The 107,323-nt window shown below is 62.6% G+C and carries 129 protein-coding genes, 1 tRNA gene and 6 pseudogenes (2 of these 136 running past the window's edge); 68 read left to right on the top strand and 68 right to left on the bottom strand.

The annotated features are described in order from the left end of the window. Positions 1-796: the 3' portion of a sensor histidine kinase gene (locus QO259_RS17805; protein WP_285951012.1), read on the top strand. 527 nt of this gene lie to the left of the window's left edge; the window shows 796 of its 1,323 coding nt (coding positions 528-1,323); its start codon lies beyond the left edge, outside the window; it ends in the stop codon at positions 794-796. A gap of 48 nt (positions 797-844) precedes the next feature. Here the strand turns inward: QO259_RS17805 and dsbG (QO259_RS17800) are convergent, their stop codons facing one another. From dsbG (QO259_RS17800) to QO259_RS17785, 4 genes are all read right to left on the bottom strand, one after another. Next, positions 845-1,627, bottom strand: a complete 783-nt coding sequence (dsbG, locus tag QO259_RS17800) for a thiol:disulfide interchange protein DsbG (protein WP_285951011.1) — start codon at positions 1,625-1,627, stop codon at positions 845-847. Positions 1,628-1,695: 68 nt separating this feature from the next. Continuing rightward, positions 1,696-2,520, bottom strand: coding sequence for a prolipoprotein diacylglyceryl transferase family protein (locus QO259_RS17795; RefSeq protein WP_285951010.1), 825 nt, complete (start codon positions 2,518-2,520; stop codon positions 1,696-1,698). Positions 2,521-2,522: 2 nt separating this feature from the next. After that, entirely contained in the window at positions 2,523-4,400 is a 1,878-nt protein-coding gene (gene dsbD / locus QO259_RS17790; protein ID WP_285951009.1) for a protein-disulfide reductase DsbD, read from the bottom strand. Positions 4,401-4,514: 114 nt separating this feature from the next. Next, complete coding sequence (locus QO259_RS17785) at positions 4,515-5,447, bottom strand: DMT family transporter (RefSeq protein ID WP_285951008.1); 933 nt, start codon at positions 5,445-5,447, stop codon at positions 4,515-4,517. Positions 5,448-5,968: 521 nt separating this feature from the next. Here QO259_RS17785 and chrA point away from each other — a divergent pair. The 4 genes and pseudogenes from chrA (at position 5,969) to QO259_RS20315 (ending at position 9,172) form a co-directional block, all read left to right on the top strand. Next, on the top strand, positions 5,969-7,165 hold the full coding sequence (gene chrA / locus QO259_RS17780) for a chromate efflux transporter (RefSeq protein WP_285951007.1): 1,197 nt from the start codon (positions 5,969-5,971) through the stop codon (positions 7,163-7,165). Positions 7,166-7,628: 463 nt separating this feature from the next. Beyond that, positions 7,629-7,942: pseudogene (locus tag QO259_RS17775) on the top strand (integrase core domain-containing protein); the annotation flags it as partial. A gap of 18 nt (positions 7,943-7,960) precedes the next feature. Next, positions 7,961-8,575 carry a YagK/YfjJ domain-containing protein gene (locus QO259_RS17770; RefSeq protein WP_502949156.1) on the top strand — a complete coding sequence of 205 codons (615 nt, stop codon included), beginning with the start codon at positions 7,961-7,963 and terminating at the stop codon, positions 8,573-8,575. Positions 8,576-8,683: 108 nt separating this feature from the next. Next, positions 8,684-9,172 (top strand): helix-turn-helix domain-containing protein, encoded by a 489-nt coding sequence (locus QO259_RS20315; RefSeq protein WP_353057305.1) that lies wholly within the window; start codon positions 8,684-8,686, stop codon positions 9,170-9,172. A 357-nt stretch (positions 9,173-9,529) separates the two neighbouring features. Here the strand turns inward: QO259_RS20315 and QO259_RS17760 are convergent, their stop codons facing one another. From QO259_RS17760 to QO259_RS17730, 7 genes are all read right to left on the bottom strand, one after another. Continuing rightward, positions 9,530-10,648, bottom strand: a complete 1,119-nt coding sequence (locus QO259_RS17760; RefSeq protein WP_285951005.1) for a phosphotransferase — start codon at positions 10,646-10,648, stop codon at positions 9,530-9,532. Between the two features lie 104 nt (positions 10,649-10,752). Further along, on the bottom strand, positions 10,753-11,262 hold the full coding sequence (locus tag QO259_RS17755; protein WP_285951004.1) for a DUF302 domain-containing protein: 510 nt from the start codon (positions 11,260-11,262) through the stop codon (positions 10,753-10,755). After that, positions 11,259-11,813, bottom strand: a complete 555-nt coding sequence (locus QO259_RS17750; RefSeq protein WP_285951003.1) for a hypothetical protein — start codon at positions 11,811-11,813, stop codon at positions 11,259-11,261. Before QO259_RS17750 ends, QO259_RS17755 begins: the two co-directional genes overlap by 4 nt. Before the next feature lie 85 nt (positions 11,814-11,898). Next, on the bottom strand, positions 11,899-12,168 hold the full coding sequence (locus QO259_RS17745; RefSeq protein ID WP_285951002.1) for a hypothetical protein: 270 nt from the start codon (positions 12,166-12,168) through the stop codon (positions 11,899-11,901). Between the two features lie 67 nt (positions 12,169-12,235). Further along, positions 12,236-12,523 (bottom strand): hypothetical protein, encoded by a 288-nt coding sequence (locus QO259_RS17740; protein ID WP_285951001.1) that lies wholly within the window; start codon positions 12,521-12,523, stop codon positions 12,236-12,238. Positions 12,524-12,568: 45 nt separating this feature from the next. Next, entirely contained in the window at positions 12,569-12,994 is a 426-nt protein-coding gene (locus QO259_RS17735) for a DoxX family membrane protein (protein WP_285951000.1), read from the bottom strand. Positions 12,995-13,058: 64 nt separating this feature from the next. Beyond that, a complete protein-coding gene (locus QO259_RS17730; protein ID WP_285950999.1) occupies positions 13,059-15,383 on the bottom strand; it encodes a PqqD family peptide modification chaperone in 2,325 nt (774 codons plus the stop codon). Positions 15,384-15,589: 206 nt separating this feature from the next. Here QO259_RS17730 and QO259_RS17725 point away from each other — a divergent pair, with 206 nt between their 5' ends. The 4 genes and pseudogenes from QO259_RS17725 to QO259_RS20390 all read left to right on the top strand — a co-directional run. Next, entirely contained in the window at positions 15,590-16,795 is a 1,206-nt protein-coding gene (locus tag QO259_RS17725) for an ABC transporter substrate-binding protein (protein ID WP_285950998.1), read from the top strand. Next, complete coding sequence (locus tag QO259_RS17720) at positions 16,792-18,504, top strand: ABC transporter permease (protein WP_285950997.1); 1,713 nt, start codon at positions 16,792-16,794, stop codon at positions 18,502-18,504. The genes QO259_RS17725 and QO259_RS17720 overlap by 4 nt, the downstream gene beginning before the upstream one ends. Positions 18,505-18,520: 16 nt before the next feature. Further along, positions 18,521-19,171, top strand: coding sequence for an ATP-binding cassette domain-containing protein (locus QO259_RS17715; RefSeq protein WP_285950996.1), 651 nt, complete (start codon positions 18,521-18,523; stop codon positions 19,169-19,171). A gap of 136 nt (positions 19,172-19,307) precedes the next feature. Next, positions 19,308-19,445, top strand: a pseudogene (locus tag QO259_RS20390) (metal-sensing transcriptional repressor); the annotation flags it as partial. On the opposite strand, the gene QO259_RS17705 reads toward QO259_RS20390, so the two are convergent. From QO259_RS17705 to merF, 3 genes are all read right to left on the bottom strand, one after another. Next, positions 19,442-20,110: a MerR family transcriptional regulator gene (locus QO259_RS17705; RefSeq protein ID WP_285950995.1), complete on the bottom strand. Its 669-nt coding sequence runs from the start codon at positions 20,108-20,110 to the stop codon at positions 19,442-19,444. The pseudogene QO259_RS20390 and the gene QO259_RS17705 sit on opposite strands and share 4 nt — an antisense overlap. 89 nt (positions 20,111-20,199) lie before the next feature. Next, entirely contained in the window at positions 20,200-21,606 is a 1,407-nt protein-coding gene (gene merA, locus QO259_RS17700; RefSeq protein WP_285950994.1) for a mercury(II) reductase, read from the bottom strand. After that, positions 21,599-21,856, bottom strand: coding sequence for a mercury resistance system transport protein MerF (gene merF, locus QO259_RS17695; RefSeq protein WP_285950993.1), 258 nt, complete (start codon positions 21,854-21,856; stop codon positions 21,599-21,601). Before merF ends, merA begins: the two co-directional genes overlap by 8 nt. 107 nt (positions 21,857-21,963) lie before the next feature. Here merF and merR point away from each other — a divergent pair, with 107 nt between their 5' ends. The 13 genes from merR to QO259_RS17630 all read left to right on the top strand — a co-directional run bounded on the left by merR (position 21,964) and on the right by QO259_RS17630 (position 30,656). Then, a complete protein-coding gene (gene merR / locus QO259_RS17690) occupies positions 21,964-22,392 on the top strand; it encodes a mercury resistance transcriptional regulator MerR (protein WP_285950992.1) in 429 nt (142 codons plus the stop codon). Between the two features lie 363 nt (positions 22,393-22,755). Then, the gene (locus tag QO259_RS17685) at positions 22,756-23,505 is read left to right on the top strand and encodes a YiiX/YebB-like N1pC/P60 family cysteine hydrolase (RefSeq protein WP_285952794.1); all 750 of its coding nucleotides are present in this window, start codon (positions 22,756-22,758) and stop codon (positions 23,503-23,505) included. A gap of 109 nt (positions 23,506-23,614) precedes the next feature. Further along, entirely contained in the window at positions 23,615-23,902 is a 288-nt protein-coding gene (locus QO259_RS17680; protein ID WP_285950991.1) for a hypothetical protein, read from the top strand. A gap of 352 nt (positions 23,903-24,254) precedes the next feature. Next, entirely contained in the window at positions 24,255-24,728 is a 474-nt protein-coding gene (locus QO259_RS17675) for a DUF302 domain-containing protein (protein WP_285950990.1), read from the top strand. 228 nt (positions 24,729-24,956) lie between these two features. Further along, on the top strand, positions 24,957-25,664 hold the full coding sequence (locus tag QO259_RS17670; protein ID WP_285950989.1) for a hypothetical protein: 708 nt from the start codon (positions 24,957-24,959) through the stop codon (positions 25,662-25,664). Between the two features lie 135 nt (positions 25,665-25,799). Next, positions 25,800-26,369, top strand: coding sequence for an RNA polymerase sigma factor (locus tag QO259_RS17665; RefSeq protein ID WP_285950988.1), 570 nt, complete (start codon positions 25,800-25,802; stop codon positions 26,367-26,369). Then, positions 26,356-27,099, top strand: a complete 744-nt coding sequence (locus tag QO259_RS17660; protein WP_285950987.1) for a DUF3047 domain-containing protein — start codon at positions 26,356-26,358, stop codon at positions 27,097-27,099. Before QO259_RS17665 ends, QO259_RS17660 begins: the two co-directional genes overlap by 14 nt. A gap of 19 nt (positions 27,100-27,118) precedes the next feature. Further along, positions 27,119-27,457, top strand: coding sequence for a glutaredoxin family protein (locus tag QO259_RS17655; RefSeq protein ID WP_285950986.1), 339 nt, complete (start codon positions 27,119-27,121; stop codon positions 27,455-27,457). Positions 27,458-27,556: 99 nt separating this feature from the next. Then, a complete protein-coding gene (locus tag QO259_RS17650) occupies positions 27,557-28,219 on the top strand; it encodes a TIGR04283 family arsenosugar biosynthesis glycosyltransferase (protein ID WP_502949116.1) in 663 nt (220 codons plus the stop codon). Then, on the top strand, positions 28,209-28,841 hold the full coding sequence (locus tag QO259_RS17645; protein ID WP_285950985.1) for a TIGR04282 family arsenosugar biosynthesis glycosyltransferase: 633 nt from the start codon (positions 28,209-28,211) through the stop codon (positions 28,839-28,841). The genes QO259_RS17650 and QO259_RS17645 overlap by 11 nt, the downstream gene beginning before the upstream one ends. Before the next feature lie 77 nt (positions 28,842-28,918). Next, positions 28,919-29,545, top strand: coding sequence for a sigma-70 family RNA polymerase sigma factor (locus QO259_RS17640; protein WP_285950984.1), 627 nt, complete (start codon positions 28,919-28,921; stop codon positions 29,543-29,545). Continuing rightward, positions 29,542-29,760, top strand: a complete 219-nt coding sequence (locus QO259_RS17635) for a zf-HC2 domain-containing protein (protein ID WP_353057303.1) — start codon at positions 29,542-29,544, stop codon at positions 29,758-29,760. The genes QO259_RS17640 and QO259_RS17635 overlap by 4 nt, the downstream gene beginning before the upstream one ends. Then, positions 29,757-30,656: an AraC family transcriptional regulator gene (locus QO259_RS17630; protein ID WP_285950983.1), complete on the top strand. Its 900-nt coding sequence runs from the start codon at positions 29,757-29,759 to the stop codon at positions 30,654-30,656. Before QO259_RS17635 ends, QO259_RS17630 begins: the two co-directional genes overlap by 4 nt. A 1-nt stretch (position 30,657) precedes the next feature. Here the strand turns inward: QO259_RS17630 and QO259_RS17625 are convergent, their stop codons facing one another. The 3 genes from QO259_RS17625 to QO259_RS17615 all read right to left on the bottom strand — a co-directional run bounded on the left by QO259_RS17625 (position 30,658) and on the right by QO259_RS17615 (position 32,292). Further along, positions 30,658-30,960: an EthD family reductase gene (locus tag QO259_RS17625; RefSeq protein WP_285950982.1), complete on the bottom strand. Its 303-nt coding sequence runs from the start codon at positions 30,958-30,960 to the stop codon at positions 30,658-30,660. An 83-nt stretch (positions 30,961-31,043) separates the two neighbouring features. Then, positions 31,044-31,496 (bottom strand): DUF6789 family protein, encoded by a 453-nt coding sequence (locus QO259_RS17620; RefSeq protein WP_285950981.1) that lies wholly within the window; start codon positions 31,494-31,496, stop codon positions 31,044-31,046. Between the two features lie 106 nt (positions 31,497-31,602). Further along, a complete protein-coding gene (locus QO259_RS17615) occupies positions 31,603-32,292 on the bottom strand; it encodes a haloacid dehalogenase type II (protein ID WP_285950980.1) in 690 nt (229 codons plus the stop codon). A 177-nt stretch (positions 32,293-32,469) separates the two neighbouring features. Between QO259_RS17615 and QO259_RS17610 the strand changes: the two genes are divergently transcribed. The 6 genes from QO259_RS17610 to QO259_RS17585 all read left to right on the top strand — a co-directional run bounded on the left by QO259_RS17610 (position 32,470) and on the right by QO259_RS17585 (position 39,653). Continuing rightward, on the top strand, positions 32,470-33,027 hold the full coding sequence (locus QO259_RS17610) for a carboxymuconolactone decarboxylase family protein (RefSeq protein ID WP_285950979.1): 558 nt from the start codon (positions 32,470-32,472) through the stop codon (positions 33,025-33,027). Between the two features lie 267 nt (positions 33,028-33,294). Next, a complete protein-coding gene (locus QO259_RS17605) occupies positions 33,295-35,385 on the top strand; it encodes a dihydrolipoyl dehydrogenase family protein (RefSeq protein ID WP_502949115.1) in 2,091 nt (696 codons plus the stop codon). A gap of 61 nt (positions 35,386-35,446) precedes the next feature. Next, positions 35,447-36,061, top strand: coding sequence for a CDP-alcohol phosphatidyltransferase family protein (locus QO259_RS17600; protein WP_285950977.1), 615 nt, complete (start codon positions 35,447-35,449; stop codon positions 36,059-36,061). A 157-nt stretch (positions 36,062-36,218) separates the two neighbouring features. Then, positions 36,219-37,550, top strand: a complete 1,332-nt coding sequence (locus QO259_RS17595) for a type 2 periplasmic-binding domain-containing protein (RefSeq protein ID WP_285950976.1) — start codon at positions 36,219-36,221, stop codon at positions 37,548-37,550. Between the two features lie 106 nt (positions 37,551-37,656). Beyond that, positions 37,657-38,352: a response regulator gene (locus QO259_RS17590; RefSeq protein ID WP_285950975.1), complete on the top strand. Its 696-nt coding sequence runs from the start codon at positions 37,657-37,659 to the stop codon at positions 38,350-38,352. Then, a complete protein-coding gene (locus QO259_RS17585; RefSeq protein ID WP_285950974.1) occupies positions 38,349-39,653 on the top strand; it encodes an ATP-binding protein in 1,305 nt (434 codons plus the stop codon). The genes QO259_RS17590 and QO259_RS17585 overlap by 4 nt, the downstream gene beginning before the upstream one ends. Before the next feature lie 50 nt (positions 39,654-39,703). Here the strand turns inward: QO259_RS17585 and dsbG (QO259_RS17580) are convergent, their stop codons facing one another. From dsbG (QO259_RS17580) to QO259_RS17565, 4 genes are all read right to left on the bottom strand, one after another. Next, entirely contained in the window at positions 39,704-40,486 is a 783-nt protein-coding gene (gene dsbG, locus QO259_RS17580; protein WP_285950973.1) for a thiol:disulfide interchange protein DsbG, read from the bottom strand. Between the two features lie 25 nt (positions 40,487-40,511). Next, positions 40,512-41,345, bottom strand: a complete 834-nt coding sequence (locus tag QO259_RS17575; RefSeq protein ID WP_285950972.1) for a TlpA disulfide reductase family protein — start codon at positions 41,343-41,345, stop codon at positions 40,512-40,514. A 1-nt stretch (position 41,346) separates the two neighbouring features. Then, on the bottom strand, positions 41,347-43,215 hold the full coding sequence (gene dsbD, locus QO259_RS17570; RefSeq protein WP_285950971.1) for a protein-disulfide reductase DsbD: 1,869 nt from the start codon (positions 43,213-43,215) through the stop codon (positions 41,347-41,349). Positions 43,216-43,377: 162 nt separating this feature from the next. Further along, positions 43,378-44,310, bottom strand: coding sequence for a DMT family transporter (locus QO259_RS17565; protein WP_285950970.1), 933 nt, complete (start codon positions 44,308-44,310; stop codon positions 43,378-43,380). Positions 44,311-44,407: 97 nt separating this feature from the next. On the opposite strand from QO259_RS17565, the gene QO259_RS17560 reads away from it, so the two are divergent. Further along, positions 44,408-45,598 carry a LysR substrate-binding domain-containing protein gene (locus tag QO259_RS17560; protein WP_285950969.1) on the top strand — a complete coding sequence of 397 codons (1,191 nt, stop codon included), beginning with the start codon at positions 44,408-44,410 and terminating at the stop codon, positions 45,596-45,598. Positions 45,599-45,947: 349 nt separating this feature from the next. Here the strand turns inward: QO259_RS17560 and QO259_RS17555 are convergent. The 15 genes and pseudogenes from QO259_RS17555 to QO259_RS17485 form a co-directional block, all read right to left on the bottom strand. Further along, positions 45,948-46,349 (bottom strand): annotated as a pseudogene (locus QO259_RS17555) (organoarsenical effux MFS transporter ArsJ); the annotation flags it as partial. Between the two features lie 58 nt (positions 46,350-46,407). Then, positions 46,408-47,421 (bottom strand): isocitrate dehydrogenase, encoded by a 1,014-nt coding sequence (locus QO259_RS17550; protein ID WP_285950968.1) that lies wholly within the window; start codon positions 47,419-47,421, stop codon positions 46,408-46,410. A 54-nt stretch (positions 47,422-47,475) separates the two neighbouring features. Next, complete coding sequence (locus tag QO259_RS17545; RefSeq protein WP_285950967.1) at positions 47,476-48,180, bottom strand: 3'-5' exonuclease; 705 nt, start codon at positions 48,178-48,180, stop codon at positions 47,476-47,478. Then, positions 48,137-49,393, bottom strand: coding sequence for a HelD family protein (locus tag QO259_RS17540; protein WP_285950966.1), 1,257 nt, complete (start codon positions 49,391-49,393; stop codon positions 48,137-48,139). The genes QO259_RS17545 and QO259_RS17540 overlap by 44 nt, the downstream gene beginning before the upstream one ends. A gap of 211 nt (positions 49,394-49,604) precedes the next feature. After that, positions 49,605-51,221, bottom strand: coding sequence for a peptide chain release factor 3 (locus tag QO259_RS17535; protein WP_285950965.1), 1,617 nt, complete (start codon positions 51,219-51,221; stop codon positions 49,605-49,607). 58 nt (positions 51,222-51,279) lie between these two features. Continuing rightward, complete coding sequence (locus tag QO259_RS17530; protein WP_285950964.1) at positions 51,280-51,588, bottom strand: hypothetical protein; 309 nt, start codon at positions 51,586-51,588, stop codon at positions 51,280-51,282. A 3-nt stretch (positions 51,589-51,591) separates the two neighbouring features. Continuing rightward, entirely contained in the window at positions 51,592-51,825 is a 234-nt protein-coding gene (locus tag QO259_RS17525) for a hypothetical protein (protein ID WP_285950963.1), read from the bottom strand. Positions 51,826-52,081: 256 nt separating this feature from the next. Then, a complete protein-coding gene (locus QO259_RS17520; protein WP_285950962.1) occupies positions 52,082-52,570 on the bottom strand; it encodes a hypothetical protein in 489 nt (162 codons plus the stop codon). A gap of 6 nt (positions 52,571-52,576) precedes the next feature. Next, positions 52,577-52,918, bottom strand: a complete 342-nt coding sequence (locus tag QO259_RS17515; RefSeq protein WP_285950961.1) for a TraR/DksA family transcriptional regulator — start codon at positions 52,916-52,918, stop codon at positions 52,577-52,579. Between the two features lie 180 nt (positions 52,919-53,098). Next, the gene (locus QO259_RS17510) at positions 53,099-53,566 is read right to left on the bottom strand and encodes an S-ribosylhomocysteine lyase (protein WP_285950960.1); all 468 of its coding nucleotides are present in this window, start codon (positions 53,564-53,566) and stop codon (positions 53,099-53,101) included. Positions 53,567-53,626: 60 nt separating this feature from the next. Next, positions 53,627-53,974 carry a putative quinol monooxygenase gene (locus QO259_RS17505; RefSeq protein ID WP_285950959.1) on the bottom strand — a complete coding sequence of 116 codons (348 nt, stop codon included), beginning with the start codon at positions 53,972-53,974 and terminating at the stop codon, positions 53,627-53,629. Between the two features lie 24 nt (positions 53,975-53,998). After that, positions 53,999-55,220 (bottom strand): annotated as a pseudogene (gene metK / locus QO259_RS17500) (methionine adenosyltransferase). Positions 55,221-55,254: 34 nt separating this feature from the next. Further along, entirely contained in the window at positions 55,255-56,430 is a 1,176-nt protein-coding gene (gene cfa / locus QO259_RS17495; protein WP_285950958.1) for a cyclopropane fatty acyl phospholipid synthase, read from the bottom strand. Between the two features lie 180 nt (positions 56,431-56,610). Continuing rightward, positions 56,611-57,465 (bottom strand): universal stress protein, encoded by an 855-nt coding sequence (locus QO259_RS17490; protein ID WP_285950957.1) that lies wholly within the window; start codon positions 57,463-57,465, stop codon positions 56,611-56,613. Positions 57,466-57,550: 85 nt separating this feature from the next. Further along, positions 57,551-59,041, bottom strand: coding sequence for a SulP family inorganic anion transporter (locus QO259_RS17485; RefSeq protein ID WP_285950956.1), 1,491 nt, complete (start codon positions 59,039-59,041; stop codon positions 57,551-57,553). A gap of 702 nt (positions 59,042-59,743) precedes the next feature. On the opposite strand from QO259_RS17485, the gene QO259_RS17480 reads away from it, so the two are divergent. Together QO259_RS17480 and QO259_RS17475 are read left to right on the top strand one after the other, a co-directional pair. Beyond that, positions 59,744-61,609, top strand: a complete 1,866-nt coding sequence (locus tag QO259_RS17480) for a DUF3413 domain-containing protein (protein WP_285950955.1) — start codon at positions 59,744-59,746, stop codon at positions 61,607-61,609. Between the two features lie 641 nt (positions 61,610-62,250). Next, positions 62,251-63,669, top strand: coding sequence for a hypothetical protein (locus QO259_RS17475; protein WP_285950954.1), 1,419 nt, complete (start codon positions 62,251-62,253; stop codon positions 63,667-63,669). A gap of 92 nt (positions 63,670-63,761) precedes the next feature. Here the strand turns inward: QO259_RS17475 and QO259_RS17470 are convergent, their stop codons facing one another. Together QO259_RS17470 and QO259_RS17465 are read right to left on the bottom strand one after the other, a co-directional pair. Then, positions 63,762-63,959, bottom strand: coding sequence for a helix-turn-helix domain-containing protein (locus QO259_RS17470; protein WP_285952791.1), 198 nt, complete (start codon positions 63,957-63,959; stop codon positions 63,762-63,764). Between the two features lie 209 nt (positions 63,960-64,168). Next, positions 64,169-64,888: a YagK/YfjJ domain-containing protein gene (locus QO259_RS17465; protein WP_285950953.1), complete on the bottom strand. Its 720-nt coding sequence runs from the start codon at positions 64,886-64,888 to the stop codon at positions 64,169-64,171. 1,234 nt (positions 64,889-66,122) lie between these two features. On the opposite strand from QO259_RS17465, the gene QO259_RS17460 reads away from it, so the two are divergent. The 4 genes from QO259_RS17460 (at position 66,123) to QO259_RS17445 (ending at position 68,797) form a co-directional block, all read left to right on the top strand. Then, positions 66,123-67,091 carry a DUF932 domain-containing protein gene (locus QO259_RS17460; protein ID WP_285950952.1) on the top strand — a complete coding sequence of 323 codons (969 nt, stop codon included), beginning with the start codon at positions 66,123-66,125 and terminating at the stop codon, positions 67,089-67,091. A gap of 94 nt (positions 67,092-67,185) precedes the next feature. Next, the gene (locus QO259_RS17455) at positions 67,186-67,371 is read left to right on the top strand and encodes a hypothetical protein (RefSeq protein ID WP_285950951.1); all 186 of its coding nucleotides are present in this window, start codon (positions 67,186-67,188) and stop codon (positions 67,369-67,371) included. An 11-nt stretch (positions 67,372-67,382) separates the two neighbouring features. Then, the gene (locus QO259_RS17450; RefSeq protein ID WP_285950950.1) at positions 67,383-68,120 is read left to right on the top strand and encodes an ERF family protein; all 738 of its coding nucleotides are present in this window, start codon (positions 67,383-67,385) and stop codon (positions 68,118-68,120) included. A 65-nt stretch (positions 68,121-68,185) separates the two neighbouring features. Next, on the top strand, positions 68,186-68,797 hold the full coding sequence (locus QO259_RS17445; protein ID WP_285950949.1) for a lambda exonuclease family protein: 612 nt from the start codon (positions 68,186-68,188) through the stop codon (positions 68,795-68,797). Positions 68,798-69,010: 213 nt separating this feature from the next. Here QO259_RS17445 and QO259_RS17440 read toward each other — a convergent pair whose 3' ends face one another. Both QO259_RS17440 and QO259_RS17435 read right to left on the bottom strand, forming a co-directional pair. Beyond that, positions 69,011-69,196 (bottom strand): helix-turn-helix transcriptional regulator, encoded by a 186-nt coding sequence (locus QO259_RS17440; protein ID WP_035414227.1) that lies wholly within the window; start codon positions 69,194-69,196, stop codon positions 69,011-69,013. 60 nt (positions 69,197-69,256) lie between these two features. Then, entirely contained in the window at positions 69,257-70,477 is a 1,221-nt protein-coding gene (locus QO259_RS17435; RefSeq protein ID WP_285950948.1) for a tyrosine-type recombinase/integrase, read from the bottom strand. Between the two features lie 228 nt (positions 70,478-70,705). On the opposite strand from QO259_RS17435, the gene QO259_RS17430 reads away from it, so the two are divergent. Next, entirely contained in the window at positions 70,706-70,834 is a 129-nt protein-coding gene (locus QO259_RS17430; protein WP_285950947.1) for a hypothetical protein, read from the top strand. 6 nt (positions 70,835-70,840) lie between these two features. Here the strand turns inward: QO259_RS17430 and QO259_RS17425 are convergent, their stop codons facing one another. Beyond that, positions 70,841-71,704, bottom strand: coding sequence for a YicC/YloC family endoribonuclease (locus QO259_RS17425; protein ID WP_207036830.1), 864 nt, complete (start codon positions 71,702-71,704; stop codon positions 70,841-70,843). Between the two features lie 156 nt (positions 71,705-71,860). Here QO259_RS17425 and rph point away from each other — a divergent pair, with 156 nt between their 5' ends. Continuing rightward, the gene (gene rph, locus QO259_RS17420; protein WP_285950946.1) at positions 71,861-72,583 is read left to right on the top strand and encodes a ribonuclease PH; all 723 of its coding nucleotides are present in this window, start codon (positions 71,861-71,863) and stop codon (positions 72,581-72,583) included. A 139-nt stretch (positions 72,584-72,722) separates the two neighbouring features. Beyond that, positions 72,723-74,456 (top strand): ubiquinone-dependent pyruvate dehydrogenase, encoded by a 1,734-nt coding sequence (gene poxB, locus QO259_RS17415; RefSeq protein WP_285950945.1) that lies wholly within the window; start codon positions 72,723-72,725, stop codon positions 74,454-74,456. A 102-nt stretch (positions 74,457-74,558) separates the two neighbouring features. On the opposite strand, the gene QO259_RS17410 is transcribed toward poxB, so the two are convergent. Further along, a complete protein-coding gene (locus QO259_RS17410; RefSeq protein WP_035470213.1) occupies positions 74,559-75,326 on the bottom strand; it encodes an exodeoxyribonuclease III in 768 nt (255 codons plus the stop codon). A 127-nt stretch (positions 75,327-75,453) separates the two neighbouring features. On the opposite strand from QO259_RS17410, the gene pyrE reads away from it, so the two are divergent. The 3 genes from pyrE to trmL all read left to right on the top strand — a co-directional run bounded on the left by pyrE (position 75,454) and on the right by trmL (position 77,689). Beyond that, positions 75,454-76,155, top strand: coding sequence for an orotate phosphoribosyltransferase (gene pyrE / locus QO259_RS17405; protein WP_285950944.1), 702 nt, complete (start codon positions 75,454-75,456; stop codon positions 76,153-76,155). Between the two features lie 184 nt (positions 76,156-76,339). Then, positions 76,340-76,909, top strand: coding sequence for a YfaZ family outer membrane protein (locus QO259_RS17400; RefSeq protein WP_035470217.1), 570 nt, complete (start codon positions 76,340-76,342; stop codon positions 76,907-76,909). A 309-nt stretch (positions 76,910-77,218) separates the two neighbouring features. Next, positions 77,219-77,689, top strand: a complete 471-nt coding sequence (gene trmL / locus QO259_RS17395) for a tRNA (uridine(34)/cytosine(34)/5-carboxymethylaminomethyluridine(34)-2'-O)-methyltransferase TrmL (RefSeq protein ID WP_285950943.1) — start codon at positions 77,219-77,221, stop codon at positions 77,687-77,689. 21 nt (positions 77,690-77,710) lie between these two features. On the opposite strand, the gene QO259_RS17390 is transcribed toward trmL, so the two are convergent. Further along, a complete protein-coding gene (locus QO259_RS17390) occupies positions 77,711-78,166 on the bottom strand; it encodes a GNAT family N-acetyltransferase (RefSeq protein ID WP_285950942.1) in 456 nt (151 codons plus the stop codon). Between the two features lie 79 nt (positions 78,167-78,245). Here QO259_RS17390 and rep point away from each other — a divergent pair, with 79 nt between their 5' ends. After that, a complete protein-coding gene (gene rep, locus QO259_RS17385; protein ID WP_285950941.1) occupies positions 78,246-80,309 on the top strand; it encodes a DNA helicase Rep in 2,064 nt (687 codons plus the stop codon). 217 nt (positions 80,310-80,526) lie between these two features. Here rep and QO259_RS17380 read toward each other — a convergent pair whose 3' ends face one another. Next, positions 80,527-82,206: a methyl-accepting chemotaxis protein gene (locus tag QO259_RS17380; protein ID WP_285950940.1), complete on the bottom strand. Its 1,680-nt coding sequence runs from the start codon at positions 82,204-82,206 to the stop codon at positions 80,527-80,529. A gap of 499 nt (positions 82,207-82,705) precedes the next feature. On the opposite strand from QO259_RS17380, the gene QO259_RS17375 reads away from it, so the two are divergent. Beyond that, positions 82,706-82,782 (top strand) — tRNA-Arg (locus tag QO259_RS17375). A gap of 6 nt (positions 82,783-82,788) precedes the next feature. Here QO259_RS17375 and QO259_RS17370 read toward each other — a convergent pair. From QO259_RS17370 to QO259_RS17290, 19 genes and pseudogenes are all read right to left on the bottom strand, one after another. Then, on the bottom strand, positions 82,789-83,712 hold the full coding sequence (locus QO259_RS17370) for a tyrosine-type recombinase/integrase (protein WP_285950939.1): 924 nt from the start codon (positions 83,710-83,712) through the stop codon (positions 82,789-82,791). Positions 83,713-83,766: 54 nt separating this feature from the next. After that, positions 83,767-83,931, bottom strand: a pseudogene (locus QO259_RS20385) (hypothetical protein); the annotation flags it as partial. A 74-nt stretch (positions 83,932-84,005) separates the two neighbouring features. Continuing rightward, positions 84,006-84,161: pseudogene (locus QO259_RS20380) on the bottom strand (helix-turn-helix domain-containing protein); the annotation flags it as partial. Position 84,162: 1 nt separating this feature from the next. Next, on the bottom strand, positions 84,163-84,513 hold the full coding sequence (locus QO259_RS17365; RefSeq protein WP_285950938.1) for a hypothetical protein: 351 nt from the start codon (positions 84,511-84,513) through the stop codon (positions 84,163-84,165). A 9-nt stretch (positions 84,514-84,522) separates the two neighbouring features. Beyond that, the gene (locus tag QO259_RS17360; protein WP_285950937.1) at positions 84,523-86,130 is read right to left on the bottom strand and encodes an SNF2-related protein; all 1,608 of its coding nucleotides are present in this window, start codon (positions 86,128-86,130) and stop codon (positions 84,523-84,525) included. Positions 86,131-86,174: 44 nt separating this feature from the next. Further along, positions 86,175-86,552, bottom strand: coding sequence for a hypothetical protein (locus QO259_RS17355; protein ID WP_285950936.1), 378 nt, complete (start codon positions 86,550-86,552; stop codon positions 86,175-86,177). Between the two features lie 132 nt (positions 86,553-86,684). Further along, positions 86,685-86,972 carry a hypothetical protein gene (locus QO259_RS17350; protein ID WP_285950935.1) on the bottom strand — a complete coding sequence of 96 codons (288 nt, stop codon included), beginning with the start codon at positions 86,970-86,972 and terminating at the stop codon, positions 86,685-86,687. Between the two features lie 6 nt (positions 86,973-86,978). Continuing rightward, positions 86,979-87,515, bottom strand: coding sequence for a hypothetical protein (locus QO259_RS17345; protein ID WP_285950934.1), 537 nt, complete (start codon positions 87,513-87,515; stop codon positions 86,979-86,981). After that, positions 87,512-87,757 carry a hypothetical protein gene (locus QO259_RS17340; RefSeq protein WP_285950933.1) on the bottom strand — a complete coding sequence of 82 codons (246 nt, stop codon included), beginning with the start codon at positions 87,755-87,757 and terminating at the stop codon, positions 87,512-87,514. The genes QO259_RS17345 and QO259_RS17340 overlap by 4 nt, the downstream gene beginning before the upstream one ends. Continuing rightward, positions 87,754-87,996 carry a glutaredoxin domain-containing protein gene (locus QO259_RS17335; protein ID WP_285950932.1) on the bottom strand — a complete coding sequence of 81 codons (243 nt, stop codon included), beginning with the start codon at positions 87,994-87,996 and terminating at the stop codon, positions 87,754-87,756. Before QO259_RS17335 ends, QO259_RS17340 begins: the two co-directional genes overlap by 4 nt. 7 nt (positions 87,997-88,003) lie before the next feature. Then, positions 88,004-88,270 carry a hypothetical protein gene (locus QO259_RS17330; protein WP_285950931.1) on the bottom strand — a complete coding sequence of 89 codons (267 nt, stop codon included), beginning with the start codon at positions 88,268-88,270 and terminating at the stop codon, positions 88,004-88,006. Further along, complete coding sequence (locus tag QO259_RS17325; RefSeq protein WP_285950930.1) at positions 88,258-88,497, bottom strand: hypothetical protein; 240 nt, start codon at positions 88,495-88,497, stop codon at positions 88,258-88,260. Before QO259_RS17325 ends, QO259_RS17330 begins: the two co-directional genes overlap by 13 nt. Before the next feature lie 49 nt (positions 88,498-88,546). After that, the gene (rdgC, locus tag QO259_RS17320; RefSeq protein ID WP_285950929.1) at positions 88,547-89,545 is read right to left on the bottom strand and encodes a recombination-associated protein RdgC; all 999 of its coding nucleotides are present in this window, start codon (positions 89,543-89,545) and stop codon (positions 88,547-88,549) included. A 28-nt stretch (positions 89,546-89,573) separates the two neighbouring features. Further along, positions 89,574-91,289 (bottom strand): DNA cytosine methyltransferase, encoded by a 1,716-nt coding sequence (locus QO259_RS17315; RefSeq protein WP_285950928.1) that lies wholly within the window; start codon positions 91,287-91,289, stop codon positions 89,574-89,576. 9 nt (positions 91,290-91,298) lie between these two features. Further along, positions 91,299-91,631: a hypothetical protein gene (locus QO259_RS17310; RefSeq protein ID WP_285950927.1), complete on the bottom strand. Its 333-nt coding sequence runs from the start codon at positions 91,629-91,631 to the stop codon at positions 91,299-91,301. Between the two features lie 867 nt (positions 91,632-92,498). Further along, the gene (locus QO259_RS17305) at positions 92,499-92,780 is read right to left on the bottom strand and encodes a hypothetical protein (protein ID WP_285950926.1); all 282 of its coding nucleotides are present in this window, start codon (positions 92,778-92,780) and stop codon (positions 92,499-92,501) included. Beyond that, entirely contained in the window at positions 92,771-93,064 is a 294-nt protein-coding gene (locus QO259_RS17300; RefSeq protein ID WP_285950925.1) for a hypothetical protein, read from the bottom strand. The genes QO259_RS17305 and QO259_RS17300 overlap by 10 nt, the downstream gene beginning before the upstream one ends. After that, positions 93,061-93,453, bottom strand: a complete 393-nt coding sequence (locus tag QO259_RS17295) for a LuxR C-terminal-related transcriptional regulator (RefSeq protein ID WP_285950924.1) — start codon at positions 93,451-93,453, stop codon at positions 93,061-93,063. Before QO259_RS17295 ends, QO259_RS17300 begins: the two co-directional genes overlap by 4 nt. A gap of 146 nt (positions 93,454-93,599) precedes the next feature. Further along, the gene (locus QO259_RS17290; RefSeq protein ID WP_285950923.1) at positions 93,600-94,259 is read right to left on the bottom strand and encodes a LexA family protein; all 660 of its coding nucleotides are present in this window, start codon (positions 94,257-94,259) and stop codon (positions 93,600-93,602) included. An 88-nt stretch (positions 94,260-94,347) separates the two neighbouring features. Here QO259_RS17290 and QO259_RS17285 point away from each other — a divergent pair, with 88 nt between their 5' ends. Together QO259_RS17285 and QO259_RS17280 are read left to right on the top strand one after the other, a co-directional pair. Then, entirely contained in the window at positions 94,348-94,551 is a 204-nt protein-coding gene (locus QO259_RS17285) for a Cro/CI family transcriptional regulator (protein WP_285950922.1), read from the top strand. 33 nt (positions 94,552-94,584) lie between these two features. After that, positions 94,585-94,881 (top strand): hypothetical protein, encoded by a 297-nt coding sequence (locus QO259_RS17280; protein ID WP_285950921.1) that lies wholly within the window; start codon positions 94,585-94,587, stop codon positions 94,879-94,881. 8 nt (positions 94,882-94,889) lie between these two features. On the opposite strand, the gene QO259_RS17275 is transcribed toward QO259_RS17280, so the two are convergent. Next, positions 94,890-95,165 (bottom strand): hypothetical protein, encoded by a 276-nt coding sequence (locus QO259_RS17275; RefSeq protein ID WP_285950920.1) that lies wholly within the window; start codon positions 95,163-95,165, stop codon positions 94,890-94,892. A gap of 119 nt (positions 95,166-95,284) precedes the next feature. On the opposite strand from QO259_RS17275, the gene QO259_RS17270 reads away from it, so the two are divergent. From QO259_RS17270 to QO259_RS17215, 12 genes are all read left to right on the top strand, one after another. After that, positions 95,285-95,623: a hypothetical protein gene (locus QO259_RS17270; protein WP_285950919.1), complete on the top strand. Its 339-nt coding sequence runs from the start codon at positions 95,285-95,287 to the stop codon at positions 95,621-95,623. Further along, on the top strand, positions 95,623-96,504 hold the full coding sequence (locus QO259_RS17265) for a helix-turn-helix domain-containing protein (protein ID WP_285950918.1): 882 nt from the start codon (positions 95,623-95,625) through the stop codon (positions 96,502-96,504). Before QO259_RS17270 ends, QO259_RS17265 begins: the two co-directional genes overlap by 1 nt. Positions 96,505-96,532: 28 nt before the next feature. After that, positions 96,533-97,141 (top strand): replication protein P, encoded by a 609-nt coding sequence (locus QO259_RS17260; RefSeq protein WP_285950917.1) that lies wholly within the window; start codon positions 96,533-96,535, stop codon positions 97,139-97,141. A 2-nt stretch (positions 97,142-97,143) separates the two neighbouring features. Beyond that, positions 97,144-97,935, top strand: coding sequence for a BRO-N domain-containing protein (locus tag QO259_RS17255; RefSeq protein WP_285950916.1), 792 nt, complete (start codon positions 97,144-97,146; stop codon positions 97,933-97,935). Next, the gene (locus QO259_RS17250) at positions 97,935-98,090 is read left to right on the top strand and encodes a hypothetical protein (protein ID WP_285950915.1); all 156 of its coding nucleotides are present in this window, start codon (positions 97,935-97,937) and stop codon (positions 98,088-98,090) included. Before QO259_RS17255 ends, QO259_RS17250 begins: the two co-directional genes overlap by 1 nt. Then, positions 98,087-98,320, top strand: a complete 234-nt coding sequence (locus QO259_RS17245) for a hypothetical protein (RefSeq protein WP_285950914.1) — start codon at positions 98,087-98,089, stop codon at positions 98,318-98,320. Before QO259_RS17250 ends, QO259_RS17245 begins: the two co-directional genes overlap by 4 nt. 157 nt (positions 98,321-98,477) lie before the next feature. Next, positions 98,478-98,759: a hypothetical protein gene (locus tag QO259_RS17240; protein WP_285950913.1), complete on the top strand. Its 282-nt coding sequence runs from the start codon at positions 98,478-98,480 to the stop codon at positions 98,757-98,759. Then, positions 98,759-99,079, top strand: coding sequence for a hypothetical protein (locus tag QO259_RS17235; RefSeq protein WP_285950912.1), 321 nt, complete (start codon positions 98,759-98,761; stop codon positions 99,077-99,079). Before QO259_RS17240 ends, QO259_RS17235 begins: the two co-directional genes overlap by 1 nt. After that, complete coding sequence (locus QO259_RS17230) at positions 99,079-99,366, top strand: hypothetical protein (RefSeq protein ID WP_285950911.1); 288 nt, start codon at positions 99,079-99,081, stop codon at positions 99,364-99,366. Before QO259_RS17235 ends, QO259_RS17230 begins: the two co-directional genes overlap by 1 nt. Next, entirely contained in the window at positions 99,366-99,662 is a 297-nt protein-coding gene (locus QO259_RS17225) for a hypothetical protein (RefSeq protein ID WP_285950910.1), read from the top strand. Before QO259_RS17230 ends, QO259_RS17225 begins: the two co-directional genes overlap by 1 nt. A 77-nt stretch (positions 99,663-99,739) precedes the next feature. Then, entirely contained in the window at positions 99,740-100,141 is a 402-nt protein-coding gene (locus QO259_RS17220; RefSeq protein ID WP_285950909.1) for a VRR-NUC domain-containing protein, read from the top strand. A 111-nt stretch (positions 100,142-100,252) separates the two neighbouring features. Then, on the top strand, positions 100,253-100,960 hold the full coding sequence (locus QO259_RS17215) for a hypothetical protein (RefSeq protein WP_285950908.1): 708 nt from the start codon (positions 100,253-100,255) through the stop codon (positions 100,958-100,960). Positions 100,961-101,129: 169 nt separating this feature from the next. On the opposite strand, the gene QO259_RS17210 is transcribed toward QO259_RS17215, so the two are convergent. From QO259_RS17210 to QO259_RS17200, 3 genes are read right to left on the bottom strand one after another with little or no spacing between them, the layout of a single operon-like run. After that, entirely contained in the window at positions 101,130-101,333 is a 204-nt protein-coding gene (locus QO259_RS17210; protein WP_285950907.1) for a hypothetical protein, read from the bottom strand. Further along, a complete protein-coding gene (locus QO259_RS17205; protein WP_285950906.1) occupies positions 101,330-101,572 on the bottom strand; it encodes a hypothetical protein in 243 nt (80 codons plus the stop codon). Before QO259_RS17205 ends, QO259_RS17210 begins: the two co-directional genes overlap by 4 nt. Further along, complete coding sequence (locus QO259_RS17200; protein WP_285950905.1) at positions 101,569-101,769, bottom strand: hypothetical protein; 201 nt, start codon at positions 101,767-101,769, stop codon at positions 101,569-101,571. Before QO259_RS17200 ends, QO259_RS17205 begins: the two co-directional genes overlap by 4 nt. A gap of 137 nt (positions 101,770-101,906) precedes the next feature. Here QO259_RS17200 and QO259_RS17195 point away from each other — a divergent pair, with 137 nt between their 5' ends. The 7 genes from QO259_RS17195 to QO259_RS17165 are packed head-to-tail and all read left to right on the top strand — an operon-like array spanning position 101,907 to position 104,196. Continuing rightward, on the top strand, positions 101,907-102,503 hold the full coding sequence (locus QO259_RS17195; RefSeq protein ID WP_285950904.1) for a lysozyme family protein: 597 nt from the start codon (positions 101,907-101,909) through the stop codon (positions 102,501-102,503). After that, the gene (locus QO259_RS17190) at positions 102,500-102,775 is read left to right on the top strand and encodes a hypothetical protein (protein ID WP_285950903.1); all 276 of its coding nucleotides are present in this window, start codon (positions 102,500-102,502) and stop codon (positions 102,773-102,775) included. Before QO259_RS17195 ends, QO259_RS17190 begins: the two co-directional genes overlap by 4 nt. 25 nt (positions 102,776-102,800) lie before the next feature. Beyond that, positions 102,801-103,133 carry a phage holin family protein gene (locus QO259_RS17185; RefSeq protein WP_285950902.1) on the top strand — a complete coding sequence of 111 codons (333 nt, stop codon included), beginning with the start codon at positions 102,801-102,803 and terminating at the stop codon, positions 103,131-103,133. After that, complete coding sequence (locus QO259_RS17180; protein ID WP_285950901.1) at positions 103,130-103,495, top strand: hypothetical protein; 366 nt, start codon at positions 103,130-103,132, stop codon at positions 103,493-103,495. The genes QO259_RS17185 and QO259_RS17180 overlap by 4 nt, the downstream gene beginning before the upstream one ends. After that, positions 103,492-103,719, top strand: a complete 228-nt coding sequence (locus tag QO259_RS17175) for a DUF7940 domain-containing protein (RefSeq protein ID WP_285950900.1) — start codon at positions 103,492-103,494, stop codon at positions 103,717-103,719. Before QO259_RS17180 ends, QO259_RS17175 begins: the two co-directional genes overlap by 4 nt. Then, on the top strand, positions 103,716-104,027 hold the full coding sequence (locus QO259_RS17170; RefSeq protein WP_285950899.1) for a hypothetical protein: 312 nt from the start codon (positions 103,716-103,718) through the stop codon (positions 104,025-104,027). Before QO259_RS17175 ends, QO259_RS17170 begins: the two co-directional genes overlap by 4 nt. A gap of 16 nt (positions 104,028-104,043) precedes the next feature. Further along, the gene (locus QO259_RS17165; protein WP_285950898.1) at positions 104,044-104,196 is read left to right on the top strand and encodes a hypothetical protein; all 153 of its coding nucleotides are present in this window, start codon (positions 104,044-104,046) and stop codon (positions 104,194-104,196) included. Here the strand turns inward: QO259_RS17165 and QO259_RS17160 are convergent, their stop codons facing one another. Beyond that, positions 104,197-104,418: a hypothetical protein gene (locus QO259_RS17160; protein ID WP_285950897.1), complete on the bottom strand. Its 222-nt coding sequence runs from the start codon at positions 104,416-104,418 to the stop codon at positions 104,197-104,199. Between the two features lie 61 nt (positions 104,419-104,479). Here QO259_RS17160 and QO259_RS17155 point away from each other — a divergent pair, with 61 nt between their 5' ends. The 4 genes from QO259_RS17155 to QO259_RS17140 all read left to right on the top strand — a co-directional run. Beyond that, entirely contained in the window at positions 104,480-104,836 is a 357-nt protein-coding gene (locus QO259_RS17155) for an HNH endonuclease (protein ID WP_285950896.1), read from the top strand. A 127-nt stretch (positions 104,837-104,963) separates the two neighbouring features. Then, entirely contained in the window at positions 104,964-105,437 is a 474-nt protein-coding gene (locus QO259_RS17150; RefSeq protein WP_285950895.1) for a phage terminase small subunit P27 family, read from the top strand. A gap of 6 nt (positions 105,438-105,443) precedes the next feature. Continuing rightward, positions 105,444-107,159, top strand: coding sequence for a terminase large subunit (locus tag QO259_RS17145; RefSeq protein ID WP_285950894.1), 1,716 nt, complete (start codon positions 105,444-105,446; stop codon positions 107,157-107,159). Continuing rightward, a protein-coding gene (locus QO259_RS17140) for a hypothetical protein (protein WP_285950893.1) crosses the window boundary here: on the top strand, positions 107,153-107,323 show its 5' portion. The gene runs 18 nt beyond the window's last position; only the first 171 of its 189 coding nucleotides appear in the window; the start codon lies at positions 107,153-107,155; its stop codon lies off the right edge, out of view. Before QO259_RS17145 ends, QO259_RS17140 begins: the two co-directional genes overlap by 7 nt.

Here is a 107,323-nt window from a genome sequence, read left to right as displayed (position 1 = left end):
GAGGCTGCAGCGACGCCTGATGTCACGCGATCACGACGATCTCTCGGCACTACCGATCCGTGGCTTGCCGGGGGAAATTCGCCCACTGATCGACGGTTTCAACACCCTGCTTGCACGCACCCGGCGCATGCTGGAGCTGGAGCAGCGCTTTACCGACGATGCCGCGCATGAGCTACGCACACCGCTGACCGCGATTCGTACCCATCTTCAGATCGCACGACGCGTCGACGGCGATCCTCGCCGGGAGGCGATGCAGCAGGCGGAGGCGGGGGTGATGCGGCTGACGAAGACGCTCGACCAGTTGCTGTTGCTGGCACGCATGGAGAGCGAAGAGATCGCTCGGGGGCATGTCGACTCTACGCGGCTTGGCGACGCCCTGGAGGCCGCGATGGTAGAGACCGGCAGTCGCGATCGCTGTCACTGGCAAGCTTCGGTCGACCGGCTTCACGTGGCGTTGTCCGGGGAGTTGCTGGTGATCGCGCTGCGCAATCTGCTCGAGAACGCCATGCGTCACGGTTCGCCCGACACCCCGATCGAGATCGAGGCACACGAGACGGACGGCATGGCCGTGATCGATATCGTCAATCAGGGCGAGACCATCCCGCCCGAACAGATCGCCCGCCTGACGGAGCGCTTTCATCGCGGCAACCATCCGCAGGGCAGCGGCCTGGGGTTATCCATCGTCGAGGCGATCGCCACCCGGGCGGGCGGCAGCCTGCGGCTCGCCTCCGGCGACGGTATCGGGCTGCGAGTCACGCTCTCGCTGCCCCTGGCCTTATTCACCAGAGGCTTATGAGCAAGGGTGGGTGAGCAGGAGATGGATAAGCAGGGGGGACAGGAAAGCTTAGGGCGAGTCGCTACCCATGATGGTGTGCAGCTTGTCCGGGGAGGGTGCACCCATGACCTTGTGCACCTCGCCATCGTCGTCCTGATAGAAAATCACCGGTGTGGCATAGAGCTGGGCGTCGCGCATCACTTGCGTGTTGTCGGCGACCCACTGCTCGCTCTGATCGGTTCCCTCGCTGTCCGGCATGGCACCGGTGCGATAGTGCTCGGCGATCGCGGCGCTGGGATCGTCTGCCGCCAGAATCGCGGCGGCTTTCTCAGGGCTGTCTGCTTTCAGAATGCCCACCATCAGGTGACGAATCTGCACATCACCGCTTTCGACCCAGGGCTGAGCATCCTGCCAGAACTTGCGGCAGTAGGGGCAGTTGGGGTCGCTGAAGGTGTAGACCACTCGCGAGGCATCGATATCGCCCTCGCGAACCCAGTGATGATCCGCCATTTTCTTCCACAGTTCGGCGTTCTTGGGTCCATCGACGAGCTGTTCCAGCGGCTCGGCAGAGACGTCGCGGCCCTGGGCGTCGATCAGCGTGCCGACGACGGCATGCTCGCCGTCCGGGGTCAGATAAGCGGCCACGCTCTGCCCTCGGATGCTGGCAGCGTAGCCCCTGAGACCGCCGGGGGCATCGAATTCACCGTGAATGGTGAGGCCCTGCTGCTCGAGTGTCTGAATCGGCGCAGGCCAGTCGTCGGCGAATGCGGGCAGGCTTGCCGCCAGGGTAATACCGGCAGCCAATGGCAGCGTGAGCCGCAGTGGCATCATTCGGGGGGTGTGATCCCGCATCGTTGTCGTCTCCTTTTCTGGATATTCGGGGCGAGTGAAGCACTCGGGTTGAACGCGCGTCCGGGTCGTCATGGGGTGAAGCGCTCGAGACTGCGATCGAGCGTGGCGCGGGAAAGTTCGCCGAAGTGGGTATCGACGAGCTGGCCATCGGCGTCGTAGTAGAGGGTGGTCGGCATCGCCACCGCGCCCACCTTCCTACCAAAGGTCACGTTCGGATCGCGATAGAGATGATCGAGCGAGAGGGACTCCCGTTGCAGAAACGTCTCGATGGCGTCGACGCTCTCGCCCTGATTGACGAACACGAACGACACGTCTTCCCGCTCTCGTTGAGCCTGTTCCAGCATCGGCATCTCACGACGACAGGGTGGACACCAGCTCGCCCAGAGATTGACCACCATGGGCCGGTCGGATGCCTGCAGCACGGTGGGCAGAGCTACCGGCGACCCATCGAGGTTCGCCAGCGGGGTCGAGGGCAGGCTCGCCCCGCGGGGTGTCATCAATGTCAGGGCGCCAGCGGTCATCGACCACGCCAGGGCACCCGAGAGAACCGCTGCACCTAGGGGGCGACGCATGGCCGGCTGCCGCCAGAAGCGCCAGGCCAGATAGATGAAAGCGATGACCAGCCCCGCCAGTGGCTCGAACCCGCGATCCCGGATGTCTAGCCAGGACCAGAAGGTGTCGTAGCTCTGCCAGTAGCGGGCCACGAACACGATGCGTGCGCCGATCACGCCGATCAGCAACGCATTGAACAGAACATCGCCGACGCTGATCTGTCTGCGACGGCCCATCCAGGCACCCACGATCAGGGCGACGATCATGGCCACGACCAGCAGAAGCTGACCCAGACTCACGCCCAGGGGTCCCAGAGCGATACTGCGATCGAGCGAATTCATGGTCAGCCCTCCGTGGACTCGTTGACACGCGGTCTGGCTTGCGCATAGCGGTCGAGAAAGGCTTCGGCATCCAGCTCGCCGATGATGCGGGCGCTGCGCTGCTCCTGACCGTTGGGGCCGAACCACATCAGGGTCGGTGGTCCAACGACACCGAAGTGCTGCATGATCGCCTGGTCCTCGGCGTCGTAATCCGTGACGTCGATACTCAGTCGCTGCACGTTCTGTAGCGCCTTCTTGACGGCCGGGTCGCTGAACACTTCCCGTTCGATGACCTCGCAGGAGATACACCAGTCAGCCGTGAATTCGACCAGTGTCATCTGGCCGCTGTTGGCGGTTGCCTGGACGCGGCGTTCGAGCGTGGCCAGGTCCTTCACGCCGTCGAACGTGATAGGTCCGGACTCGCTGGCGTCTTTGGAGGCCGCTGTCCCACCGCTCGGGGTGTAGACCGTCAGTGGCCGCCACGGATCCCTGGCGCCACCGGCGGCACCGATCAGGATCAACGCGCTCCACAGACCGATGATGGCGGCGCTGGCCGTCGCAACCTGGCGCAGGACGCCTCCTGGCCTATCGCCATTTGGGTCGTTACCACGTGCCAGAGCGACGAGAGAGATCGCGGCGCCCAGGCCCAGCGCGCCCCACAGGCCAAGAACGATGGCATCCGCGAGGATTCGGGCGACGAACCAGATCGCCATGCCCAGCAGCACGAAGCCGAAAAGCGCTTTGACGCGGATCATCCAGGCGCCAGGCCTGGGCAGCAGCTGGCTGCCGAGCGTGCCGATCAGAACCAGTGGGGCGCCCATGCCGAGGCCCAGCGCGAGCAGTGCCGCACCGCCCAACCACGGATTGCCGGTTTCAGCGATGAAGAGCAGAGCACCGGCGAGTGGGGCGGTCATGCAGGGGCCGACCAGCAGGGCGGAGAGCACCCCCATGGCAGCGACGCCGGTGAAGCGGCCGCCGCGTTGTCTCGACAGCACCGCATCCAGGCGTTGACGCAGCGCCCGCGGCAGTTCGAGCTCGAAGGCACCGAACATGGCGAGCGCCAGCACCACGAACAGTGCCGAGAAAATGCCGATGAACCAGACGTTCTGGAACAGCATCTGCAGATTGGCGCCAGCCATGGCCGCGGCCACGCCCAATATCGCGTAGGTTGCAGCCATGGGGAGAACGTAGGCGAGCGAAAGCGCGAAGCCGGCGGCGCGCGTATTCTCCCCGCTGCGACGTTGGCCGACGATCAGGCTGGAGAGAATGGGGATCATCGGCAACACGCAGGGCGTGAAGGTCAACAGTAGCCCCATGCCGAAGAACGCTGCCAGCGTCCAGATGCCGTTGCCACCGGCAAGCTGCGCCGCCAGCTGCTGATCTTCCGCCATCGCCGCGTCTGTATGGGGGGCGGGGCTCGGTGCGACAGACGATGACGTGGCAGATGGCGCGTTCGCGATGTCGCTTCCCGAGGCATCGGCGAGCGACTCTAGATCGAAAGTCCGCTGCTGGGGTGGATAGCAGAGGCCGGCATCGGCGCAACCCTGCCAACGCAGGGTGAGGGTATCGGCTGCTCCGGGCTGCGTGGTCATGCGCAATGCATGACGGTAGATCTCGGACCGGCCGAAGTACTCGTCCTCGATGGTCTCCCCCTCGGGAATATCGAGCGATAGTTCGCGCTCATCGGCCTTGGCAGAGAAACTGTGGCGATAGAGGTAGTAACCGGGCTCGATCTGCCAGTCGATGTCTAATCCGTTGCCGTCTCGTACCAGCGTTGGCTTGAAGGCCTGATCCGGTGGCAGGAAGTCGCTCTGTTGCCCGAAAGGATCCTGCGCCATGGCCAGCGTGGCCATGGTGAACAGGACCAGCGCCCCTGCCCAGCGTTCTCGGCTAGATGGCATCCTCGACTCCCGTGCCTGTTCGTTTCGATACTGGCAGGTTGGACCAGAGAGATGAGCTGAAGATGAAGCGATGTTTGACACGCTGAATATCTAGCGCCGTCTATACCAAGCCTACTAGCGAGTGACCACCAGGAGCCCGATCAGCAGCGCCGCGCCACCCGCCAGGAAATTGGCGGTGAGCGGCTCGTCCAGCAGCAGCGCGCCGAACAGGACGCCGAAGATCGGCGAGAGAAACGAGAAGATGCCGAGCTGGGAGGCAAAATAGCGGCGCAGCAGGGCGAACCATAGCAGCAGGGCGGCGCAGGAGATCACCAGCGTCTGGAAAGCCAGGCTGGCGATCGCCACGCCGCTCAGCCGAATCTCGCCGAGACTTCCCAGTAGCGCGCTCGCCGGGAGCAGCAGCAGGCCGGCGACAACGAGCTGGTAGCAGAGTGTCTGCTCCGGTGGCACCTCGGAGAGCGAGGAGCGGCGAATCACCAGCGTGGTCGCCGCCCAGGCCAGCCCGGCCAGCAGCCCCAGCAGGTCACCGCGCAGGATGTCCGCGGTGTGCGCGAGTTCGGTTGCCGGGGCCAGCGCGAGGACCATCCCACCGAAGGCGATCCCCACCCCCAGCCACTGGCGCCGCGTCAGCTGCTCGCCCGGCACCAGCAGATGCAGCCCCAGGGCGGCGAAGATCGGTGCGGTGTAGAGGAACACCGACATGTGCGATGCCAGGGTGTAGTCGAGCCCCCAGGCGACGAACGCGAACTCCGCCACGAACCCCAGCCCCACCAGGATGCCCGGCCCGAGATGGGCGCGGAAATGGGCAACGCGTATTCCCCGGCGATAGGCCAGCGCCAGCACCAGCAGTGCCGCCATGGATGAGCGCAGAGCAATCTGAGTCAATGGCGAAACATCCGCCGCGGCGAGCTTGATCGCCACCTGCTGAAAGCCCAGCGCCAGGCAGAACAGCACCATCAGGGCCCCGGCCTGCGCGTCCAGACGCCGGCGTAGCGGGGCGTCGGCGTGTAGCGATGGCGGCCGGTGCGACGCTCGCGTCTGTGGCATGTCACTCTCCTGTGGATATCGAGGCCCTATCAGAGCAGCTGGGCGTCGCGACGCCAAGCGACTAGGCACTGTCTGAAAAGTACTGTGCTCGCCCATGCGGCGTTAAAAATCGGCTCAAAATGCTCATTTACACCCCGTAAACTCCGCGTTTTCGCCGATTTTTGCCTTGCCTGGCCTTCGCTCGTCGACTTTTCAGACAGCACCTAATGTGGTGGCCAAGGCTCAGGAAAGCTCACTCTATGAAAGTCGAACGTCTACCGCTGAACGCGCTGCGCGCCTTTGCCGAGGCGGCCCGCACAGAGAATTTCAAGCACGCCGCCGCGCGCGGTGGCACACTTCGTCGACTGGCTGCTGGCCGAGGCCAGTGCCTTCTCTCGGCAGACGGCCGGGTAAGCGCCTCGGGGTGGCTGGCGTCTGGGTGAACATGAGACAGTGCTGTCGCCCCGGCCAGCCGGGTTAGGGCGCCGCCCGGTGCCGTGGTGGCGAGACATGACCGTTCTCGACGCGCGAGCCATAGGCCGATGTACACAGTGACCGCTTCCCGCATCGGGGAGCTCTTCCACACCTTTCTCTGGCTGGGGCTCACCGCTTTTGGTGGCCCAGTGGCACATCTGGGCTATTTCCGCGAGGCGTTCGTGTTGCGCCGGCGCTGGCTCAACGAGGCGGATTTCGCCGATCTGGTCGCGCTGTGCCAGTTTCTGCCCGGCCCTGCCAGCAGCCAGGTCGGCTTCGCCATCGGCCTGCGCCGCGGCGGTCTGCGCGGGGCGCTCGTCGCCTGGTGTGCCTTCACGCTGCCGTCCGCCGTGGCGTTGGTGCTGTTCGCCGCCGGCGCCTCGGCGCTGGGCGGCGAGACCGGTCAGGCGTTGATCCATGGGCTCAAGCTGGTGGCGGTCGCGGTGGTCGCCCACGCCGTCTGGGGCATGGCGCGCAAGCTCTGCCCCGATCTGACCCGCGCCACCATCGCGCTGGTCGCGCTGTGCCTGGCGCTGCTGCTCGGCGGTGCCGCCGGCCAGTTGGCTGCCCTCCTGGTGGGCGTGGGGATCGGCCTGTGGCGTTGCCGCCCGGTGCCGGTGCCTGCCGGCGTTCAGCTGGTGAACGTCTCACGCCGCTGGAGCCTGCCGGCGCTGGTCGCGTTCGTGGTGCTACTGTTGCTGTTACCGCTGATGGCGGCGGCAGGGAGCGCGCCGGCGCTCGCGGTGATGGCCGCTTTCTACCGCACCGGCGCGCTGGTCTTCGGGGGCGGGCACGTGGTGCTGCCGCTGCTGCAGGCGGCGGTGGTCGAGCCCGGCTGGGTGTCGCAGAGTTCCTTTGTCACCGGCTACGGCGCGGCCCAGGCGGTGCCGGGGCCGCTGTTCACCTTTGCCGCCTATCTGGGCGCGGCGATGGCCCCCGGTGTCCACGGCTGGCTGCTGGCCGCGCTGGCCACGCTGATGATCTTTTTGCCCGGCATGCTGCTGCTGATCGGCGTGCTGCCCCACTGGGAGCGCCTGCGCGCCTCGGCCCGCGCCCAGCGGCTGATCCAGGGCGCCAACGCCGCCGTGGTCGGCATCCTCGCCGCCGCGCTGTATGACCCGGTCTGGCAGAGCGCGATCTTGGCCCCGCTGGATATCGTCCTGGCAGCGCTGGGCTTTGGGCTGCTGACGCGCTGGCACTGGCCTGCGTGGCGGGTGGTCTTGCTGCTCGTGGCGGCGGCCATGGGTGTTGGCCTGCTGGGGTGAGTCGAGGCACACCCCTACTCGATATTCTGAATCTTAATCTGTAATGGTAAATTTTAATGTATATATATCAATAGGTTGCTGGTATAGTACTAGTGCGTTTCTCATCGATACTCTCCAGTCTACTACCCAATCGAAGCCTGGAAGGACAGATCCCATTCAAGACCCCCATCACCTATCCAATGAGATGGCGAAACGGCCCCCGGTGTGGTCTATCGGTCGAATGACTTCCATCCTACCTGGGAAGATTGGAGGTGCGAACCAACCTCTCCAGGAGAGCCGGACGGTGTTTACAGGAGTGCCCTTCTGACGCCGGATAGGCGAAATCTGCTCCTGATGCCCGACGAGGGACAGTAACGCTACCTATACGTCGCAATCGATTCGATTTCGCCACATGTCGGGTCCAGCTGGAGGTGAGATGCAGCAGTCTGCGAAGGATGTGCGGCCGTTCATGAAACGGGTGGAGGAGCGCAAGCCCAGCGGCCGCCACCCGTTCGACCAAGAATGCCAGACCCTTGGGTATCGAGCACCGTCTGATCAAGCCGGGAAGGCCGCAGACAAGCGGCATGGTGGAGCGCTTCAACGGCCGCATCAGCGACGTGCTGTATAGCTCAGGCGAGGACCTGGAACAGACGTTGAAACGCTACACGTGGCTGTACAATTACCATATTCCCGTAGAAGGGACTGCACCATCAATCACGGTTTGCGGTGATGAAGGAGTGGCAGACCAAACGTCCTGAGTTATTTGCCAAATGGGTTGTCAATCACACGGGATCCGACAGGTATCATCAACTGTCCTTGCCGGACTTTACCTACGAGTGTCAACGCGTTCTCCGTAACAGTCGCGACAACCTCAAGCGACTGAGAAACCTGATTCAGGCGCTGTTCGAGCGTCATGGTTGCCTGCTCGTGCTGCGTGTGGATCTGGGGTATAGCCAGGAATATGGCGCCTGGATCGATTACGAGACGGCCAGGCATCACCGGGAGCGACTCTGCCAGCAGTTTCACACCAACGACCTATTTGCTCATCAACTGGGATACGCCTGGAAGCTGGAGTGGGGAATGGACAAGGGCTTTCATTACCACTTCGTGTTCTTCTTCGATGCCAACCGGCGAAAAGAGCCGGTCACGCTGAGCAAGAGGATTGGAGAGCTGTGGGCGCAGTCCATCACCGGGAAACAGGGGGACTACCATAACTGTAACCGGAACGCCGAGAACATCTACGTCCAGAATGCCATGGGCGAGATCGCCTATCACGACCTGACCAAGCGGGGGTATCTCGACACCGCGATCCGCTATCTGATCAAGGTCGACGACTGCGCAGCACTGCGCGTTCCCGGCCGCTCTTTCCAGACCAGTCCTATCCCTCGCCCCCTCCAGGGCGCCCGACTGGGTCGACCTCGGCAGTATTGACCGACGGCTGCCGGCCGATCGGCCTGCCTTGACCCGGCATAACGGCAGTGCCGTCTCGACTACGGCACTGCCTGTCAAAACCCGCTGATTTCCGCCCGCGCCCATGCCATGGCGGCAGTACCGCAGTTGGCTTGTTATCCCAATTCCTTACCAAGGAGGCTCGTCATGAGCGATTCCTACAGCGACCGCTGGCTCCGCTGGTTCGAAGAACAGCACCCGCACCTCAAACGCGCCCGTGAAACCCAGTCCCACGAAGCCGCCATCGGGGCGATACCAGCCTCTCCGTCGACGCCTCCAGCGCCGGCAAGGTTCAACGAGACAGCCCGGGCTACGTACCCGGCTGTCAGAAACGCCCCCTGCACCCCTTTCGGGACGAGCCAACCATCATCCGGTGAGTCAGGTACCGCTTCAGTTGAGGGGCTGCTTATGGAATTCCAGGCGCTGCGTCTTCGCCTGAACATGTCACAGCGGGCATTCGCCGAGCAATTGGGTACCAGTCCTCGAACCTATCAGGATTGGGAGCAGGGACGGCGGCTATCGCAAGGACCAAGTTGTGCCTTGCTGCGTTATGTACTTCGACACCCGCCAATACGTTGACTAGAGAAAAATATCTGAGCGGATGAGCAACCTTCAGGGCCCCAGTAGGGTTCTTTCCGATGAGCGTATCAAGGCATGTATATGCAACCATACTCGCATATGTTGTTTTTCCACAGGCCTGTCAATAATATTGCTAGACGGAATGTGTTTTGTCTAAATATAAAGTATGGATCGCTCGGAAAAAAACGAATGAAATATTGCAAGGCCTAGTTGTTCGGGAAATGTTAAGCTAGTGACTATTATTTCTTTGTTCTCACTGCATGGCTCGACAAGTTACAAGTTTAGAAACGGGCAATTAATCATACGGGACCCTACAGATAACTACTATAGGCGAGGCGATCATCCGGAACCCTATAGTTAGTGAGTGCGGTCGCCACCGTGTAGGGCATCACTGAAAGCGAGGCGCCGCTGAAGATAACGTGTCTCGTCGACGATTCGCGTGACGACCGGGGTCGAAAGATAGTGAGCCACCCGATCAGCGACATGCGCGATCAGCGTTGGATCGCTCAGTGACGTCGACCAGTCCTCACCACACGCCAGCGCGTCATGCTCACGACGATGCACGTTCCACCACTTGGCGCACCAGGTTATCGACCACAGCCACATGGCTCGGCGGGTGGCCAATAGGGCCGCATCGTCGGTCAACGGGTTGTCCGCCCCGAGCCGGGACTGCCATTGGCGATAGAAACGGACCACGCTCTCAGGGTTAAGCACCGCGTGGCTCGCCGGGTCCCAAGTGGTGGATGTGTACAGCGTGGCGTGTGCCAGGTCGAAGCCGGGGTGACTGTAGCGGCATTTTTCCAAGTCGACCAGTACGGCTTCACCCTCTGGCGTGATCAAGAAGTTGCCAGGATGCGTGTCGAAGCTGATCAGGCAGCGGTGGGCGTCGATACTTGCGACCGCCACGGCATCTTCGACGAGTCTGGTGAGTTCGGTATCAATTTGCCCACGTGCGGTGGCGTCGAGTAAGTCGGGTGGGAGGGTATCGAGATAGCGCGCTTGAGCGAGGATTTCGTCGCGCATTGCCTGCCAGGGCGAGACGGCGTTGCTCAGGGGAGGGCGCTCCGCAGGGGCAGGCAAAGGCAGCCGGTGGATGGCGGCGAGTGCCTCGGCGATGGCGTGAAGATCCTCGGGAAGCCGCGCCGGACGTCCGGGGATGGCGGTGACCAGCAGCCCGCCGCGGGGCAGTTTCACGCCGATGGGCAGCCGCCCGTGAAGTGTTGGGGTGTGGCCACTGGCACTAGCGCGTCGAAAGCAGTGTGCCTGGAAGTCCAGGTTGGCCTCGGGCCCGAGCTGCATCTGGCTTTGCTTGGGCAGGCGGGCGACCCAGTCCGGGCCGCTGCGGCGCGTGATCCAGACGTGGTCGTGGGCGAGCCCGGTATCGGGCATGTGCCGCAGGTCGACGCGGGGCTCGTCGAGGGCCGCGAGTTGCGCGCGCAGTGCCTCGAGTTGCGTGGCGGTGTCGGTCGTAGTCATGGGGGCGGGTCCGGTCGGGCGATGGCTGGCTTGCCGGCATGCGCCACCCGGCAAGGCGGTGTCGCTGCCTCGCTCGTCGGTGGCCGCTGTCGGAAAGCCCGCGTTCAGCGTTGCGTGGCGTCCTCGGCGATACGTGCGAAGAGGGCGTCGAGTTCACGCGCCTTGTCGGCGAGTGCGGCGGCGCGCTCGTCGTCATCGAGTTCGGCAACATAGGGCGCGAAGATCGCGCTGGGCTTCTTCCACGACAACGTCGCCGTGCCGTCGTCGTTTTCGGTGACGTAAAAGCGGATCGGCGCTTCGATCATCGCCGGTACGCTCAGCCGTAGTATCTCGACGGCAAGGTCGTTGCGGAAAACGCCGATGACCCGATTACCGGGAATTTTCACGCCGCGCTGGGCGGCAACCTGGGTTGGCCCGACGTCGGTCACGATTCCCATGCCGTTGTCGGTCACTGCGCTCTTCAGATGGCTCAGCAATGTGGTGTAGCTCTGTTGGGTGGATATGACCTGCCAGCCATTCTCCGGCCATCGTGTCTGCGCCATGCCGGGCGACACCACCATCATGAGCATCAATGCAAGGGTCCAACGACGAATTCTATCGGGGATGGATATCATGACGGTACCTCATGGAGTGGTGGGGATGTGCGCTGCCAGTGACGCAACGTCGAAGGATGTACGCCGAACGTGTCCGGGATCTCGATGCCTTGAGTGTCGGCCAGTAGCGCGATGATTGCCATGTGATGGATCGCATGGCTGGTCAGGAAGGCCAATTCGCGCTCGAGGCTGGAAACTAGCAGCGCACTCTGCTCACCGGCTTGATAGGCAAGAGTGATGGGGTGCGTAGCCGTCTGGTGTCCGCCCAGTCGAGACAGCCTCTTTACCAAGAAATGTAAATGTTCAAGGGTAATATCGGGATGTTGTTCCAGCGCAGGATCGCGCTGTCGATGTTCGTAATCAACGGGGGCCGTTGGTGCCGTTCCCTCCTGGGCCAGTAGGGCCTCGTAGTGATTGAGAATGTGTCGAACATGCTTGCCAATGGTGTGCCGGGCGTCGGTGCCGTGGACCGCGGTGTATTGGATGGACGAGAGATTGCCCACGAAGAGCGTCAGCTGGTGCAGGGTGTGGCATGCTTCGTCGATTAATGCGGGCAGCATGGGTTTGATCATGTCGGGGCTCTCCTGATTGAGAACATGGGCCGAGAAGCGCGTGGAAGAAACGCCTCCCACGCGCCTCGCTCAAGCGGCTTCAGTTTCAGGAGCTTTCTCCACTCTCGGCTTCCCCTTCCCCTTCTCCTTCTCCTTCTCCTTCTCCTTCTCCTTCGGCTTCCGCCTCGCCCTCGGCGCTAGCCAATAACGGAGCGGCGCTCTGGGCGGTTGTATAACTTGTGACATCGGTCGTGTTGTCTGCCATCGCCTGGGCGGCGAAGGGACCGGACAGCAGGAGAAGCATGGGGGTCGTGTAGATGATCCGGCGGCTCAGGCGTCCCATCAGGCAGTGACGCTTGTGTTCATGTGGTGTCATGATTGTACTCCTTTCCAACGGTGAATGACGGTGCTGAACACCGTCGATGAGAGGCCGTGACGACATGTCAATTGGCCTCGGGACTGGCTTCGGCCTCGGGACTGGCTTCGGCCTCGGGACTGGCTTCGGCCTCGGGACTGGCTTCGGCCTCGGGACTGGCTTCGGCCTCGGGACTGGCTTCGGCCTCCGGGCTGGCTTCGGCCGACGCGAACATGTAATACCCTGAGGGTGTGGCAACGTCGGAATAGATCGCGTATATGGCCGACGCACCGACCACGACGGCAAGTGCCGGGACGCTGTAGGCAATGCCGCGCGATAGGGTGTCTAGTAGGGTGCGACGCGAGTTCTGGGTCATGGGAAAATCTCCGTGGCGAGACGAGAGCGCGACAGCTTTTTTCGATCAGGCGCGATTGCCTTTGGCCATCAGATACAAGGCGATCAGCGCGAGTGTGACCTGGAACATCATGCCGCCGAGCGGATGGCTGGCCGTGGCCATGAAGTGCCACTGTCCCCAGTGTTCCAGGAAGATCGCACCCAGAAGGATCGGTACTGCAAACATTGCGCCGAGTCGGGTTGCGGCGTCACCCACGCTGTTGGGCAGGATGCCGCCGAGCAGAACCAGCAACCCGGTGGCGATCTCGCCCAGTGCGACGGCCAGAGCGATGACCCATGGCAAATCCATGATCTGGGCGAAGCCCTGGATACCGCTGCCCGCAAACTTGTCGGCCCCGGTGTACAAGAAGACACTCGCCATGGCCGCGCGCAGCAGCCAATGCGCCCAGGCCGCCCGAGAGAAGGGCCGAGAGGAGGTCAGTGTTGAGTTCATCATGGAGCGGTTCTCCTTATGACGATACCGTGGCGCCGTCGCCGAAGCGCTGGCATGGATTGATTCATTTCCCGGTCGGCAAGGCGTGACGCATGCCGTTTTCCAAGCGTTCTCCCACCAGTTCGGGGTGGTCGCCGGGTAGCGAGAACCTCGGCAGCTCCGCGAGCCATTCGAGCAGACTGGAAACGTCTTGCCCGTTGGGAGGTGACGTATCGGCATGCCTAGAGACCGGCAACAATGCTGCGAGAAGCATCAATGGTGTCGGTTGGGCAGTGTCGGCACCCCATGTCGCGACCCCGGCGATGCGCAGGCCGGTCGGCGGACTTGCCCAGAGCGTGATGAGTCGCCCGCCGGGCAGGCTCAGGGGGAGCGCCAGCACGCTAGCCTGGCTGGGTGCCGCGCGGTGCCAGGCGATGCCGCGCAACAGGTAGTAGCCGAGCGGCTCGGCCATTGCGCGCAGTGCCTGCCAGTCGTCGCCGGTCATGGGAACGAGGATGGCCGACTCGGGCGCGTCACGGTGAACCAGGAGTGTGGCATCAATCATCAACTGACCCTCGGCGAGTGCACGGTGTCCGAGTTCACCGATCAGGCGCGGGCCGATCTCGGTGAGACTGAGATGAGAGGCCACCAGGGCTGCATCGATCAGTAGGCGGTAGCCGCCAGTCTCCTGGATCAGTTCGAGTCGCGGCGATGCCGGGTCATGGCTGGGTTCCCATGGGGTGAGTATCCCGGCCAGACGCTCTCGCGCCGGTAGGCTATCGGTCTGCAAGGCCCAGGTGCGTCCTGCAATGGAAAGGCCAACCGGTGCCAGGTGCGAAGCATGAGTTCGCGTTGAGTTGTCACGCTCGGTGGATGGGCTTTCATGTGTGGCCGCCTGGTGCAGCAGCCCTTGGCGGCACCAGTCTTCCAGGCACTGCCAGACGTGGCGCTCCAGTGCATCCTGGTCGGGGGGCGGATGGCCGATCTGGCTGGCCTGATGCAGATGAGCGACGATGCCGCGCGGTGTCTCGCCCTCGCTGGCCAGCAGCCAGATCAGGGCAGCGCTGTCATTGAGCGAGAGCAGACCGCCGTGTTGGGTGTCATAGAGTGCTAGGCAGTCGTTGTCGATCAACTCGCAGACATCGCCGCGCAGAAGACTTGGCTCGGAGAGTGGTGTTGCCGTCAATGCTTCTGCCAGTTGCCAGTCCTGGCGACTCGGCAGAGTGAAAAATGCCAGGTGGTCAGCGGGTTCGGTGCCAGGATAGAGGCGCAGGAAGTCTCCAGCCCGTGACAGTTCGCGCTGGGCGTCATCGAACAGGGCCTGAGGTGAGTCGTCGCCGACAGCCGCATTCGCTTGATCATCGATACCCGTCAGTGCGATCAGGTCCTCGACCAGTCGCCGCTTGATGGCTTCCTCCTCCGGGCCACCGCTATCCGGACCGGCGCAGACCCCCAGCGAGGGACTCAGGTTGCACTCGAGGATCCAGGGCTTGAGGTCGGCGTCGATCAGGCAATCGATACCCAGCAATTCATAGCCGCCACGGCTGTCAACGCCCTCGTCGGCACAACGCTGGCGAAAATTATCCACAGCCGCAATGACGGTGAGCGTCAACTGATCGTGGAGACGTTCGAAGAGTGCCTCGTCATCGTGCCCCTGTTCGCGCAGCCACACACGATAACGATCCAGGTCGATGAACTCGACCGGCACCTCGGCGTCCGTGTTGTGGGCGTTGATGTCGGGGTTGGTGAGATGGCTGTAGAGGTTGCTGGTATCGTCGTGATCGTAGGGGGCTGACGCGAGCTTGGCAAAGCCCTGCCGATACACGTAGAGACGCAGGGGATCGAGGGATGCCAGCAAGATGTAGAGGCGTAGGACGTATTTGTGGCCGCGGATGGTGTGCGGGTCGCCGAGATACTCCTGGACCAACCAGTTGGTGTGCCGGGGCGCATCGGCGGCATCGTCGAGCAGGCGGATGCCCTTGCCTTTGGACGCATTGGAAGGCTTGAGTATCCAGCGTTGTGACGGATTGGCCAGGGCGGCTTCCTGCAAGGCATGATAATCGTCGGGCATGAGATAAGCACGCGGAAAGAAGTCGAGTCGAGCGACCTGTGAAGAATGCGGGCCGAAGCGTTCGCTCATCCGCTCACGTAGTGTCGCCAGCGATTGATACAGCCGGCTTTTCAGCGTTAGTGCATTGTTACCGGGCAGATGATTGAGCCTGTGCTTTGGCGTCAGCTTGCGAAATTGCGCCATCTCGGGAGTGCCCGTGAACCAGCCGGCCTGCCAGTTTTCAGCATCGCCGGCGATCCAGCCCCGTGCCTCAAGAGTCTCTCGGAAGAACCGATCCTGCTCGTCGGCGCGCTTACCACCCAACCAGTAACGAAATGCCTGAGACGATGGCGTGGTCATGTTCCTACCCCTGCTCGATATTGCGGTATGTCCTTGAGTCGGAGGCGGGCGGGGATCCTTACGGGCTGTTGAGAAATGATTCGATGGCACGGGGGAGACTCAGTAACGTGACCTTGAAGATGAATCCGCGAGGCCGATTTGCAATGTAAGGAATACCGACAAGTTACGACCAACAAGCTGTCGATCGGGGGAGGAGGAAGAGTGGCATGAATTATCCGCGAGTTTTGCTGGCGGCGGCGCTGATGCTGTTGCCGACCATGGGGCAGGCATACGAGTTGTCCGACTGGGAATCGGTGACCGAGGCGGCCCGGGGGCAGACCGTCTACTGGAATGCCTGGGGCGGAGACCCGCGAACCAATGCCTACATCGACTGGGTGGCTAAGCAGGTCGAAGAGCGTTATGACATCGATCTGGAGCACGTGAAGATCAGCGATACTGCTGAAGCCGTGACCCGTGTGCTGGCCGAGAAAGCGGCGGGTAACGACGACCAAGGTGCGGTCGACCTGATCTGGCTCAACGGCGAGAATTTCGCCGCCATGAAGGAAAACGACCTGCTCTATGGCCCCTGGGCCGAACAGCTGCCCCACTTCCAGTTGACCGCGCCCGAGCAGAACCCCGAGGTGCGTGAGGACTTCACCCTGCCGGTCGAGGGCTACGAAGCCCCCTGGGGTCGGTCACAGATCACCTTTTATTACGACAGCGCGCGTGTCGACGCGCCGCCGCGTAGCATTCCTGCGCTGCTTGACTGGGCCCGGGCGCATCCGGGGCGCTTCACCTATCCCCAGCCGCCGGCCTTTCTGGGTACGACCTTCCTCAAACAAACGCTGCTGGCCTTGACCGACCAGCCCGAGGCGCTTTACGCGCCGGTCGACGAGGCCGATTTCGACGCCGTTACCGCACCGCTGTGGCGCTATCTGGATCGCTTGCATCCCTTCCTGTGGCGTGAGGGCAAGCGCTTCCCCTCGGGCGGGCCCCAGATGCGCCAACTGATGGGCGACGGGTCTTTGAGCTTGGCATTCACCTTTACCCCCTCCGCCCCGGCCGCCGCGGTGCTCGATTATCAACTGCCACCGACCACGCGCAGTTACATCCTCGACGACGGCACGCTGGGCAACGTGCATTTCGTCGCCATTCCCTTCAATGCCCAGCACAAGGCCGGCGCCTTGACGGTCGCCAACTTCCTGCTCTCGCCCGAGGCCCAGGCCCGCAAGCAGGATCTCTCGTTGTGGGGCGATGCCACGGTGCTGGATATGTCGCGCCTGAGCCCCGAGCAGCGTGAGGCGTTCGCGCGCGATGGCCGGGCCGCCGAGAGCTTGCCGCCGCCCTCCTTGGGCGAGACGCTGCGCGAGCCCCATCCCTCTTGGGTCGAGCCGCTCGAGAAGGCTTGGCGGCAGCGTTACGGCGCGCAATGACAGCGGCCGTTGCCTATCGGATCGTCGTCGCTGTCCTGCCTTGGCTGACCATCGCCCTGCTCAGCGTGCCGGTGGTCGCCGGTGTGCTGGGGGCGCTGGCGCCGGCGTTCGGCTGGCTGCCGGCACTCGGCGGTGAACGCCTGACCCTGGCGCCCTGGCGGCAGCTCTTCGAGGTGCCGGGGATCGTCGACATGGCACGGCTCAGCCTGGTGACCGGGCTGGTCAGCGCGGCGCTGTCGCTGGGTCTGGTGGTGCTGTTTCTGGGCAGTTTCCTGCATACGGCGCTGTATCGGCGCATCCAGCGCTGGCTGTCGCCGTTGCTGGCGGTGCCCCACGCGGCGGCGGCGATCGGCCTGGCGTTCCTGCTGGCGCCGTCGGGATGGGTGGCGCGGGGGATCTCGCCCTGGCTGAGCGGCTGGGCCTACCCGCCGGATTATGCGTTTCCCGGCGATGCCTGGGGGCTGTCGTTGATCCTGGGGCTGGTCGTCAAGGAGGTGCCCTTCCTGCTGCTGATGAGCCTGGCCGCCCTGGTACAGTGCCAGGCCGGCGAGCGCCTGCGCGTGGCGCGCAGCCTGGGCTATCGTCCGCTGACGGCCTTTCTCAAGGGTGTCATGCCCGGGCTCTATCCCTTGCTGCGGTTGCCCCTCTACGCGGTGATCGCCTTCGCCACCTCGACGGTGGACGTGGCCATGATCCTGGGCCCCACGACGCCTTCCACGCTTGCGGTGTCGGTGGTCGGCTGGCTCAATGATCCTACGCTGTCGATGCGCTTCATGGCCTCGGCGGGGGCGATGCTGCAGCTGCTGCTGACGCTGGCTGCCTTGTCGATCTGGTGGGCGCTGGAGCGGCTGGTGGCGCGCACCAGCCGGGGCTGGTGCCGGGACGGGCGGCGCCAGTGCGGCGATCGCTGGCTGGCCGGTATGGCCTGGCTGGCCATGCGCACCGTGCTGGGCCTGATGATGGCCGCGCTGGCGGGACTGGCGCTGTGGTCGGTGGCCGGATACTGGCCGTTCCCGGCGTTCCTGCCCTGGCCGCCGACCGCGCACAACTGGCTGAACGCGGCCGATGATCTGGTCGCCCCGGTGTGGCAGTCGCTCGGCGTCGGGCTCGCCGCCACCCTGGTCTCCGTGGTGCTGGTGCTGGGCGCGCTGGAGGCGGAGACCCAGCGCCGCCGGCCGATGCGCCCCTGGGCGCAACTGGTCCTGTACCTGCCGTTGCTGGTGCCCTCGGTGGCGTTTCTGTTCGGGCTGGTCATGATGCAGGCGCAAATGGGCGTCCGGCCCGGCCTGGGCGCGGTCATCATCGGTCACGCGGTGTTCGTGCTGCCCTACGTCTTCCTGTCGCTGGCGGAAAGCTATCGACGCCTGGATCCGCGCTGGAGCCAGCAGGCGAGCAGCCTCGGTGCCGGCCCCTGGCGGATATTCTGGCGCGTGCGTTTGCCGCTGTTGCTGACGCCGGTGCTGACCGCGGCGGCGGTGGGCTTCGCGGTGAGCATCGGCCAGTATCTGCCGACCTTGTTGCTGGGCGCTGGACGCGTGGTCACGGTGACCACCGAGGCGGTCAGCCTGGCGAGCGGGGGAGACCGCAGGCTGACGGCCATTTACGCCCTGCTGCAACTGTTGCTGCCGGCGCTGGGGTTCATGCTGGCGATGCTGGTGCCGCGTTATGTGTTTCGACGGCGGCGCGGTCTGCTGCCAGGTGCCGACTGACGAAAGGATTCATGCCATGGCGTCACTGATTCTCGACGACATCGTCATTCATCAGGGGCAGCAACGTCTGCTGAGCCTGGACACGGCGGTCGCTCCCGGCGAGGTACTGACCGTCATGGGGCCCTCCGGCGTCGGCAAGTCCACCTTGCTGGCGTTCATCGCGGGGTTTTTGAGCCCGGCTTTCCAGGCGCAAGGGCGCGTGCTGCTCGAGGAGACGCGAATCGACACGCTACCCGCCGAGCAGCGCCATGTGGGACTACTCTTTCAGGATCCGCTGCTGTTTCCGCATCTCGATGTGGCGGGCAATCTGGCCTTCGGCATGGTGCGTGAAGGGACGCGCCGGCAACGCCGCGAGCGAATCCATGACGCCCTGTCGTCGGTGGGGCTGGAGGCGTTCGCGGGGCGCGATCCGGCGACGCTCTCCGGCGGGCAGAAGGCGCGAGTGGCCCTGTTGCGGGTGCTGTTGTCGCAGCCGCGCGCGATCCTGCTCGACGAGCCGTTCTCCAAGCTGGATGCCGCCCGGCGCGACGAGATCCGCCACTGGGTCTTCGAACGCGTGCGGTATTACCGCCTGCCCACGCTGATGGTGACACACGACGCGGCCGACGCCCGGGCGGCCGGTGGGCGTATCATCATTCTTGATGACGAATGCCGAGTCACTTCATGAGTCGCTGGTTGGCCATCCTTTAGGGATACGTCCGCATGTCACGACGACCGTCTGCTGTAATGGCCATTGATCACGAAGGCATGCCAATGCCAGCCTTCGAGTTAGTGGTGGGGGTGGCGATGCGGGCGACTGCACGTCCGTGCTGCTACAGATCGCCGCGATCCGCGGGGCGGTGAACGGGCTGATGGCTGCCATAATCGAGACACATCTGGCGGAGCACGTCGTCAGGGAACCCAGGCCAGCGACAGGGCAGTGGCAAACTCCAAGACGCTAGTCTGCCTCTATAACGAGGCTTGCCGAATAGCCGGCGCCCTGCACCGCATCAGCGAGCTGCTCAGCGGAGGTCTGGGTGGTGTCGACTGCCACCTTGGCCTCGCCGTTTTCATGAGAGACCGAGCACCCCTTGACGCCAGGCTGCTGTTCGAGAACGTGGCGGGCGATCTCCGCACAGCCGTTGCAATGCATGCCCTCGATCGCGAGTCGTAGTGTCTGCATGTCAGGCTCCTTTCGTTTGGTCGGCTCGCCGGCCAGCCTCTCGTCGTGCTCCAGGGCGTCGATGATGGAACAGCACCGCAATGGTCCCTCGCCGGGACAACGGTCGAGCAGCGTCATCAGCCCTCGGCGGATATGCTGGAGCCGCTCGATCTTACGATCCACATCCTGGAGTTTGGCGGTGGCTCGCTGCCAAACCTCTCCGGCATCGGTGTCGTGGTCGGTACGCAGCGAGAGCAGCTCGGCGATCTCGCGCAGGGAGAAACCGAGCTCCTGGGCGCGGCGAATGAACTGCACCCGCTGCACCGTCTCCTCCGAATAGACGCGATACCCTCCGCCCTCTGGGCGAGGCGGCTGTTCGATGAGCCCGCGTCGCTCGTAGAAGCGAATCGTCTCGACCCCGACGCCTACTGCCTCGGCCACCTTGCCGATGGTCATGTCACTCATGTCGGCACCTGCGTCGTTTCCGAAAAGAGTGTACTGGCCGTACCATGGTACGGGGACAAGGAGTGGACAGGTGCCAGCGACACTGTCGCTCACCCCGCACAGCAGGACAGCTGCGTCACATCCTTGGTGAAGGTCTGGGCGCAGAGCTTGAGGCCTTCCACCATGGTCAGGTAGGGGAACAATTCATCGCCGATGTCCTGCACCGTCATGCGGGCGCGCAGCGCCATCACGGCGGTCTGGATCAGCTCACCGGCTTCTCCCGCCACCGCCTGCACCCCCAGCAACCGTCCCGAGTCACGTTCGGCCACCATCTTGATGAATCCCAGGGTGTTAAAATTCACCAAGGCACGCGGCACGTTCTCCATCCCGAGTACGCGGGACTCCACACTGAATCCCTGTTGGAGTGCCTCGACTTCCGTCAGGCCGACGGTCGCCAGCTGAGGGTCGGTGAACATCACGCTCGGCATGGCGCTCAGATCCAGAGTGGCTTCGCCTCCCGTCATGTTGACAGCGGCCCGGCTGCCACCGGCGGCGGCTACATAGACAAACCCAGGCTGATCGGTGCAGTCACCGGCGGCGTAAATGCCCGGTACGGTGGTTTGCAGGCAGGCGTCCACCAGAATCGCGCCCCAGGCGGTTTCCACACCGATTGCTGCCAGATTCAACGTCTCGGTGTTGGGCGTGCGCCCGGTGGCCACCAATAGCTGGTCGGCACGCAGGGTTCCGGCATTGGTTGCCAGCACGAACTCCCGGTCGCTGTAGTCCACCTGGCTTGCCTGGGTCTGGTTGAGCATCTCGATGCCTTCGCGACGCAACGCGGTTTCCACGGCGTCGCTCACTGCGGGGTCTTCACCCGACAGCAGCCGGCTGCGGGCCAGCACCGTGACCCGGCTGCCCAGCCGTGAAAACGCCTGGGCCAGTTCCAGGGCCACGAACCCCGCGCCGATCACGATCAGCCGCTTGGGGACACTTTCCAGCACCAGTGCGCTGGTGGAGGTCAGGTAGGGCGTATCGGCCAGCCCCGGCACCGGTGGCTCGGCAGGACGGGCACCGGTGCCGATGAACGCGCGATCGAAGCGGACAGTCTGCTCGCCGCCCTCATTCAGCTTGACTGTCAGATGCTGGGCATCGATAAACCGGGCCTCACCATCCAGGACCGTGATGGCCGGATGATCGCGCAGAATCCGCTGGTACTTGGCTTCGCGCAGTTCCTCGACGCGGGCTTGCTGTTGCTCGCACAGCTCTGCCCGATCCACTATCGGCGCCCGGGCGCTAAGGCCTGGATCGAAGGGGCTTTCCCTACGCAGGTGGGTCACATGGGCCGCCCGAATCAGGATCTTCGAGGGCACACAGCCGGTATTCACACAGGTACCACCGAGGGTGCCGCGCTCGACCAACGTAATCCGGGCACCGCGTTCGGCCGCCTTCAGGGCCGCCGCCATGGCCGCGCCACCGCTACCGATCACGGCGATATGCAGAGTGTTGTCATCATTCATGGGAGGAATTCCTTGATTGCGATGGGAGAGTGTCGCAGCGAGAGTCGTGCCGCTTCTGGCGCCATAGCGCATAGAGGGTCAGGCCGATGAACAAGGCCAGGGCTGGGATCAGCGCGTAGTCCAGATAGCCGGCCAGCGCTGCCAGGCCCACGCTGCCGAGCAGGATCACCAGGATGGGCGTGAAGCAGCACAGGGCCACCAGGACGGTGCCGATCACGCTCACGCGTAGCAGGGATTTCGGTTTTTTCATGGCGACGTCTCTTGTCAAGAATGCGGGGTCGGGACTCGGTTGGAGCTTCCTTGGCGACTTTCTCTGGGTTAAGGTTATTGCCGTAGCCGGCTACGGAGTCAAGGCACATGCAGGATGAAGAAAAAACACTGACCATCGGCAGTCTGGCCAAGGTGTCGGGCGTGCATGTCGAGACGATCCGCTATTACCAGCGACGCGGCCTATTACCGGAACCCAGGCGCCCTCCCGGCGGTATCCGGCGGTATGGCTCCAGCGATATCGAGCGGTTAAATTTCGTGAAAACAGCACAACAAGTGGGTTTCAGTCTCAATGAGATCGGCGATCTGCTGCGGTTAGACGATGGCACGCACTGCCAGGAAGCCGGTGCACTCGCCGAGCACAAGTTACGGGATGTACGGGAGAAGCTCGACAGACTGGAGCGAATCGAGAAATTGCTGAACGAACTGGTCACCCGCTGCCATGCTCATCAAGGCAATATCACCTGCCCGCTCATCGCCTCATTGCATGAGGGGATCGAGACCGACGGCTCGCGATAACTATCTGTCATAATGCTTGCAAACGTAGCGCGATGAACTCCCAGTGGGTGGCAACGAGATCAGTGCAGGGTAATTTTCTTATTTGTAAGTTTTCGCCCCAGTAAACGACATATCAGTAGTAACCCTCTTGTGGGCATTCTCTACAATCAATGATCGTCTGATATTTCCCAGCTTCTTTCGCGGCGCAGCAAGGTGGCCGCGGATCGGCCTGCCCTGAATGAGGTGAGGGTTCATGCGTGGTAGGCCGTGTTGACAGTCGGAGGCAGGCCAATGAAGAGCCTACTATACGGGATTGGGCGCTTGCTGGCGGCTTATCTCAATCAACCTGTACATGCTGCCTACGCTCAGCCACCGGCTGATAGAGTGACGTTGGGCGAACTGCTCAAGCCCGCCGACGTCGTCTTGGTGGACGGTAATCGTCGCATCAGCACGGCAATCAAGTACCTGACGCAATCGACCTGGTCGCATGCCGCGATCTATATTGGCCGGACAGCAGGCACTGGCGATCAGCCCGCGTTCGTTGAGGCGGATGTCGAAACGGGTGTGCATGTCGTGGGGCTAGATAGTTTCGCAGGACTACAGCTGCGCCTATGCCGACCCATAGGCCTGACTCAAGAGGATGCCGCGCGGGTCGTGGCTCACGTCTGCGAACGTATCGGCAATTGCTACGATCTCAAGAATGTCTTCGACCTCCTCCGTTACCTGCTTCCCACCCCACCGGTGCCTTCCGGATGGCGGCGACGCATGCTGGCGCTCGGCAGCGGCGACCCTACGCGCGCGATTTGTTCGTCACTGATCGCTGAAGCCTTCCAGTCAGTGCGCTTTCCTATTCTGCCACTGATCGAGCTCCTGCCAGAGCTGGCCCGCGACTGTGACGACTGCCTCCACGAGCAGTGGCATATTCGTCACCACAGCTTGTTCGTGCCGCGAGACTTCGACGTCTCTCCTTACTTCGCCATCATAAAGCCCAATACGAGTAATGGCTTTGATTATCATGCCCTGCCATGGGACTCCTCCGGTATAGTGAGTGCCGACTCCTCGCTTGGGGGCTGGGATCGCCCCGGCGATCTAGATGTATCCGCGGTCATTGACAATGCCTTGAACGCTGGATAGGTCGATAGCAGAAAATCTGCTAGATAGTGATGGTGTCCGTGTAAGGAAATCGATCACGCAGCAACAAATAGATGAGAACCTAGAAACATCTCATCAGGAGGGCGTCACCATGAAACCTTCAATACCTTCAATAGTAAAGTCCTTCGCTGTCGTCGCCATATCACTGGCCTCATTCCCGGCATTTGCCATGGATAGCGTAGTCATCGAGCGATTCTACATACAGAATCAAGAGCCCTTGGATACGAGCCATAAGGTCACGGATAACCTAGACTGCTTAAGAGTTGGTGAAGAAGGTGAAGGCAGAGAGGCCATTCAGAAGAATATGCATGGAAATGAAAATGCGTATCACGGAAATATACCATATCTGTGTGTTATGAAAGGGGAGGGCGGCAGGTAGCCTCAGGAAGTACACCGAATAGGGCAGTATCCATTGACCCGTCATTACATTAGAGAGTGGATGGGTTTCCACTCTCTTTATTTGTGTCGATTAATTATGAAATATTTCAGGGGGCTTTGTGTTCTGGCTCCGTGTCGGAAGGCGTCGTGTGGGTGGTCACGACGGTAACGCCATGCGCCTGGGCCAGCTCGCTATCTCGGATACTGGTGGGCGCTGAAAATAAATGATATATGCATATTCAAAAAAATAATGATCCGTTTTGGACCAGTCACGACTCTTATTGATGACAATTTGCCGGGATCAGCCCGGCGATTGGACGTTATGAATGCCAATGCCATATGGAATTAATACCATGAAAAAGCTTAGCAAAAACTGGATGGCCGCTTCTTTCGCTGCGACGGCAATCACCTTGGGAGGAATCGGTACAGCGATGGCGGAAACGACGAGCCATTTCGTCAAAATACAATCGCAGCACTCGTTTGGCGAGACCGTCGAGGCGCTTAAGAGTTCAATCAAAGATAATCAAATGATGGTGATGGGCAGTAGTAATCAAGCCAAGGTCCTCTCGATGACAGGTCTTGATCTCAAGGGAGGGCAAAGTTTCTTGGTCGGTAATCCACAAGTTGGCAAGAAAGCATTTTCCATGAATCCAGCGGTTGGAGCTGAGTTGCCGATCCGTATCTATGTCTGGGGCACGAACGATGCTTCCTATATGGGGTATTACCAACCATCATCACAATTAATTGCCATCTCGCCAAAACTTGGAGAAATGGGAAAGATGCTCGACAAGAAGTTGTCCAATATTACCGAGCAGGCGGCCAAGTAAGTGTTTTTGTAGTGCTGGCATGGTCGCTTAGGATGTAAAGATGATTGACTGGTTGTAACGGGAAGCTCGTTGCGGTTAGAGGTTGACGAGACGCTGTCATCCATCTTTAAGTAATAAGCGAGTTTTTGTGGGTCGTCGTTGACTTATAGTCGGCCGGCGACCCTCGAATTTCTCTTGCCTGCAAGAATCTGTTGAAAATGTTTTGCTTTTCTTCTTGGGGGGCTCGTGTTGAAAATTCTCGAGATGAGTCATGGGGAAGCAGCTGCGGTTTTTTTGGCCATAATGTCGGCAAGCGTTTCGCCATTAGCCTTTACGATATCAGCTGGAACCAATTATTCTCTTGACTTTCTTGCCTTGTATGCAGTGCTTCCCTCAGTTGTTGTTTTCTTTCTGCTTATATCAATAAGTCTTTCTTTTAATTGGAGGAGGTTAAGTTATTCTCTGCTCTGGAGCATTGTCGCAGGTGTGGCGGGGACGCTGGTTATGGAGGTCGTTCGTGCGACAGGATTTAGGGTTTTTGGTGGTATGCCAGGGTCATTGCCCATGCTAATGGGAGTGTTGATGACAGATCGCATCATGGATGGCCCCAATGTCTTGTCGAATTTGATAGGATGGGGAGATCACTTCTTCAATGGCATCGGGTTCGCTGCTCTATATTTAATCTTACTGGGGCGCGTTCGTTGGTGGTGGGGTGTGTTATATGCACTGGTCATCGCTACCGTATTCATGCTGAGTCCGGTCATGAATATTATTGGCGCCGGATATTTTGGGCAGGATTTTGCGCCTGTGCGCTTTCCCTTGACAGTTTATATGGCTCACTTGGTATATGGTATTGTCGTGGGGCTAGTAGCCTGGCGTGCTCCGAGTATACCTATAGGCATTGTTCCTAAATTATATCAAAAGTTAGTAATGCTGAAAGCCAAGCGCGTTGGCTAACAATATGGTTGCCGGTCGTGAAGAGCCTCCTTGTTTTTCATGATGAATCCGTCGAGTCGGCGGCTGGCATCCAGTGCCAGCTAACTTGTAAGGATTTTGGGCAGGGTGCGACCAACAAGATGGGAGGTATTCCAGTTGTCAAAAACGGATATGTTCATCGAGGACCCAACCATGGTAGGCGATTCGACTTTGCTGGAAAGAGCTCGGCGCGGCGACGAGCAAGCTATTCATCAACTTATGACGATCTGCCGGGCTGATGTCCGTCGCATCGCTTTCTCGGAGTGTGATAATCCTTCTGATGCGGAGGATGCCGCACAGGAGTCATTACTCGTGATGCATCGACGAATAGGAGCACTGCGTACACTACAGGCATTTCCTAGCTGGATTTTTGTCGTCATTCGGCATGAATGTCGTCGCTTGATGCGAAGACAGCGGCGTTGGGGAGAGCTGGATGAAGTCTCCGAGCCGGGAGAAACCACGGCGCATGACTCATCTAACACGAATTTGGATGTTGCATCTGCCATTGCCGCCCTCGATGCACTAGATCGGCAATTAGTCATTCATTGTCATATCGAAAAGTGCCGGGTTGATGAGTCCGCCATAAAGCTTGGACTCTCTACCGCAGCCGCCAAGAGTCGCCTACAGCGCGCTCGACAAGTACTGCGGCGTTACCTACATGATTATTCGAGCCATGCTGTACAATGATCATTTAAAAGTTAACCAGCAACGGCCACGGTTGATGAATAAAGTGAGTGTGCCCATGAAGCGATCGCGGCAAAGCTGTTTTAGGACGGTCATCACCATAGGTCTGCTCATCGGCGCGCAGAACACTTTGGCCGATGAAATCGGCTTTTCCGCCCGTGACATGGTGTCCTGGTCGACGCGCTCCTTCGAGGGAGAGACTCATTACTCGGTTGTGCGAGAGCACGGCATCGAGGTACTCGAGGCAAATGCACAGGGCCAGGCCTCCGCGAAGTACCTGGAACGCGAGATCGATCTGCGCAAGACGCCTTACCTGCACTGGTGCTGGAAGGCGAGCGCTCGCTATTCGGGGCTCGATGAGCGTAGCAAAGCCGGCGACGACTATCCCGCCCGGCTCTACGTGGCGCGCAAGACGGGCCTGCTACCGTGGCAGGTGCAATCGGTGAACTACGTATGGTCCTCCAATCAGGCCATCGGTGCGCGCTGGCCGAATGCCTTCACCGACCGCGCGATGCTGTTGGCCCTTCAGGGGCAACGGTCACCACTTGATGAGTGGCGCGCGGAAGTCCGCAACGTAAGTGCCGATTTCAAGGCGCTGTTCGGAGACGCCGCCAGCGAGATTGATGGCGTAGCGCTGATGAGCGATGGCGACAATGCGGGCGGAAACGCCACTGCGCGGTATTACGGCGTGGGATTCTCCGATTCGCCGGAGCCCCCGAACTGCCCGGGATGAACCAAGCGAGGTTTTCTTCATGTTGAATATGATTCGGCGATTGATGAGAGGGGCAGAGCTCGTCGAGAGAACGCCGCAGGCCCAGGCGGAAGCCGATGAGCGAGCACAAGGCCTGGCGCTTTATCATTACGAAGGCTGCCCCTTTTGCGGGAAGGTCCGGCGTGCCATTGCCAGGCTGAACATCGAGATCGCGCTGCACGACATCAACCGGGATCCCGATGCCAGACAGCGTTTGATCGCCGGTGGCGGCAGGAGGACCGTGCCGTGCCTGCGGATCGATGATGGCGACACGACGACCTGGCTCTATGAGTCCAGCGATATCGTCGACTATCTAAAAAAGCAATTTGCAGCCTCGTGATAAGCCACATGACATGTCGTCTCTACCCGCTTCGATGGACATCGCATGCATGATCTAACGCCACGGCGCATGTCGAACCAGCCTCGATTGAGTGTCATCGTGCCAGTATTGAACGAGGCCTCGACGATCCAGGCGTGCCTGACCACCTTGCTGCCGCTGTGGATTTGCGGTGTCGAAATCGTGGTCGTCGACGGGGGCAGCGCGGACGACACCATCGCCCAGGCGCAGCCCCTGGCGGATCGGGTGCTGGTCAGCAAGCGCGGTCGTGCCCGGCAGATGAATTTTGGCGCCCGGGAAAGCCGAGGAGAGCATCTTGTCTTTCTGCATGCCGACACGCGCCTGCCGCGCCGCGCCGACCTGTTGATCGACTGGGCACTGAAGGGCCCGGCGTGCTGGGGGCGTTTCGACGTCGAGATCGAGCGCGGGTTCGCGCTGGCGGGGCTGGTCGGCTGGAGCATGAACCGGCGCTCGCGCCTCACCGGCATCGCCACGGGAGACCAGGCGATCTTCATGACCCGCGAAGCGTTCGAGCTCGTCGGTGGTTTCCCCGACCAGCCGCTGATGGAAGACATCGAAATCAGCCGGCGCCTGTGTCGTCTGTCCGCACCGGCTTGTCTCACTCCGCGGGTGACCACGTCTGCACGGCGCTGGCAGCAGCACGGCCCGTTACGCACCATCGTCACGATGTGGTGGCTGCGCCTGCGCTACTGGTGCGGTGTATCGCCCTGGGCCTTGGCAGGAGAGTACACCGATGTCCGCTGACGCGATGAGCTCCGACGCCGAGGTGACGCTGCTGGTGTTCGCCAAGGCGCCGATCCCCGGCAAGGTCAAGACTCGGCTGATGCCGTCGCTCGATGCCGAGCAGGCCTGCGATGTGCATGTCGAGCTGCTTAAACGTACGCTCGAGGTGTCTTGCCAGGTCTTTCCCGCCGCACGGGTCCAGCTGTGGGCGGGGCTGGCACCGCGCCATCCGCTGCTCGAAGCGCTGGCGGCGCGACATGGCATCGCGCTGCACGCCCAGCCGTCGGGGGATCTCGGGCAGCGGATGCACACCGCCTTGTCCGCCCAGCGCGGCCCGGCGTTACTGATCGGCAGCGACTGCCCAGTGCTGACGCCGGCGCTATTGGCGCGCTGCGTGGGGGCGCTGAACGCTTACGATCTGGTGATGCTGCCCGCCGAAGACGGTGGTTATGCATTGATCGGGGGCCATCGACTCTCCGCCCGGCTGTTCGAGGATATGGCCTGGGGAAACAGCGAGGTGGGGGCGCAGACGCTTGCCAGGGCACGAGAACTTGGACTTCGCGTGGTCTGCCCGGGAACGGTGTGGGATATCGACACGCCGCGCGATCTTGCGCGCTGGCGAAACCGGGGCGATTCGACATGAAAACGGACCGGGTAAACTGGTCAGGAGATGCGTTTTATTGCCATGATGGGTCAGGACCATCGATCAGGAGACGTGTCATGGCATCGTTGCCGGAGTCATCGCAAGGAGCGCGTATCGGGCGCCCCATGGAGACAGCCAGTGATCGACAGGGCCGCCTGGCGGCTGTTCGCCCGCGCCTGCTGGCCTTTGCTCGCCTGCAACTGCGCGATGCCTCCGAAGCGGAGGATGTGGTCCAGGAAGCCTTGATCACCGCCGTCGAGAAGGAGTCACACTTTGCCGGCAAATCCGGCTACGAAACCTGGGTTTTTGGTATTCTGAAACACAAGATTCTCGATGCACTGCGTGCTCAGAAGCGTCGCGGAAAGTTGCAATCCTGGGACGATGACGGCGTCGAGTCGGCCGTGGAAAGTCAGTTCCAGGCAACGGGGCGATGGCAAGACATGGCTAGACCCACGTCTTGGGGCGATCCCGAGAGCACGCTTGCCAGTGAGCGGTTCTGGCAGGTGTTCGAAAGCTGCATGATCGCACTTCCCGAGAGTATCGCCCGGATCTTCACCATGCGCGAACTCATGGGACTTTCCACGCGCCAGATCTGCGAGGAGGTTGGTATCAAGGAAAACAACTGCTGGGTCATCCTGCATCGTGGCCGGTTATTACTGCGCGCGTGTCTGGAAAAGGGCTGGCTGGCGGAGGCCGATTCATGAAGATGCTGATGTGTCGGGAGGCCACACGCCTCATGTCGAAACGTCTGGATGCGCCACTGGGACTTCAGGAAAAAATGACGCTGAGGTTTCACTTGGCAATGTGCGGAGCCTGCAGGCAGTGTAATAAGCAGTTTCAACTAATGCACGAGGCAGGAAGCCTCGTGGAGGCGCATGCCAGGGTAGCTTCCTTCGATGCGGACAGTGACTCTCGATGACAAACCACGCATCACGAGAAGAGCCGGCCCGGGACCCATTGACTGCTCTCTTGAAACCCATCTTTATGGGGAGCGATTTTTACCATGTCGCCAAGCAATGTGGTGATTGGCTGCTGTCGCATGAACATGCCGTCGCCCCGAGCTTTCATCTGGTGACCGAAGGGCAGTGTCGTCTTGCCTGGCATGACGGGGGCGAGGAGCATTTGCAGTCTGGCGACTTGGCGTTTTTCCCCGGTGATGCGCCGCACCAGCTGACACCCCAGGGCGTGTCTACCGACACGCCGGCGCAGGTGGTACCGCTACGCAGTTCGCGATCCGGCGTGGGGCTGATCTGTGGCCATTTTCGCTTCGTGCATGATGTACCCCCGGCCTGGTTTGGTGCATTGCCGCGTATCGTGCGTATTCCGCGGCAGGCGCGTGGGCAAACATTTCAACATGCGGTCGAGGCCTTTGCCGAAGAGTCGTCCAACGAGGATATGCCCGGACACGCTCCGGTGATGAATGCTTTGGCCAATGCCCTGTTGATCCTGATGCTGCGCCACTGCTTGGAGACGCGGTTGCTCGATCAGCGTCATTTGATGGCGTTTCTGGACACCCCGGTCAGCCGGGCGCTCAAGCTATTGCATGAAGACCCGCGACGCGACTGGACGCTGCACGAACTGGCCCGGGCCGTGGGACTTTCCCGTTCGAGTTTTAGTGAACGTTTTCATCGCGTCGTGGGGATGACCGTGGTGCGCTATCAGGGACGGCTACGCATGATATTAGCGGACCATGCCCTCGCCAACGGCGAGAGCATCGTGGGGGCCATGCTGGCCAGCGGCTATCGCTCGGAATCCACCTTTCGCAAGGCCTACAAGCGTATCAGGGGTGTGCCACCCTCGCGCCTCAAAACATAATCTATGGCGTGACTACTTCGTTGATCTGCAAAAGCGGCTCGACGTCGGTGAAATTGGGAATATCGTCCATTAGTTGCTGCCCCACAATATCGAATGCAGTCTCGAAGGCTTCCGGGGAGTCGAATCCCAGGTGCGCGATGAGATAGTAAGGTGAAGAAGTATCCGTGCCGCGATGCACTCGCACATAACACAGGCCATGTTTTCCCAAGAGGTTTTTCACCATAGGTACATGCTGCTCTAGATAGTAGCGATCATCGAACGTCAGATCGTCTTGGTTAGAGTAAGCCACCATGACATCGATCATCATCGACTCCTGAGATAAAAGTTCATTCGGCAAAGCACGATGCCGTTTGTGGGCGCACGCGATGAGTGCGTCCGACATCCTGTTCACCCTTGGTTTGAAGTTTTGGCAAGTTTTTGGAATGTCAGTCCTAGTACAGCTCCCCAAATCCAGTGCAATACCAATGTCATGACTGGTGCCATTGGACCTATTTTGATAGCGAAGAAGCCGGCCCCCGACATGGGCATGGGAATCAGCATCATCAATAACCACGCGCCGCTTGCAAAGATAAGGCCCTTTGCAACAAAAGACTTTGCGGGGATAAGAGGTGCCAGTAGGCTAAATAGTCCGCCCCACAGTATTGTGCCGATGGCGAAGTGCATTATCCAGCCCAGAATGGGAGTTGCAGGCAGTCCCAGTCGAGAATGCATCATCTGCGCAAGCATATGGATTGGGTCCAGATTCGGCATGATCCCCATGCTGGCCTTCATCACCATGATGGCGGATAAGACAACGGTTGCAACGAAACCGGCTATCAACCCATGTTTAAAACCACTCATGAAAAACTCCTTCTCGCATCTTTTTTGATGCCGCCATGCCTAGGCATGAAAGCTGTCCAGAATGCATTTTGCATTCACCTGTTGAGTCGTTGGGCAACACGAAACCTTACACGTCCCTATTCGGCACGCAGGGTGATATATCGGCTCTAAGTTGTTGGCTCAGCGTCTCTAGCGAATCAGCCTGCCAGTCAGGCTCCAAGAGCTGTGGGTCGATGACCTTGCCGGGGCGGGCGATGAAGCCGGTTCGGCATCCCGCGCTTGCGGCGCCGATCAAATCCCAGCCATGTGCCGCGATCATGACCAATTCTCGGGTCGAGACTTGCCAGTGATCGGCGACGTATTGATACGCCGGCTGGCTCGGCTTGTAGGTCTCTATGGAATCGACGCTGAGAATAACGTCGAATGAGGAATCCAGCCCCGCATGCTCTAGTTGTTGCTGTACGGTCTCGAGCGTGCCATTGGTCAGGGCGGTCAGTCGAAACCCATTGGCGCGCAGCTCGGCGAGGGCGGGTGCTGCATCGGGATGCGCCGGCAAGGCGGTCAGCATGTCGGTAAGCTGGCGTTGATGATCGTCGTCGATGTGGATGCCATGGCGCAGGCCGGTTTGCCGCAAGGCACTCTTAGCCAGAAGCCCAAAGGGGAGATAACGACCGGCAAGCGTTGCCGTCATCCATGTTTCTTCCAAGGTAAGGAACCACTCTCCGCGCACGGCCGCATTGCCAAATAGCATCTCGAAAAGTGGCGTCAATGCTGCGGTATCGAGCAGCGTCTCATTAATATCGAATACCAGGATCATGTGTACTTTCCTCGGTCAGGTAAAAGGCCCTATCACTCAAGCATGCATGGCATCGACTCGCAGTGACTTCGGCTTGATAGCGTACGCTGCGACATAAGTTTGAGACTCGAGGTAGCATTCTTCGCGCCCGATGGGGACTACCCTAGTGGTGAAATACGTCATCACGAGGAGAGCTACATGACAGACTTCGCACTGCATACGGTCGAAAGCGCGCCCCAGGAAGCCAAGGAGCGCCTGGAGAGCACGCAGAAAAAAATGGGCTTCCTGCCCAACCTGTTCGCCAAGATGGCAGAAGCGCCAGCGCTACTCGAGGCGTATCAGACGCTGGATGACATCTACTCACGGACCAGCCTAACGGCGGCGCAACAGCAGGTCGCGCTACTCGCCATCAGCTCGGTCAACGGCTGCAGTTTCTGCGTGGCGGCTCATACGGGAGGCGCCAAGGCGGCGAAGGTACCGGAGGGCGATATCGAGAAGCTGCGCGAGCTGAAAAACCCCGATGAGCCCAAGCTGAAGGCCGTAGCCAGATTCGCCAAGCACCTAGTGGAGGCACGCGGCTGGGCTGACGATGCCGAGGTACAGGCATTTCTGGAGGCCGGTTTCGAAAAGCAGCAGCTTCTCGAGCTGGTCATCGCCGTGAGTCTCAAGACGTTGTCCAACTACACCAACCACATCACCGGCACGCCACTCAACGACGAGCTCAAGGCTTTCGAGTGGCAGAATCCGCGTGGCTGATTAAGCACAGTCCATTAGGTGCGCTGTGGGCGATATGCCAGCCTTGGCATATCGCCCTTTTTATGGTGATAGCAGTTCGGTGTAAGGATCCTGGCATAGACCCGACTCAATGCGTGAACTTCGGCGATTCGGGCATACTGCCCGGGGCATGAGGCAGGCCGGGGCCGCGTCAAGCCTCGTCAACGTCCATGACCAGTCGGCCAATACAAGGGGAAGCGATTGAAACCGTATCGCGTAGTGATTCTGGGTGTGGTTTTGGCGGCAATCATGGCCTTCTTTGTGGGGGGCTTCGACGATTACCTCACGCTCGAGTCCATCAAGTCGCTGCAAGGGCGGTTCGATCAATGGTTCTCTGACTCTCCCTGGCTGGTCGCCGGCGGCTTCTTCCTCGTCTACGTACTGATCGCCGCGCTCTCCCTGCCGGGGGCCACGCTGCTTACGCTGCTGGGTGGGGCACTGTTCGGTCTGGGCTGGGGGTTTTTGATCATCTCCTTCGCCAGCACGATCGGCGCCACCCTGGCCTTTCTGGTCTCGCGAACGCTGTTTCGGGAATCGATCGAACGTCGCTTCGCGCGGCAGATCGAGACGATCAACCGCGGCATCGAGCGCGACGGTGCGTTGTATCTATTCAGCCTGCGCCTGGTGCCGATCTTCCCGTTCTTCGTGGTCAATCTGGCCATGGGCCTGACCCGGCTGCGCACCTCTGTGTTCTATGTCGCCAGCCAGATCGGCATGATTCCGGGCACGCTGGTCTACGTGAATGCCGGCCAGCAACTCGGCGAGCTGCAATCGCTGGGTGGCGTCGTGTCGCCGTCGCTGCTGCTTTCCTTCGCCCTGCTTGGCGTCTTCCCGCTGATCGCGCGCTGGGTCGTCGACGGGCTGCAACGCCGCAAACGCTACCGCGGATACGTCAAGCCCCGGCGCTTCGATGTCGACATCCTGGTGATCGGCGGCGGCTCGGCGGGGCTGGTGACCAGCTACATCGCCAGTGCGGTGCGGGCGAAGGTCGCGCTCGTCGAACGCGACGCCATGGGGGGCGATTGCCTCAATACCGGGTGCGTGCCCTCCAAGGCGCTGATTCGCGCCGCACGGGCCGCCCAGAACGTGCGCGACGCCGAGCGTCTCGGCGTCCATGCGGGGACGCCGCGAATCGACTTCGGCGAGGTCATGGGCCATGTGCGGCGTGTTATCGAGGAAGTGGCGCCCCATGACAGCGAGGAGCGCTATACCGGACTGGGCGTCGAGGTGAAACGCGGCACGGCGCGGTTGCTGTCACCGTGGACGGTGGATGTCGACGGCCAACCGCTGACGGCCCGGCATATCGTCATCGCCACCGGCGCCACGCCCAAGGTACCGCCGATTCCGGGCATCGGGCAGGTCGACGTGCTGACTTCCGAGAACCTCTGGGCGCTGACCGAGCAGCCGCGCCGCCTGGTGGTGCTGGGCGGTGGCGCGATCGGCTGCGAGCTCGGCCAGAGCTTCGCCCGCCTGGGCAGCCAAGTCACGCTGGTCGAGGGCGCCGAGCAGCTGCTGGGGCGCGAGGATGACGACGTCGGCGAGCTCGTCGCCGGCCTGCTCGCCGAGGAAGGACTCGAGATCATGACCCGCACCCGGGCGCTGTCGGTGACAGTCGAGAACGGCGAGAACCAGCTCCTCGTCGAGGCGGCCGACGGTCGCCAGACGCGCATTCCCTTCGACCGCCTGCTGGTCAGCGTCGGCCGTCAGGCCAACGTCGAAGGGCTCGGGCTGGAAGCGCTGGGAATCACCACGCGCGACAACGGGACCCTGGAGGTCAACGAGCAGCTACAGACTAGGCTGCCCAACATCTGGGCCTGCGGCGATGTCGCCGGCCCTTATCAGTTGACCCACGCCGCCGCGCACCAGGCCTGGCATGCCGCCGTCAACGCCCTGTTCGGCGAGTTCAAGCGCTTCAAGGTCGACTACCGCCTCATGCCCGCAGTGACATACCTGCAACCCGAAGTAGCGCGCGTGGGGCTCAACGAGCGCGAGGCCAGGGCCAAGGGCATCGCTTATGAGGTCACTCGCTACAACATGGCCGAGAGCGACCGGGCGATCGCCGAGCGCGCCACCACCGGCTTCGTCAAGATCCTGACTGTACCCGGCAAGGACCGCATCCTCGGTGCCACCCTGGTCGGCGAAAATGCCGGTGAATGGCTGGCAGAGCTGACGCTGGCCATGAAGCACAACATCGGGCTCAACAAGTTGCTGGGTACGATCCACCCTTACCCGACCCTCTCGGAAGCCGTCAAAGGCACCGCCGGCGTATGGAAGAACGCCCACAAGCCCGAGCGCCTACTCGGCTGGCTGGCACGTTATTTCCGGTGGCGCCGGGGGTAACGTTGCCGGGCTGTCCAGAACATTGATGTATCAGACCTGCGATCGTCCTCGAGGAATGACTATGCTGGATCGTCTTGCCAATCGACATTTGGAAGTACCTTTACGCCATCTGGCCAAACGGATGATTGGGCTGGGCGCGAGAGCGGATCATGTCACTCTGGTCGGGTTCTGCCTTGGGATGCTCGCCTTGCCGGCATTGGCGAGTGAACATTACGGACTGGCGCTGCTGTTCATCGTGCTGAACCGGGTGGCGGATGGCCTGGATGGTGCCATTGCCCGGCTGACAGGCCCCAGCGCTGCTGGTGGATTCCTGGATATCACGCTCGACTTTTTTTTCTATGCCAGTATCCCGCTCGGCTTTATTCTTGCCGACCCCTCACACAATGCGCTGGCCGGAAGCCTGTTGATGTTCAGCTTTGTGGGAACCGGCACGTCGTTTCTGGCCACCGCCATTTTTGCAGAGCGACACGGTATCCAGGATATGAGCGCTGGCAAAAAAGCCTTCCATTACAGTAATGGTCTGATGGAAGGGACCGAAACGCAGATTTTCTTCGTCGCCATGTGCCTGCTACCCGCCTATTTTCCAGGACTGGCCTTGACATTTGCCACCCTGTGCATGGCGACATCCGTGCTTAGAGTCTATGCGACGTTCAGGACGCTCAAGGCGTCCTCCTAGTCTCTCGATTTTTCAGGCGCTTCATCTTCAGATCATTACCCTGGGCTACCGTTGGCGTTGTGAATCCAAGTTTCCCCCGCCGTTGTTGACAGATGTGAGTGCAAGATCAGAGATCTCTCGATCGTCATCAACAATTTCTATGTCAGGATGAATGGTCATGTTTTTATCAAAATCCGCTTTCCTTTCCGCGTCGCTGCTATTGCCGAGTTTTCTCGCGCATGCCGCGAATGCAGCTCAGCTTCCCGTGCAGGTTCAGTTTCCACCTTTAATCATGCCGGAGGCGCCACACGGCGGCGCTCATCCCGTTGGCGGACCCGCCAATGTTTTTATCGACAATGCCAATAAACTGCTCGGCGCGTTGGATCTAGAGCTTGTCTACCATGTCACCGGCAGTGTTCCGGACTCTGATCGCGATGCTGTAAAGCCGAAGCTCGTCTCGATACCTGGTGACTACGCCAATCTTTATGAGGCAGTGGCGGCGGGACCTGATAGAGGCGGTCTGGCAGCTGCGATCGGTCTACCGATTTCCAATGGTCTTGAATCCGGTCAGTTACTGGTCGCCGGTCTACCATTCGGGTTACACCCGTCAGAATTCGCCTCGTGGTTGATCAGCGGTGGCGGCCTGGCGCTGGAGCAGGATATCTACAATGAAACCTTCGATAATAATCTTGTCGTTGTACCCATCGCCCTTACCTCGGGGCAGGAAGCGGGCTTTTTCCCCGAGCGGCTGCCCACCAGCATGACCGAAATGTGTCAGCAGCCCTGGCTGGCGCGCTGGCCGGCGCCGGCTTCAGGGGTCTGGCACCAGGCCTGTCAGACGGCAGGAGTAGAAACCACGAATATTGGCGCTGAAACGCTCTGTGCAGACCCGTCAGCGAGCTGCCCATCCGAAGGCAATCCAGTTAAACATGAGATCAACACCCTGACATTTGGCGGCTTCCAGCCGGGTCGGTTGCCGCAACAGTTGCGCCAGCTCGATCAGGTTGATGCCTACGAGCTGAACCTGCCTTATACCGGCGTTTTGATGATGAAACGCGCGCTGGGCCTTGAAAAAGAGCCCAACGACACCGTGGACCTCTCGCCCATTATCGAGAAGGCACCGTATTTCTACCTCAATGCCTGGCATCAGCCGCTCTCCTATATCGAGCTTCTGGTGAATCGTCAGGTATGGGAGAGTCTGAGTGAAGCGCAGCGCGTAGCGATTCGTACCAGCGGCCAGGCGTCGATGCTGGCAACCCTTTCCATTGGACTGGAAGCTCAAGGCAAGGCAATCGAGATTCTGGAGCGCAACGGCGCAGAGGTGAATGAGTGGCCGGTCGAGCTGCTTAAACCCCTGCAGGAAGCCACGATGCCTTATCTGGAAAGCCGTGCCGAGGCCAACAGTGCTGAAGGTGATGACTCCTATCGTCGGATCCTTGATCACATGCGCAGCTATCAGGAAGAGCGCCAAATCTACTTCAACACCGCAGACGCGCCGCGAGTCCTCTGATGACTGCTCTAACTCTCGTTTGCAGGGCAATGTCAGTTCGCGGACAACACTCTGGCCTTTACTCCCGGTGTGATAGGTCCTGATGCGATGAACGGTAGGGAAGAGGATGCGCGTACTTCTCGTTGAGGACGACGCACCGGTAGCGGCCGGCATCGAAGCGGGACTAGCGTTGGCCGATTTCGTCGTCGATACGGTGACTACACTGGACGGTGCACGCGGGGCGATGGCCGCGATCGACTATGATGCCGCGGTGCTCGATCGGCGTCTGCCCGATGGCGAGGGTCTGACGCTGCTGCAACAGTGGCGGCGTGCTGGTGTTGCCACGCCGGTGCTAATGCTGACGGCAAGGGATGCTGTGGCCAGTCGCGTTGAAGGGCTTCAGGGCGGGGCCGACGATTATCTGGTCAAACCGTTCGACCTTGATGAGTTGACGGCAAGGCTACAGGCGCTGTTGCGCCGCAGCGCCGGCCAGGTCGACCGCTCCCTTCGCCACGGGAGCCTGGCGCTGGACCCAGTTGCTCGCAGCGTGACGCTGGATGGCGCACCGGTGGCGCTGGTGCGTCGCGAGCTGATGCTGCTGGAGGCGCTGATGCGCGCGCGTGGGCGGATCCTGAGCGCCGATCAGCTGAAGGATCGCCTTTACGGAATTGATGACGAGATCGAGAGCAACGCCCTCAACGTGCATATCTACCAGTTGCGTCGCAAGCTTGGACGCGATGTGATCGAGACGGTCCGAGGCGTCGGCTATCGTCTCGGCGCGCTTCCCGCCGCCGAGCGACTGCATGGCGATACGCCCTCATGAGCCTGCGGCTGCGTCTCGTCGCCACGCTCGGGATCACGCTGATGCTGCTGTGGGGGCTGACCGCGGCGTGGTCGATGCGCGATCTCTCGACCCAGCTCGAAACGTCGCTGGATCAGCGCCTGGCCCAGTCGGCGCGAATGGTCGCCGGCCTGCTCGATCGCGTGCCGGCGGCGGCCTGGGATGGAGAAGTCGGCGAGACTTCGACCATCCCTGCGCTCGAAGGCGTCGCCTGCCGCGTGTCGTCGCTGCGTGGGCAGGTGGTGGCGGGTACGCATCCGCAGATGAACGATGTTCTCGCAGTCGATGACGAAGGCTACAGCTACCGCGATCACAACGGCCAGCGCTGGCGCGTCTATACCCTGGTCGACGACGACAAGCGCATCACCGTGGCGGATCGCCTGCGGGAGCGGGAGTCGTTGCTGGCTCAAGTACGCCGTGCCGCGTTCTATCCCTTTCTACTCGCTTCGATCGGCAGCCTGATTGCACTGTGGTGGGGCGTAACCCGGGGTCTGTCGCCGCTGTCGAGGCTGCAGCGACGCCTGATGTCACGCGATTACGACGATCTCTCGGCACTACCGATCCGTGGCTTGCCGGGGGAAATTCGCCCGCTGATCGACGGTTTCAACACCCTGCTTGCACGCACCCGGCGCATGCTGGCGCTGGAGCAGCGCTTTACCGACGATGCCGCGCATGAGCTGCGCACACCGCTGACCGCGATTCGTACCCATCTGCAGATCGCGCGACGCGTCGACGGCGATCCTCGCCGGGAGGCGATGCAGCAGGCGGAGGCGGGGGTGATGCGGCTGACGAAGACGCTCGACCAGTTGCTGTTGCTGGCACGCATGGAAAGCGAGGAGATCGCTCGGGGGCATGTGGACTCTACGCGGCTTGGCGACGCCCTGGAAGCCGCGATGGTAGAGACCGGCAGTCGTGATCGATGTCACTGGCGCGCGTCGGCCGGTCGGCTTCACGTGGCGTTGTCCGGGGAACTGCTGGTGATCGCGCTCCGTAATCTGCTCGAGAACGCCATGCGTCACGGTTCGCCCGACACCCCGATCGAGGTCGAGGCGCACGAGGCGGACGGCATGGCCGTGATCGACGTCGTCAATCAGGGCGAGACCATCCCGCCCGAACAGATCGCCCGCCTGACGGAGCGCTTTCATCGCGGCAACCATCCGAAGGGCAGCGGTCTGGGGTTGTCCATCGTCGAGACGATCGCCACCCGGGCGGGCGGCAGCCTGCGGCTCGCCTCCGGCGACGGTATCGGGCTGCGGGTCACGCTCTCGCTGCCCCTGGCCTGATTCACCCGGGCGGATGAGTAAGGACGGGTGAGAAGGGGGAAGGGAAAAGCTCAGGGCGAGTCGCTACCCATGATAGTGGCCAGTTTGTTCGGAGAGGGCGCACCCATGACCTTATGCACCGCGCCATCGTCATCCTGGTAGATAATGGCGGGGGTTGCATGAAGCTGGGCGCTGCGCATCAACTGCGTATTCTCGGCGACCCACTGTTCACTCTGATCGGTTCCCACACTGTCCGGCATGGCACCGGTGCGATAGTGCTCGGCGATCACGGCGCTGGGATCGTCTGCGGCCAGGATAGCGGCGGCTTTCGCGGGGCTGTCGCCGCCCAGAACGCCCACCACTATATGACGAATCTGTACATCACCGCTTTTCACCCAGGGTTGAGAATCCTGCCAGAACTTTCGGCAGTAAGGGCAGTTGGGGTCGCTGAAGGCGTAGACCACGCCTGGCGCATCGGCATCGCCCTCGCGAACCCAGTGATGATCCTCCAGTGTCTTCCAAAGTGCGGCATTTCTGGGCCCATCGACGAGCTGTTCCAGCGGCTCGGCGGAGACGTCGCGGCCCTGGGCGTCGATCAGCGTGCCGACGACGGCATGCTTGCCGTCCGGCGTTAGATAAGCTGCCACGCTCTGTCCTCGGATGCTGGCAGCGTAGCCCTTGAGCCCGCCGGGGGCATTGAACTCCCCGTGAATGGTGAGGCCCTGCTGCTCGAGTGTCTGGATCGGCGCGGGCCAGTCGTCGGCGGCGGCGGGCAGGCTTGCCGCCAGGGCAATACCGGCGGCCAATGGCAGCGCGAGCCGTAGTGGCATCATTCGTGGGATGTAATGTTGCATCATTGTCGTCTCCGTTTATTAATGTTTACCGGGAAGGTCGGGTGAAGCGCTCGAGACCGCGATCGAGCGTGGCACGGGAAAGCTCACCGAAGTGGGTATCGACGAGCTGGCCGTCGGTGTCGTAGTAGAGCGTGGTCGGCATGGCCATGGCGCCCACCTCGCGACCGAAACTCATGTCCGGATCGCGATAGAGATGATCGAGCGTGAGGGACTCCCGCTGCAGAAACGTCTCGACGGCATCGACGCTCTCGCCCTGATTGACGAACACGAACGACACGTCTTCCCGCTCTCGTTGAGCCTGTTCCAGCATCGGCATCTCGCGACGACAGGGTGGACACCAGCTCGCCCAGAGATTGACCACCATGGGCCGATCGGATGCCTGCAGCACGGTGGGCAGAGCTACCGGTGACCCATCGAGGTCCGCCAGCGGGATCGAGGGCAGGCTCGCCCCGTGAGGTGCTGTCAGCGTCAGGGCGCCAGCAGCCATCGACCATGTCAGCGCACCCGAGAGCACCGCTGAACCCAGAGGCCGACGCATGGCCGGCTGCTGCCAGAAGCGCCAGGCCAGATAGATGAAAGCGATGACCAGCCCCGCCAGTGGCTCGAACCCGCGATCCCTGATGTCTAGCCAGGACCAGAAGGTGTCGTAGCTCTGCCAGTAGTGGGCCACGAACACGATGCGTGCGCCGATCAGGCCGATCAGCAACGCATTGAACAGAACATCGCCGACGCTGACCTGCCGACGACTGCCCACCCAGGTGCCCACGATCAGGGCGACGACCATGGCCAGGACCAGCAGAAGCTGACCCAGACTCACGCCCAGGGGCCCCAGGGCGATACCGCGATCGAGCGGATCCATGTCAACCCCCAGTGGACTCGTTGGCGTTCTGTCTGGCCTGCGTATAGCGATCGAGAAAGGCCTCGGCATCCAGCTCGCCGATGATGCGGGCGCTGCGCTGCTCGCGGCCGTCGGGGCCGAACCACATCAGGGTCGGTGGCCCGACGACACCGAAGTGCTGCATGATCGCCTGGTCCTCGGCGTCGTAATCCGTAACGTCGATACTCAGTCGCTGCACGTCCTGGAGCGCATCCTTCACGGCCGGGTCGCTGAACACTTCCCGTTCGATGATCTCGCAGGAGACACACCAGTCGGCGGTGAATTCGACCAGTGTCATCTGGCCGCTGTTGGCGGTGGCCTGGACGCGGCGTTCGAGCGTGGCCAGGTCCTTCACGTCGTCGAACGCGACAGGCCCAGCTCCGTTGGCACCCTGCGAGGTTGTTGCCACACCGCTTGGCAAGTAGATCGAGAGGGGTTGCCACGGATCCCTGGCGCCACCGGCGGCACCGATCAGGATCAACGCGCTCCACAGACCGATGATGGCGGCACTGGCGGTGGCGAACTGGGGCAGAATGCTACCCGTGCCGTTGCCACGCGCCATGGCGACGAGAGAGATCGCAGCGCCCAGACCCAGCGCGCCCCACAGGCCAAGAACGATGGCATCCGAGAGGATTCGGGCGACGAACCAGATTGCCATGCCCAGCAGCACGAAGCCGAACAGTGCTTTGATGCGCGTCATCCAGGCGCCGGGCCGGGGTAGCAACTGGCTGCCGAGCGTGCCGATCAGCACCAGCGGCGCGCCCATGCCGAGCCCCAACGCGAGCAGCGCCGTACCGCCCAACCACGGATTGCCGGTGTCAGCGATGAAGAGCAAAGCACCGGCGAGAGGAGCGGTCATGCAGGGGCCGACCAGCAGGGCGGAGAGCACCCCCATGGCAGCGACGCCCTTGAAGCGGCCGCCGCGCTGTCTCGACAGCCCCGAATCCAGGCGTTGACGCAACGCTCGCGGCAGTTCGAGCTCGAAGGCACCGAACATAGCGAACGCCAGCACCACGAACAGTGCCGAGAAAATTCCGATGAACCAGACATTTTGGAACAGCATCTGCAGATTGGCGCCGGCCATGGCCGCGGCCACGCCCAGTATCGCGTAGGTCGCGGCCATGGGGAGAACGTAGGCGAGCGAGAGCACGAAGCCGGCGGCACGCGGATTCTCCCCGCTGCGACGTTGGCCGACGATCAGGCTGGAGAGAATGGGGATCATTGGCAGAACGCAGGGCGTGAAAGTTAACAGCAGCCCCATGCCGAAGAACGCCGCCAGCGTCCAGATCCCGTTGCCACCGGCGAGCTGCGCCGCCAGTTGCTGATCTTCCGCCATCGCCGCGTCTGTCCGGGGCTGAGGCTGAGTGGTGGAGCCTGGCGCGATAGACGCTGATGTCGCTGATAACGCATTCGACACATCGGCCGAAGCATCCGTTCCCGGCGCGTTCACGTCGATGGTGCTGCTCCCCGAGGCATCTGCGACGGACTCCAGATCGAAGGTTCGCTGCTGGGGCGGATAGCAGAGGCCGGCATCGGCGCAACCCTGCCAATGAAGGGTGAGGGTATCGGCTTCCCCGGGGTGCGTGGTCATGCGCAACGCATGACGATAGATCTCGGACCGGCCGAAGTACTCGTCCTCGGTCGTCTCCCCCTCGGGAATATCGAGCGCTAGTTCGCGCTCATCAGCCTTGGCAGAGAAACTGTGGCGATAGAGGTAGTAACCGGGCTCGATCTGCCAGTGGATGTCTAATCCGTTGCCGTCTCGTACCAGCGTTGGCTTGAAGGCCTGATCCGGTGGCAGGAAATCGCTCTGTTGCCCGAAAGGATCCTGCGCCATGGCCAGCGTGGCCATGGCGAACAGGATCAGCGCCCCTGCCCAGCGTTCTCGGCTAGATGGCATCCTCGACTCCCGTGCCTGTTCGTTTCGATACTGCCAGGTTGGACCAGAGAGATGAGCTGAAGATGAAGCGATGTTTGACACGCTGAATATCTAGCGCTGGCTATACCAAGCCTACTAGCGGGTGACCACCAGGAGCCCGATCAGCAGCGCCGCGCCACCCGCCAGGAAGTTGGCGGTGAGCGGCTCGTCCAGCAGCAGCGCGCCGAACAGGACACCGAAGATCGGCGAGAGGAACGAGAAGATGCCGAGCTGGGAGGCAAAATAGCGGCGCAGCAGGGCGAACCACAGCAGCAGAGCGGCGCAGGAGATCACCAGGGTCTGGAAGGCCAGGCTGAAGACCGCCACGCCGCTCAACCGAATCTCGCCGAGATCCCCCAGTAGCGCGCTCGCCGGGAGCAGCAGCAGGCCGGCGACAACGAGCTGGTAGCAGAGCGTCTGCTCCGGTGGCACCTCGGAGAGCGAGGAGCGGCGAATCACCAGGGTGGTCGCCGCCCAGGCCAGTCCGGCCAGCAGCCCCAGCAGGTCACCGCGCAGGATGTCCGCGGTGTGCGCGAGTTCGGCCGCCGGGGCCAGCGCGAGTACCATCCCACCGAAGGCGATCCCCACCCCCAGCCACTGGCGCCGCGTCAGCTGCTCGCCCGGCACCAGCAGATGCAGCCCCAGGGCGGCGAAGATCGGTGCGGTGTAGAGGAACACCGACATGTGTGATGCCAGGCTGTAGTCGAGCCCCCAGGCGACGAATGCGAACTCGGCCACGAACCCCAGCCCCACCAGGATGCCCGGCCCGAGATGGGTACGGAAATGGGTAACGCGTATCCCCCGGCGATAGGCCAGCGCCAGCACCAGCAGTGCCGCCATGGATGAGCGCAGGGCAATCTGAGTCAGTGGCGAGACATCCGCCGCGGCGAGCTTGATCGCCACCTGCTGAAAGCCCAGCGCCAGGCAGAATAGCACCATCAAGGCCCCGGCCTGCGCATCCAGACGCCGGCGTAGCGGGGCGTTGGCGTGTGGCGATGGTGGCCGGCGCGACGCTCGCGTCTGTGGCATGTCACTCTCCTGTGGGTAGCGAGGCCCCATCAGAGCAGGTGGGCGTCGCGCCGCCAAGCAAGTAATGTGGTGGTCAAGGCTCAGGAAAGCTCACGCGATGAAAGTCGAACGTCTGCCGCTGAACGCGTTGCGCGCCTTTGCCGAGGCGGCCCGCGCAGAGAGTTTCAAGCACGCCGCCGCGCGCCTGGGTGTCACCCCCGGCGCGGTGAGTCGGCAGGTCAAGCAGCTCGAAGATCGGCTCGGCGTGGCGCTCTTCGCACGCCAGGCCAACGGTGTGGTGCTGAACGACGCCGGGCGGCACTTGGCCCGAGAGATCGACGGCGGCCTCGAGCGCATCGCCGCCGGGGTGAGAGCGGTGCGTGAGCGTGCCCGGCACGGGCCGATGCTCACGCTCAGTGCACCGCCCTCGTTCACCCAGCTCTGGCTGTTGCCGCGGCTGATGGATTTCGAGGCCAGGGTCGGCGGCATCGAGATATCGCTGGAGGCCACGCAGTCATTCACGCTGCCTGTCTGGCAGGGCGATGGCGCGCGTCTGGCGATCCGCTATGGCCGTGGCCCCTGGCCCGATGTCGCCAGCTACCCGCTGTTCGGCGACGTGCTGTTTCCGGTGTGCGCCCCGACACTGCTGGCGCAGCAGATTCGGCCCATGAGGCCCGCCGACCTGGCTCAGCATACCCTGCTCGAGGTCGGCTGGGATTCGCCCCAGGGCGTCGTCTTTCCCGGCTGGCGCGAATGGCTCGAGGCTGCCGGTGTCGCCGACCGCTTGGCGGCGCCGCAACGGCGCTACTCGCTCTCGGGGCTGGCCCTGGACCAGGCCATCGCCGGGCACGGGGTCATGCTGGCCAATGCCCCCGTGGCGATGGATCGGCTGCAGAGCGGCTTATTGGTGCGCCCTTTCGGCGAGCGCTACGTGCTCGCCTCGCCGATGACCTACGAATTGCTGACCCCGCCCTCGGGCGACATGCCGCCCGCGGTGACACGCTTCGTCGACTGGCTGCTGGCCAATGCCTTCGCACGGCAGACGGCCGGGATGGCGCCCCGGGATGGCACCTCGGGGGAGCTCTTTCGCACCTTTCTCTTGCTGGGGCTCACCGCTTTCGGTGGCCCAGTGGCGCATCTGGGCTATTTCCGCGAGTCGTTCGTGGTGCGCCGGCGCTGGCTCAGCGAGGCGGATTTCGCCGATCTAGCAGCGCTGGGCTTTGGGCTGCTGACGCGCTGGCACTGGTCGGCGTGGCGGGTGGTCTTGCTGCTCGTGGCGGCGGCCATGGGTGTTGGCCTGCTGGGGTGAGTCGAGGCACGTCCCTACTCGATATTCTGCACCTGAAGGTGGATTTTGATAGGTTTTTTGCTTATAAAACAGTCATTTAGTTTTATTTTCCCCGTTCTTGATTGCTTGTTTATACCCATATTACTCCCCATTTGGCAGGAGGAGAGTCAGTCCTGTCTGAGTGCGAATGCAAACCTATCACAACCAACTCAAGGTAGCGCTCTCGCCGGGAGCCTCGCGCATGTGATGAACCAAATTTCTATCATCTTTGGGCTTGTATGGAAGATAATATTAAGCAGCGTAATGGTGAAGATGTCGCCACTGACCTAGGGGGTTGTAGATGCGTTGTTCGAGGGGCGGTAGCCCTACATCACTTCCCAGACACCTCCCGTGGCAGCGCGAGAGCCATCAGGGCGCTGGCAGCCACCAGAGCGGCCGAGATCCACAGACAGGCAGCCAGGCCATACACCTGGTACACCCACCCCGATAGCAGTGTGCCCAGCAGACGCCCCATGGCGTTGGCCATGTAGTAGAACCCCACATCCATGGAGACACCGTCGGCGCGGGCGTAGTGGACGATCAGGTAGCTGTGCCAACTCGAGTTGACCGCAAACAGCACACCGAAGGCCAGAAGGCCCGCCACCAACCACCCCACTTCGGCCAGGGGCAGCAGGGCCAGCAGCGCTGGCAGGCCGGCCAGGGCCAGGGCCCAGAACGCCGTGATGCCCCGAGCACCACCCTTCACCAAGCCGGTAAGGCGCGACGCCAGGGTCCCTCAACCCATAAGAAGACTTTGCATAGGGCATGGAGCACCCTAACGTAGCTTGCTCTCACATCTTCAGATTCGCCACCAAAGCATCGGCGAAAGTGTCGGTATTACCGCTGCCGCCCATGTCCGGCGTGACCTGCTCGCGGTCATTCTCGAGTACCTCACGGATGCTCCCCCGGATTTTCGCACCCTTCTCCACCATTCCCAGATGGTCGAGCATGTCCGCCGCCGCCAGCAGCAGGGCACAGGGGTTGGCAATCTTCTTGCCGGCGATGTCCGGCGCCGAGCCGTGCACCGCCTCGAAGATGGCCGCCTCGCTGCCGATGTTGGACCCCGGGGCCAGGCCCAGACCACCGACCAGGCCGGCGCACAGGTCGGAGAGGATGTCGCCAAACAGGTTGGTAGTGACGATGACATCGAACTGGTTGGGATTCATCACCAGCTGCATGCAGGCGTTGTCGACGATCATCTCCTGAAACTCGATCTCCGGGTACTCGCCTGCCACCTCTCGGGCTACATCCAGGAACAAGCCGGAGCTGGTCTTGATGATATTGGCTTTGTGCACCGCGGTGACTTTCTGGCGACCGCGCTGACGAGCCAACTCGAAGGCGTAACGCACGATGCGCTCCGAGCCGCTGCGGGTCACGCGGATGCTCGACAGGGCGGTCTCGCCATCCTCGGAGAGGCTCTGACCTTCGGCGAGATAGGCGCCTTCGGTATTCTCGCGCACCGTGATCAGGTCGATGTCGTCGTAGCGTGAACGGGTGTCGGGAAAGCTGATTGCGGGCCGCACATTGGCATAGAGGTCAAAGTGGCGGCGCAGCTGCACGTTGATGGAGGAGAACCCCTTGCCGATGGGCGTGGTCAGCGGCCCCTTGAGGGCGACACCATACTTTTCGATGGCCGCCAGCGTTTCGGGGGGTACCAGGGTGCCGTGCTGGTCCAGGGCGGCAAGGCCGGCATCGTGAAACTCGTAGGTCAGGTCGCAGTCGAGCGCGTCCAGCACGCGCAGGGTGGCTTCCATGATCTCGGGGCCGATACCGTCGCCTTTCATTACCGCTATCGTTTGACTCACCTTGGGGGTTCCTCGTGGTGGGTGGTGTGTTGAATGGAGTGGTCGTGCCGCCCGTCAGGCGGTGTCCAGGAAGGGCGTGGGCTGGCCCGTGTGGGTGAGGGCTAGGCGGTGCATGGCCCGAGTACAGGCCACGTAGAGCAGGTTGCGCTCCATGTCGGTGGCGTAGTTCTTCGCCGTCACCTCGGGCACGATGACCCGGTCGAACTCCAGGCCCTTGGCCATGTGAGCGGTGCAGACGACGATGCCCTGGCCGAAGGCGCTGCTCTTCTCGCCGAGCAGCTGCAACCTGTCGAATTCCCCATGCTCGCCGCTGTCGAGGGCCTCGAAGACCCGCTTCGCCTGCTTCTGGGACTTGCAGACGATGCCGAGTGTGTTGTGGTCGGAGGTGGCGAAGTCGCGGGCTAGCTCGCCGATGGTGGCGAGCTCCTCCTTGCGGCTGCGGGCCTTGATCACTTCCGGCTCCTCACCGTGGCGCTCGATCGCCTCCAGCTCCGGATTGGACGAGATGCGCTGGGCGAAGCGAGTGATCTGAAGGCTCGAGCGATAGCTCTTGTTGAGGGTCACGCAGGCTGACTGGCGCAGCACCCGGCGGATCTCCTCGGCCTTGGAGGCGCTATACGGATTCACCGACTGGAAGGCGTCGCCGAGGATGGTCTTCTTGCAGGAGAAGAGCCGGCCAATCACCGCATACTGCACCGGCGTGTAGTCCTGCATCTCATCGACCAGCAGGTGCTTGACGTCCCGCCAGCGCGAACGCACCCCCCTCCAGGCGCATTTTCAGGTAGATCAGCGGGAAGACGTCGGCATACTCCAGCCTGCCCCGCGAGGCGGTCCTGAACAGCTCCGGCCGACCCAGCCAGTCGTAGAAGCCCTTGTAGGTCTCGCGCAGGGTCGCCTGCCGGAGCATCGTCTTGACGGCCGCCTTGAGCTGCTTGCGCTCCTCGGGTTCCAGGTCGTAATTGTACTGGTTGCCGATCTTGCGCTCGATCTCCCAGCTCACCTGCTTCAGGCGTTCATGGGTGGGCAGGTGACGGTGCTTGCGGAACACCTCCTCGAGCAGCCAGGCGGGCACCAGGCGCCGAGCGATCCACAGGTCCTCGGCGGCGAAGCGGTTGGCCTCGACATGGGCTGCGTAGCGGTCGAGCTCGGTCAGGAAGTCCGGTGAGGCCTTATAGCGAAGCCGTGCCTTCATCACCTCGTCGTCCCTCTCCAGCAGCGCCGTGGTCTGCTCGAAGAAGCTCTCGAAGCGGTACTGGCCCTCCAGCAATTCGTCGGCCAGCTCCTCCATGCCGACCTGGTTGACCGTCTCCTCGCCGAGCTCCGGCAGCACGTTGGCGATGTAGTCGGAGAAAACCCGGTTGGGCGAGATGATCAGGATGTCCTCGGAGCGCAGGCTCTCCTTGAAGCGATAGAGCAGGTAGGCGATGCGGTGCAGGGCGATGGAGGTCTTGCCAGAGCCGGCCACCCCCTGGATCACCAGCACCTGGGCCTCATCGTTGCGGATGATGGCGTTCTGGTCGCGCTGGATGGTGGCGACGATGTTCTTCATGCCCTCGTCGGAGGCGCGGCCAAGCTCCTCCTGGAGGACGTCGTCCACCACGTGCACAGCGCTGTCGATCATCAGCTCGATCTCTCCGCCCTTGATGCGGAACTGCCGTTTCAGGGTGACCTCGCCGGCCACCGTCCCTTCGGGGCTCTCGTAGGTGGCGGGGCCGGTCTCGACGTCGTAGAAGAGCGCGGCGATGGGGGCCCGCCAGTCATGGACGCGACTCACCCGCTCCAGGTCATCGTGGAAGTGGTGAATGCCGATGTAGACCGGTTCGGCCTTGCCGCCTCGTGCGAAGTCGAAGCGACCGAAGTAGGGGGAATGCCGGAGCTTCTCGAGCTTGCGGCGCCGTGCCAGGGCGTTGTCGCCGGTCATCACCGCCTGCTGGATCGACTCCCGTGCCGAGATCTTCTCGATATGGTCCATCTCGTCGCGGCTCGACCAGAGGTACTCCTTCTGAGCCTGGATATCCTCGGCGTAATCGCCAGGCGGTCCTCCAGCTCCGCCAGATTGGCGTCGATGCGTGTCAGGGTATGCTCGATGTGGTGCCGCTCGGCGGCCCGTTCGGGAGTATCGACTTGCTGATTCATGACGTCGGCTGAAACTCATTGAATGAAAAGGAGAATAGCGAGGCACATCAGGTTGCGCCCACCTCACGGGTGCTGTGGAAGTCAATCTCGGGCCACTTCTCGATGGTTAGATCGAGGACCGACCGATTGGGCGCCATGAAGGCCAGCGCTCCGGCGGCATCCCTGGCCAGGCGGCCGGCATTGGCCTGGCTGAAGCGCTTCATGGCGGCGGTATCCGTGCTGCTGACCCACAGCGCCTTGTGCACCGGTACGCTCTCGAAGGCGGCATCGACACCGTATTCTGCCTGCAGACGGTGGGCAACAGTCTCGAACTGCAGCTGTCCCACGGCGCCCAGGATCATGCCGGTCTTCTCCAGTGGCTCAAACACCTGGATGGTGCCTTCCTCGCCCAGCTCCAGCAGCGCCTTGTTGAGCTGTTTGGCCCGCAGGGGGTCGTTCAGCCGCGCGGCGCGGAAGATCTCCGGGGAGAAGTGTGGGATGCCCTCCAATTCCAGCACCTCGCCTTCGGTGATCACGTCCCCGATGCGCAGGCGACCATGGTTGGGAATGCCGATGATGTCCCCGGCATAGGCGGAGGCGAGATGGGCCCGCTCCTGGGCCATGAAGGTGATGGCGTGATCGAGCCGGATGGGCTTGCCGCTGCGGATATGCCGCGCCTTGAGCCCCTGACGATAGGCCCCGGAGCAGACCCTTACGAAGGCGATGCGATCCCGGTGCTGGGGGTTCATGTTGGCCTGGATCTTGAACACGATGCCGGTGAAGGCATCCTCGTCCGGCCTGACCGTGCGCTGGCGGGCTTCGCGCTGGCGCGGCGGAGGCGCCCAGGCTACCAGTGCCTTGAGGATGTCGCGCACCCCGAAGTTGTTGATCGCGGAGCCGAAGAACACCGGCGAGAGGTCACCGACAAGGAAGCCGTTATGATCGAAGGGCTCCGCCGCCTCGCGCACGATTTCCACCTCCTCCTTGAAGGTGGCATGAGCAATCGGGAAGTGCTTCACGAGATAGGGATGATCCTCCCCCTCCAGCACCTCAAGGTCGGTCTCGGGTCGGTTCTCCCCCGGGGTGAACTTGAGCATGCGCTCGCTGGCCAGATCGAAGACGCCGGCAAAGTCCTTGCCCATGCCGATGGGCCAGGTGATCGGCGCACAGGGCATGCCCAGGATCTCCTCGATCTCGTCGATCAGCTCCAGAGGCTCGTGTACCTCTCGATCCATCTTGTTAATGAAGGTGATCACCGGCGTCTTGCGCAGCCGGCACACTTCCAGCAGCTTGATGGTCTGGGCCTCGACGCCCTTGGCGGCATCGATCACCATCAGCGCCGCGTCCACCGCCGTCAGCACGCGGTAGGTGTCCTCCGAGAAGTCCTGGTGACCGGGCGTGTCGAGCAGGTTGATCACGCAGCTATCATGCTCGAACTGCATGACGGAACTGGCCACCGAGATGCCACGCTGCTTCTCGACCTCCATCCAGTCCGAGGTCGCGAACTGGTTGCTCTTCTTGCTCTTGACGGTGCCTGCGGAACGGATTGCGCCGCCGTACATCAGCAGCTTTTCGGTAAGAGTGGTTTTGCCGGCATCCGGGTGCGAGATGATGGCGAAGGTACGCCGTCTGGCCACCTCGTCATATAGCGAAGTGGCGGCTCTGGGTGCTGTGCTGGTTGACATGGGAGACCTACTGGGAAAAAGAACTGGGGAATTGCACAGTAACTGGAGAGATCTCAAGTCAATCCCAGGTGGGTTCCCTGGCCATGCTCGTCTCCTGAGCGGCAAGCACCGGATCATGGGGGCGCCAGTAGACCGACTCGATACCCGGACCCGCCCCCAGCAGCAGCGCTGCCTGGATGGGGTCGAGCGCGTTATCGGCCTCGAGGCTTAAGGGCGATAGTCGCCGCTGCCCCGTGATCCTCTGCCCCATGAACAACAGGTCATACTCCACCCAGGCGTGTTCATCAGGCATTCGCTGCCGGACGCTGTAGAATCCTTCGCTCGCCAGGTGCTCACGGCGCATCTGTTGCAGATGATTGTCTTGCATCACTCACCCCTGCATGAAACGCCAGGCCCTGACGCCACGAATCAGGGCTCGGTTCGTGGCGTTCAGGAAGCGCCCCCGCTCGCAACGACCGGAGGTCACACCTGAGCCGTGAGTATCCTGGTAGACGACCAGCAAGGTCGCGCGCGAGTCGAGTGGCAGATAGTAGTGAACGCTGACCCAGCCATCGGCGGAGGAGAGTTCGCCCACATCGGGCAGGAAGGCCTCTTGGTCGCTCATGTCGATCCCCTTTCCCAGGGCCCGGGAAAGAGCCGGGCGCCCGGATAGATGCAGTCATCCCGAGCCGGCAACGCCGCTTCGAGACACGATCGGATTCGGGAAAATCGCAGACGACCTAGGGTGGACTAGTCAGGAAAGACAGGGTGTCGACGAGTAACTGGCTCAACGGAGGGCTCCTTTGCAGTTACCAGCGACCTTGAACAGGTATCTGGACGGAAAACTTGACGTATACGCTAACAGGGCATGGAACCAGGCTTCAAGCGGACTGGCCGTGTCGCCTCTGGTGGTCGGCCAGTCGATCGGCATAGCGGACCGCCTCTTGCTCCCCACTGGCGTGTAACCGGAGGTGGCGCAGATGGCGCAGCGCGCCGCACTCCCCGAGCAGGGTGTGGATCAACTCGCCTTCCAATACCTCTTCCGGCCGGGAAAGGCCGGCCTGTTCCGGGAGCGGCAGGGCCAGGGTAGTCACCTCGTAGGTCTCGGCCACCCGAAGGGCGAATCGATAGCTCTTGAGCAGCTCTCGCGAGTCGCGGTCTCGCAAGGGCTTCGGAGGCATGAACTTGATGGTTCGCAGTTCGCTCCCGGTCGGTGTCCAGGCCATCCACGCCTGCCCGACCGCGGCACGGCCCAGATCGTGTCGCTGCCTGTCCGTCGCGGGCCTCACGATGGCCTCGCATTCGTCGTCCCGGCCTTCCGCCGCGACCCTGACGTCGATCATCACGTCATCTTGCAGGAGTGTCAGCATGTCTCCTCACTCGGCACAATCGATGCATTTCAACACGGTCGGATCCCACTCCAGGCGCTTGGCCGAGATCCACTCGCCGCACTCGATGCATTCGCCGAACGCTTCCCGGTCAAGACGCATCAGGGCGGAATCGATCCTCAGCAGAGTCTGTTGTCGGCGCTGCTCTTCGGCCTTGGCCATGGCCTGCCCTTGAAGGGCATCCATGCGCGACAGGCGGCCTACGGACTGCTGGTCCAGCATCACCGTGGCGCGGGAGTCGCTGCTCTCGTGGCTCTGCTCGATCAGCTCGGCGCGCAGATCCTTGAGCCGCGTGCGTACCCGGTCGATATCAATATCGGGGTGATTCATGTCATGTCGCCTCCATCATGCCGGACGAACGCCAGTGATCCTGGGGCAGCGCGACGTCGCCTGGGTGATGCCTCGGGCAGAGGCTTCCGACCGTGCGCCGGACTCTACCACGATAACGCCGCTGGCGATCGCTGTGTAGACAGGAACGCTGGCGGCCCAAGTTGCGATGTCCCGCCCCCTTCAGGCGAAGATCCGGCTCCACTCGTCGCGCTTGGCCAGCAGACCACGAGCAATTTCCTGGGCGCCCTCCAGGCTGTGGCTGGCCGCCCAGCCGCACTGCATCTCGTTGCAGGCAGGCACCTCGGTGGCCTCGAGCACGTCCTTGAGGGTGCGCTCCAGCAGGTCGAGCACGCCCTCGTAGTCGTCATGGTTGATCATCGCCACGTAGAAGCCGGTCTGACAGCCCATAGGGCTGATGTCGACGACCTTGTCGGAGTGGTTGCGGGACTTCTCGGCCAGCAGATGCTCGAGAGAGTGCAATGCGGGCATCGCCATGTGATCCCGGTTGGGCTGACAGATACGCAGGTCGTACTTGTGAATGTGGTCGCCGTGCTCGCCGGTCTTGATATCAGCCAGCCGCACATAGGGCGCCTGCACCAGAGTGTGGTCCAGGTTGAAGCTCTCGACGTTCATCTTCTGTTCGGTCATGAGGATCTCCTGTGGTATGCAAGGGCACGTGCGGTCATGCCCGTGCCGTTTACGTCGGATTCAGAGTTCCGAGGCGTCGTAGTCGTGGGGCTCGTCGGTGTAGACGCAGACGTTGGCATGCTCCACGTCGCCGTCGTCCGCCTCGACCTGGCTGGCGAAGAACGCCTGGATCTCGCGACGGTTGCAGTGCGCCTCGAAGGCTTCTCGACTGGCCCAGATTTCATGGAAGACGATGGGGTAGCTGGCCCCCTGAGCGTTGGGATGGTCGATATGCCGGGTCACCGTGTACTGGATACAGCCATCCTCGCGATGGGCGTTGGGCTCGAGCGCCTGCAGGGCCTTGAACACGGCCTCCTCGCGGCCGGGCTTGGGCTTGAAGTTGGCGGTGCAGTAGAGCTTGCTTGACATGCTGTCTCTCCGGGGTCGTCGGGGTCAGAGCCTGGCGGCGTTCTTCAGCGCTTCGACCTTGTCGAGCTTCTCCCAGGGGAAGGCGGTGAAGGTCTCGTGCTGGGTCTCGCCGTTGACATCGGTCCAGGTGTAGGTGTGCTCGAACGGCTCGCGGCCGAAGTGGCCGTAGGCCGCGGTCAGGCGATACATGGGGTGCTGCAGATCGAGCATGCGGGTGATCGCGTAGGGACGCAGGTCGAAATGCTCGCGCACCAGTTCGATGATCTTGTCGTCGCTCACGCGGCCGGTACCGAAGGTATCGACCGACACCGAGGTCGGCTCGGCAACGCCGATGGCGTAGGACACCTGGATCTCGCACTTGTCGGCCAGCCCCGCGGCGACCACGTTCTTGGCCACGTAGCGCCCGGCGTAGGCCGCGCTGCGGTCGACCTTGGACGGATCCTTGCCGGAGAAGGCCCCGCCGCCGTGACGCGCCATGCCGCCGTAGGTGTCGACGATGATCTTGCGCCCGGTGAGGCCGCAGTCGCCGACCGGCCCGCCGATCACGAACTTGCCGGTGGGGTTGATATGGTACTTGGTGGACGACGTCAGCCACTCGGCCGGTAAAACCTGCTCGATGATCTCGCGACGCACCATCTTGCGCAGCTCGTCCTGATTGATCTCGGGGTCGTGCTGGGTCGAGAGCACCACCGCATCGACCGCCACCGGCTTGCCGTCATCGCCGTAGCGGAAGGTCACCTGACTCTTGGCGTCGGGACGCAGCCACGGCAGCATGCCGTTCTTGCGCAGCTCCGACTGGCGCTCGACCAGCCGGTGCGCATAGTGGATCGGCGCCGGCATGTAGGACTCGGTCTCGTTGGTCGCGTAGCCGAACATCAGGCCCTGGTCGCCGGCGCCCTGGTCCTCGGGCTTGGAGCGATCGACGCCTTGGGCGATGTCGACGCTCTGCTTGCCGATCAGGTTGAGCATGCCGCAGGTCTCGCCGTCGAAGCCGACGTCCGAGGAATCGTAGCCGATGTCCAGGATCACCTTGCAGAACCAGATCCTCGAGGTCGACCCAGGCACTGGTGGTGATCTCGCCGGCGACGATCGCCACCCCCGTCTTGACCATCGTTTCGCAGGCCACGCGTGCCTGCTTGTCGCGGGCGATGATGGCATCCAGCACCGCGTCGGAGATCTGGTCGGCGATCTTGTCCGGGTGACCCTCGGATACGGATTCGGAAGTGAACAGGGAGTATTCGCTCATCGGAAATTCCTGGTGAATAATTGGGGAAGCGGTGTCAGCTGACCCGGTGGTAGCCACCGACGACGCCCTTCTTGCTGAGCACGAACTGCCAGAGCTGGATGTCGCGGGCGCGAAAGGCACCGGCACAGCTCTGCAGGTAGTAGCGCCACATGCGATAGAAGCGCTCGCCGTAGGTATCGGCGAAACGATGCCAGTTGGCCTCGAAATTGGCATGCCAGGCCATCAGAGTCCTGTCGTAGTCGGCGCCGAAGTTGTGCAAGTCCTCGACTACGAACAGCCCCTCGGCGGCATCGGTGACATGCCCCAGAGCCGGCAGTTCGCCGTTGGGAAAGATGTACTTGTCGATCCAGGGGTCCGGCGAGGTATTGCGCACGTTCTTGCCGATGGTGTGCAGCAGGAAGAGGCCATCGCCCTTGAGGCAACGCTCCGCCATTTCCATGTACTCGCGGTAGTTCTTGCGGCCGACGTGCTCGAACATGCCGATACTGACGATGCGGTCGAACTGTTCGGTCTCGTCGCGGTAGTCCTTGAGGCGAAACTCCACTGGCAGCCCCTGTCTCATCAACTGCTTGCCGTACTCGGCCTGCTCGTGGGAGATGGTCAGGCCGACGCACTCCACGCCGTAGTGCTCGGCAGCGTAAGCCATGAAGCTGCCCCAGCCGCAGCCGATATCGAGCACCCGCATGCCGGGTTCCAACTCGAGCTTGCGGCAGACGAGGTCGAGCTTGGCTTCCTGGGCCTCGTCCAGATTACGGGCGTCCTTCCAGTAGCCGCAGGTGTAGGTCATGCGCCTGTCGAGCATGGCGGCATAGAAATCGTTACCCAGGTCATAGTGGGCTTCACCGACCTCGAAGGCACGCTTGGCGGTCTGCAGGTTGATCAGGCGGGTACGCAGGTGATGGAAGACCAGTTTGCGTGGGTTGACCTGTTCGGGAAGTCGGGCGCGCAGCAGGTGATAGAAGAACTCATCCAAGCGCTCGGCGTCCCAATCGCCGTTCATGTAGGCCTCGCCGAGGCCCAGGTTACCGCGGGCCAAGGCGTCGTCGATGACGCCATGGGCGTTGAGCTTGATATCCCAGGGGTGGTCCCCGTTGATGCGAATATCTGCTTTTTCCAGCAGCTCGGCGACAAAGCGCTGCGAGGAAGAGGTTTCATCGAAGAAAGCAGTATGGGCGAAGGTGGTACTGTCCAATGATCGATTCCTTGTCATGACCTCCCGGAGGAGGCGCGTCGTGTTCGGGGTCCTCTTGCGATGGTGGTTGGGTGGGGCGGGTCTCAGGGCGGCGTGGTCATCATGGGCAAGCGCTCTCGATAGTGTTCTTGCATCTTTCATGTAAAAAACCGGCACACACCAAAAGCACCCATAGCGGCGGGCCGGTTTCGGAAACCGTTATCGCAGCAGCAGGACCGGGATATCGGCTTTTCGCAGCATCTCGGTGGTGGTGCTGCCAACCAGTAGCTGGCGGATCCGCGAGTGGCCATAGGCCCCCATCACCAGCAGGTCGATGCCCTGCTCTTCCTGGTAGGTATGCAGCGTCGGCTCGACCTCGCCGGCACGAATCGCACCCTCGGCCTCGTGGCCCGCCTCGCGCAGGGTCGCGAGCGCCCAGTCGAGCTGTGAGCGGTGGTCGCCTGTCTCGGCGCCGACGATCACCACGTGCACCGGGATGCCCTGGAACAGCGGACTCCTGGCCAGCATCTCCACGCCCTTGCGGGTGGTCTTGCTGCCATCGAAGGCGATCATCACCTTCTCGGGGCGCTTGAAGGCCTCCGGCACCATCAGGATCGGCCGGTGCAAGCCGCGTACCACCCGCTCGAGGCTGGAGCCCAGGTGATCGCGATCCTGATGGGCGGTCTCGCCGCGCTTTCCCATCACCAGCAGTCGGGTCTGGTCGGCCAGCTCCTCGAGGGTCTCCACCAGCGTCCCGTTGCGCTGGTGAGTGGTCGGCTCGGCTACGCCATTCTCGACGGCCCGCTCCCTGGCCGCCTGGAGCATCAGCCGGCCTTGCTCCTGGGCTATCTTGGCGCGCTGCTCGTCCAGCGCCGACAGCTCTTCGAGCAGGTGCTCGCGGGATCCTAGCCCGATGTTCCCTGAGAGGTCCGCTTCTGCCGTCTGCGGGTGATTGTCGACCACGTGCACAAAGGTCAACGGCGCCTCCAGGGCCAAGCTGGCCCAGGCCGCATAGTCGCAGACGCCCTCGGAAAATTGTGAGCCGTCGATAGCGGCCATTACCTTGTCTGTCATCGTATTCCTGCTTCGTCTGAGTGGGAGTCTCGCCGGGATGTCGTCCCGGCTCCGGATGCCGGAGCGTGGCCCCGGCAGACGGGCATCAATGGCCGCCCATCAGCTTCTCGACCGCCTCCGGGTCATCATGGATGGCATAACGATCAACGATGGTCGCGCTGGCCTCGTTGAGACCGACCAGTTCCACTTCGGTGCCCTCGCGACGGAACTTGATCACCGCTCGGTCCAGGGCCTGGACGGCGGTGATGTCCCAGAAATGCGCCCGGGAGAGATCGATGGTGACCCTCGCCACGCTCTCCTTGAAGTCGAAGGCGGCGGCGAAGCGTTCGGATGACGCGAAGAACACCTGACCGACAATCTTGTAGATCCGGCGGTTACCCTCGTCGGCTTCCTCGGAACCGACGTAGAGGATGTTGCCGACCTTGTTGGCGAAGAACAGCGCCGCCAGCAGCACGCCGACGAAGACGCCGATGGCCAGGTTGTGAGTGCCCACAGTGACGACCACGGTGGCCACCATCACGAAGTTGGTGCTCATCGGATGCTTCTTGAGGTCACGGATCGACTCCCAGCTGAAGGTGCCGATGGAAACCATGATCATCACCGCCACCAGGGCTGCCATGGGGATCTGTGAGACCCAGTCGGCGAGGAACACCACCATCATCAGCAGGGCAACGCCGGCGATCAGCGTCGACATGCGCCGGCGACCACCGGATTTGATGTTGATCACCGACTGCCCGATCATCGCGCAGCCCGCCATGCCGCCGAGCAGGCCGGCGCCGATGTTGGCGATGCCCTGGCCCTTGCACTCGCGGTTCTTGTTACTGCCGGTGTCGGTGAGGTCATCGATGATGGTGGCGGTCATCATCGACTCAAGCAGGCCCACCACCGTCAGCATCACCGAGTAGGGCAGAATGATCATCAGCGTCTCGAGGTTGAGCGGCACCTCGGGCCACAGGAACACCGGCAGGCTATCGGGCAGTTCGCCCATGTCACCCACGCTGCGGATCTCCATGCCGGTGGCCATGTAGACGATGGTCAGCACCACGATGCAGACCAGCGGTGAAGGCAACGCCTTGCCAATCACCGGCACATAGGGAAAGAGGTAGATGATCGCCAGGCCGGCCAGCGTCATGGCGTATACATGCCACGTGACCCCGGTCAGTTCGGGCAGCTGTGCCATGAAGATCAGGATCGCCAGGGCGTTGACGAAGCCGGTGACCACCGAGCGCGACACGAAGCGCATCAGGTCGGCCAACTTCAGGTAGCCAGCGATGATCTGCAGCACCCCGGTGAGGAGGGTGGCGGCCAGCAGATACTCCAGGCCATGCTCCTTGACCAGGGTGACCATCAGTAGCGCCATGGCGCCGGTGGCCGCCGAGACCATCCCCGAACGCCCGCCGGTAAAGGCGATGATCACGCAGATGGCGAAGGAGGCGTAGAGGCCTATCTTGGGGTCGACCCCGGCGATGATGGAGAAGGCGATGGCCTCGGGGATCAAGGCCAGGGCCACGACGATACCCGCCAGGGTGTCGCCCTTGAGGTTGGAGAACCAACTCAGTTTCATCTTTTCGTACATGCAGCGGTCCGGTCAGTGGATGGGGGCCATACCGCATGCAGCCGTGCTCGTGCCATTGCTGACACGAGCACGGCCTGCCCCATACGAAGGGAGGCTCGCTGCGGTGTAACCATTGGGTGATGAGGAAATATACGATAGGCGCTAGGCGCCGAAGGCATCGGAGCGATGCCTGGCTATGCGAGATGGGATCGCAGCCAAAATACGGGGAAGGAATGCTAGGGCGGAGTCATCAGCCCTGAATGGGAGGTTGTCACGACTACTCGATATCCTTGCGCTAAGCATTAGTGCGAGGGCGCGAAGGCCAAGCTTTTGACCATTACCCTCAAAACTCGGGATCAGGATCCTATCAAATTTTCCCCTAGGGCGCATCCCCAGCTTGTGGAGGTCACTCCATCGATCGCCTGATGACGTTTATGACTCAACCAGCATCTTGAGCCGATAAGACATTGCCGGTGTTGATCTTCTGGGGGCTCAAGCCTCTCGACGAGCTTGCCTGCCTCCGACAGGTGGTTGAGTGGCCGACAGGCGTACGGGTTGGCTCACCCGGGGCCCTGCGTTGCATGCCGTCCCCTCCATTGTCACTATCCCAGATATCCCGATGATGGCACCATGACTCCTCGTTATGCCGTTTCAGGCATCACGCAGCGAATTTGTTGCAGATAACACCCCGTTTACCCCAACACGACGATTTGAAGAGCCGACATGATATCTACTCCTCCCCCTGCTAGACGGGAGGCGCTCGTCAACCGGCTTGACTGGACCGCCTGGTTCGTCTTCGCCAACGTGCCTCTCGCCTGGCTGCTGGCCACCGGCTTCCTCAAGCGAATGCCGATACTGGATCCGACGACCGCAGGATACGTCACCTTAACCTATATCGGGCAATACGCCGTGCTGGCTTGGCTCCCCGGCCTGGTTCTGGTGGCATTGGCCGTGTTCCTGCGCCATCGCTGGCTGGTGCCGGTCGCGATCATCGTCGCCACCTTGGGGCAGGCCCTGCTGGCGGTGGATATCGCGGTCTTCGAGCTGTATCGCTTCCATCTCTCCGGCTTCGTGCTCAACACCCTGATTCAGGCGGGGCGGCATACCTTCGATTTTTCCTGGATCGAATGGTCCATCGCCGGAGCGGCATTGCTGGCCATGCTCGCCGTGCAGGCCGCTATTGCGAGGGGGCTACTTATCAAGCGCCCCCGTCCGCGCTGGCTAGTCGTGGCCTTCTCGGTCCTGTTCGGCGCCCAGCTCGGAGCCCATGCCTGGCACGCCTGGGCCGATGCGGTCTATGACACCAGGATCACCAGTATCACTCGCTATGTGCCGCTGTATCACGCCACCACCGCCAAGCGTTTCCTGGAAGAACAGGGCTGGGTGGACGCGACCCGCCGGCGTGACGACTCGCAGTTGGCGCACCTGGAAGCCGGGATACGAGCCGATGGGCTGAATTATCCGACCCAACCGCTAAGCTGCCGGCCGCCGGAAACTCGCCATAATGTGCTGATGATCGCCGTGGACGCCCTGAGGGGCGACATGCTCGACCCGCGCTGGATGCCGGAGGTCTCGACCTTCGCCGAACGGCAGGCAAGGGTCTATACCCAGCATTACAGCGGTGGCAACTCCACCAAGGCGGGTGGCTTCAGCATGTTCTACGGCTTGCCGCCGACCTACTGGGACGCCTTCGAGAACTCACGCACGCCTCCGGTCTGGATCGATCGCCTCATGGCGCTGGGCTACGAGCCTCAGATCCTCTCGGCCGCGACCCTGATCAGCCCGGCCTTTGATCGTACCGCCTTCGCCGGCATCCAGGACATTCGACTCGACCCTCCGGGTGACGAGGCCTGGCAGCGTGACCGACTGATCACCAACGACTGGTTGAGCTTTCTGGAACAGCGCGGCGCGGGGGCCTCGCCCTTCTTCGGCTTCCTGTTCTACAAGTCGGTGCACGGCTACAGCGTTCCCTCCGACTACCCCCGCATCAAACCCTACTGGGAGACCCTCAATCGTCTGGCGCTCGACGAGGACTTCGATCGCACCCCCTACTTCAATCGCTACAAGACGGCCGTACGCTATGTCGACGGCCTGATCGGCCGGGTACTGGACGACCTCGAGCGGCGCGGCCTGCTCGATGACACCATCGTCATGATCACCTCGGATCACGGCGAGGAATTCAACGACAACGGCAAGGGCTACTGGGGACACGGCAGCAACTATAGCGACGCCCAGCTCAAGGTGCCGATGGTGGTGCACTGGCCAGGCAAGCCCGCGGGACGCATCGCGCGCCGGACCTCCCATGCCGACATTCCGGCGACCCTGATGCAGCATGCGCTGGGCTGCCGCGCCACACCGCCTCGCGCCTACACCATGGGCAAGAGCCTGTTTGCTCCTCGTTCACGCGACTGGCTGGTGGCCGGCAGCTACATGAACCATGCCGTGGTGACCGACGACCACCTGATCGTGACCTATCCCACCGGCCAGTATGAGGTAATGACGACCACCTTGGAGCCAGCCTCCGACTTCCAGCCGCCACCTGACATCTTGAGCGAGGTCCTCAAGGGGCTATCTCGCTTCTATCGTTGACGGCGACGTTATCGTGCCATGGCGCCCTGTGCAGCGTGTTATGTCGCTACCTAATGATTTCCGTATCTAACGGCATAAAAGCGGCCCTGGGCTGCTGTGCGCCATATCGTGGGACAGGGGGGTGAGACGATAAGTTGCCTCTAATGTCTCGGCCATGTAGACGTCTAGCTTGAGAAGCCTGAGGTATCACCGCTAACAAGGGGAGCTGGAAGAACTGATGTCAGAGGAACGTGTGATAGGCTTTGCGTGGTATTCGATGGCGAAAAGGCAGGAGGTGGGGAATGACGGATCATGGCCAGGATAACCACGAGTCTCACTCGGTGGGACACGAGGGAGGCAATACTGAGCACCGGCGGCAAAGGTTTGGCCTGAGTGAGCATTGGCGTGAGCAAGCTCGGAAGGTGGTTTCTGGTGAGATTGATGATGTCGAAGAGACTTCGCCAACACGTGATACAGGACCCAGCTTCTCATTTCCCAATGCATCACACGATGATGAGCCACCGGCCACTGTGAAGTCTCTCTTTCGTGACCCCGATCTCCAAGCGACGCTCAATAGCTCTTGGCCTTCTTGGCCGGCAGCGCCTGTTGGGGCGCGACAAGTGCCAAAGCAGTCTCGTCATGATAGACAAGTAGCCGATGTCATGTCCATGCTGCAAGGACAGTTCTATATCACTAATAATGAGTCGAGAAGCCCCCTTCTGACCGATAAGGCTACAGGCGAGACCTTGCCGTATATGGACCCAGCGATCCTTGGGCGAGTAAAGGGGGCATATTGGCGAGCATCCTCTGGCAGTCACCAGGATGTCTCCTACGGTGTTATAAAGTCTGCCATCAGAAATTTTGTTGATGGTTCTACCCCTCAATCTGTGTTGCCGGTTTATGGCCGTGCGGGCATCGAATTCAACAGCGGTCGGCGCGCGCTGGTGCTTGGAGAACACTGCTTGGTTTTCTCGCCGGGTCTGTCGAGCTATGAGATTTTGACAGGTATTCCCCATGTCATGCCTCGCGAAAGTTTGAGGGTTGGGGTGCCCGATAATGTTGGGAATGTTTTCCCTCAATCGGTATCTATATTGTTCGATTTTACTTCGCTTCCAAAAGATAGTGACCTGCTGGTAATCGCCTGGATGATCATGGCTTGGCGCTCAGATAGTTCGCCCGTATTGCTTGAGCTTCTGGGTGAATCTAATCCTGAGTTAATCTTCTCGCAGAAAATGATAAAGAACATCATAGATCCGGCTAGCATTCTTCTCGAAAGTGAGTTTCCCAAGACGATAAAGCAGTTGGACGTTCGGGCTCAGTGCCATTATCTGCTGAGTTTTCATCAAGTGGATTCACTGTACGAAACACAACAGAAAAACTTGTTTTCGATCATGCAGGGGAAGGCAGTCGAGTGGCGCACGAAAACTAAGCGTTCTGGGGTAGACCTCTCCGTCCGTTGTGCGGTCATGCTGAACAGTAGCGAGAGTGTGGTGACCTATGCACCGCTATCCGACGCTACCTTGAGTATAGAGTTGGATGATTTAGCAGGGGGCAACCCTCAAAATTCTGTGAAGGATCGCAGCATGGAGGAGAGGACCATCATCCATGGCCTTCTCCAAATATTTGGTTATGTTAATCAGTTCTGGTGCCATGTTGAAAATGATCGACAATTCGACCGCTATGGTGGTTTGCGAGACTTATGCCGGATAGGGGTGTTGGTGGCTGATGCGCTGGGTCGAGACAATGCCGAATTCTGGCAGCAATTCGATGCTAACCAGCAAAGTCGTCGCGATTATGAGCTGGAGGAGAATTCTGTCGCGATGGCCGTGAAGGAGATTATCGATGCATCGGATGATGGACAGATAGAGGCCACGGTCAAGGATTGGCTCGTGCTGCTAGATGGGTATCGCCCTGAGCCTGATCCTTCAGGTTCCTGGCCTGTCACGTCCCGAGGGTTGGCCGCCAAGTTCAAGCAGAGCAGGGCCTTGCTTGCGACGTTCGGGATTCAGCTTGTCCCTCTCGAAAGGCGTGGCCCCTATGGGCGCTGGCGTGCCTCATGCGATGCCTCTCGCCAGCAGTAGCAATGGACTACCTAGAGCGTGAAAACTGATATTGGGTTAGACATTGTGACTTATAAAACGCAAAAAATATTAAAATAGGCATTCTTCGGCGCTCATTTTGTTCGGTAATCCATTTTAATGTCTCGAACTCCATCGCTTTGGTGGATCTCTACCCACTGTCTGAGCAGGGCATGGCCGACCCCAGAGGGCAGTCGTCGACCCTGCTCCCACTCCTGCAGGGTCCGCACGCTGACCCCTAGCTCAGTTGCTAGCGCTGACTGGCTCATGCCACGAATCCGGCGCAAGGTCATGACGTCACGTAGCAGTCGACGGGTAGGTTCCTTGCGTTCCATCCTGGCGAGACGACGATCGCCCCAGGGATCGTGGGATGACGATTCTTCTTGGCTGTCACTCGTGTTGTGAGGGAACGAGAGGGAAGGAAACATCGAAGTCGAAAACATCGTCAGGCACCTTGTTGAGAGAGGCAGGACGGGTCCGCCGAAGACGGACCCATACCATGTCACTCAGTGATCAAAGGTGACTGCTGTTGAAGGCGACTACCGTCGAAGACGTGAGCCCTCTGGCCGAACGGCTTGCTGTAGGCCTTGCACAGGTAGCTAGCCATGTACACCGCTTCATTCATGGCCACCCAGTCATCCCGATGCAGGACGCAAGACCAAGGAGCTTGGGTGACCGGGTTTTTGCAGATATGGATCAGCTGATGGAAACGGGGATCGTCTTGGGCGAACCCCATTGCCTTCAGCCAGGAACGCATCATGCGGTGGTAGAGGTTATTGAATGAGTAGACCCCGAACCCATCTGGACCGAATGTCCCCAGGCTGTCGTAGGCGTTCCTGTTGAGCATGAGCATCAGGTGGTAGTGCGGCTTGTCGCTGTTGGCCTGCTCGCGTGCCCACAGATTGTGGAGCTGGGTAGGGTACTTGGTTTTCCTCTGCTTGAGCTCGTTGCGGAAATTGGTGAAGAACTGTGCCAGCACGTCGTTGGTCTCATGCATGGGCAGTCGTGGCATCTCACTCGGAAAGTGGAGATCCACACGAAAGGCGAAGGTGGAATGATTGATCCATGTCACGGCATCGAGCGTGTGCAAGACTCGATCCAGGTAGTTCTCGACCAAGGGGCCATCTGTCCAATGCTGGACGTCAAAGCCGCGATAGGTTTCTGTGTAGTGAAGACGCAGCTTGTCGTTGAGCGGATGACGAAGGGGGTGATGTTGAAACATGAGGAGATACCTCGCTGTGGGAATGATAATGGATTCCGCAGCGATGGTCTTGTCGATCGATAGAGGGATGATAGGGAACGGTAGGCATTGACCTGGACATGATGATGACGATCATCTGAGCTTCATATCAGGCGTTCTCCAGACGCCTGTCAGGTCAATCCCTAGACGGTCTTTTTGGATGATGATTCCATAGGGAGTGGTCTGTGTGGGACCACTCCTTGGATGATCACTCACTATCCTGGATGGGCTTTCACAAGTGAGCCCATCATGACCTAGTAACCTATCCCTGTAGACCCTGTTAGGTGTCTAGTAAATATCCCTATAATACTTACCCGTCAGTGACGCATGTCGGAACCCCAGGGAACGCCTATATTTGGACATTCCAATCGCCCCAGTTTCCTGGCGAATGAGGTGTCACTCACTTTCTCGGGAAATTCCGGTATCGATCTGTACAAGACGCCGCGACGTTCTAACGTCACGGTTTCGCTGCATCCCATCTCACAGCGCTGTAAAACATTACGTTGTCCCGACTCGTCATACTTGAACACATCGGATGGATGTTCTGAAACGTGATCAGGAAGCCGGCGGAGGCCGGAAAACCCGGCCTTTTAACGTTGCTGACGTATAGTTCAACGATTCATCGGGTATGCGACGCACGATCTTACCTAGTTGTCGATTCAACCGATTTTCAGCCCTGTACTACCTCCTTGAAGTCATCGATGGATGGCTTTGATTCCCGCTCTTTCCCTGCTTAGGAGGCAGTGCAATGCCGATCTCATGTCCCAGCTGCGGCGCGTCTCGGGTCATATCGCGCCATCATGGTCGGAAGGTAGGTGGCGCCACGGGTGCCGTGGCCGGCACCGCTAGTGGAGCAGCCGGCGCCTGGAGTGGCGCCGAGGCCGGCGCGTTGGTTGGCGCAGTAGGCGGTCCTGTAGGGATCGCCGTCGGCAGCATCGCTGGAGCTGTATTCGGTGGGCTGGTTGGTGGCACCGCAGGCGGCGTCGCCGGCGCTCGCCTGGGCAGCGAGCTGGATAGCCAAGTGCTCGACAATCTCGAGTGCCGGGCCTGCGGCCATACCTTTCGTCCCCATGTCGATTGACCCCTGACGGTCTGTCTCACGAGGCCATCGCTGCTCGGCGATGCCCCCACGTTTCTCTCTCTACTTGCTCACGGTCGGCCAGCTCCTAGGAGAGCGGGCCGTTATGCCGTGCTCGACATCCAAGGAGCTTTCCCTATGACACATCTGATCGAACAAATGGCCTACGTCGGCGATACCCCCTGGCACGGCCTGGGCCAGCAGCTGTCGCGTCATCAACCGCTGGAGATCTGGCGGCAGCAAGCCGGCATGGACTGGCACATCGAGGAATCGCCGGTACGTTTCATCACTGATGGTGCCGGCCACCTGGGCAGCATCCATTCCTTCCCCGAGCAGAAGGTCCTCTATCGCTCCGATACCCGGTCTCCGCTATCGGTGGTCTCCCAGCGCTACAAAGTGGTGCAACCGGAGGAGGTCCTGGAGTTCTACCGGGACCTCACGGAATACGCGGGGTACGAATTGGAGACCGCCGGGGTGCTCAAGGGTGGCCGCAAGTTCTGGGCACTGGCCCGTAGCGGCCTGGGCGGAGCCTTGAAGGGCCAGGACCAGGTCAACGACTACCTGCTGCTGGCCACGTCTTGCGATGGCTCACTGGCCACGGTGGCGACGCCGACCTCGGTCCGGGTGGTCTGCAACAACACCCTGACCATCGCGGTGGATGGTACCTCCCAGGGGGTGAAGGTGCCCCACAGCACCGAGTTCCGTCCGCAGCTGGTCAAGCAGCAACTGGGGATCTCCGTGTCCCAGTGGGACGACTTCATGTATCGCCTGAAAACCCTGGCCGAGCGCAAGGTCAGCCAGGAAGAAGCGAGGACCTACTTCCAGTCGGTGATCTGCAACGCCGAGGCGCCGCTGGAGGATCCGTCCAAGCTGCCGAACGTTCGCGCCCTCAATCGCGTCCAGAAACTCTACCAGGGCGAAGGACGTGGTTCTCAGCTGTGTACGGCGCAAGGCTCCGCCTGGGGGCTGCTCAATGCGGTCACCGAGTACGTGGATCACGAGAAGCGTGCTCGCAGCAACGACTACCGCATGGACTCCGCCTGGTTCGGCCAGGGCGCCGGCCTCAAGGACAAGGCGCTGGAGTCCGCCCTTGCGTTGGTGTCCTGAACGGCGTCCTGCGTTCTCCCACCCCCGTCTTTCCCCTACCACAGCATAGCGCCCGGCCCCTCAAGGCCGGGCGATGCTGTTTCTGGAGGTACTGATGCAACCGTCCATGACATTCGAGATCTGCCATGCCCTGACCCAGCTGACGCGTCAGTTGCTGGAGGCCGGCGAGCACGCGACCGAGACCCACGTGCTGGCCAAGGGCCAGGTCTATCGCGTGGCCCTGTCCCTGGAGCCGGTCCCGACCGAGGAGCTCCCTGACGTCATCCAACGCTATCGATAACGGAGGCCATCATGGCAACCCCCATTCATCCCAAGACCGCCAACCAGGCACCGATCGCACAGGCCACCCAGGACAGCACCGCGATCATCCAGGTGATCGAGCGGGCAGCCCTCAACCCCGAGGTCGATATCGACAAGATGGAGCGCCTGCTGCAAATGCAGGAGCGGGTGCTCGACCGCCAGGCGCTGATGGCCTATAGCGCCGCGATGGCGGCCATGCAGACCGAACTGCCAAGCATCGCTGAGCGCGGCAAGACCAATAACGGTCACTACGCCACCCTGGAGGACATCGTCGATACCGTGCGCCCGATCATGAAGAAGCACGGCTTCGCGGTGAGCTTCCGGATTCAGACCCAGGAACGCGGCATCCAGGTGACCGGCGTGCTGATGCATCGGGACGGCCATCGTGAAGAGACCAGCATGCTGCTGCCGGCCGATACCAGCGGCAGCAAGAACGCCGTCCAGGCCTTCGGCTCCTCTACCAGCTACGGCAAGCGCTACGTGCTCTGTGCACTGCTCAACATCACGACTCGTGGCCAGGACGACAACGGTCACGCCGCCGCCCCGGTCAAGCTGGTCACCCCCTTCCAGGCCGGACAGATCCGGCATCTGATCGCCGCCTGTCCCCCAGCGACTCAGGAATGGTTCGTCGGCAAGTACAGCGACGCCGAGCAGGTGCCCAGGGGCGACTTCGACCGGCTGCGTGCCTCCCTGCAGAAGCGGGCGCAGCCTAACCATCGACATCACTGACCGGCCGGTGAGGGGACTGGATTCCCCTCGCCGGTTTATGCCGTGTCACCGAGAAGGAGAACGTCATGCAGATCCTGACACTGGAACAGGGCACGCCCGAGTGGCATACCGCCCGTCTGGGCATCGTCACCATGTCCGAGCTGAAGACCCTGCTGGTCAAGGGCAAGGGGCCGGGAGGCTTCGGTGCCGGTGCGATGAGCTACATGCACCAGCTGATCGGCGAACGCATCACCGGCGAGCTCTCCGACACCTTCCAGGGCAACGCACACACCCAGCGCGGCCATGAGCTGGAACCCGTGGCCCGAGAGCTCTATCACGAGGCCACCGGCCTGCCCCGACTGGAGAAGGTCGGCATCATCCTCAATCACGGGGTGGGCTATTCACCGGACTGCCTGGTGGACACCAACGGCCTGGTTGAGATCAAAACCAAGCTGCCCAAGTACCAGATCGAGCTGCTGCTGGCCGACGAGCTTCCACAGGAGCACGTAGCCCAGTGCCAGGGCGGTCTGTGGGTCAGCGATCGGGAGTGGATCGACTTCGTCAGCTACTGGCCGGGGATGCCGCTCTTCGTGAAGCGCGCCTATCGGGACGAGGCGCTGATCTGCACCATCGCCGAGCGCGTTGAGGCCTTTTACGAGGAGTTTGATCGCCGCATGGCCATGGTCATGGCGGCTTGATGCCTGATGAAAACCTGGTGGATTTACACACCTAGTGGTCGGCAGTGAGGAGGTGGTGTCCTTCGCTGAGAGGGGGTTCCTTTGAAAAAATAACATGATAATGCCGACACAGCTTCCTACGCAGGAAGCTGTGTCGGCTGGTGGGGCGGTATTTTTTTATTCGGCGGGAATGTTGCGGCTAAGTGGAGTGACGAGCGTGGTTTTTTACCCTGTTTATGCAAGGTCTCTTTCGGCTATTTTTTCTAGGATCCAGTCCTGAATTTCTTCCTCTACCCAGGCGACATTTCTTTCCCCCAAGGATACTGGTTTTGGGAATCTTTCTTCGGAAATGTATTTGTAAATGGTGGAGCGTGCAAGACCTGTAAGGCTGGTGACATCTTTAAGCTTGATTAGTCTCATGGCGCTTTCTCCAAATTGGCTCATGAGATGTTGTTGATGTGTAGAAATTTACGTTGTGAGTTAGGGCGGGTTGATTGCAGGCCCAAGAAGGTCTGCGACCTTGCTAATCGCTTCTTTTCGCTCGTCAAAGTAGTCGTAACGGTCGTAGATGCCTTCGACGCCCTTGAGCTTGTGATTCAAGCAACGCTCCGCGACATGCCCCGGTACACCAACCGCAGCGAGTAAGCTGCGGCAGGTGCGGCGCAGATCATGCACAGTAAACTCGGTGATATCACCCATCCGGTTCTCTGGTTGCGGCTTCTTGCCAGGCTCCTTGCCGAATAGCTTGGCAATGGCACGATTCAGTGTGTCTTTGCCCATGTGGGCCCGCTTACTGCTGCGGCGATTAGGAAAGACATAGTCCGAGCCGCAGGCACGGATCTTGAGCTCTTCCAGCCAGCCGATGGTTTGCGGGGGGAGGGGAATGATGATCCCGGCACCTGTCTTGCTGCGCTCACCGCTCAGGTTCCACCGGCCGTTCTTCAGATCGAATTCTGACCACAGGGCTTCGGTCAGTTCGGTCTTACGTACCCCTAGGACGAGCAGTAGCGCGCAGGCGAGGTAGTTGTCGCGGCTGAAGCTGTCGCTATTGTCTCTGAAGGTTTGGAAGACGTTCCGAATCTCATCGAGGCTTAAAACCCTATCGCGGCTTTTCTCAATGCCGCCTGCGTCGTTGACGTTGAAGGCTGATGCTGGGTTGTAAGTTAAAATTCCCAGCTTTATGGCGTGGTTGAACATCTGTTTAAGATACATCAGTGTGTCATTAGCTATTGTCGGCCTTCCGCTTTTTGTTACCCTTCTAATTATTTCGCGGATATCAATTGGGGTGACGGCATCCAGCGATCTACCCCCGATGAGGGGTGCCACTTCTTTTTTGTATATCCGCTTTGGAATAGCTGGGTGCTTGAGTCTTCTCTCTAGCTCCGGGTACCAGTCTGCAAACAGGTCCTCCACTGTCCTGATCAAGGCTTGGCTATCGCGTTTGCGTTCCTCGATGGGGTCAAGGCCTTCGCGGATAGATTTCTGGTTTTCAACCGCTTTCGTCCGAGCTTCGGCGAGAGAGAGGTGGGCATGTTTGCCCAGCGTCATTTCACGCCGCTTGCCAAACAGCGTGTATCGCAACATCCAGTAAGGAGTTCCTTTCCTCGGTATCATCAGGTATAGGCCGTTGCCGTCGCTGTAGCGCCCTGCTTTACCCTCCTTGATCAGCGACTGGCTCTTCTTGGCGGTAAGGCTTCCCATTATTTCCTCTCGTCCCCCGCGGGAAAAATAAAACAAACGACCGTCTACCAGCTGCTCGGACTAGATAGGCGGCTTAATGTCATATGAGCTCGTCACTGGCGCCCATTGGGCCTTTTTGCAACGGCATTAGAGTGCCAGCGGGCATCCCCCCTTTACTCTCAGTCATGCACTCGGATCGACATGGCTGGGGAGTATCCGTAAGGGTATGTGTCGGAGGAAGGAGAGGCAATGCTTTTTCTCCCCGATTTACTCCCCGGCATGGTGTGGATTTCCGGGGAGTTTGGTGGACCTTTGTGGACTTGTTATGCCTTTGTTTCTTTGAAAAACAGTAGCTTAATGGTGTTTGATGGTCTTTGATGGATGCTACTCGATATTCTGAATCTGCTCGCGCATCTGTTCGATCAACACCTTAAGCTCCACCGCGCAGCGGGTGGTTTCGGCCACCACCGCCTTGGAAGAGAGGGTGTTGGCTTCGCGGTTGAGCTCCTGCATCAGAAAGTCCAGCCGCCGGCCGATGGGGCCCTTTTGCTTGAGCTGGCGCTCGACCTCGCCGACATGGGTCTCCAGACGGTCGAGCTCTTCGGCGACGTCGGCCTTCTGCGCTACCAGCACCATCTCCGCTTCCAGCCGCTGCGGGTCGAGTTCGGCGCGGGCGCTTTCCAGGCGTTCGAGCAGCAGGGCGCGCTGGCGTTCGAGCATCGTTGGCAGGTGGGCACGCACGTTGGCTATCTGCTCGCGTACGCCGTCCAGGCGCTCGCGGATCAGCGCCGCCAGACGCTCGCCCTCGCGGGCGCGGCCTTGTTCCAGATCGCTCAGCGCTGTCTCGAACAGGGCCAGAGCGGCGGCCTTGACCGCATCCAGGTCGAGGCGCTGGCTGGCCATCACGCCGGGGTGGGCGAGCAGTTCGAGGGCATTGGGCATCGGCGCTTCCGGCAGCGTGCGGCGTACCTGTTCGAGTGCCTGGGTCAGCGCCGCCAGCTGGGTGGTGTTGATCTCCGGGGTGGCGCCGCCCTCCGCCGGTTCGAAGCGCAGCGCGCACTCCACCTTGCCGCGCGAGAGCCGCTGGCGCAGGGCATCGCGGTAGGCGGGTTCGAGATCGCGCAGCGCATCGGCGAGGCGAAAGTGCGGCTCCAGATAGCGCTGGTTCACCGAGCGCAGCTCCAGCTGCAGGCTGCCCCATTCGGCTTCATGGGTCTGGCGGGAGAAGGCGGTCATGCTGTGCGGCATGGGAAATCCTTGGCGGCGTTTGGCGTGCGTCGCACGCGTTTGGCATCGAGTGTAACCCATCGCCGTCGGGGGATACGCACCCGAGCCGGCGGGGAATTCATCGCGCAGTCGGGTAGAATGCGGCGTCTCAATTCACAGGTTTTCGATGAGGCTTTCATGCGCCCGAGTGGACGACGCCCCGACCAGCCCCGCGAGGTCACGCTGACCCGCGGTTTCACCCGCCACGCCGAGGGCTCGGTGCTGGTGAGCTTCGGTGACACCCAGGTGCTCTGCAACGCCAGCGTCGAGGCCGGCGTGCCGCGCTGGCTGCGCGGCAAGAACCAGGGCTGGGTCACCGCCGAGTACGGCATGCTGCCGCGCGCCACCCACACCCGCGGCGGGCGTGAAGCGGCGCGTGGCAAGCAGGGCGGTCGCACGCTGGAGATTCAGCGTCTGATCGGCCGCAGCCTGCGTGCCGCGGTGGATCTGAAGAAGCTGGGTGAGTTCACCATCACCGTCGACTGCGACGTGCTCCAGGCCGACGGCGGCACGCGTACCGCCTCGATCACTGGCGCCTGTGTGGCGCTGGTCGAGGCGCTGCAGCACATGCAGCGCAAGAAGCTGATCAAGTCCGATCCCTTTCGCCAACTGGTCAGCTCGATCTCGGTCGGGGTCTACAAGAACACCCCGGTGCTCGATCTGGACTACCCCGAGGACAGTGCCGCCGATACCGACATGAACGTGGTGATGACCGAAGACGGCAAGCTGATCGAGGTGCAGGGCACCGCCGAGGCCGAGGCGTTCTCCCGCGCCGAACTCAACGCCATGCTCGATCTCGCCGAGAACGGTTGTCAGACCCTGTTCGAAAAGCAGCGTGAGGTGCTCGGCGTGCGCCGCTGAGCGGGCGACCGCGCTTCCCTACCTGGCCCGGCTCGCATGGCGGATGGCGTCGACTAGACTAAAGTGCTAGTCGTCATCATCAGTCACCGGGCCGAGCCAGGCGCTGCGCCGGCGCGGCCACTATCGCCAGGAGAGCAGCGTGGCCGAGTTCACCATTGCGGATCTGATCGTCGATACCCTCGCCCGTGCCGGCGTGCGTCATATCTGGGGCCTGCCGGGGGATTCCCTCAACGGCCTCACCGAGAGTCTGCGGCGTCAGGACCGGATTCGCTGGCGTGGCGTGCGCCACGAAGAGGTCGCGGCGCTGGCCGCCAGCGCCGAGGCCGATGCCACCCAGTCGCTGAGCGTGTGTGCCGGCTCCTGCGGGCCGGGCAACCTGCACCTGATCAACGGCCTCTACGAGGCCCAGCGTGCCGGCGTGCCGATGCTGGCGATCGCGGCGCAGATTCCCTCCAGCGAGATCGGCCTGGGCTATTTCCAGGAGACTCACCCCGAGAATCTGTTCCGCGAGTGCAGCGACTACTGCGAGCTGGTCTCTTCTCCCGAGCAGATGCCGCAGGTGCTAGAGACCGCCATGAACACCGCGCTGACCCAGCGCCGGGTGGCGGTGATCGTGGTGCCGGGGGATGTCGCGCTCAAGCCCGCACCGGTCAAGCAGGCGAGCTGGAATGCCCCGGTACGCGGCGTGACGGTGCCGCCTGCGGCGGCGCTGGATACGCTGGCCGAGCAGCTCGCCGGCCATTCGCGTATCGCGATTCTCGGCGGCTATGGCTGCCATGGTCATCATGCCCAGGTAGTCGCGCTGGCCGAGCGGCTCAAGGCGCCGGTGATCCACGCGCTGCGCGGCAAGCAGTCGCTGGAGTACGACAACCCTTTCGATGTCGGCATGACCGGGCTGATCGGCTTCAGCTCCGGCTATCAGGCCCTCAAGAAGTGCGACTTCCTGCTGATGCTGGGGACCAACTTCCCGTATCGCGACTTCTTCCCCGAACACGGCAATATCGTTCAGATCGATGAGCGCGGCGCGCATCTCGGGCGGCGCTGCTCGCTTCTTCAGGGGCTCGTCGGGGATATCGGCGCCACGCTGGAGGCACTGCTGCCGCGGCTGGCCGAACAGCCCGATCGCAGTTTCCTCGAGGAGACCCAGGCGCACTACCGCAAGGCGCGCCAGGGGCTCGACGAGTTGGCTACGCCGCGCGCCGAGGGCGAGCCGCTGCATCCGCAGTATTTGACCGCAAGAATCAGCGAACTCGCCGCCGCGGATACGGTATTCACCTGCGACGTGGGCACGCCGACGGTGTGGGCGGCGCGCTATCTGGCGATGAACGGCCAGCGGCGCCTGACCGGCTCGTTCATGCACGGCTCGATGGCGACTGCGACGCCGCAGGCGATGGGGTGGCAGGCGGCCTTTCCCGAGCGCCAGGTGGTGGCGCTGGCCGGCGACGGCGGCATCAGCATGCTGCTGGGCGATCTGATCACCCTGGTCGAGCAGCAGCTGCCGGTGAAGATCGTGGTCTACAACAACCAGACCTTGGGGTTCGTGGCGATGGAGATGAAGGCGGCGGGCTTCGTCGACGAGGTGACCGATCTGTCGCCGGCGAACTTCGCCGAGGTGGCCGCATCGCTGGGCCTGTTCAGCCAGCGGGTAGACTCCTCCGAGCAGCTCGACGTGGCGCTGACGGCGGCATTCGAGCATCCGGGGCCGGCGCTGATCGACGTGCACACGGCCAAGCAGGAGCTGTCGATTCCGCCGCGTATCCAGGCCGAGCAGGCCAAGGGCTTCAGCCTCTATACCCTGCGCGCGATCATGAGTGGCCGGGGTGACGAGGTGATCGATCTGGTCAAGACCAACTGGCCCTGGCAACGCGGCTAGGTAGCAGCGGTCACGCCGACCGCCATCCCACCCAACGCAAGACGCCCCGCATTGGCGGGGCGTCTACGCGTCGAGACCAACGGCCGAGATCGATCTTCTACATCAGAGCTCGAGATCGTACTCCACGATCAGCGGGGCGAACTCGCTGAAGGTGGCGTCGGTATCGATCCAGGCGTCCTTCACGTGGCGGCGGAAGTTGGGGCCGACCACCTGATAGTCGAGACGCCAGCCTTCCTGGCGGGCACGCGGCACTTCCTGGTCGAGCTTGGGCCACCAGGTGTACTGGTTGGCGTCGCGGTTGACCTCGCGGAAGGTGTCGATGAACCCAGTGGGGCCGAAGACCTGATCCATCCACGCCCGCTCTTCCGGCTTGAAGCCCGGGGTCGTCTGGTTGTCGGTCCAGTTGGCCAGGTCGAGCGTCTTGTGCGCGATGTGCCAGGTGCCGCAGATGATGTACTCGCGCCGCTTGCGCGCCATCTTGTTCAGATACTCGAGGTACTGGGTCATGAACGTCTGCTTGGCGGCCGGGTCCTGGCCATCCGGCATCAGGAAGGTGGCGATGCTGAAGCGGTCGTAGTCCGCCTGCAGAAAGCGCCCTTCGTGATCGCACTGCTCGAAGCCCAGGCCATACATGATCGCCTTGGGGATCTTGCGACAATAGAGCCCGACGCCGGAGAAGCCGTCCTGCTCGGCGTCCAGGAAGTAGCCTTCGTAACCCTCCGGATAGAGGATGCTGTCGTCCAGCTCGAAGCTCTTGGCCTTCAGGTTCTGCACGCAGACGACATCGGCATCCTGCTCGGCCAGCCAATCGAGAAAGCCTCGTTCGACGGCGTCACGGATCCCGTTGACATTGATGCTGGCGATTTTCATACCGTGTTCCTTCTTCGTCGCGCGTGTATGATACCCGAGCTTGCGAGATTTAGGTAAAAGCGAAGCGCCTTAAATGGGGGCGCAAGCGACACAAGACAACGGCCGAGACTGACACAGGGGGGCTCGAGTGAGCGCGGAGATCCAACCATATCAACGGGAGTTCATCGAATTTGCCATCGCCGAAGGGGCGTTGCGGTTCGGTGAGTTCACGCTCAAGTCCGGTCGGGTCAGCCCCTATTTCTTCAACGCCGGCCTGTTTCGCTCCGGCCGCGCCCTGGCCAGGCTGGGGCGTTTCTACGCCAGCGCCATCGCCGACAGCGGGATCGAGACAGATGTACTGTTTGGTCCAGCTTACAAGGGTATCTCGCTGGCGGCGAGCGCAGCCATTGCCCTGGCCGACCATCACGACCGTGATATCCCCTTTGCTTTCAACCGCAAGGAAGCCAAGGACCACGGCGAGGGCGGCAACATCGTCGGCGCCGACCTGCGCGGCCGAGTGCTGATCGTCGACGATGTCATCACCGCCGGCACCGCCATTCGCGAAGTCATGCAGCTGATCGAGACCGCCGGCGCGCAGGCCGCTGGCGTGGTGATCGCGCTGGACCGCCAGGAGCGCGGCCAGGATGGCGATGGCCTCAAGCCGCACAGCGCCATCCAGGAGGTCGAAGCGACCTACGCCATGCCGGTGATCAGCATCGTCAATCTCGACCAGATGCTCGCCTATCTCGAAGCGCGCGAGCCCGGTGCCGGCGAACCCGACGACTTCAGCCGCCACGCCGAGGCGATCCGCGCCTACCGCGATCGCTACGGCGTCAGCACGACGGCGTGATCCGGTCGCGCTGGGCTTTCACGCTGGGTTTTGACGCATCGGCCGACCCGCTCCCCCGGCGGCTCGGGTAGGGCGCTGGGGGATTACAAACGGTTTAAAAAACACCGTTTGATAATTTGTCGGATTATGTCACGCTTAAGCCGCAAGGCCAACGCGTTTCGGCGCGACTTTCTGGAGACGTGACATGATCAAGCGCAGCCATTTCAAACCTTTGGGCTTCGCCCTCGCTACCGCCACTTTCGTTTTCGCCAGTCAGCAGGCGATGGCGCTGAGCGTATCCGCCAACGGCGGCAAGGACTCCTTCGGGGTCGAGGCCAGCCAGACCATTCTGCCCAGCCTGCGTGCCGGGGTGGGCTATCTCAATACCGATGACAGCGGCCACAACGCCAAGGCGTACTCCGGCTCGCTGATGTTCACGCCGTGGCTGCCGGGCGTCGATCTCTCGGTGGGTGGGCGCTATCAGTACCAGGACACCCACTACGGCAACGGTGGCGGCCTGGGTCTGGGCGGTTCGGCCTTCGTCGACACCCCGATTCCGCTCACCTCGGTGGGTGCCTACGGCTTCTACACGCCCAAGGGCCTGGCCCACGGCGATATCGACAAGAGCTACGAGTATGGTGCCCAGGCGCGGGTGAACATCATCTCGCACACCTACCTCTACGGCGGCTACCGCTATATGCGCACCGACTTCGACAACGACGACGGCCACACCCTGGACAGCGGGCCGGTGCTGGGCGTCAGCGTCGGCTTCTGATGCCGCGCATCCGCCATCAGGCCGGCGATACCCAGCCTGTGTGACTGGCCACGCTAACTGGCCCCGCCATCGGCGCCCCATGTGGGCGCCGATGGCGTATCATGCGCTGGGCACTGTCTGAAAAGTACTGCGCTCGCCCATGCGGCGTTAAAAATCGGCTCAAAATGCTCATTTACACCCCGTAAACTCCGCGTCTTCGCCGATTTTTGCCTTGCCTGGCCTTCGCTCGTCGACTTTCAGACAGCACCCAGGTTTCGTACGAGTGGTTTTCGTACCAAGCCTAACGCCCCTCACCGCGAGGCTGCCGCCATGCTCGATATCGTCCTGTTCGAACCCGAGATTCCGCCCAATACCGGTAATGTCATCCGGCTCTGCGCCAATACCGGCTTCCGGCTGCACCTGATCGAGCCGATGGCTTTCGAGCTGGAGGACAAGCGGCTGCGCCGCGCCGGGCTCGACTATCACGAGTGGGCGCGGGTCCAGGTGCACGCCAACTGGGCGGCGTTTCTCGAAACCGTCGGCCCGGAGCGGGTCTTCGCGGTCTCGACCCGCGGTCGCCACGGCTACCACCATATCCACTATCGCGAAGGCGATGCGCTGGTTTTCGGTCCCGAGACCCGCGGCCTGCCCCAGGAGATGCTGGATGCCCTGCCGCCGGCGCAGCGTCTGCGCATTCCCATGCTGGCCGACAGCCGTAGCCTGAACCTCTCCAACGCCTGCGCACTGATCGTCTACGAGGCGTGGCGCCAGCTCGATTTCGCCGGCGCGGTGGATGTCTGAGCGCGGTGTGGCCCGGCGGTTTTACAGCCGCCGGGTCATGAACACGCTGTAGGGGTCTTCGACGTAATCGCCGAAGGGCCCGCACTCGGCGAACCCCGCAGCCGCGTAGAAGTGTCGGGCGGGCGCGAAGTGCGCTACCGAGCCGGTCTCCAGGCTCAGGCGCTCGAATCCCGCCGCTCGGGCTTCCGCCATCAGCCGGGTGAGCAGCGCCCGGGCCACGCCTCGGCGCAGATGGCGCGAGTCGGTGCGCATCGACTTGAGTTCGGCGTGTTCGTCATCGAGGCGCTTGAAAGCGCCGCAGCCGAGCAGTTCGCCATCTTCCCAGGCGGTATAGAAGTGCACGTCCGGGTGGCGCAGCGCCGCGAGATCCAGCGCGTGACAGCTCTCCGGCGGGGAGTGGGGCGCAAAGTCGGCCAGATGGGCTTCGAGTAGCGCAGCGATCTCGGGGCCGCGTAAATCGTCTCGGATGATCTGCATGAGGTGTATCATTCCCCGTCTGTTGTTCTCACTGTCAGCGTTCTGATCTCACCGTTCCTACCTCAGCGATTCTGCCCCCATGTCCGATATTCGCCAACGCCTCGCCAAGCTCAACCCGCGCCAGCAGGAAGCGGTGCGCTATATCGATGGCCCCTGTCTGGTCCTGGCCGGGGCCGGTTCGGGCAAGACCAGCGTGATCACCACCAAGATCGCCTATCTGGTCCAGGAGTGTGGGATGAGCGCGCGCAAGATCGCCGCGGTCACCTTCACCAACAAGGCGGCCCGCGAGATGAAGGAGCGCGTGGGGCAGATGCTCAAGGGGCGCGAGGGGCACGGGCTGACCGTTTCCACCTTCCACAACCTGGGGCTCAACATCATCCGTCGCGAGCTCAAGGCGCTGGGTTTCCGCCCGGGCTTCTCGCTGTTCGACCCTGAGGATGCCAAGGCGCTGCTGCGCGACCTGATGCAGAAGGAGGCCGATACCGACGCCGAGCAGATCGGCGCGGTGCAGAGTCAGATCTCCCAGTGGAAGAACGACCTGGTGCTGCCGGGGCACGCGATCTCCCACGCCGCGGACGAGGACGAACAGTACGCCGCGCGGGTCTACGAGGCCTACAACCGCCATCTCAAGGCCTACAACGCGGTCGACTTCGACGATCTGATCATGCTGCCGGTGGTGCTGCTGTCGAGCGACCCCGAGACCCTGGCGCGCTGGCGCAAGCGTATCCACTACATGCTGGTGGACGAGTACCAGGACACCAACGTCAGCCAGTACCAGTTGGTGAAGATGCTGATGGACGAGCGCGCCACCTTTACCGTGGTCGGCGACGACGACCAGTCGATCTATGCCTGGCGTGGCGCCCGCCCGGAGAACCTGGTCACCCTGGGCGAGGACTTTCCGCGCCTGAACGTGATCAAGCTGGAGCAGAACTACCGCTCCACCGCGACCATCCTGCGTGCCGCCAACACCCTGATCGCCAACAACCCCCACGTCTACGACAAGACGCTTTGGTCGGACATGGGCCAGGGCGACGCGATCCGCGTGATCGTCAATCGCCACGAAGAGGCCGAGGCCGAGCGCGTGGCCACCGAGATTCTCACCCGCCGGATCAAGGAGCGCGCCGAGTGGCGCGACTTCGCCGTGCTCTACCGTGGCAACTTCCAGGCGCGGCTGTTGGAGCTCAAGCTGCAGCACCACCAGATCCCCTACAAGCTCTCCGGCGGCACCTCGTTCTTCTCGCGCAACGAGATCAAGGACGCGATGGCCTACCTGCGTCTGCTGATCAACCCGGACGACGACAACGCCTTCCTGCGTATCGTCAACGTGCCGCGCCGGGAGATCGGCCCCGGCACGCTGGAAAAACTCGCCAACTATGTCATTGAACGTCAGGCGAGCGAACGTCAGCGCTCGATGTTCTCGGCCTGCCGCGAAATAGGGCTGGAGCAGGTGCTACCGACGCGTGCCGTCGAAAGGCTAGGGCGCTTCGCGCATTTCATCGATGGTGTGCGCAAGCGCATGGACCAGGGGGACGCCATCGCCGCGATTCGCGAGATGATCCGCGACATGGACTACGAAGCCTGGCTCTACCAGAACGCCAGCGCGCCGACCATCGCCGAGCGCCGCATGGCCAACGTCTGGACGCTGATCGACCAGCTCGAGAAGTCGATGCACCGCGATGACGAGGAGGGCGAGGCCTCTGAAGAGACCGACGACGTGCAGTCGGCGATCTCGCGCCTGGTCCTGCGCGACATCCTCGAGCAGCAGGCCGAGGAAGACGACTCCGACCGCGTGCAGCTGCTCACCATGCACGCTTCCAAGGGGCTCGAGTTCCCGCATGTCTATCTGATGGGGCTGGAGGAGGAGCTGCTGCCGCACCGCAACGCGATCGAGGCGGGCACCATCGAAGAGGAGCGCCGCCTGGCCTATGTCGGCATCACCCGCGCCCGGCGTACGCTGACGCTGACCCTGGCCCGCCAGCGCAAGGCCTACGGCGAGCTGCTCGACTGCACCCCGAGCCGTTTCCTCGACGAGCTGCCGGCGGATGACCTGGAGTGGGAAGGCCGCGCCGACAAGGAGAACCCGGAGCGCAAGCAGGAGCGCGGCCAGAGTGCCATCGCCGGGCTGAGGTCGCTGCTGGGCTGAGATACGACTGGACTGAGCCACGGCTGAATCGGGGGCGGTGCCAAGCGGGTGACGCGCGCTGCCGATAGCGGAACGCGAGCACAAAAAAGCCTGGCGGATGGGCCAGGCCTAGCTCGCATAGAACCTAAGACTGTCGCGAGCGAACAGGGTCACGATCGAACGGGTGAATCGAGGTGCTAGCGCCGCCGGCTCGATGCGAACCGGCGGCCGAGTGGGCTCAGAAGGTCGTCCACTCCTCTTCCTGCGGCTGGGCGGCTGCCTTGGGCTTGCCGGGCTTGGCGCTCGCCAGCCGGGCCTGGGGGGCGGGCATCGACGGCTGCGGGCGACGCTTGGCTGAGCCAGCGCGGTCTTCCGCCACCTTGAAGAAGGCCATCTCTTCGGACAGCGACTGGGCGTGTGCCAGCAGCTGGCGGCTGGAGGTGCTCGACTGGTCGACCAGCCCGGCGTTCTGCTGCGTGGCGGTATCCATCTGCGATACCGCCTGGTTGACCTGATCGATACCCTGGGACTGCTCGCGGCTGGCCACGGCGATCTCGCCCATCAAATCGTTGACCCGCTTGACCCCCTCGACGATCTCGTTGAGCGCGTTGCCGGCGTCGTCCACCAGGCGCGTGCCCGAGCCGACCTTCTCCACGCTCTCCTTCACCAGATCCTTGATCTCCTTGGCGGCATCGGCACTGCGTCCGGCCAGGGTGCGCACCTCGCCGGCGACCACCGCGAAGCCTCGACCCTGCTCGCCGGCACGTGCCGCCTCCACCGAGGCGTTGAGTGCCAGCAGATTGGTCTGGAAGGCAATGTTGTCGATCAGCCCGACGATGCTGGAGATGCGCTGGCTGGACTCATTGATCTCAGACATTGCCTGCATCGCCTGCTTGGCCACCACACCGCCCTGCTGGGCACGCAGACTGACTTCGTCGACCAGCGAATCGGCCTGGGAGGAGTTATCGGCGTTGTGGCGCACGGTGGCTGTGATTTCGTCCATCGAGGCGGCGGTCTGCTCGAGACTCGCGGCCTGCTCCTGGGTACGACGGTTGAGGTCGTCGGTGCCCTGGGCGATCTCGTCCGCTGCCTGCTGTACGGATTCGGCGTTGTGGCGCACGGCGGTGACGACCTGGGTCAGCCGCTCCTGCATCGTGGTGAGGTCGCGCAGCATGTCGCCGAACTCATCCTGACAGGTGACGTCGATATGTGTATCCAGACGCCCTTCGGAGAGTGCGGTGGCCAGCTCCCGCGCCTTGCCCAGCGGGACCATGACGCCGCGTATCAGCCACACCGTGAGCAAACTGGCCAGCAGCGTGGCGAGCACGATACTGCCGATGATCAGTAGACGCAGGGCGCTGAAGTTTTGCTCCGCAGAGGCGAAGCCGGCCTCGGCCTGGGCGATATTCGCCTCAATGGCTTGCTGTAGATTCTCCAGGGTAGCGGTATAGCTCTGCTTCACCGGGCCGTTCATGGCTGCCGTGGCGCTGGCGAGATTGCCGGCGTTTAGATCGCGCAGCACGCCGTCGAGCTGTGACTCAAGTGTCGCGCGGTTCTGCGGGAAGGCCTTGGCGGCTGCCGCTTCGGCACCGTCCTTCACGCTCGTCTGGTCGTAACGGGTCCAGTTTTCCTTGATGCTCTGGCGGTTCTCGTTGATCTGCTGGCTGATGGCGGCCAGGTCGGCGTCCTGGCCCGAGGTCAATGCTTCGCTGATTAGGCCACGGTTGAGCAGGATGCCGGTACGCACCTGACCCAGCGTGGTGATGGGCAGCAGGTTGTTGGTATAGGTGGCTTCGACGTGATCACGCTCCTGGCTGGCGCCATAGAGCCCGACAAGGCCAGTGACTATCAGCATGGCGATACACAGGCCCAAGCTCATGCCGAGCCTGAGTTTGACGCTGCGCTTGAGAAAAGACATGGCGGTGGGGTCCTTGGATAGGGGCTCCGCTGCCTGCACGCCAGGCTGGGCGGATGGGGCGTCGAGTGGGCGACGCTCTTTTTTTTCGTTGCTTGCGTGTTCAGGCGCTATATCGGCAGAAACCCTGGCTAAGTTCAATTAATGTTTTCTATTGTAACAATCTTTTAACTTCTCGTAGCGCGTGGTGAGCAGGGAGAGGCAGCGGAGCTTGGCCGCTCTGCTGCGCGGGAAAGCCCGAGGCTGGACACCCCGCGGGCGAGCAGGTAGGATGGCCGCGCCGCAAACGGGCGAACATCCCCTTGTGACAACCTGCACTACGCGCCCTTAGCTCAGCTGGGCGTAGCCGGAAACGCAAAAGCTCGCTTTTGCCCGGCGAAGCGGCCACTGCGATGCAGCGCAGTGGACCGGACCCGAAGGCGCAGCCGGAGGGGAGCGTTGCCCGCCGTTCGCAGAACGGCCAAGCGCTTGGTAAGCCACCGCTTGCGACAACCTGCACTACGCGCCCTTAGCTCAGCTGGATAGAGCGTTGCCCTCCGGAGGCAAAGGTCAAAGGTTCGAATCCTTTAGGGCGCGCCATCTAAGTCAGTGAATACGAACGACTTTCCCGCCGTTCTGAATCTCCCTCCCCTTGCTCCATTTCTCCGCGTGACTATTTCGTGCCGGAGTCAGATTGTTCACCGCCTCGATCAGCACGTCAGGGTGCAGGTGTGCATACCGCTGTGTCTGCTCGACCGATGAGTGCCCGAGCATGTCTCGCACGCGCATCAGGTCCGTCCCCGACATCACCATCCAGCTCGCCAGGGTGTGGCGCTGATCATGCTGCCGGAAGTTCTCGATGCCAGCGGCGCGCAGTGCAGCGGCGAAACCCTTCTTCATGTCTTGCACGCGCGCGCCGCGCTTGTTGCAGAACACCCAGGGCGACTCCGGGCAGTGCCGGTTGCGCCACTCCAGCCGGCTCCTCAGCGCGGCGACGGCGACGTCATGCAGCGGCACAGACCGGCGCTTGCCGCTCTTCGTCGTGCCGGTCTCCAGCACCAGCAGTCGTCGCTCCAGGCTGACGCGGTTCCAGGTCAGCGCCGTGACCTCGCCCTTGCGCATGCCGGTGTAGAGGCACACCCGAATGTAGTCGGCCAGCCAGGGCGCACGCTCGCGCCCCTCGGCCGCCTCGATCAGTCGTTCCGCTTCATCCTCACCAAGCCAGCGCACGACGCCCTCGGGCTCCTTCAGCTTGCGGCCCTCACACGGGTTCGGAATCTTCCAGCCCAGCTCGGTCCTGCAGTAGTTGCACCCCGCCGAGAACGCCCCGACCTCGCGATTGATCGTTGCCGGCTTGACGTCGATCGACCGCATGCGGATGTACTCCTTGACGTCCATATCGGTGATCTCCGACATGAGACGGCCGCTGAAAAACGGGTAGAGCCGCTTGAGCGATGAGATGCGCCGGTCGAAAGCTCCGCGCGTCTGGTGGCCCTTCATGTAGGCCAGCATCACATCATCGAACGTCACCCGATCTTCGGGGCGAGACTCCTCCCTGCCCCACATGCGCTCTTGGTGTGCGGCTACCTTCCACTTCGCCAGCAGAGCCTCGGCCTCCTGCCGATTCACCTCGCCCGCTGGAACCCCAGTAGACCGCCTAACTCTCTCGCCGCGTCCGTCGGTGTATGACGCCCACCAGTACGGCGAGTCCTTCCGTTCGTAGATACCCTCTTTTGCCTTTCGCGGCATACGTCGATCTCCCCATCTGACGCATGCGGCCCCGCGACCGCATCATTATGACTGCCCCTGAAACGCTCCGCATAGGCCTCGAGGTCGCGGTAATGAATCAGCACCCGGCGCCCAGGATGTTTCTGCGCAGCGATCTCGCCCCGGCGGACGAGCCGGCGGATTGTCTCGGCTGAGTACGGGATCAGTGCCGCGGCCTCGATCTCGTCTGGTGTCCAAAGCAGCTTGTCCATCTCACCCTCCCCGGAGGCGCTTGCGTAGCGCCATGTCTTCGTCACGCTGTCGCTCTTCCTCTCGTTGCTGCTGAGCGGCGAGCGCTTCTCGGACCCCAGGTATCTGCAGCAGCTGTCGGTAGTGCTGGCGGGCGCCGTCAAGATCGGCGACGGCGCGGTCGCGCTGGCGGCGCATAGTTGGCAGCAGCTCCTCTGGCTTCAGCGGCTCGCCGTTTTCGCCGACGAGGCCGGTGCCGTCGCAGTTGGCACAGGGGCTGCTGTAGAACATCCCGCGAAATTCGCCGGTGCCGTCGCACTGCGGGCATGCCGTTGTCGCCGGCTCATGCCAGTGGAATGGCTTGCTCTTCGCCATCTAGCCTCCCTATGCCGCCTTCCGGCTGGCGAGAAACCGCTCGGCCAGCGCCTGGATGCGTGTCTTGTCGGAGTGCCTGGCGGCGAACTGGCGGCCCGGGTCGACGATGCCCGTCGATTGGCTGGCTTTCACGCCGAGCACCTCGACCATGGGCGGGTCAGAGCCTTGGTCGGTGTTGAGATAGATCGCGGTCACCTGTTCGAGCTGACCTTCTCGGTCCAGGCGGCCGATGATCTGTTCATGCACTTGTGGCGACCAGTCCAGCTCGCCGAAGATGACCGTCGAGCAACGGTGCTGCAGGTCGTCCAGCCCAGCGCCGCTGCGCAGCGACATGATGAATAGATTCGTCTCGCCCTCTACCAGTCGCCGCTTCGACTCCCGTTTCTGCGCGTCGCTCTCGCTGCCCGTGTACATCGCCGGGCGATACTCGGCGAGCTCTCGCAGCCAGATGTCGTAGACGTCCCTGTGCCAGCCCATCAGCAGCACGGGCATATCGGCCTCCAGCAGAATGCGGGCGTAGCGCGCCACGTTCTTCGCCTTGGCCACGCCAGTGGCGTGCCGCACCAGCAGGTCCAGCTCACGGCCAGCGCGCCCGCGTTCCATGAAAGAGCCAGTGGTGGTCTTCAGTGCGAGCTGGCGGGCTAGGTCATCGATCGATGCCAGCGCGTCGTCGTCGCTGTCGATATGCTCGACGATCGTGTTGATCGCCGGCATCTGCTGGCCGACGTCGCGCTTGGTGCGGCGAAGCATGATGTTCTGCTCTCGTAGGTACGAGCCCAGGGCCTCCGGGTCTGCCACCTGGCGATCATCTTTCAGCCACTCGCGCGCGAAGTCGTACCAGCTACCCAGCACTGCGTCGTCGAGGAACTGCATCACGTTCCAGATCTCGGCGCCGTAGTTGTAGATGGGGGTGGCTGACAGCCCCAGGCGGTAGACCGCGGCGCTGGCCAGCGCTTTGGCGGCTTCTCCCTTGCCGCTCTCAGTGCCGCGGCGCAGCTCTTGGATCTCGTCGAACGCAACCGCCTTGAAGAAGCCATCGCCGAATGTGTCGATCCACCCCAGCAGCTGGCTGTAGCGGTAGAGATAGACGTCGGCTGGCGGCAGCTCGTAGGGCTTGGTGCCCTTGATCTTGTGAACCTTCAGCGTTGTGAAGGCCTCGATCTTCTCCCGCCACTGATCCTGCAGGTGGGTCTGCATCACCACTGCGGCCGGCAGCGCCCCGGGCTCGAGCAGCAGTGCTGCGGTGGTGTAGGTTTTGCCGAGGCCAACGTCGTCGCCCAGCAGCAGGGCGTTGCGCGCCAGGCACAGGTCCACAGCTTGGCCCTGATACAGGCGAACGACCTGGCCCGGCTGCAGGCCCGACCGCTCGTTGGGTCGGTAGTCCGGGCGCAGGATCTGCTCCATTTCGGCCTGGCTCTGCTCGTACTGCGCCCGGCCGCCGTCTAGCGATAGCTGATCATCCAGTGTCATCGCCATGGGGTATCGCTGCAGGAACCAGGAGAGGTCGGCGCAGTGCTGGCGGTCATTGGGAAAGCTGAAGGTGCCGGTTTGGTGTTTCGGCACCCGCGGGAAAAGCTGCTTGAGGCGTATCGCGACATGCGGCGGGATGTCGCTCATCTGCCACCCGTCGCCAGCTCGGCGAAGGGTTCCGTAGGTCTTCGTCATAGCCATCCGGCTCCGAGAGAGGCAACCCGCGCGGGCTTGCCGTTGATTTCTAGCGGTAGCTGCATCGCGGTACCAGTCAGCAGCACCACCGCGTCGACTGAATCGTGAAGGGCATAGCGTTCGAGCTGGCGATAGATCCGCTTACGCTGCGCTCGGATCTTCAGCTCGATCACCACCGCGACGTCCTCGACCTTCACCAGAAAGTCGGGGATATCCCGATCGGATAGTCGGTGCTCGCGGGAGAAGCGCCAGCCGCCGGCGATGAGCGCCGACTCGAGGTCAGCCTGGGCGCGCTTCTCGACCACGGCGTCGATCCTTTGAGCGGCGAGGAATGAGCAGAGCAGGGAAGCGGCAATGTTGGCCGGTGGTGTCATGGCTGCCTCGTGTGGTTGGTCAGTCGCGGTTGTCGTCGGCCCACTGGCGGTTGGTGGCGGCCATCTGGCGCCGGCACCACCCGGCCGCCCTGGCAGCCAGAGCGACGCAGAGCGGGGCGACGATGTAGAGCGTCACCGCGCGCTCCGGTAGTCGCGGAAAAGGTGAGTGGCGAGCACGCCCGCGGGCGAGGCGAGGTAGTCGGCGCGCTGCTGAAGCATCCGGCGGCGAACGGCGGCCGGTTGGCTGGATTCGATTCGCTGCCGGTGCGTCTTCTCAGAGACCGGCTCGATCAGCGCCGCGCCGCGTCGGCCTTTCTGATACCGCTTGCGCAGGGTGTTCTCGTGCAGCCCGGTCTCTTCAGCCAGCTCGAAGAAGTCGACCAGCCGACCTGTGATTGGGTGTTCGATCTGAATGGCCATGGTGGTTCACTCCTTGATGCCCAGGTACTCGCGCCAGGGCACCTTTTGCCCGCCGACGAGAAAGCCCCAGGTGCCCCGGTGCGCGCCGGAGATGAAGAGGGTGTAGACGCCGTCGCGGCTGACGCTGGTGATGCGGTGAAACTGCCCATAGCCGATTCGAGCGGTGTCGCCACGCTGGCGGACTCGAAGTGAGCCCAGCCCGTGGCGGAATCCTCCGTTCATGTCCGGGCCGCTGTACGGCGCCACCTCCTCGAGATAGCTGCCGCGGAGGATGATCGTTCGAGCGTTCCACGGGTGGTCATGCAGGTGGCGATCATCGTCGGGCTTCATGATGTGGTGAACGCGGATCGAGATCGGGCACCACCGGTGTCGGGTTTTCCGTGTCTCGTGGTCGTAGGGGTTGAACAGCCACCAGCGGCGCATGTAGTTCTCGCCGTTCTTCACGATGTCGAAGTAGGGTGTTCGCTGGCTCCGAGTGATGAGCCAGTCAGCGATGCGTCGGCGACTGGACAGCCATGCCGTGATCTTCCATGCGATGTTCATTGCTGCTGCCCCTCCTGCTGGCGGCGGGCGTCCCGCGCTCGTTTGGCCTGGCGCCGGGCCCGCTTCTCTGCCGCGGCGCGCTGCCGTTCCTGGCTGCTAAGGTCGCCGGTGGTGGTCCGGGTCTTGCTCGCCGGCTGCTGGTGGAGATGCGGCACCGGCTGCTGGCCGCCCAGCTTCCAGGCGCCTGCCGATAGCCAAAGCCGGCCGCCGCCAGGAGCGTTGCGTTGCACCTCTCGATTCATGGCTGCTGCTCCAGTTCGCTGATCTTGTCCGGGCGGAAACCCGACCACTCGTCGAGCGTTTCGCCGTGGTCGTTGGTGACCACCACCACCGGCAGTGACCGGTGGCCGGCGGCTCGGAAACGCTCGCGATCTGATTCGCCGGTGTCCCACGTGCTGTACCCGTGGCCCGCCTTGTCGAGCGCGCGCTTGGTGGCTTCGCAACGTGGGCAGGCCGGGCCTGTGTAGACGGTGATGGTCATGTGAGCCTCAGACGATGCGGCCGGTGGCCGAGTAGATAAGGCGGTCGATCAGCTCCAGCACCCTGGCATCCTTCCCCAGGATTCGAGCCTCATAGACCGCATCGAGTAGCTGGTTGAAGCTCTTTCCCTCGATCGGGTCCCAGGTGCAGTCGATGAGATTCGACTGTTGCCCTGGTTCAGCAGCCTGCCGGTTGCGCTTTTTCAGCTCTTCGGCAAGGTCGTCGGTATCGAATTCTCTAAGATCCACATCCACATCGACGGTTACGTATGGCATGGCACGTGCCCCCAATTTTCCCCGGTGGTGACGCGATCGATGGTGCGCTGGTGCACCCCGTATCGCGCCGCGATTTTGGCGTTGGTGAGTTCGCTCAGCTCCCGCCGTAGCTCGTTGCGCCGATCGACGATGGCGTTGATTTCTGCAACCTTGCGCTCATCGAGCTTTGCCCAAGGCAGCTCCGATCCGCGGCGGACACGGAGCCGATTCAAAGGGTTGTCTTTCATGAATGCCTCCTGTGAGGTGTCCGCCGGGCTGGCGGGCCCGGCGTTCTCGTTACGGTGTCGGCGTGTGTGTCTCGGCCTCGCCGCTTTGGCCAGTGGCTTCATCGCCGTCTTTGGAGGGAGCTTCGGGCAAGGCCGGCAACTCGAAGTCGACCAGGGCACACAGCTCGTTGACGATCTCGACCAGGAGGGAAATGCCGACCATCGCATTGACGCGCCAGGCATGAGCTTCGTCCTCGCCGGCGGACTCTTCATCGGGCTCGATGAGAATGTCCCAGGTGATGGACTTGAGCTTGAAGTCCTTGGTCAGTCGGAAGTACACCGACCGGTAGACGAGACCCAAGTCCTCGACTTCGAAGCCGCGGTGTAGCTGCTTCAGAACTTCGCGGTTGCTGCCGACGTCGACTGACTGGTAGGTGACCCGCTCCGTGCCTTCTCCGCCTGTGGCGTGAGCCATCTTCACGGTGTCGTCGATTCCGAGCTGTCCGAAGGGACGGTATTCGGCGGTGCCGTTCTCGATGTGGTCGATCAGCTTTGCGGTGAGCCCCTTGGTCAGGCTGTTGACGTGGATCGTCTGTGTCTTGACGGTGTCGCACGCCATGACCAGCGCACGCATGACGCGGTCGGCATCCTTTTTCGAGGCGGTATCAACGAACAGCAGCTCGCTGGCGGGGTGGTAGTAGGCGTTGACGGTGTGGTAATCGACCAGCGCGCTCTTGCACAGCTCGCCCAGGATGCGTTCGCGGATGCCGGCCTTTTCCTCGGGTGATGGATAACGGCCGCTCCGCTTCTCGAAAGCCTCGATCTCTTCTTCGAAGCGTGCTTGGCGGACCTTCGCAGGAATCACCCGCTCGTCGACGCGCATGGTGATTGAGTAGCCATTGTCAAAGCTGGTGACCAGCTCCCCGGTCCGAGCGTTGGGTACGAAGCAGAGCCGAGTCAGCTCCGAATCGTGCAGGTCTCGATAGGGCAGTCTCTCCGTCAGGCTCTCCTCAAGCGTTTTAGCGTCGGGCAGAGAGGCGCGGTAGGTGGCCGAGTTTCTCAGGTGCATCGTCTTGTCTCCTGGCGTTGTTTTGGCTTCACGCAGCGTTCGCCGGCGCGGCCATGAATTTCTGCTCGTGGGTGAAGTTGGCCTTGACCAGGGCGCGGGCCATGGGCGGGCACACGCTGTTGCCGATCAGGCGCACCTGGGTGTGCTTCGGTACCGGCTTGCCGTCGATCTCGGCGAATCGGTAATGACTGGGGAAGCCCTGCGCCGCGGCGAGCTCGTGCGGCTGCAGCATGCGCATCCCGATGTCCGTGATGACGTACTGCTCGCCAGCGATGGTGACCGTGACCAGCTGGAAGCGGTCCTTGGTTGTGACCGTCGGCGCCGGGGCGTTGAGGTCGCGGCCGGTTTCGCCGGACCCACTGCCGTAGTAGGGCGCCAGGAAGGCGGCGACAGCCGCGGCGTGGGTGCCGCCGGCGCATACCGTCGGCATCGGCTCGGCGATGTCTCTGCCGCCGCGCTCGCTGCCCTTGAGGTTCACCATGCTGGCGGCGACCAGGGCGTTGTGGTCAGTGGCAGTGATCGTCGGCACCGGGTTGGTCAGGCTGTCGCCGACTACGCCGGTGAAGTGCTTGGCCAGAAACGCGGCCACCAGTGCGTGCTTTCCGCCGCCGGCGACAACGGTACCGAGCGGCTTCTGCAGGTCGAGCGTGCGCGGCGATTGGCCTGGGCGCTCGCCGTAACCGGTCTGCACCATCGTTGCCGACACCAGCCCCAGCGGCGCGGCGCCGCCCGGGTTCACGCCGGGCCGGTTCACGTTGGCGTTGGCCGTGATGGTGTGCATCGGCTCGTCAGCACGGTGGCCCACGGCGCCGCTGCGGAACTTCGTGATGTGGGGCGCGACCACCGCGAAGCCTGGCGAGGTGGTGAGCGTTTGCAGTGGCTCGCCCACTCCCTGCCCTCGAAAGGCGTCATACCAGCTGGCCGTGTGGTTGCACTTCACGATGAACGGATCGCCGCTTTCGACGACATAGCGCATCACGCCTTTGGCGATCCGCTTCATCGTGTTCTCTGCCAACTCACGCTTACGGCCGAATATCGAGGGGCACGGGATAGACCAGTCGATGCACTCGGCGGCGGTGCGATAAGCGGCAAGTTTGCCTCGCTGGACAGCCGGCGCCGCCGGGTCGCCGTGGGTAGCCTTGGGCCAGGAGATCGGCAGGCCGTCGCGGCGAGCGATCAGGAACAACCGCTTTCGGATCGTCGGTGTGCCGTAATCGCAGGCTCGCAGGATGCGCCAGTCGACCTTGTAGCCGTGTCGCTTGAGCGAGCGGACGAAGCCGCGGAACGTCTGGCCCTTGCGCGCCGGGTCTGGCACCAATTGGCCCTTGGCGTTCTTGACCAGCGGGCCCCAGTCGAGAAACTCCTCGACGTTCTCCAAGATGATCACCCGCGGTTTCACCCGGGCTGCCCAGCGCACAGATACCCAGGCCAGGCCGCGCACGCTCTTGCTCACCGGGCGCCCGCCCTTAGCCTTGGAGTGATGGCGGCAGTCTGGCGAGAACCACGCCAGCCCGACTGGCTGGCCGCCGGTGGCCTCGTCGGGGTTGATGTCCCAGACGTCGGCGACGGCATGGCGCGACTCAGGGTGGTTGGCGGTGTGGGTGGCGATCGCGGCGGCGTCGTGGTTGATCGCCAGATCCACCGGCCGCCCCAGGGCTTGTTCGATACCCTCACTGGCACCACCACCGCCGGCGAAGTTGTCCACCACCAGCTCGTGGCCGAGGTTGAGGCGTAGGCTCGTCATTGGGCTCTCCTAAGGGTATTCGTGCCACGTCGTGCGCCGGCACTGCTTCTTGCCTTCATTGATGACGCGCGTCTCTCGACGGCGGATCGTGAGCGACCGGCTGCGACCAGCGCGGCGTGCCAGGTCCATGAACTGGTCGCAGAACTGGGGGGCGTCGAAGAGCGGCGACACCTGCACAGCTCGCTCGCTATCCAGGTATTTTTCAGCGACCTCGGCAGCCCTTGCCTCGTACTCGGCCTGGGTCTCCCAGCGCTGCTGCTTCGGCAGGTACTTCGGCTTGAGCCGCTGAGCCATCTGCTTGGCGTGCGCCTCAGTCATGCCGAACACGGCGAACGTCGACATGTGATCCTCCTGTGCCCGGCATGGGGCGTTGAACTGGTAAGGAATCTTTACCGGTTGGGCATCTGAAAAGCGCCCGGCGCGGGGCCGGGCGAAGTGGTACGCAGGAGATGCCTTGGCATCGGGGAGGGCTCTCGCCGCGATCGCGCCGGGGCGGAAACGGCCGCGGGAAAGCCCTTCCCGATGGCCAGCAGATATCGCCCTGCTGGCGCGGCGCCGGTTCGGCCGCTGCGAATTGCAGCCGTCGCGGTCGTCTATGGGTTGGGCGTCGGGCTTCCTCCGGGCGCTGCCATTCGCGGTTGGCGCCTTTCACAGGTTCATGGTTCCGTCGAGTGGTACAGCCCTGGATGCCCTGGCTGGTGGTGGCACAACTCGACGCTCGGGGGCGGCTCTCGCCGTTGCTGTCTACATGGGCCGAATCTCCTGATAGCCGGCAGCTTGTCGGGGAGGGCCGGCGTCTCCCTTGTCGATCCCGGTTACAGCGTCCGGGGCAGCTTCCGCAGCCTTGGTTGTCGGCTCGCTGCTGGGCGATGCGGTGGCCGTCTTTCGAGCGATACCCTTGATCGCGTACTCAAGAGCCCTGCGACGGTCATTGCCATAGCGTTTGGCCGGCCCTAAGCGGGCAGCAGTGACGTTCTGGCTCAACGGCTGGCCAACTTCACCGCATCGGGAAGGGCTCTGCTTCACCGAGCCCGCAGATTCACCCGGTGGTTAAGCCACCGACGCTGCAGAGCCCTTCCCGATGACCCGCAGATTTTGCGCTGCGGGTGCCGCGTGGGGTCCGAGTTGTTAAAGAGCTGCTGCATCTGGCAGCGCCCGCGGCGCGGACGCTCTCAGTTGCAGGCCGCCGTGCGCTGGCGGCTGCGTCAATCAGTTACTGGCGTAGGCGTTGCTGTTCGTGCTGCTGAGCGACGGGGCGCAGACCTCGGCGGCGATGCCGTCGTAGTCGGGGTGGCCGTAGCGGCGGGCCGGTGGCACGCCGCGGGCGGCTTCGGCGCGCCAGGTAGCGACGCCGTCGCAGTAGCGGGCCTGCTGCATGAGCTGCACGTCGTAGTCGCTCGGGCCGAGCAGGTCGGTAGAAGCCACGGTGAGCACCACCAGGGTGGTGATCGTGGCGGCCACGCCGGCCAGGGGGCTGGTGATCAGGCGCATGAGGCCTCCTCCTTGCGTTTGCGGGCGATGGCGATCAGGCGGATCTGGTCGGCGATCCAGGCGCGGGCGTTGATCTCGCGGCCGAAGCACTTGTCGGTGATGACGACGATGCGCTGCTTGGCCGGCAGGAAGAGCGCCGGGCGGTAGCCGCTGGCGGGTGCGCCCCATTCGCGCAGGCGGCCCTGATACTGGACGCCGAGGTCGGGCTGGCCGTTGGTGCAGAGCTGCTCGTCGTAGACAGCAACGATCTGGTGCGCCGGGTAGCAGAAGGTCTTGAGGCTCATGCGGCCACCCCGCTGACGTCGTGGCTTTCCTGGCGGCGGGTCAGCTTCGTGATGCTGATCGTCTGGCGGCCGCCGCTGGAGCGCAGGCGCTGCATGTGCACGTCGGGCGAGATCGCGCTGATCGTGATCGCCAGCAGCAGCGGGGCGATCCAGCCGCGGCGCATAGCCTCAGCAACAGCCGCTGAAGCTCTATCAACGCCTAGCCGGCAGTAGGCGCGCTGGAGGCTTTTTGCCACCGTCGAGGGTTGGCAGTTGGTCGCCCTGGCGATCTCTTTGCGAGTCATGCCGATGGCGAGGCAGATCAGGTGGGCGGCTTCGCGCGGGGCGAGCTCTCCCTTGGTCCTGTCGGGGTTTGCTTTTGCGCGCCACCCGGATTGGATGATTTCCATGTTCAGCTTCCTGCGTCTGTTTTTCTGAACACAGCGTATATCTATCTAAACGCCATCGTCAAACAGAAAATTCAGAAAACTAAACATCGGGCGCAAAAAAAGCCCGCGGGCTAGGCGGGCTCTCTATGGCAGGGGTATCGAAGGGGCTATCGGATGCGCATGTCGGCGACGACGACGCCGAGGATCTTGCAGTTACCGTTGATGGCTATGTAGGGCTCGTGCCATGACGGGTTGAGCGCCTTGAGCAGTCGGCCGCTTCCCGGCTCTTCCAGGTAGCGCTTGAATGTCGCTTCGCTCGTCTCGATCATGACCGCGATCACGTCATCTCCCGACTGGGCGATGCGCTCCGGGTCGACGAATATCAGCCTGCCCGGGGAGTATTCCGGCAGCATGCTCTCGCCCACTACGCGCAGCACGAAGGTCTGAGCGCTGGCCCCTGGCGGCCGCGGGTACCACTTGACCGTCTCGGGGTCCATATCGACATAGCAGACCTCTGTCCACGCTCCCGCTTGCACCCAAGATATCTCTGGCGCCATGCCCTCGAACTTCGGGCCGGTCGCGAGTGCGTCATCAAGAGCATGACCAGCCACCGCCTGTGGCTCATCACCGCCTTCCTGCAGCCACGACGGGGAGCAGCCAAGGGCCTTTGCCAGCTTGAACAGCGCGTCACCCTTCGGCTTCGTCGCGTCTGACTCCCACTGGCTGACTGAGCTTTTCGACCTTCCCACAGCTTTAGCCAGGCTGTCTTGAGATAGCCCGGCGCTCTCCCGCATGCGCTTGATTCGACTGCCAATGGATTCGTTCATGTTCAGTAGTCTAAACGGGAGCATGTTCAGTTTCTTGCACTTTGGCGGTTAGAAAAATAAACTCAGCGGGCGCCATAGGAGAACGCCCATGACCAAACAGGACGTCATCGAATACTTCGGTGGCACTACCGCAGCAGCAAAAGCCCTTGGCCGATCCAAGGGCGCCGTCAGCCAGTGGCCTGATGCGCTGCCCGCGAATCTTCAATTCGAGATCGAGGGGCGGACCTGCGGAAGACTGCAGGCCGATGAGGCTCATCGTACTCGGCGGACGAGTGCTGCACAGCGGGCCTGATGGGTCTGGATGCGCATACAGGGGGAGCACACCATGATCTACGAAGAAGCTCGCCGCTTGAGGCGATCACTGAAACGCGACGACGAGTGGGACTTTGATCGGTTCGAGCTTACCCACAAGAAGACCGGCTACATCCTGATGATTGGTGCCGGCATGGGGAGGCTTCAAGCGAAATCGGTGCCATTTGGCCATCCCCGTTCGCGCCACATCGTCGAACGGCGGTTTGGCCCCATCGAGAAGCGAATCATCTGGCACGGCGCCGCGAGTCGCTACGTGAAGGCCATCCGGCGTTACAGCGAGATGGCCAACCGCTTCGAAGGTGAGGCATGAGCGCGCGCTTAGTTTCGCGCTTGGCTGACAGCCAGGGCGAGATCGTCAATGGCGCTGATGATCGCGTCCCCGGTGTCCGTGTCGATCAGCGATTCAATGCCAGAGAGGGCATTGATACTGGGGTATACCTCAACACCTCCTCGCGCCACCAACTCATCCATAAGGGCGTCGCCGCGCGCGTTCTCGCGCCCGACCCGTTTCTCGAGCTTTTCCACTCTTCCCAGAATCTCGGCCTGCATAACCAGGATCGCGTCGAGCTTCTGGTCAGTCGTCAGTTTGGCCATGTCGCCGGTACCTCAGTCGGTTGTGTGAGAACTCCCACTGTAACCGCTGGCGGCATGGCCCTCTATTGCCCGCTGATCGGCCGCTCGCCGGCGGCGGGAACGCTTCGGGGGAGCGCACCATGACCATGACCAAGAAGCCCAGCTTTTCGAGCTGGCTCACCAGCGACCTCTCTGACGAGATCAGCCGCATCAATCGCCTGCGTGCCGAGCTGTCCGGCGAGCGTCCCATGGACGAGGCCAAGCGCCAGCTGGAGCTGGCCCACGCCGGCGCGCGCTATCACGCGGCCACTGCGGAGCTGATGCGCCGCGCCAAACCGTTCGACGCCGCCGCTGAGGCCCGCCGGGCGAAGACGATCAGCTACCACACACGCGAAGCCGAGCGGTTCCTTGCCCTGGCGCTGGGTATCGAGCTCCCGGCCGGAGTGCCGCTGCCCGCGTTCGATGCACGGGTGAGCTGATGAGCCTATTCGCCATGAGCTGGGCGCGTCAGTCTTTGAAGACGCTGCCCACGGACGTCAAGACGCCATCTCGGCTCGCGCTGATGCTGCTGGCTGACTACGCCAACGAGGAGCACGTGTGCTGGCCGTCGATCCGGGCGATGTCCGAGGAGATGGGCTGTTCGGTGCGCAGTGTCCAGCGTGCCATCGATCTGCTCGAGCAGCGCGGGCTGGTGACCGTTGAGGAGCGGCAGGATCGCCATGGTCGCCAGCAGTCGAACCGCTACCGCTTGGCCGTCGGGCTAGGGTGTCAATCTGACACCCCTACTATCTCTACCCAATCCGGGGAGGGTGTCAATTTGGCACCCCGGGGTGACAGCGGTGACAGGGGGAGGGTGTCACCGGTGACACCCCTTGAACCTACCAAAGAACCTACCACCAACCCCAACACACACACCGGGGGCGTGCCGCTCGATCACGCCCAGCAGTTCGCCGACGACGGACAGCCGCTGGCGGCCGCTGCCCGGCAGTTCCCGATGACGCTCGACTGGCAGCCCGATCCGCAGCACCTCGCCGCGGCGTGCCAGCGCGCCGGCCTGCCGATCGACACCCAGCCGGCGGACGCCCAGCTCGCCAGCTTCACCGCTCACCACGCCGACAGCGGCCGCCGATACGGCGCCATGGCCTGGACGACCAAGCTCGTCGACTGGCTGCGCCGCGACCAGCGCTTCGCCCAATCCCAACCGCAACCGACCGGAGGTGCCGCTCATGCAAACGGCCGCCCACGCACTCAATCGCGCCGTCTCTCAGCTGCCGAGGCAAGGGAGCGGGACCGCCAGCAACGCGCAGAGCCAGCCGGGGGCGGAGCGTGCTTCGACGGCGAATGGTCATCCGCTCACTGAGCGCAGCATCGACTACCTCTTCGACGCGATGCGCTCGCTCTACGCCGGGAAGTTCGTCAGCCAGTGGGGTGACTACGACGACGGCACGTGGCTGGCCGAGCTGGGTCATCTGACGACCCGGCACCTGGAGCTGGGGCTGGTACGGCTACGCCAGCAGGTGCGCGACGCGGCCAAGAGCGGCGACGAGGCCTGGCCGCCGCAGCCGGTGCCGTTCGCCGCGATGTGCGAGCCGCGGCCCGAGGATGTGGGGCTGCCGACAGTCGATGCGGCATGGCGTGAGGCCTGCGCGCACTGCCACGACCCATCTGGCTGGCGCTGGAGCCACGACGCCGTGCGCATGGCCGGGCAGGCGATCGGCTGGCGCGAGATCCATGGCACCACGGCGCAGAGCGTCCGCGTCCGCCTGGAGAAGCGTTTCAGCCGCGAGTACGGGGCGCTGGTCAATCGGGTGATGGCTGGCCAGCCGCTTGCGACCCAGGGGCTGATCGAGAGCGACGGCACTCGCAACCGCGCCGAGCTGGCCGAGCGCGCCAGCCGTGAGGCCGCCCAGCAGCAGGCGGAGGCCGCGGGCCTGCCGCACCGCATGAATGCCAGCCAGGGGCTGGCGATGTTGAAAGCCGCCACGGGGAGGGCGTGAACATGACGCAGCTGATTCCGTTCGAGTTCGACAGCCAGCAGGTGCGCGTCGTTGAGGCCGACGACGGCGAAACCCTGTTTGTGGCCCGAGACATCGCCGCCGCGCTGGGGTATGCCCGCCCGACGAAGGCGATCCAGGACCATTGCAGGGGTGTCCTGAAACGGGACATCCCCACCGTGAGTGGCGTGCAGGCGTTCAGCGTGATTCGCGAGCCGGACGTCTATCGCATGATCGTGAAGAGCAAGCTGCCGAGCGCTGAGCGCTTCGAGTCCTGGGTGTTCGAGGAGGTGCTGCCGGCGATCCGCCGCCATGGCCGCTACGAGGCGCCTACCGCCCCGGCGCCGGCGGCAAACGATCATCTGCCGGACATCGCCCGCGCCTCGGCCATCGCCAGCGCGCTGGACGGCGCCGCCCGAGCCTTCGGTCTCGACGACAACATGCGGATGCTGAGCGTCAATCAGGCCGTGGTACGCCGCACCGGTGTCGACCTGCTCGCGGAGCTGGGTGCCACCCACCTGCTGAGCCCGATCAATGAGCGGTTGCTCACACCGACCGAGCTGGGCCTGCCGCTGGACATGAGCGCGATCGCTGTGAATCGCTCGCTACGCGACCTGGGCTACCAGCGCCAGGAGCGTGACGCGAAGGGCAAGGCGCACTGGGTCATGACCGAGCGCGGCCGTGCTGCTGGCGGTCGGATGATGGATACCGGCAAAAAGCATGGCGACGGCGTTGCCGTGCAGCAGCTCAAGTGGCCGGAGAGTGTGGCCCAGGTGCTGCAGGAGGCCGCGGCGTGATGAGACGAGCCCCGACCCGCATCCAGTGCCCGGCATGCCGGGAGTTCAAGACGCTGGGGAAGATGAAGCGCCAGGGCGAGGTGTTGCCGAGCTGCGTTGACTGCCAGCTCTCGCGCAACCGCCCGCACTACCGCGGCCGGAGGTACTGCGTATGAGCCACCGCGGTCTACAACCCACCGGTCCCGGTCAGCGTTGCCGCTCCAGTCACACCGACTACAGCGGCGAGGTCATCACGGATGAGCTTGTCGAGGAGGGCTGCCGCTATCGGAATGCCGCAGGCCTGATTCGGCGCGCGGGCCGTGACATCTGGATCTGCTGGTATCCCGGTGTCGTTGGCCCGTATCGCGTTGTCATCTCGCCCGAGAACCTGGAGGTGATCCAGTGACCCGATCCACCCGCTACAACCGCCCGCGCCGCCGCCGTGGGCCAGCCCGCCGCCATTGCGGCCTTTGTGGCCAGGCCCGCGGCGCGATGTGCTACGACCCGGGCGAGCCGTACTGCTGCCACTGCATGAGCCGTCGCCGTGCCGAGGGGGTGGGTCAGTGAGACGCACGGACACCCAGGCGGCCCGAGCGGCGCTGATCGGCGCCAATCCGCAGTTCCGGCTCTATCTCGACCATCGCCGCCGGCATCGCGAGGGGCTGACGCCCGGGCAACTGCCTGACGGCACGCACGATGAGCAGGACGCCGCGGAGTTCATCCGGCAGGCCTGCGGCATCGAGAGCCGCCGGGAGCTCGACACGAACGACCAAGCGCGCCAGATGCTCGATCGCATCGTGGCCGACTACCAACGCTGGGCACGCCGGCAGGCGAGGGGGCATTGATGGGATGGAGTGATTGCGGTACCGACAGCCAGGGGCGCCCGATCGGCTACGCCCATCCGGCGACGTGTGACCACCCCGGCTGCTCCGAGCAGATCGACCGCGGCCTGAGCTACGCCTGCGGTGGCATGCACGGCGAAGACGAGGTGAGTTGCGAGCGCTACTTCTGCTCGGCTCATCGCCTCAACACGGTCCTGTGCAGCGGGCGCTATCACAGTGTGTGCGACCAGTGCGCGGCCGAGCTGGCGGCAGAGCCCGACTGGGTAGATGACGAATCAGAGGGCGTGCTGCGTCACGTGCTCGAGCATCAGAGGATTGGGTAATGGATGACGTTCTGACGCTGCGCCCGATGGGCAACGGGCTGTGGATGGAAGACGCCGACAGCTCGCAATCACAGCAGTACGTGCTCAAGCAGCAGGCCAGCCTGAGCATGATGGCGCTGATCGAAGAGGAGATGATCCGCCACGAGAGCGAGCTGTCCGAGCAGATAGCTCAGATTTTCGAGGCGCGCCCCGGCCCATACACCGGCGCCCAGGTGGCGAAGCTGCTGCGAGACACGGCACGTGATGTCTGCCGCGCACCGCGCCAGGCCGAGGGAGGGCAGGACTGATGGCGGATATCCGATACCAAGAGACGATGTGGGCCGAGATGAAGCCCGACATCTATGGGGGCGAGAGCTGCGATCAGCATGTGCCAGCTTGGGAATGCAAGGCCGAGGGCGATATGGATGTTGAGCGCGGCCTGAAGGATATCGAGTTCTCGGCCAGCGCCTTCCCACCTGGTACCAAGATCGTCGTCTCGCTTCCGTGCTGTCCGGACTGCGGCCTCGATGCTGGATTCTCTCAGAACGGCGCTTGCGAATGCGGTTTCGACTGGAAGGCATGGGCCGAGGAGCGCTACCAGTGAGTCAGGCAGCTATGACGCGCCGCCGGCCAGCGCGGGCGCCCCGGGCCCCACGGGTCGACCATGAGGGTCTCGAGCAGATGGTGCTGATCCGCTGGCTGTTCGGCGAGCAGCAGCGCGGCACGCCGGTGGGCGATCTGTACGAGGTGATCTATCACGTGCCCAACGGTGGCCAGCGCAACAAGAAGACGGCGGTGGATCTGAAACGCCAGGGCGTGAAATCGGGTGTCTCCGACCTGGTGGTCATGGAAGGCCGCGGCGGGTGGCTCGGGCTCTACGTGGAGTTCAAGGCGACGCCGCCGAATCACGCGGCGACGGCAGCAAGCCAGCGCGAGTGGCTGGAGAAGGCTGATCGCCGCGGCTATTGCGCGGTGCTGGCTCGCGGCTTGGAGGAGGCCAAAGCGGTACTGAGGGAGTACGCCGGGTGGCCGCCGACGATCATCGAGCAGCGGCAGGCAATGCCGCACGGGACGAAGTGGTAAGGGTCAGGCCCTGATTGGTAAAGGCTCTGGCCCTAAGTGGTAAAGGATTGGGCCGTGAGTGGTAGAGGCTCGGGCTCGGAGTGGCAAAGAACCAGGGGATAGGGGGAGAGCATGCGGCAACTGGAGCTGATGGGGATCAATCAACTGCTGGCGGTGATCCGCCGCGAGCCGGAGGGCAGCACGCTGAGAGCCCGGGCGCTGCGCCGTTGTCTCGATGAGCTGATCGAGGTCGAGATCGAGTGGCGGCTGGACTACCGGCACCTCAACCTGGGGCATCACAAAGTGTCGCCGCTGGCGGGTGTGGGCGAGGGGCGCGGCGAGGTGACTGGCCGGGTCGATCATGTCATGGAGGCGGCGGAGCGATATCGGCATGCCTGCCGCTGGCGGTCAATGGCCCAGGCGCTGCTGGCGCACCTCACCGAGCGGCAGAGAATGGCCGTGCTGCTGGCGGGGTATGCGATCCCAGGGCAGCCGTGGGTGCGGCCAGTCCTTGGAGACCGCGAGCGGATCGAGGCGATCAAAGGTGGGCATCGCGGCCTCACCCTGGCGCAGGTGCGCGACGCGCAGCTGATCGTGCTGCAGCGGCTGGGCTGGCCTGCATTCGGCGGCTGGGGTGCGGAGGAGTGGTCTCTGCGCCGCGCTGATTGGTCGCTATCCCCGGCCTACAGTGCCGGCCGCCAGCGGTGCCGCTTCAAGCAGTGGCGCCCGGTCTCTGCTCGCGAGGTGTTCGGTACCCGAAAGGCACTGGAACGATCGGCAGAGAAGGCGCGCGCTCGGCTACTGGATGTGGTTAGCCAGCAGTCAGAAATGGCCGCCTGAACACTATATGTTGTAATCGAGGGGGGAAGGCGGTACAGTTCAGCTATCTTGTGATTTCTGCGCCCTGATCGGTTTCGACCGTTCGGGGCGCTGTCGTTTCTGACCCTGTTCGCCGCCCTTGCTTCGCTCCCGCGTGCTCCCCCACGTTTCCCAGGGCATGGGCGGCAACTTATTCGGCCTCTTCGATGATTCGCTCAAGCGCCACCTGCATGCAGTAGTCCATGCGGCGCTCGTTGGCCGATACCATCCGCAGGAACCTGGCTGATACGCCGAGGCGTGACGCCAGGCTGAGCTGAGACCCTGATATCTCGATGCATCTGCGGATCAGGCCCGGCGCCAGGGCCGGGTCATGATGTTCTGCGGCGTTGATCATTTTGTCGCGACAATCCATACGCCACGGCCATCCGCTTCGTACTGCGCCACGCCTGGGCCGTCTTCCTCATCGTAGAAGTCGATCAAGCCTCCATTGTCTTCCGGCAGTACTTCATAGCCCATGGATTCGCACAGCTCGATTGCAGACTTCTTGCTGCTTGCCATGCCGATTACGTCGCCGCCGTGGATCGCTACGTGATGTTCCATTTTTCTTTGCTCCTGGTCGTTTGCTTTGATCATTCTGCGTCCGCTTCCATGTCGGCGATAGCTGCGTTGACAGCTGTTCGCCACTGGTTGGCATCGATTTTCCACTCAGCCATATCAGTTTCGTCGGCTTCAGTCATTTCACGCAGATCGTTCAGATCGTTGGTGTCGTAGCAGGCTTCGGCGAAAGCGCGGGTTTTGTCGTCGGCGATGCTGCGGATGGCGTTGTTCATGTCGTTCTCCTGGTGTTTGTCGGTGGGCGTTTCCCGATCCGATGAATCTATCTTATAGGAACATTGTTCCTATCGCAAGGCTTTTCGTATCCCGTGGCGATATCTCTATTCTCGCCGCCCTTTATTCGGAGTTCCCCATGCGATTCATGCGAGATGTCGAGATGATCGGCAGCGGTCGCTATCCGCTGCGCGTGCGCCTCGCCTGGGGCGCTCATGTGTCCGACGCCTTCGTCGATGCGCTGTTCGCGCTGGCGGCGCGCTTCGGCTGGTCGCTCGATCACGTCAACTGGCTGATGGCCTGCATGGCATTCGAGACTGGCCGGACGTTCGACCCTGCCGTGCGCAATGCGGCGGGCTCTGGCGCTACCGGCCTGATCCAGTTCATGCCGCTGACCGCCCGCGGCCTGGGCACGACGACCGACGCGCTGGCGGCGATGACCGCCGTCGAGCAGCTTGCATTCGTCGAGGACTACTTCCGCCCCTATCACCGCCGCATCTCGACGCTGCCCGATATGTACCTAGCCATCCTGCTGCCCGCCTATGTGGGGCGCCCGGGTGGCGCGGTGCTGTTCACTGAGGGCCGTGTCTCGTACCGCCAGAATGCCGGGCTCGATGCGGACAACGACGGCCGCATCACCAAGGATGAGGCGGCCCAGCGGGTGCAGGAGATGCTGATCGAGGGCCTGCGCCCGGCACATGCGCGGGACGTGTGGCAGGAGGAGGTGGCGGCATGATCGGTTCCCTGATGGCTGCGGCCAATTTCCTGATCGCTGTCGGTCTCATCATCCAATGTCTGATCGCGCTCAATCGCGTCGATGATGGCTGGACACGCTTCGCCATCCATCTAGTGATTGCGACCGCCGGCGGGCTGTTGGCGTTTCGTGGTGCTGACATGGCGGTAGATATCGCTCTGAGCGACCGAACAGCCATCGGCCGGTTACTGCTCAATCTGTCGATGATCCCCGCCTGGATACTGATTCACCGGGCTTCGCACAAACGAGGGTAGCCGCGCGACATAACCGGGGATCGAGATGCCGGACCAAATCACTGAGCTCTGGCTGACGGTTTCCGCGTTCGCCCGAGAGCCTGCCCAGTCTGCGGCGCTCTGCGCGATATTCATGTCGTCTTTGCGCGTGCTGACGTCCGGCGGGCTGCGCAAGCCGAAGCGCTGGATCGAGACGTTGATGGTCGGCTTCCTGGCCTGGACATCGCTGCCGTTCATTCAGCATTGGGGATTCGAGGCCGACACCGGCCGTTTCTTCGCGGCCTTCCTGGGCTACATCGGCGTGCACGGCTTCGAGAAGCGTGTCGATCGGCTGCTGGACAACATCGCCGACGTTGCGTCGGCACTGAGGCGGAAATGATCAAGCGGTGGTGGCGGTCGCTCAGCAGAGATAGTCGGTCGCACCTGCTGGTCGCGGCCTTGTGCTTCGCCTGGGCGGTGTCGTCTCAGATGCAGGTGGGCGCCGCTGACCGGCGTGTGGTCGAGCAGCAGGCCAGCGAGCGCGCGGTGGCGTATGGGCTCTGGTACGCCCTGACGCAAGAGCAGGCCAAGGCCGGTCAGTTCGAGGCAGAGCGCAACGCCGCGTGGGCAGAGCTGCGCGGTGTGCGCTATCAGCTCGGTGCCGCGGATGCGCGGCTTGAAGCCTGCAATGCGACCACTGCGATGACGACGGATGAGGGCTGGACCGGCCAGCTGCAGCTCAAGACGGAGAAGACGCGATGAAGCTGGTACCCGAAGCGCGCAAGGCACACAAGCTGTGGTCGGTGCGGCTGGCGATCCTCTCGACTTTGATCTTCGCGCTGCATGACGTTCTGCCGCACTGGGAAGGGCTGCTACCCGAGTGGGCCTACACGGTGCTGGCGTCGGTGGTGGGTGTCGCTGGCGCCATCGCCCGGCTAGTGCCGCAGAAGGCCATCGACGAATACATCCGGGGCCGGCTGCAATGAGTCGGCTCTACGGCTGGATTGCCGCATGTGTGGCCGTGGTCATGGGTGCGCTTGCCTCGTTGGCCCTGCTCATGCGTGGGCAGCGTGATGCGGCCCGTGACGAGCTCGACAAGGCCAAGTCGAGGACCAAGGGCATTGAGGCAGCACGGGCAGTCGAACGACGAATCGATGAGCGCCAGCGCGCTGATCAGGCACAGGCCCGGGAGGTAGAACGTGAACAGATGGCCCAGCGCCGCGCAGGTGTTCGCCCTGAGTTTTTTGGCGATCCCCGGTTGCGCGACGACAGTAGCGACACCGACCAGCCCTGAATGCACGGTGCCGCCGATGCCGGCACTGCCTGTAATCGAGTCAGGCCACATGCAGTGCCTGGCAGACGATGACTACTGGCTGCTGCAGGACCGCGAGCGTCGGCTGACCGACTGGGCACTCGAGATGCGCGGGATGCTAAAGGAGCTATGCACACCCCGGCACCCCTGACTACTTGCTTGCGACCTTCTCCAGTTCAGAGCCGTCGGCATACCCCTGGCGATTGATGAGTTCAGCAACTGCTTCCGCCTGATCCAGATACTCAATGTTGAAGTCGATCAGGATCTCGCCGCCGTGGTTCATGGCGGCAATGGCATAGCGGTAGAGGTTGCCGTTGTCGCTGCGATACACCGGCAAGGGTCGAGCTGAAGCCAGGTTGTCGAATCGTTGCATTACACGCCTCCTTAGTTGTCGATCAACAACGTTGAGCTCCCGTCGCAGAAAGGTAAAGCCCATGCCCGCTAAAGCTAAGCGCCCGTGCCGCTCCCCTGGCTGCCGACACACGACGACTGAGCGTCACGGCTACTGCGAGGGGCATGCGCACTTGGCAACCGGCTGGACGCAGCGCCGCCGCGGGCAGAGCGGGCGCGGTGGTCGGCCTTGGCGACGCATCCGTGATCGCATCCTGCAGCGAGACCGCTACCTATGCCAGCCGTGCAAGCGGCAGGGTCGCATCACTCCGGCGACCGAGGTCGACCATATCGTCAACCGTGAGGCTGGCGGCACCGACGCGGACACCAACCTCGAGGCCATCTGTTCGGCCTGCCACAAGGCGAAGACGGCGCGCGAGTCGCAGAGCGGGCGCGGATGAGACGGATTCCCATCTAGGGGAGGGGGAGGGTCAAAGTCTGGGGCTTTCGAGCCCGGACACCGCCGCCTCAACTCAATTTTTATACCCGCGAAATTGAAAAATCAGGTTCGGCGAGAGGAGTTCGCAAATGACACGCGGTCGCAAACCCAAGCCGAGCCACCTCAAAGCCGTCCAGGGCAATGCCGGCAAGCGGGCGGTGAACCACGACGAGCCTGTCGCGGAGTCGCTGACCGAAGTGCCGCCGCCACCTGACTGGATGCCCGAGATCGGCGTCGAGATGTGGGAGCGGGTTGGTCCTTGGCTGGTCAGCTCGAAGATTCTGACGGACTCCGACCTGGCCAACCTCGAGGCCTACTGCGCCGCTTACAACCGCTGGCGTCTCGCCGAGAAGAACATCGCCCAGCATGGGCTGACGGTCGATAGCCCCATGGGTGGGGTGGCCAAGAACCCGGCCTGCACGGTGGCCAATGAATCACTCAAGCAGATGAACACGTTCGGCAGCGCTCTCGGGCTGGATCCTTCCAGTCGCGCCCGGCTGGCAGTGCCGGGTGCCAAAGCTGCCGCCAACCCCTTCGCCGCACTGGTGGGCAAAAAGCGATGATCCCGAATGGCCAGCTATCCCAACGTCAACGCCGCGAACAAGTACGCCAGGGACGTCGTGGCTGGCCGCATACCTGCCTGCAAGGAGGTGCAGCAGGCCTGTAAGCGACACCTCGACGACCTGGCCGCCTCCAAGGGTCGGGCGTTCAAGTACCGCTTCGACAAGGATGCCGCAGAGCGTGTCTGCGTCTTCGTGCAGCTGCTCCCCCACACCAAGGGGCGATGGGCGCGAGAGCGACGACTGATCGCGCTGGAGCCGTGGCAGCTGTTCATCTTCTGCTGCATTTTCGGCTGGCTTCGCAAGAAGAGCGGGCTGCGGAGATTCACCGAGGCCTACATCGAGGTCGAGCGCAAGAACGGCAAGTCGGTCATGGCCGCGGGCGTGGCCAACTACATGCTGTGCGCAGATGGCGAGTACGGCGCCGAGGTCTACTGTGGTGCGACCACGGAGAAGCAGGCCTGGGAGGTTTTCCGCCCAGCGCGCCTGATGCTGCAGAAATCGCCGGCGCTGGTCAGTGCCGCCGGCATCGAGATCATGGCCAAGAACATCTCGATACCGGAAGACGGCAGCCGACTGGAGCCGTTGATCGGCGACCCCGGTGATGGCTCCTCGCCCAGTTGCGCACTCGTCGACGAGTATCACGAGCACCAGACCCCGAACCTCTACGACACCATGCTCACCGGCATGGGGGCCCGCGATCAGGCGCTGATGTTCATCATCACCACCGCGGGCTTCAACATCGCCGGGCCTTGCTACGACAAGCGGCGCCAGGTCCAGCAGATGCTCGACGACGCGCTGCCCAACGAAGAGCTGTTCGGGATCATCTACACCATCGACAAGGGCGATGATTGGCAAGACCCCGCGGTCCTGCGCAAGGCCAATCCCAACTTCGGTGTGTCAGTCTCGGAAGAGTTCCTGCTCAAGGCGCAGCGCGACGCGATCCGCTATCCCAGTCGCCAGAACTCGTTCCTCACTAAGCACCTCAACGTCTGGGTCAGCGCCCGCACGGCCTGGCTGAACATGGCCGACTGGCACTCTGCCGGCGACGAGACGCTGACGCTTGACGACTTCGAAGGCAAGGAGTGCTGGCTTGGCGTCGACCTTGCCAGCAAGACGGATATCGCCGCCATCGCGATGCTGTTCCGCGATGAGATCGAGGACAAGAAAGGTCGGCTCAAGACGCGCTGGACCGTCTTCGTGCGCAGCTATCTGCCGGAAGGTGCCATCGAGCGCGCGAGCAACAACCGCGCTGCCTACGAGAGCTGGGTCAACTCCGGTGACCTGATCATCACCGACGGCGAGGAGCTCGACTTCGACGTCATTCGAGAGGACATCAAAGACCTCTCCGGCCGTTTCCAGATAACCGAGATCGCCTACGACCCATGGCGTGCTACCCAGTTGGCACACCAGCTGCAGAGCGATGGCGCTGACATCATCGAGTACCGCAACACGGTGCAGAACATGAGCCCCGCGATGCGCGAGATGGAGGCGGCGATCACTGGCGGCCGCTGGCGTCACAGCTGTGACCCGGTGCTGACGTGGATGGCCTCCAACGTCATCGCCAAGGCAGACGCCAAGGACAACATCTATCCGCGAAAGGAAAAGCCCGAGAACAAGATCGATGGCCCGATCGCGATTCTCATGGCGCTGGGGCGGGCCGTTCTCACCGAGAACGATGAGCCTCAGGAATCCATCTACGACACCTCGGACGTGACATGCTGATTTCAATCGTGACTTTCCTGGTCGGCCTCGTCGGTGCAGCGCTGGTGTCGTTCGGCGCCTGGCTGCTCTCGGCACCGGCGGGCTACATCGTCGCTGGCTCGCTGTGCCTCATCTGGTCCTGGCTGGTGGCGCGTGCCGCGGCATCGCAACGACAACCGAAGGTG

Source organism: Salinicola sp. JS01, from assembly GCF_030284585.1.
GTDB lineage: Bacteria > Pseudomonadota > Gammaproteobacteria > Pseudomonadales > Halomonadaceae > Salinicola.
This window is presented reverse-complemented; position numbering and strand designations above follow the sequence as displayed.

Excerpts from the sequence above, each read along its gene's own strand:
- trmL (WP_285950943.1), top strand. The coding sequence starts at position 77,219 with ATGCTCGATATCGTCCTGTTCGAACCCGAGATTCCGCCCAATACCGGT.
- QO259_RS17390 (WP_285950942.1), bottom strand. The coding sequence starts at position 78,166 with ATGCAGATCATCCGAGACGATTTACGCGGCCCCGAGATCGCTGCGCTA.
- QO259_RS17165 (WP_285950898.1), top strand. The coding sequence starts at position 104,044 with ATGCCGGCACTGCCTGTAATCGAGTCAGGCCACATGCAGTGCCTGGCA.
- QO259_RS17360 (WP_285950937.1), bottom strand. The coding sequence starts at position 86,130 with ATGAGCGACATCCCGCCGCATGTCGCGATACGCCTCAAGCAGCTTTTC.
- QO259_RS17740 (WP_285951001.1), bottom strand. The coding sequence starts at position 12,523 with ATGACCCAGAACTCGCGTCGCACCCTACTAGACACCCTATCGCGCGGC.
- QO259_RS17170 (WP_285950899.1), top strand. The coding sequence starts at position 103,716 with ATGAGTCGGCTCTACGGCTGGATTGCCGCATGTGTGGCCGTGGTCATG.
- QO259_RS17530 (WP_285950964.1), bottom strand. The coding sequence starts at position 51,588 with ATGCAAGACAATCATCTGCAACAGATGCGCCGTGAGCACCTGGCGAGC.
- QO259_RS17760 (WP_285951005.1), bottom strand. The coding sequence starts at position 10,648 with ATGACTACGACCGACACCGCCACGCAACTCGAGGCACTGCGCGCGCAA.
- cfa (WP_285950958.1), bottom strand. The coding sequence starts at position 56,430 with ATGACAAGGAATCGATCATTGGACAGTACCACCTTCGCCCATACTGCT.
- dsbG (WP_285951011.1), bottom strand. The coding sequence starts at position 1,627 with ATGCGGGATCACACCCCCCGAATGATGCCACTGCGGCTCACGCTGCCA.
- QO259_RS17245 (WP_285950914.1), top strand. The coding sequence starts at position 98,087 with ATGAGCCACCGCGGTCTACAACCCACCGGTCCCGGTCAGCGTTGCCGC.
- QO259_RS17565 (WP_285950970.1), bottom strand. The coding sequence starts at position 44,310 with ATGCCACAGACGCGAGCGTCGCGCCGGCCACCATCGCCACACGCCAAC.
- QO259_RS17450 (WP_285950950.1), top strand. The coding sequence starts at position 67,383 with ATGGCAACCCCCATTCATCCCAAGACCGCCAACCAGGCACCGATCGCA.
- dsbD (WP_285951009.1), bottom strand. The coding sequence starts at position 4,400 with ATGCCATCTAGCCGAGAACGCTGGGCAGGGGCGCTGGTCCTGTTCACC.
- QO259_RS17365 (WP_285950938.1), bottom strand. The coding sequence starts at position 84,513 with ATGGCGAAGAGCAAGCCATTCCACTGGCATGAGCCGGCGACAACGGCA.
- QO259_RS17680 (WP_285950991.1), top strand. The coding sequence starts at position 23,615 with ATGAAACCTTCAATACCTTCAATAGTAAAGTCCTTCGCTGTCGTCGCC.
- QO259_RS17590 (WP_285950975.1), top strand. The coding sequence starts at position 37,657 with ATGCGCGTACTTCTCGTTGAGGACGACGCACCGGTAGCGGCCGGCATC.
- QO259_RS17175 (WP_285950900.1), top strand. The coding sequence starts at position 103,492 with ATGAAGCTGGTACCCGAAGCGCGCAAGGCACACAAGCTGTGGTCGGTG.
- QO259_RS17470 (WP_285952791.1), bottom strand. The coding sequence starts at position 63,959 with ATGACCTTGCGCCGGATTCGTGGCATGAGCCAGTCAGCGCTAGCAACT.
- QO259_RS17220 (WP_285950909.1), top strand. The coding sequence starts at position 99,740 with ATGGTGCTGATCCGCTGGCTGTTCGGCGAGCAGCAGCGCGGCACGCCG.
- QO259_RS17195 (WP_285950904.1), top strand. The coding sequence starts at position 101,907 with ATGCGATTCATGCGAGATGTCGAGATGATCGGCAGCGGTCGCTATCCG.
- merA (WP_285950994.1), bottom strand. The coding sequence starts at position 21,606 with ATGAATGATGACAACACTCTGCATATCGCCGTGATCGGTAGCGGTGGC.
- QO259_RS17725 (WP_285950998.1), top strand. The coding sequence starts at position 15,590 with ATGAATTATCCGCGAGTTTTGCTGGCGGCGGCGCTGATGCTGTTGCCG.
- QO259_RS17520 (WP_285950962.1), bottom strand. The coding sequence starts at position 52,570 with ATGCTGACACTCCTGCAAGATGACGTGATGATCGACGTCAGGGTCGCG.
- QO259_RS17785 (WP_285951008.1), bottom strand. The coding sequence starts at position 5,447 with ATGCCACAGACGCGAGCGTCGCACCGGCCGCCATCGCTACACGCCGAC.
- QO259_RS17290 (WP_285950923.1), bottom strand. The coding sequence starts at position 94,259 with ATGAACGAATCCATTGGCAGTCGAATCAAGCGCATGCGGGAGAGCGCC.
- QO259_RS17640 (WP_285950984.1), top strand. The coding sequence starts at position 28,919 with ATGGCATCGTTGCCGGAGTCATCGCAAGGAGCGCGTATCGGGCGCCCC.
- QO259_RS17345 (WP_285950934.1), bottom strand. The coding sequence starts at position 87,515 with ATGAACATCGCATGGAAGATCACGGCATGGCTGTCCAGTCGCCGACGC.
- QO259_RS17600 (WP_285950977.1), top strand. The coding sequence starts at position 35,447 with ATGCTGGATCGTCTTGCCAATCGACATTTGGAAGTACCTTTACGCCAT.
- QO259_RS20315 (WP_353057305.1), top strand. The coding sequence starts at position 8,684 with ATGGCGGCAGTACCGCAGTTGGCTTGTTATCCCAATTCCTTACCAAGG.
- dsbD (WP_285950971.1), bottom strand. The coding sequence starts at position 43,215 with ATGGCCACGCTGGCCATGGCGCAGGATCCTTTCGGGCAACAGAGCGAT.
- QO259_RS17340 (WP_285950933.1), bottom strand. The coding sequence starts at position 87,757 with ATGAATCGAGAGGTGCAACGCAACGCTCCTGGCGGCGGCCGGCTTTGG.
- QO259_RS17205 (WP_285950906.1), bottom strand. The coding sequence starts at position 101,572 with ATGATCAAAGCAAACGACCAGGAGCAAAGAAAAATGGAACATCACGTA.
- QO259_RS17465 (WP_285950953.1), bottom strand. The coding sequence starts at position 64,888 with ATGTTTCAACATCACCCCCTTCGTCATCCGCTCAACGACAAGCTGCGT.
- QO259_RS17255 (WP_285950916.1), top strand. The coding sequence starts at position 97,144 with ATGACGCAGCTGATTCCGTTCGAGTTCGACAGCCAGCAGGTGCGCGTC.
- QO259_RS17285 (WP_285950922.1), top strand. The coding sequence starts at position 94,348 with ATGACCAAACAGGACGTCATCGAATACTTCGGTGGCACTACCGCAGCA.
- QO259_RS17275 (WP_285950920.1), bottom strand. The coding sequence starts at position 95,165 with ATGGCCAAACTGACGACTGACCAGAAGCTCGACGCGATCCTGGTTATG.
- rph (WP_285950946.1), top strand. The coding sequence starts at position 71,861 with ATGCGCCCGAGTGGACGACGCCCCGACCAGCCCCGCGAGGTCACGCTG.
- QO259_RS17235 (WP_285950912.1), top strand. The coding sequence starts at position 98,759 with ATGGGATGGAGTGATTGCGGTACCGACAGCCAGGGGCGCCCGATCGGC.
- QO259_RS17270 (WP_285950919.1), top strand. The coding sequence starts at position 95,285 with ATGACCATGACCAAGAAGCCCAGCTTTTCGAGCTGGCTCACCAGCGAC.
- QO259_RS17720 (WP_285950997.1), top strand. The coding sequence starts at position 16,792 with ATGACAGCGGCCGTTGCCTATCGGATCGTCGTCGCTGTCCTGCCTTGG.
- rdgC (WP_285950929.1), bottom strand. The coding sequence starts at position 89,545 with ATGCACCTGAGAAACTCGGCCACCTACCGCGCCTCTCTGCCCGACGCT.
- QO259_RS17210 (WP_285950907.1), bottom strand. The coding sequence starts at position 101,333 with ATGATCAACGCCGCAGAACATCATGACCCGGCCCTGGCGCCGGGCCTG.
- QO259_RS17480 (WP_285950955.1), top strand. The coding sequence starts at position 59,744 with ATGATATCTACTCCTCCCCCTGCTAGACGGGAGGCGCTCGTCAACCGG.
- QO259_RS17745 (WP_285951002.1), bottom strand. The coding sequence starts at position 12,168 with ATGACACCACATGAACACAAGCGTCACTGCCTGATGGGACGCCTGAGC.
- QO259_RS17230 (WP_285950911.1), top strand. The coding sequence starts at position 99,079 with ATGGATGACGTTCTGACGCTGCGCCCGATGGGCAACGGGCTGTGGATG.
- QO259_RS17460 (WP_285950952.1), top strand. The coding sequence starts at position 66,123 with ATGACACATCTGATCGAACAAATGGCCTACGTCGGCGATACCCCCTGG.
- QO259_RS17155 (WP_285950896.1), top strand. The coding sequence starts at position 104,480 with ATGCCCGCTAAAGCTAAGCGCCCGTGCCGCTCCCCTGGCTGCCGACAC.
- QO259_RS17225 (WP_285950910.1), top strand. The coding sequence starts at position 99,366 with ATGGCGGATATCCGATACCAAGAGACGATGTGGGCCGAGATGAAGCCC.
- QO259_RS17535 (WP_285950965.1), bottom strand. The coding sequence starts at position 51,221 with ATGTCAACCAGCACAGCACCCAGAGCCGCCACTTCGCTATATGACGAG.
- QO259_RS17630 (WP_285950983.1), top strand. The coding sequence starts at position 29,757 with ATGACAAACCACGCATCACGAGAAGAGCCGGCCCGGGACCCATTGACT.
- QO259_RS17355 (WP_285950936.1), bottom strand. The coding sequence starts at position 86,552 with ATGACACCACCGGCCAACATTGCCGCTTCCCTGCTCTGCTCATTCCTC.
- QO259_RS17280 (WP_285950921.1), top strand. The coding sequence starts at position 94,585 with ATGATCTACGAAGAAGCTCGCCGCTTGAGGCGATCACTGAAACGCGAC.
- QO259_RS17445 (WP_285950949.1), top strand. The coding sequence starts at position 68,186 with ATGCAGATCCTGACACTGGAACAGGGCACGCCCGAGTGGCATACCGCC.
- QO259_RS17440 (WP_035414227.1), bottom strand. The coding sequence starts at position 69,196 with ATGAGACTAATCAAGCTTAAAGATGTCACCAGCCTTACAGGTCTTGCA.
- QO259_RS17185 (WP_285950902.1), top strand. The coding sequence starts at position 102,801 with ATGCCGGACCAAATCACTGAGCTCTGGCTGACGGTTTCCGCGTTCGCC.
- QO259_RS17325 (WP_285950930.1), bottom strand. The coding sequence starts at position 88,497 with ATGAAAGACAACCCTTTGAATCGGCTCCGTGTCCGCCGCGGATCGGAG.
- QO259_RS17400 (WP_035470217.1), top strand. The coding sequence starts at position 76,340 with ATGATCAAGCGCAGCCATTTCAAACCTTTGGGCTTCGCCCTCGCTACC.
- QO259_RS17655 (WP_285950986.1), top strand. The coding sequence starts at position 27,119 with ATGTTGAATATGATTCGGCGATTGATGAGAGGGGCAGAGCTCGTCGAG.
- QO259_RS17410 (WP_035470213.1), bottom strand. The coding sequence starts at position 75,326 with ATGAAAATCGCCAGCATCAATGTCAACGGGATCCGTGACGCCGTCGAA.
- QO259_RS17610 (WP_285950979.1), top strand. The coding sequence starts at position 32,470 with ATGACAGACTTCGCACTGCATACGGTCGAAAGCGCGCCCCAGGAAGCC.
- QO259_RS17475 (WP_285950954.1), top strand. The coding sequence starts at position 62,251 with ATGTCCATGCTGCAAGGACAGTTCTATATCACTAATAATGAGTCGAGA.
- QO259_RS17585 (WP_285950974.1), top strand. The coding sequence starts at position 38,349 with ATGAGCCTGCGGCTGCGTCTCGTCGCCACGCTCGGGATCACGCTGATG.
- QO259_RS17350 (WP_285950935.1), bottom strand. The coding sequence starts at position 86,972 with ATGGCCATTCAGATCGAACACCCAATCACAGGTCGGCTGGTCGACTTC.
- QO259_RS17300 (WP_285950925.1), bottom strand. The coding sequence starts at position 93,064 with ATGAGCCTCAAGACCTTCTGCTACCCGGCGCACCAGATCGTTGCTGTC.
- QO259_RS17615 (WP_285950980.1), bottom strand. The coding sequence starts at position 32,292 with ATGATCCTGGTATTCGATATTAATGAGACGCTGCTCGATACCGCAGCA.
- dsbG (WP_285950973.1), bottom strand. The coding sequence starts at position 40,486 with ATGCAACATTACATCCCACGAATGATGCCACTACGGCTCGCGCTGCCA.
- QO259_RS17250 (WP_285950915.1), top strand. The coding sequence starts at position 97,935 with ATGAGACGAGCCCCGACCCGCATCCAGTGCCCGGCATGCCGGGAGTTC.
- QO259_RS17625 (WP_285950982.1), bottom strand. The coding sequence starts at position 30,960 with ATGATCGATGTCATGGTGGCTTACTCTAACCAAGACGATCTGACGTTC.
- QO259_RS17795 (WP_285951010.1), bottom strand. The coding sequence starts at position 2,520 with ATGAATTCGCTCGATCGCAGTATCGCTCTGGGACCCCTGGGCGTGAGT.
- rep (WP_285950941.1), top strand. The coding sequence starts at position 78,246 with ATGTCCGATATTCGCCAACGCCTCGCCAAGCTCAACCCGCGCCAGCAG.
- chrA (WP_285951007.1), top strand. The coding sequence starts at position 5,969 with ATGTACACAGTGACCGCTTCCCGCATCGGGGAGCTCTTCCACACCTTT.
- QO259_RS17145 (WP_285950894.1), top strand. The coding sequence starts at position 105,444 with ATGGCCAGCTATCCCAACGTCAACGCCGCGAACAAGTACGCCAGGGAC.
- QO259_RS17560 (WP_285950969.1), top strand. The coding sequence starts at position 44,408 with ATGAAAGTCGAACGTCTGCCGCTGAACGCGTTGCGCGCCTTTGCCGAG.
- QO259_RS17645 (WP_285950985.1), top strand. The coding sequence starts at position 28,209 with ATGTCCGCTGACGCGATGAGCTCCGACGCCGAGGTGACGCTGCTGGTG.
- QO259_RS17715 (WP_285950996.1), top strand. The coding sequence starts at position 18,521 with ATGGCGTCACTGATTCTCGACGACATCGTCATTCATCAGGGGCAGCAA.
- QO259_RS17730 (WP_285950999.1), bottom strand. The coding sequence starts at position 15,383 with ATGACCACGCCATCGTCTCAGGCATTTCGTTACTGGTTGGGTGGTAAG.
- QO259_RS17435 (WP_285950948.1), bottom strand. The coding sequence starts at position 70,477 with ATGGGAAGCCTTACCGCCAAGAAGAGCCAGTCGCTGATCAAGGAGGGT.
- QO259_RS17675 (WP_285950990.1), top strand. The coding sequence starts at position 24,255 with ATGAAAAAGCTTAGCAAAAACTGGATGGCCGCTTCTTTCGCTGCGACG.
- QO259_RS17540 (WP_285950966.1), bottom strand. The coding sequence starts at position 49,393 with ATGGACCATATCGAGAAGATCTCGGCACGGGAGTCGATCCAGCAGGCG.
- QO259_RS17455 (WP_285950951.1), top strand. The coding sequence starts at position 67,186 with ATGCAACCGTCCATGACATTCGAGATCTGCCATGCCCTGACCCAGCTG.
- QO259_RS17750 (WP_285951003.1), bottom strand. The coding sequence starts at position 11,813 with ATGATCAAACCCATGCTGCCCGCATTAATCGACGAAGCATGCCACACC.
- QO259_RS17735 (WP_285951000.1), bottom strand. The coding sequence starts at position 12,994 with ATGAACTCAACACTGACCTCCTCTCGGCCCTTCTCTCGGGCGGCCTGG.
- QO259_RS17150 (WP_285950895.1), top strand. The coding sequence starts at position 104,964 with ATGACACGCGGTCGCAAACCCAAGCCGAGCCACCTCAAAGCCGTCCAG.
- QO259_RS17510 (WP_285950960.1), bottom strand. The coding sequence starts at position 53,566 with ATGACCGAACAGAAGATGAACGTCGAGAGCTTCAACCTGGACCACACT.
- QO259_RS17490 (WP_285950957.1), bottom strand. The coding sequence starts at position 57,465 with ATGACAGACAAGGTAATGGCCGCTATCGACGGCTCACAATTTTCCGAG.
- QO259_RS17525 (WP_285950963.1), bottom strand. The coding sequence starts at position 51,825 with ATGAGCGACCAAGAGGCCTTCCTGCCCGATGTGGGCGAACTCTCCTCC.
- QO259_RS17260 (WP_285950917.1), top strand. The coding sequence starts at position 96,533 with ATGCGCTCGCTCTACGCCGGGAAGTTCGTCAGCCAGTGGGGTGACTAC.
- merF (WP_285950993.1), bottom strand. The coding sequence starts at position 21,856 with ATGAAAAAACCGAAATCCCTGCTACGCGTGAGCGTGATCGGCACCGTC.
- QO259_RS17295 (WP_285950924.1), bottom strand. The coding sequence starts at position 93,453 with ATGGAAATCATCCAATCCGGGTGGCGCGCAAAAGCAAACCCCGACAGG.
- QO259_RS17190 (WP_285950903.1), top strand. The coding sequence starts at position 102,500 with ATGATCGGTTCCCTGATGGCTGCGGCCAATTTCCTGATCGCTGTCGGT.
- QO259_RS17430 (WP_285950947.1), top strand. The coding sequence starts at position 70,706 with ATGCTTTTTCTCCCCGATTTACTCCCCGGCATGGTGTGGATTTCCGGG.
- QO259_RS17180 (WP_285950901.1), top strand. The coding sequence starts at position 103,130 with ATGATCAAGCGGTGGTGGCGGTCGCTCAGCAGAGATAGTCGGTCGCAC.
- QO259_RS17160 (WP_285950897.1), bottom strand. The coding sequence starts at position 104,418 with ATGCAACGATTCGACAACCTGGCTTCAGCTCGACCCTTGCCGGTGTAT.
- QO259_RS17305 (WP_285950926.1), bottom strand. The coding sequence starts at position 92,780 with ATGCGCCTGATCACCAGCCCCCTGGCCGGCGTGGCCGCCACGATCACC.
- QO259_RS17575 (WP_285950972.1), bottom strand. The coding sequence starts at position 41,345 with ATGGATCCGCTCGATCGCGGTATCGCCCTGGGGCCCCTGGGCGTGAGT.
- QO259_RS17605 (WP_502949115.1), top strand. The coding sequence starts at position 33,295 with ATGGCCTTCTTTGTGGGGGGCTTCGACGATTACCTCACGCTCGAGTCC.
- QO259_RS17200 (WP_285950905.1), bottom strand. The coding sequence starts at position 101,769 with ATGAACAACGCCATCCGCAGCATCGCCGACGACAAAACCCGCGCTTTC.
- QO259_RS17315 (WP_285950928.1), bottom strand. The coding sequence starts at position 91,289 with ATGACGAGCCTACGCCTCAACCTCGGCCACGAGCTGGTGGTGGACAAC.
- QO259_RS17660 (WP_285950987.1), top strand. The coding sequence starts at position 26,356 with ATGCTGTACAATGATCATTTAAAAGTTAACCAGCAACGGCCACGGTTG.
- QO259_RS17425 (WP_207036830.1), bottom strand. The coding sequence starts at position 71,704 with ATGCCGCACAGCATGACCGCCTTCTCCCGCCAGACCCATGAAGCCGAA.
- QO259_RS17705 (WP_285950995.1), bottom strand. The coding sequence starts at position 20,110 with ATGAGTGACATGACCATCGGCAAGGTGGCCGAGGCAGTAGGCGTCGGG.
- QO259_RS17335 (WP_285950932.1), bottom strand. The coding sequence starts at position 87,996 with ATGACCATCACCGTCTACACAGGCCCGGCCTGCCCACGTTGCGAAGCC.
- QO259_RS17215 (WP_285950908.1), top strand. The coding sequence starts at position 100,253 with ATGCGGCAACTGGAGCTGATGGGGATCAATCAACTGCTGGCGGTGATC.
- QO259_RS17620 (WP_285950981.1), bottom strand. The coding sequence starts at position 31,496 with ATGAGTGGTTTTAAACATGGGTTGATAGCCGGTTTCGTTGCAACCGTT.
- QO259_RS17330 (WP_285950931.1), bottom strand. The coding sequence starts at position 88,270 with ATGCCATACGTAACCGTCGATGTGGATGTGGATCTTAGAGAATTCGAT.
- QO259_RS17505 (WP_285950959.1), bottom strand. The coding sequence starts at position 53,974 with ATGTCAAGCAAGCTCTACTGCACCGCCAACTTCAAGCCCAAGCCCGGC.
- QO259_RS17310 (WP_285950927.1), bottom strand. The coding sequence starts at position 91,631 with ATGTCGACGTTCGCCGTGTTCGGCATGACTGAGGCGCACGCCAAGCAG.
- QO259_RS17515 (WP_285950961.1), bottom strand. The coding sequence starts at position 52,918 with ATGAATCACCCCGATATTGATATCGACCGGGTACGCACGCGGCTCAAG.
- QO259_RS17380 (WP_285950940.1), bottom strand. The coding sequence starts at position 82,206 with ATGTCTTTTCTCAAGCGCAGCGTCAAACTCAGGCTCGGCATGAGCTTG.
- QO259_RS17265 (WP_285950918.1), top strand. The coding sequence starts at position 95,623 with ATGAGCCTATTCGCCATGAGCTGGGCGCGTCAGTCTTTGAAGACGCTG.
- QO259_RS17595 (WP_285950976.1), top strand. The coding sequence starts at position 36,219 with ATGTTTTTATCAAAATCCGCTTTCCTTTCCGCGTCGCTGCTATTGCCG.
- QO259_RS17485 (WP_285950956.1), bottom strand. The coding sequence starts at position 59,041 with ATGTACGAAAAGATGAAACTGAGTTGGTTCTCCAACCTCAAGGGCGAC.
- QO259_RS17635 (WP_353057303.1), top strand. The coding sequence starts at position 29,542 with ATGAAGATGCTGATGTGTCGGGAGGCCACACGCCTCATGTCGAAACGT.
- merR (WP_285950992.1), top strand. The coding sequence starts at position 21,964 with ATGCAGGATGAAGAAAAAACACTGACCATCGGCAGTCTGGCCAAGGTG.
- QO259_RS17755 (WP_285951004.1), bottom strand. The coding sequence starts at position 11,262 with ATGATATCCATCCCCGATAGAATTCGTCGTTGGACCCTTGCATTGATG.